102 protein-coding genes and 2 pseudogenes (2 of these 104 cut by a window edge) are annotated in these 115,343 nt (G+C 67.0%); 65 read left to right on the top strand and 39 right to left on the bottom strand.

The features are described 5' to 3' along the window. Nucleotides 1–1,396 carry the 5' portion of an OpgD/OpgG family glucan biosynthesis protein gene (locus RLN94_RS10125; RefSeq protein WP_350132909.1) on the bottom strand. Its footprint begins 209 nt before the window's first position, so the window shows 1,396 of its 1,605 coding nt (coding positions 1–1,396); its start codon is at nt 1,394–1,396; its stop codon lies off the left edge, out of view. A gap of 360 nt (nt 1,397–1,756) precedes the next feature. Beyond that, entirely contained in the window at nt 1,757–2,860 is a 1,104-nt protein-coding gene (locus RLN94_RS10120; RefSeq protein ID WP_350132907.1) for a mandelate racemase/muconate lactonizing enzyme family protein, read from the bottom strand. Nucleotides 2,861–2,973: 113 nt separating this feature from the next. Here RLN94_RS10120 and pdxR point away from each other — a divergent pair, with 113 nt between their 5' ends. The 8 genes from pdxR (at nt 2,974) to RLN94_RS10080 (ending at nt 11,995) form a co-directional block, all read left to right on the top strand. Next, nucleotides 2,974–4,461 (top strand): MocR-like pyridoxine biosynthesis transcription factor PdxR, encoded by a 1,488-nt coding sequence (gene pdxR / locus RLN94_RS10115; RefSeq protein ID WP_350132906.1) that lies wholly within the window; start codon nt 2,974–2,976, stop codon nt 4,459–4,461. Nucleotides 4,462–4,569: 108 nt separating this feature from the next. Further along, the gene (locus RLN94_RS10110) at nt 4,570–5,883 is read left to right on the top strand and encodes an NAD(P)/FAD-dependent oxidoreductase (protein WP_350132904.1); all 1,314 of its coding nucleotides are present in this window, start codon (nt 4,570–4,572) and stop codon (nt 5,881–5,883) included. 106 nt (nt 5,884–5,989) lie between these two features. Beyond that, the gene (locus RLN94_RS10105; RefSeq protein ID WP_350132901.1) at nt 5,990–7,033 is read left to right on the top strand and encodes an ABC transporter substrate-binding protein; all 1,044 of its coding nucleotides are present in this window, start codon (nt 5,990–5,992) and stop codon (nt 7,031–7,033) included. 83 nt (nt 7,034–7,116) lie between these two features. Continuing rightward, on the top strand, nt 7,117–8,205 hold the full coding sequence (locus RLN94_RS10100) for an ABC transporter ATP-binding protein (RefSeq protein WP_350132899.1): 1,089 nt from the start codon (nt 7,117–7,119) through the stop codon (nt 8,203–8,205). A gap of 2 nt (nt 8,206–8,207) precedes the next feature. Then, nucleotides 8,208–9,098, top strand: a complete 891-nt coding sequence (locus RLN94_RS10095) for an ABC transporter permease (protein WP_350132897.1) — start codon at nt 8,208–8,210, stop codon at nt 9,096–9,098. Further along, nucleotides 9,098–9,919: an ABC transporter permease gene (locus tag RLN94_RS10090; RefSeq protein ID WP_350132895.1), complete on the top strand. Its 822-nt coding sequence runs from the start codon at nt 9,098–9,100 to the stop codon at nt 9,917–9,919. The genes RLN94_RS10095 and RLN94_RS10090 overlap by 1 nt, the downstream gene beginning before the upstream one ends. Nucleotides 9,920–9,993: 74 nt before the next feature. Then, nucleotides 9,994–10,362, top strand: a complete 369-nt coding sequence (locus RLN94_RS10085) for a cupin domain-containing protein (RefSeq protein WP_350132893.1) — start codon at nt 9,994–9,996, stop codon at nt 10,360–10,362. A 16-nt stretch (nt 10,363–10,378) separates the two neighbouring features. Continuing rightward, on the top strand, nt 10,379–11,995 hold the full coding sequence (locus tag RLN94_RS10080; RefSeq protein ID WP_350158551.1) for a GMC family oxidoreductase: 1,617 nt from the start codon (nt 10,379–10,381) through the stop codon (nt 11,993–11,995). Between the two features lie 248 nt (nt 11,996–12,243). On the opposite strand, the gene RLN94_RS10075 is transcribed toward RLN94_RS10080, so the two are convergent. Next, complete coding sequence (locus RLN94_RS10075) at nt 12,244–12,699, bottom strand: cupin domain-containing protein (protein WP_350131307.1); 456 nt, start codon at nt 12,697–12,699, stop codon at nt 12,244–12,246. A 95-nt stretch (nt 12,700–12,794) separates the two neighbouring features. Here RLN94_RS10075 and RLN94_RS10070 point away from each other — a divergent pair, with 95 nt between their 5' ends. Beyond that, entirely contained in the window at nt 12,795–13,376 is a 582-nt protein-coding gene (locus RLN94_RS10070; protein ID WP_350131310.1) for a TetR/AcrR family transcriptional regulator, read from the top strand. Between the two features lie 198 nt (nt 13,377–13,574). On the opposite strand, the gene RLN94_RS10065 is transcribed toward RLN94_RS10070, so the two are convergent. The 3 genes from RLN94_RS10065 to RLN94_RS10055 are packed head-to-tail and all read right to left on the bottom strand — an operon-like array spanning nt 13,575 to nt 17,069. Continuing rightward, a complete protein-coding gene (locus tag RLN94_RS10065) occupies nt 13,575–14,003 on the bottom strand; it encodes a diol dehydratase small subunit (RefSeq protein ID WP_350131312.1) in 429 nt (142 codons plus the stop codon). Continuing rightward, nucleotides 13,993–16,275, bottom strand: coding sequence for a propanediol/glycerol family dehydratase large subunit (locus tag RLN94_RS10060; RefSeq protein WP_350131314.1), 2,283 nt, complete (start codon nt 16,273–16,275; stop codon nt 13,993–13,995). The genes RLN94_RS10065 and RLN94_RS10060 overlap by 11 nt, the downstream gene beginning before the upstream one ends. A gap of 35 nt (nt 16,276–16,310) precedes the next feature. Then, a complete protein-coding gene (locus RLN94_RS10055; RefSeq protein ID WP_350131316.1) occupies nt 16,311–17,069 on the bottom strand; it encodes a DeoR/GlpR family DNA-binding transcription regulator in 759 nt (252 codons plus the stop codon). A 144-nt stretch (nt 17,070–17,213) separates the two neighbouring features. On the opposite strand from RLN94_RS10055, the gene RLN94_RS10050 reads away from it, so the two are divergent. From RLN94_RS10050 to RLN94_RS09985, 14 genes are all read left to right on the top strand, one after another. Next, nucleotides 17,214–18,494: a class-III pyridoxal-phosphate-dependent aminotransferase gene (locus RLN94_RS10050; protein ID WP_350131318.1), complete on the top strand. Its 1,281-nt coding sequence runs from the start codon at nt 17,214–17,216 to the stop codon at nt 18,492–18,494. Next, entirely contained in the window at nt 18,491–20,029 is a 1,539-nt protein-coding gene (locus RLN94_RS10045) for an aldehyde dehydrogenase family protein (RefSeq protein WP_350158550.1), read from the top strand. Before RLN94_RS10050 ends, RLN94_RS10045 begins: the two co-directional genes overlap by 4 nt. Continuing rightward, a complete protein-coding gene (locus RLN94_RS10040; protein ID WP_350131322.1) occupies nt 20,026–20,637 on the top strand; it encodes a BMC domain-containing protein in 612 nt (203 codons plus the stop codon). The genes RLN94_RS10045 and RLN94_RS10040 overlap by 4 nt, the downstream gene beginning before the upstream one ends. Then, nucleotides 20,637–21,071, top strand: coding sequence for a hypothetical protein (locus RLN94_RS10035; protein ID WP_350131324.1), 435 nt, complete (start codon nt 20,637–20,639; stop codon nt 21,069–21,071). Before RLN94_RS10040 ends, RLN94_RS10035 begins: the two co-directional genes overlap by 1 nt. Next, nucleotides 21,068–21,310 (top strand): EutN/CcmL family microcompartment protein, encoded by a 243-nt coding sequence (locus RLN94_RS10030; protein WP_350131326.1) that lies wholly within the window; start codon nt 21,068–21,070, stop codon nt 21,308–21,310. The genes RLN94_RS10035 and RLN94_RS10030 overlap by 4 nt, the downstream gene beginning before the upstream one ends. Nucleotides 21,311–21,335: 25 nt before the next feature. Beyond that, nucleotides 21,336–21,623 (top strand): BMC domain-containing protein, encoded by a 288-nt coding sequence (locus tag RLN94_RS10025; protein ID WP_152491589.1) that lies wholly within the window; start codon nt 21,336–21,338, stop codon nt 21,621–21,623. A gap of 31 nt (nt 21,624–21,654) precedes the next feature. Next, nucleotides 21,655–22,284 carry a microcompartment protein gene (locus RLN94_RS10020; RefSeq protein WP_350131329.1) on the top strand — a complete coding sequence of 210 codons (630 nt, stop codon included), beginning with the start codon at nt 21,655–21,657 and terminating at the stop codon, nt 22,282–22,284. A gap of 44 nt (nt 22,285–22,328) precedes the next feature. Next, nucleotides 22,329–23,471 (top strand): ABC transporter substrate-binding protein, encoded by a 1,143-nt coding sequence (locus tag RLN94_RS10015; protein ID WP_350131331.1) that lies wholly within the window; start codon nt 22,329–22,331, stop codon nt 23,469–23,471. 68 nt (nt 23,472–23,539) lie between these two features. Continuing rightward, a complete protein-coding gene (locus tag RLN94_RS10010; RefSeq protein WP_350131332.1) occupies nt 23,540–24,613 on the top strand; it encodes an ABC transporter ATP-binding protein in 1,074 nt (357 codons plus the stop codon). Continuing rightward, nucleotides 24,610–25,464: an ABC transporter permease gene (locus RLN94_RS10005; RefSeq protein ID WP_350131334.1), complete on the top strand. Its 855-nt coding sequence runs from the start codon at nt 24,610–24,612 to the stop codon at nt 25,462–25,464. The genes RLN94_RS10010 and RLN94_RS10005 overlap by 4 nt, the downstream gene beginning before the upstream one ends. Next, a complete protein-coding gene (locus RLN94_RS10000) occupies nt 25,464–26,276 on the top strand; it encodes an ABC transporter permease (protein ID WP_350131336.1) in 813 nt (270 codons plus the stop codon). Before RLN94_RS10005 ends, RLN94_RS10000 begins: the two co-directional genes overlap by 1 nt. A gap of 34 nt (nt 26,277–26,310) precedes the next feature. Continuing rightward, complete coding sequence (gene fabG / locus RLN94_RS09995) at nt 26,311–27,081, top strand: 3-oxoacyl-ACP reductase FabG (protein ID WP_350131338.1); 771 nt, start codon at nt 26,311–26,313, stop codon at nt 27,079–27,081. Between the two features lie 28 nt (nt 27,082–27,109). Further along, complete coding sequence (locus tag RLN94_RS09990; RefSeq protein WP_350131339.1) at nt 27,110–28,117, top strand: phosphotransferase enzyme family protein; 1,008 nt, start codon at nt 27,110–27,112, stop codon at nt 28,115–28,117. Between the two features lie 21 nt (nt 28,118–28,138). Then, on the top strand, nt 28,139–28,816 hold the full coding sequence (locus tag RLN94_RS09985) for a cysteine hydrolase family protein (protein WP_350131341.1): 678 nt from the start codon (nt 28,139–28,141) through the stop codon (nt 28,814–28,816). A gap of 5 nt (nt 28,817–28,821) precedes the next feature. On the opposite strand, the gene RLN94_RS09980 is transcribed toward RLN94_RS09985, so the two are convergent. The 7 genes from RLN94_RS09980 to RLN94_RS09950 form a co-directional block, all read right to left on the bottom strand. Then, nucleotides 28,822–29,952, bottom strand: a complete 1,131-nt coding sequence (locus tag RLN94_RS09980) for a hypothetical protein (protein WP_350131343.1) — start codon at nt 29,950–29,952, stop codon at nt 28,822–28,824. Further along, nucleotides 29,939–34,873 carry a carboxypeptidase-like regulatory domain-containing protein gene (locus RLN94_RS09975; protein WP_350131344.1) on the bottom strand — a complete coding sequence of 1,645 codons (4,935 nt, stop codon included), beginning with the start codon at nt 34,871–34,873 and terminating at the stop codon, nt 29,939–29,941. Before RLN94_RS09975 ends, RLN94_RS09980 begins: the two co-directional genes overlap by 14 nt. Nucleotides 34,874–34,922: 49 nt before the next feature. Further along, entirely contained in the window at nt 34,923–35,948 is a 1,026-nt protein-coding gene (locus RLN94_RS09970; RefSeq protein WP_350131346.1) for a hypothetical protein, read from the bottom strand. 51 nt (nt 35,949–35,999) lie between these two features. After that, entirely contained in the window at nt 36,000–36,551 is a 552-nt protein-coding gene (locus RLN94_RS09965) for a hypothetical protein (RefSeq protein ID WP_350131348.1), read from the bottom strand. Further along, nucleotides 36,530–37,030, bottom strand: a complete 501-nt coding sequence (locus tag RLN94_RS09960; protein ID WP_350131350.1) for a hypothetical protein — start codon at nt 37,028–37,030, stop codon at nt 36,530–36,532. Before RLN94_RS09960 ends, RLN94_RS09965 begins: the two co-directional genes overlap by 22 nt. A gap of 47 nt (nt 37,031–37,077) precedes the next feature. Next, a complete protein-coding gene (locus tag RLN94_RS09955; protein WP_350131352.1) occupies nt 37,078–37,551 on the bottom strand; it encodes a hypothetical protein in 474 nt (157 codons plus the stop codon). 166 nt (nt 37,552–37,717) lie between these two features. Further along, nucleotides 37,718–38,392: a GntR family transcriptional regulator gene (locus tag RLN94_RS09950; RefSeq protein ID WP_350131354.1), complete on the bottom strand. Its 675-nt coding sequence runs from the start codon at nt 38,390–38,392 to the stop codon at nt 37,718–37,720. A gap of 140 nt (nt 38,393–38,532) precedes the next feature. Between RLN94_RS09950 and RLN94_RS09945 the strand changes: the two genes are divergently transcribed. From RLN94_RS09945 to RLN94_RS09895, 11 genes are all read left to right on the top strand, one after another. Then, complete coding sequence (locus RLN94_RS09945) at nt 38,533–39,651, top strand: sugar ABC transporter substrate-binding protein (protein WP_350131356.1); 1,119 nt, start codon at nt 38,533–38,535, stop codon at nt 39,649–39,651. A gap of 75 nt (nt 39,652–39,726) precedes the next feature. After that, nucleotides 39,727–41,304, top strand: a complete 1,578-nt coding sequence (locus tag RLN94_RS09940; RefSeq protein WP_350168897.1) for a sugar ABC transporter ATP-binding protein — start codon at nt 39,727–39,729, stop codon at nt 41,302–41,304. Further along, complete coding sequence (locus tag RLN94_RS09935; RefSeq protein ID WP_350131360.1) at nt 41,301–43,361, top strand: ABC transporter permease subunit; 2,061 nt, start codon at nt 41,301–41,303, stop codon at nt 43,359–43,361. The genes RLN94_RS09940 and RLN94_RS09935 overlap by 4 nt, the downstream gene beginning before the upstream one ends. 11 nt (nt 43,362–43,372) lie before the next feature. Further along, entirely contained in the window at nt 43,373–44,170 is a 798-nt protein-coding gene (locus tag RLN94_RS09930) for an SDR family oxidoreductase (protein WP_350131362.1), read from the top strand. Then, nucleotides 44,167–45,108 carry a 3-hydroxyacyl-CoA dehydrogenase gene (locus RLN94_RS09925; protein WP_350131364.1) on the top strand — a complete coding sequence of 314 codons (942 nt, stop codon included), beginning with the start codon at nt 44,167–44,169 and terminating at the stop codon, nt 45,106–45,108. The genes RLN94_RS09930 and RLN94_RS09925 overlap by 4 nt, the downstream gene beginning before the upstream one ends. Nucleotides 45,109–45,110: 2 nt before the next feature. Further along, on the top strand, nt 45,111–46,043 hold the full coding sequence (gene kce / locus RLN94_RS09920) for a 3,5-dioxohexanoate:acetyl-CoA acetone transferase (RefSeq protein WP_350131366.1): 933 nt from the start codon (nt 45,111–45,113) through the stop codon (nt 46,041–46,043). A 27-nt stretch (nt 46,044–46,070) separates the two neighbouring features. Continuing rightward, nucleotides 46,071–46,949, top strand: a complete 879-nt coding sequence (locus RLN94_RS09915; protein WP_350131368.1) for an SMP-30/gluconolactonase/LRE family protein — start codon at nt 46,071–46,073, stop codon at nt 46,947–46,949. A gap of 206 nt (nt 46,950–47,155) precedes the next feature. Further along, nucleotides 47,156–49,402 carry a TonB-dependent hemoglobin/transferrin/lactoferrin family receptor gene (locus tag RLN94_RS09910; protein ID WP_350131370.1) on the top strand — a complete coding sequence of 749 codons (2,247 nt, stop codon included), beginning with the start codon at nt 47,156–47,158 and terminating at the stop codon, nt 49,400–49,402. Further along, nucleotides 49,403–51,133 (top strand): ABC transporter ATP-binding protein/permease, encoded by a 1,731-nt coding sequence (locus RLN94_RS09905; RefSeq protein ID WP_350131372.1) that lies wholly within the window; start codon nt 49,403–49,405, stop codon nt 51,131–51,133. Beyond that, nucleotides 51,130–51,846: a ChuX/HutX family heme-like substrate-binding protein gene (locus RLN94_RS09900; protein ID WP_350131374.1), complete on the top strand. Its 717-nt coding sequence runs from the start codon at nt 51,130–51,132 to the stop codon at nt 51,844–51,846. Before RLN94_RS09905 ends, RLN94_RS09900 begins: the two co-directional genes overlap by 4 nt. Further along, on the top strand, nt 51,843–52,649 hold the full coding sequence (locus RLN94_RS09895) for a ChaN family lipoprotein (RefSeq protein WP_350131376.1): 807 nt from the start codon (nt 51,843–51,845) through the stop codon (nt 52,647–52,649). Before RLN94_RS09900 ends, RLN94_RS09895 begins: the two co-directional genes overlap by 4 nt. Here RLN94_RS09895 and RLN94_RS09890 read toward each other — a convergent pair. Genes RLN94_RS09890 through RLN94_RS09870 form a run of 5 tightly spaced genes read right to left on the bottom strand, consistent with a single transcriptional unit; the run spans nt 52,646 to nt 58,578 of the window. Beyond that, a complete protein-coding gene (locus RLN94_RS09890; protein WP_350131378.1) occupies nt 52,646–54,136 on the bottom strand; it encodes an AMP-binding protein in 1,491 nt (496 codons plus the stop codon). The genes RLN94_RS09895 and RLN94_RS09890 overlap by 4 nt on opposite strands. After that, on the bottom strand, nt 54,133–55,536 hold the full coding sequence (gene sauS / locus RLN94_RS09885) for an acylating sulfoacetaldehyde dehydrogenase (protein WP_350131380.1): 1,404 nt from the start codon (nt 55,534–55,536) through the stop codon (nt 54,133–54,135). The genes RLN94_RS09890 and sauS overlap by 4 nt, the downstream gene beginning before the upstream one ends. Before the next feature lie 58 nt (nt 55,537–55,594). Further along, a complete protein-coding gene (locus RLN94_RS09880; protein ID WP_350131382.1) occupies nt 55,595–56,563 on the bottom strand; it encodes a tripartite tricarboxylate transporter substrate binding protein in 969 nt (322 codons plus the stop codon). A gap of 42 nt (nt 56,564–56,605) precedes the next feature. Then, the gene (locus RLN94_RS09875; RefSeq protein WP_350132564.1) at nt 56,606–57,070 is read right to left on the bottom strand and encodes a tripartite tricarboxylate transporter TctB family protein; all 465 of its coding nucleotides are present in this window, start codon (nt 57,068–57,070) and stop codon (nt 56,606–56,608) included. Beyond that, nucleotides 57,067–58,578 carry a tripartite tricarboxylate transporter permease gene (locus RLN94_RS09870; RefSeq protein ID WP_502949391.1) on the bottom strand — a complete coding sequence of 504 codons (1,512 nt, stop codon included), beginning with the start codon at nt 58,576–58,578 and terminating at the stop codon, nt 57,067–57,069. The genes RLN94_RS09875 and RLN94_RS09870 overlap by 4 nt, the downstream gene beginning before the upstream one ends. A 128-nt stretch (nt 58,579–58,706) precedes the next feature. Between RLN94_RS09870 and RLN94_RS09865 the strand changes: the two genes are divergently transcribed. Beyond that, entirely contained in the window at nt 58,707–59,720 is a 1,014-nt protein-coding gene (locus RLN94_RS09865) for a LacI family DNA-binding transcriptional regulator (protein ID WP_350132559.1), read from the top strand. A gap of 14 nt (nt 59,721–59,734) precedes the next feature. Here the strand turns inward: RLN94_RS09865 and RLN94_RS09860 are convergent, their stop codons facing one another. Next, complete coding sequence (locus RLN94_RS09860; RefSeq protein ID WP_350132556.1) at nt 59,735–60,517, bottom strand: IclR family transcriptional regulator; 783 nt, start codon at nt 60,515–60,517, stop codon at nt 59,735–59,737. A gap of 97 nt (nt 60,518–60,614) precedes the next feature. Here RLN94_RS09860 and RLN94_RS09855 point away from each other — a divergent pair, with 97 nt between their 5' ends. The 4 genes from RLN94_RS09855 to RLN94_RS09840 all read left to right on the top strand — a co-directional run bounded on the left by RLN94_RS09855 (nt 60,615) and on the right by RLN94_RS09840 (nt 65,813). Continuing rightward, the gene (locus RLN94_RS09855; RefSeq protein WP_350132554.1) at nt 60,615–62,744 is read left to right on the top strand and encodes a malate synthase G; all 2,130 of its coding nucleotides are present in this window, start codon (nt 60,615–60,617) and stop codon (nt 62,742–62,744) included. Nucleotides 62,745–62,761: 17 nt separating this feature from the next. Continuing rightward, on the top strand, nt 62,762–63,181 hold the full coding sequence (locus tag RLN94_RS09850) for a GlcG/HbpS family heme-binding protein (protein ID WP_350132551.1): 420 nt from the start codon (nt 62,762–62,764) through the stop codon (nt 63,179–63,181). Between the two features lie 218 nt (nt 63,182–63,399). Then, nucleotides 63,400–64,206, top strand: a complete 807-nt coding sequence (locus RLN94_RS09845) for an enoyl-CoA hydratase/isomerase family protein (RefSeq protein ID WP_350132548.1) — start codon at nt 63,400–63,402, stop codon at nt 64,204–64,206. A 5-nt stretch (nt 64,207–64,211) separates the two neighbouring features. Beyond that, entirely contained in the window at nt 64,212–65,813 is a 1,602-nt protein-coding gene (locus tag RLN94_RS09840; protein WP_350132545.1) for an AMP-binding protein, read from the top strand. Nucleotides 65,814–65,905: 92 nt separating this feature from the next. Here RLN94_RS09840 and RLN94_RS09835 read toward each other — a convergent pair whose 3' ends face one another. Next, nucleotides 65,906–66,370 (bottom strand): YybH family protein, encoded by a 465-nt coding sequence (locus RLN94_RS09835; protein ID WP_350132542.1) that lies wholly within the window; start codon nt 66,368–66,370, stop codon nt 65,906–65,908. Between the two features lie 105 nt (nt 66,371–66,475). On the opposite strand from RLN94_RS09835, the gene RLN94_RS09830 reads away from it, so the two are divergent. Beyond that, nucleotides 66,476–67,486 (top strand): GlxA family transcriptional regulator, encoded by a 1,011-nt coding sequence (locus RLN94_RS09830; RefSeq protein WP_350132539.1) that lies wholly within the window; start codon nt 66,476–66,478, stop codon nt 67,484–67,486. Nucleotides 67,487–67,575: 89 nt separating this feature from the next. Here the strand turns inward: RLN94_RS09830 and RLN94_RS09825 are convergent, their stop codons facing one another. Beyond that, the gene (locus RLN94_RS09825; protein WP_350132536.1) at nt 67,576–68,256 is read right to left on the bottom strand and encodes a GntR family transcriptional regulator; all 681 of its coding nucleotides are present in this window, start codon (nt 68,254–68,256) and stop codon (nt 67,576–67,578) included. Nucleotides 68,257–68,370: 114 nt separating this feature from the next. On the opposite strand from RLN94_RS09825, the gene RLN94_RS09820 reads away from it, so the two are divergent. Beyond that, on the top strand, nt 68,371–69,201 hold the full coding sequence (locus RLN94_RS09820) for a phytanoyl-CoA dioxygenase family protein (protein WP_350132534.1): 831 nt from the start codon (nt 68,371–68,373) through the stop codon (nt 69,199–69,201). Between the two features lie 75 nt (nt 69,202–69,276). Here RLN94_RS09820 and RLN94_RS09815 read toward each other — a convergent pair whose 3' ends face one another. Then, the gene (locus tag RLN94_RS09815; RefSeq protein ID WP_350132531.1) at nt 69,277–70,035 is read right to left on the bottom strand and encodes a pyrroline-5-carboxylate reductase family protein; all 759 of its coding nucleotides are present in this window, start codon (nt 70,033–70,035) and stop codon (nt 69,277–69,279) included. 152 nt (nt 70,036–70,187) lie between these two features. Here RLN94_RS09815 and RLN94_RS09810 point away from each other — a divergent pair, with 152 nt between their 5' ends. Both RLN94_RS09810 and RLN94_RS09805 read left to right on the top strand, forming a co-directional pair. Beyond that, a complete protein-coding gene (locus RLN94_RS09810; protein ID WP_350132528.1) occupies nt 70,188–71,957 on the top strand; it encodes a cobalamin-dependent protein in 1,770 nt (589 codons plus the stop codon). A 60-nt stretch (nt 71,958–72,017) separates the two neighbouring features. After that, nucleotides 72,018–73,979, top strand: a complete 1,962-nt coding sequence (locus RLN94_RS09805; protein WP_350132525.1) for a metallophosphoesterase family protein — start codon at nt 72,018–72,020, stop codon at nt 73,977–73,979. Between the two features lie 28 nt (nt 73,980–74,007). On the opposite strand, the gene RLN94_RS09800 is transcribed toward RLN94_RS09805, so the two are convergent. The 5 genes from RLN94_RS09800 to RLN94_RS09780 are packed head-to-tail and all read right to left on the bottom strand — an operon-like array spanning nt 74,008 to nt 80,878. Further along, nucleotides 74,008–76,128: an acetate--CoA ligase family protein gene (locus tag RLN94_RS09800; RefSeq protein WP_350132522.1), complete on the bottom strand. Its 2,121-nt coding sequence runs from the start codon at nt 76,126–76,128 to the stop codon at nt 74,008–74,010. A 12-nt stretch (nt 76,129–76,140) separates the two neighbouring features. Continuing rightward, the gene (locus tag RLN94_RS09795; RefSeq protein ID WP_350132519.1) at nt 76,141–77,328 is read right to left on the bottom strand and encodes an acyl-CoA dehydrogenase; all 1,188 of its coding nucleotides are present in this window, start codon (nt 77,326–77,328) and stop codon (nt 76,141–76,143) included. Further along, nucleotides 77,328–78,530: an acetyl-CoA C-acyltransferase gene (locus tag RLN94_RS09790; RefSeq protein ID WP_350132516.1), complete on the bottom strand. Its 1,203-nt coding sequence runs from the start codon at nt 78,528–78,530 to the stop codon at nt 77,328–77,330. Before RLN94_RS09790 ends, RLN94_RS09795 begins: the two co-directional genes overlap by 1 nt. A gap of 48 nt (nt 78,531–78,578) precedes the next feature. Next, a complete protein-coding gene (locus RLN94_RS09785) occupies nt 78,579–80,102 on the bottom strand; it encodes a 3-hydroxyacyl-CoA dehydrogenase (RefSeq protein ID WP_350132579.1) in 1,524 nt (507 codons plus the stop codon). Between the two features lie 2 nt (nt 80,103–80,104). After that, nucleotides 80,105–80,878 (bottom strand): enoyl-CoA hydratase-related protein, encoded by a 774-nt coding sequence (locus RLN94_RS09780; protein WP_350158548.1) that lies wholly within the window; start codon nt 80,876–80,878, stop codon nt 80,105–80,107. 175 nt (nt 80,879–81,053) lie between these two features. Between RLN94_RS09780 and RLN94_RS09775 the strand changes: the two genes are divergently transcribed. The 5 genes from RLN94_RS09775 to RLN94_RS09755 all read left to right on the top strand — a co-directional run bounded on the left by RLN94_RS09775 (nt 81,054) and on the right by RLN94_RS09755 (nt 85,002). Continuing rightward, nucleotides 81,054–81,815 carry a GntR family transcriptional regulator gene (locus tag RLN94_RS09775; RefSeq protein WP_350132510.1) on the top strand — a complete coding sequence of 254 codons (762 nt, stop codon included), beginning with the start codon at nt 81,054–81,056 and terminating at the stop codon, nt 81,813–81,815. Between the two features lie 69 nt (nt 81,816–81,884). Beyond that, nucleotides 81,885–82,868: a Bug family tripartite tricarboxylate transporter substrate binding protein gene (locus tag RLN94_RS09770; RefSeq protein WP_350132507.1), complete on the top strand. Its 984-nt coding sequence runs from the start codon at nt 81,885–81,887 to the stop codon at nt 82,866–82,868. 86 nt (nt 82,869–82,954) lie between these two features. Beyond that, complete coding sequence (locus tag RLN94_RS09765; protein ID WP_350132506.1) at nt 82,955–83,299, top strand: hypothetical protein; 345 nt, start codon at nt 82,955–82,957, stop codon at nt 83,297–83,299. Between the two features lie 26 nt (nt 83,300–83,325). Next, entirely contained in the window at nt 83,326–83,481 is a 156-nt protein-coding gene (locus RLN94_RS09760) for a hypothetical protein (RefSeq protein ID WP_350158547.1), read from the top strand. 12 nt (nt 83,482–83,493) lie between these two features. Beyond that, nucleotides 83,494–85,002: a tripartite tricarboxylate transporter permease gene (locus RLN94_RS09755; protein ID WP_350132500.1), complete on the top strand. Its 1,509-nt coding sequence runs from the start codon at nt 83,494–83,496 to the stop codon at nt 85,000–85,002. A gap of 16 nt (nt 85,003–85,018) precedes the next feature. On the opposite strand, the gene RLN94_RS09750 is transcribed toward RLN94_RS09755, so the two are convergent. Continuing rightward, nucleotides 85,019–86,086, bottom strand: coding sequence for a TauD/TfdA family dioxygenase (locus tag RLN94_RS09750; RefSeq protein WP_350132497.1), 1,068 nt, complete (start codon nt 86,084–86,086; stop codon nt 85,019–85,021). Between the two features lie 79 nt (nt 86,087–86,165). On the opposite strand from RLN94_RS09750, the gene RLN94_RS09745 reads away from it, so the two are divergent. From RLN94_RS09745 to RLN94_RS09725, 5 genes and pseudogenes are all read left to right on the top strand, one after another. Beyond that, nucleotides 86,166–87,074 carry a LysR family transcriptional regulator gene (locus RLN94_RS09745; protein WP_350132494.1) on the top strand — a complete coding sequence of 303 codons (909 nt, stop codon included), beginning with the start codon at nt 86,166–86,168 and terminating at the stop codon, nt 87,072–87,074. Between the two features lie 274 nt (nt 87,075–87,348). Beyond that, nucleotides 87,349–88,380 carry an energy transducer TonB family protein gene (locus RLN94_RS09740; RefSeq protein WP_350132491.1) on the top strand — a complete coding sequence of 344 codons (1,032 nt, stop codon included), beginning with the start codon at nt 87,349–87,351 and terminating at the stop codon, nt 88,378–88,380. A 183-nt stretch (nt 88,381–88,563) separates the two neighbouring features. Further along, nucleotides 88,564–90,468, top strand: coding sequence for a PAS domain-containing protein (locus RLN94_RS09735; RefSeq protein WP_350132488.1), 1,905 nt, complete (start codon nt 88,564–88,566; stop codon nt 90,466–90,468). 39 nt (nt 90,469–90,507) lie between these two features. Next, nucleotides 90,508–90,972: pseudogene (locus RLN94_RS09730) on the top strand (CheR family methyltransferase); the annotation flags it as partial. Nucleotides 90,973–91,102: 130 nt separating this feature from the next. Beyond that, the gene (locus RLN94_RS09725; RefSeq protein ID WP_350132485.1) at nt 91,103–91,741 is read left to right on the top strand and encodes a chemotaxis protein CheW; all 639 of its coding nucleotides are present in this window, start codon (nt 91,103–91,105) and stop codon (nt 91,739–91,741) included. 24 nt (nt 91,742–91,765) lie between these two features. Here RLN94_RS09725 and RLN94_RS09720 read toward each other — a convergent pair whose 3' ends face one another. From RLN94_RS09720 to RLN94_RS09695, 6 genes are all read right to left on the bottom strand, one after another. Next, a complete protein-coding gene (locus RLN94_RS09720; protein ID WP_350132482.1) occupies nt 91,766–93,025 on the bottom strand; it encodes a TRAP transporter large permease in 1,260 nt (419 codons plus the stop codon). Further along, nucleotides 93,022–93,558, bottom strand: coding sequence for a TRAP transporter small permease (locus RLN94_RS09715; protein WP_350132479.1), 537 nt, complete (start codon nt 93,556–93,558; stop codon nt 93,022–93,024). The genes RLN94_RS09720 and RLN94_RS09715 overlap by 4 nt, the downstream gene beginning before the upstream one ends. A 60-nt stretch (nt 93,559–93,618) precedes the next feature. Next, on the bottom strand, nt 93,619–94,599 hold the full coding sequence (locus tag RLN94_RS09710) for a TRAP transporter substrate-binding protein (RefSeq protein WP_350132476.1): 981 nt from the start codon (nt 94,597–94,599) through the stop codon (nt 93,619–93,621). 31 nt (nt 94,600–94,630) lie between these two features. After that, nucleotides 94,631–95,194: a 3-hydroxyanthranilate 3,4-dioxygenase gene (locus RLN94_RS09705; protein ID WP_350132473.1), complete on the bottom strand. Its 564-nt coding sequence runs from the start codon at nt 95,192–95,194 to the stop codon at nt 94,631–94,633. Nucleotides 95,195–95,321: 127 nt separating this feature from the next. Beyond that, a complete protein-coding gene (locus tag RLN94_RS09700) occupies nt 95,322–96,212 on the bottom strand; it encodes an EamA family transporter (protein ID WP_350132470.1) in 891 nt (296 codons plus the stop codon). Between the two features lie 10 nt (nt 96,213–96,222). Continuing rightward, nucleotides 96,223–97,176 (bottom strand): dihydrodipicolinate synthase family protein, encoded by a 954-nt coding sequence (locus tag RLN94_RS09695; protein ID WP_350132467.1) that lies wholly within the window; start codon nt 97,174–97,176, stop codon nt 96,223–96,225. Nucleotides 97,177–97,356: 180 nt separating this feature from the next. On the opposite strand from RLN94_RS09695, the gene RLN94_RS09690 reads away from it, so the two are divergent. From RLN94_RS09690 to RLN94_RS09635, 12 genes are all read left to right on the top strand, one after another. Continuing rightward, complete coding sequence (locus RLN94_RS09690; protein ID WP_350132464.1) at nt 97,357–98,136, top strand: aspartate dehydrogenase; 780 nt, start codon at nt 97,357–97,359, stop codon at nt 98,134–98,136. Between the two features lie 9 nt (nt 98,137–98,145). Beyond that, nucleotides 98,146–99,111 (top strand): LysR substrate-binding domain-containing protein, encoded by a 966-nt coding sequence (locus RLN94_RS09685; RefSeq protein ID WP_350132461.1) that lies wholly within the window; start codon nt 98,146–98,148, stop codon nt 99,109–99,111. Between the two features lie 107 nt (nt 99,112–99,218). Next, nucleotides 99,219–100,655, top strand: a complete 1,437-nt coding sequence (locus tag RLN94_RS09680; RefSeq protein ID WP_350132458.1) for an NAD-dependent succinate-semialdehyde dehydrogenase — start codon at nt 99,219–99,221, stop codon at nt 100,653–100,655. Between the two features lie 118 nt (nt 100,656–100,773). Continuing rightward, the gene (locus RLN94_RS09675) at nt 100,774–101,979 is read left to right on the top strand and encodes an acyl-CoA dehydrogenase family protein (RefSeq protein ID WP_350132455.1); all 1,206 of its coding nucleotides are present in this window, start codon (nt 100,774–100,776) and stop codon (nt 101,977–101,979) included. A gap of 356 nt (nt 101,980–102,335) precedes the next feature. Continuing rightward, nucleotides 102,336–102,830, top strand: coding sequence for a TRAP transporter small permease subunit (locus RLN94_RS09670; protein ID WP_350132452.1), 495 nt, complete (start codon nt 102,336–102,338; stop codon nt 102,828–102,830). Continuing rightward, the gene (locus tag RLN94_RS09665) at nt 102,827–104,152 is read left to right on the top strand and encodes a TRAP transporter large permease (RefSeq protein ID WP_350132449.1); all 1,326 of its coding nucleotides are present in this window, start codon (nt 102,827–102,829) and stop codon (nt 104,150–104,152) included. The genes RLN94_RS09670 and RLN94_RS09665 overlap by 4 nt, the downstream gene beginning before the upstream one ends. Before the next feature lie 25 nt (nt 104,153–104,177). Next, nucleotides 104,178–105,263 (top strand): TRAP transporter substrate-binding protein DctP, encoded by a 1,086-nt coding sequence (dctP, locus tag RLN94_RS09660; RefSeq protein ID WP_350132446.1) that lies wholly within the window; start codon nt 104,178–104,180, stop codon nt 105,261–105,263. A gap of 272 nt (nt 105,264–105,535) precedes the next feature. Beyond that, a complete protein-coding gene (gene cobF, locus RLN94_RS09655) occupies nt 105,536–106,306 on the top strand; it encodes a precorrin-6A synthase (deacetylating) (protein WP_350132443.1) in 771 nt (256 codons plus the stop codon). A 106-nt stretch (nt 106,307–106,412) separates the two neighbouring features. Next, a complete protein-coding gene (gene dctP / locus RLN94_RS09650) occupies nt 106,413–107,408 on the top strand; it encodes a TRAP transporter substrate-binding protein DctP (protein WP_350132440.1) in 996 nt (331 codons plus the stop codon). Further along, nucleotides 107,392–107,904, top strand: coding sequence for a TRAP transporter small permease (locus RLN94_RS09645; RefSeq protein ID WP_350132437.1), 513 nt, complete (start codon nt 107,392–107,394; stop codon nt 107,902–107,904). Before dctP (RLN94_RS09650) ends, RLN94_RS09645 begins: the two co-directional genes overlap by 17 nt. A gap of 17 nt (nt 107,905–107,921) precedes the next feature. Next, nucleotides 107,922–109,205, top strand: coding sequence for a TRAP transporter large permease (locus RLN94_RS09640; protein ID WP_350132434.1), 1,284 nt, complete (start codon nt 107,922–107,924; stop codon nt 109,203–109,205). 132 nt (nt 109,206–109,337) lie between these two features. Beyond that, nucleotides 109,338–111,281, top strand: coding sequence for a TonB-dependent receptor domain-containing protein (locus RLN94_RS09635; protein WP_350132431.1), 1,944 nt, complete (start codon nt 109,338–109,340; stop codon nt 111,279–111,281). 71 nt (nt 111,282–111,352) lie between these two features. On the opposite strand, the gene RLN94_RS09630 is transcribed toward RLN94_RS09635, so the two are convergent. The 5 genes and pseudogenes from RLN94_RS09630 to RLN94_RS09610 all read right to left on the bottom strand — a co-directional run. Beyond that, the gene (locus tag RLN94_RS09630; RefSeq protein ID WP_350132428.1) at nt 111,353–112,636 is read right to left on the bottom strand and encodes a TRAP transporter large permease; all 1,284 of its coding nucleotides are present in this window, start codon (nt 112,634–112,636) and stop codon (nt 111,353–111,355) included. Beyond that, entirely contained in the window at nt 112,629–113,153 is a 525-nt protein-coding gene (locus RLN94_RS09625; protein WP_350132425.1) for a TRAP transporter small permease, read from the bottom strand. Before RLN94_RS09625 ends, RLN94_RS09630 begins: the two co-directional genes overlap by 8 nt. Nucleotides 113,154–113,204: 51 nt before the next feature. Then, nucleotides 113,205–114,185 carry a TRAP transporter substrate-binding protein gene (locus RLN94_RS09620; RefSeq protein WP_350132422.1) on the bottom strand — a complete coding sequence of 327 codons (981 nt, stop codon included), beginning with the start codon at nt 114,183–114,185 and terminating at the stop codon, nt 113,205–113,207. A gap of 87 nt (nt 114,186–114,272) precedes the next feature. Then, nucleotides 114,273–115,169: pseudogene (locus RLN94_RS09615) on the bottom strand (NAD(P)-dependent oxidoreductase); the annotation flags it as partial. A gap of 21 nt (nt 115,170–115,190) precedes the next feature. Further along, a protein-coding gene (locus RLN94_RS09610) for an aldehyde dehydrogenase family protein (RefSeq protein ID WP_350132419.1) crosses the window boundary here: on the bottom strand, nt 115,191–115,343 show its final stretch. It continues 1,335 nt past the right edge of the window; the window shows 153 of its 1,488 coding nt (coding positions 1,336–1,488); the start codon falls outside the window, past its right edge; the stop codon is at nt 115,191–115,193.

The raw sequence follows: 115,343 nt of genomic DNA, 5'->3' as shown, positions 1-115,343 counted from the left end.
CGGCCGGCAAAGGTTCCAGCGGCCCGCCGCAAAAATCGACGACGAACTTCCGCGAGCCGTCCTGGTTCTCCACCCCCGACACGCCGCCGACCCCGGCGCGCGAGGCCGCCACATAGGCCAGGTCCCCGTTCTCCTCGGGCGGCAGGTCGCCCCAGTGCAGCCGGTATTGCAGGGTCATCTCCTCGCCCGCCCTGGCCGGGTGCGCCGGCACCCAGAAGGCGACGATATTGTCGTTGATCTCCAGGTCCGACGGGATCTCCACCAGCCGGATCGAACCGTTCCCCCAGTCGCCGACCGGCTCGACCATGCAGGACGGCCGCCGCTCGTAGACCGCCGCGGCGTCCTGGTAATTGTCGAACTCCCGGTTGCGCTGGCACAGCCCGAAACTGCGCGGCGAGTCCTCCTTGAAGAAGCTCGACGCCAGCCGCGGCGGGTTCGACAGCGGCCGCCAGACCCGGTGCCCGTCCGCCCGCACGATCTCCATACCCTCGCTGTCATGCACCGCGGGGCGGAAATCGTCGAACTTCGCCCGGTTGCGGTCGCCATAGAGGAACATCGAGGTCAGCGGCGCCACGCCCAGCTGGGCGATATCCTTGCGGAAGAACAGCCGCGCCGTCACCTCCATCACCGTGTTGCGCCCGGGCGAGATGACGAACTCGTAGGCCCCGGTCAGCGACGGGCTCTCCAGCGCGGCCCAGACGGTGATCACGTCCGAGCCCGGATCGGGCCGCCTGATCCAGAACCGGGTGAAGCGCGGAAACTCCTCCTTCACGTCCGACCCGGTATTCACCGCCAGCCCGCGCGCCGACAGCCCATAGGTCGACCCGCGGCCAAGCGCCCGGAAATAGGACGCGCCCTGGAACGCGATCAACTCGTCCATGATGTCGGGCCGGTTGAGCGGGTTGTGCAGCCGGAACCCCGCCACCCCCGGAAGCGCGGCATGTTCCGGCACCTTCTCCCGCGCCGTGCGCTCGTAGATGAAATCGTCGGTGTCGAACTCCATCGGCCGGATGCGCCCGTCGGCCACCTCGTAAAGATGCACCGGCCGGTTGAACAGCCAGCCCATGTGAAAGGCGTGCAGCTCGAACCGCGTGTGGTCGATCGCCCGGAACCGCGACCGCTCCGGATCGAACCGGATCAGCCGGTAATCGTCGTAGTTCAGTTCGTTGAGAAAGCTGTCCTCGACCGTCTGCGGCCGGTCCGCGCGCTGGGCGCCGGCGCGCATTTCCTCGACCAGCCGCTCGAAGCTGAAGGTGTCGTCGTCCCCCTCGGGCACAGCCGCCGTCTCCTCGGCGGTCGCCTCCTGCGAGAGCGCGCCACCGGCGGTCATGAGCATCAGGGCAGAGGAGGAAAGCAGCAGGCCACGTCGGGTAGGATGGAAGGGTTTTGTCCGCATGCGGGATCGTATCCAGTTCTGATTCCGAGCCACCGCGAAAAGGGGATCTCGGGCTCAAGGCTTTTGTCCGGTTTACACATTTTACGGGGCTAAAAAACTGGTATCTCACGGAAATCCGTCCAGACCCGCGGAATTGAGCGGAACGTGGCCGAGGCTGGCACATACCTGCCGTCCGTCTAGGCACTTATCGGCGTGTCACCGCCGGAATGCGGCCCCTTGGCCCCCGTCGCGGGCCGGGCCCGGCCCCCTCCCGCACCCGGAATCAGTGCCGGAATCAGCCGCGCGCGCGAGGAAGATAACCCGCCCCGCGCCGCGCCCCGCTGAACCCATGGTTGCAGGGCCGCCCGGGCCCTGCCGGCCTCAGCCCGCCTCGCTCACCCGGTACTCGGCCCGGTCCAGCCAGTCGGGGCAGATCTCCACCCCCCAGCCCGGCGCATCCGTCACGGTCACGTGCCCGCCCGTCACCTCGTAAGGGTTGGTCCGGAACAGCCCCTCCTGCCACGGATAGTAATCCGCGCCCTCGATCGAGAATTCCAGGTACTTGCCCGCACAGGGAATCGCCCGCAGCAAATGCATCGTGAACAGCGTCACCAGCGACAGGTTCGCGGCATGCGGCGTCACCGGCATCCCCGCCGCCTCGGCCATCCGCGTCACCCGAAGGGTCCGGGCAATACCGCCGATATACAGCACGTCCGGCTGCAGCACGTCGACGATCCGCCCCTCGATCATCCCCTTCCAGTTGGCCATCATGCAATCCTGCTCGCCGCCGCAGACATCGATCTCCAGCGCCTCGGTCACCGCGCGGGTCTGCTCGAACTCCCAATAGGGGCAGGGCTCCTCGTAATGCGAAATCCCGTGATCCTGCAAAAGCCTGCCCACCTCGATCGCCTTCGCGGGCGAGTAGCAGGAATTCGCATCGGCCAGCAGCGCCGCCTCGTCCCCCAGCGCCCGGCGGATGGTCGGCACGATCTCCTCCGTGCGCCCCTCCCACTCGTCCCTGTCGCGGCCCACCTCGGCCCCGATCCGGAACTTGAACGCATCGAACCCGTGCGCATCGCGCAGCCGCTGGAACCGCTCCGCCTCGTCCGCCGGCGTGATGTCCCGCTTCATCGAGGACGCATAGGCGCGCACGCGGCCGGGCGTCCCCCCGATCAACTCGCAAACCGGCTTGCCCTCGCGCTTGCCCCGCATGTCCCAGAGCGCGGTATCCACCCCGCCCATCGCCCGCCGCAGGTACGAGCCCGGAAACTTGTGCTCCCGGTCCCGCACGATATCGAGCATCCCGTCGATATCCCCGCAATCCATCCCCAGCGCGTAGGGCGCCACCTGCCGGTGCAGCACCTGCGCGGTGATATCGGCGTAATAGGGCGCGACCTGTCCCCAGCCTTCGGCGCCATCCTCGGCGGTGGCCCTGACGAAACAGACGAAGCTGTCGGTGAAAGTCTCTAGTTTTTGAAGTTTCATCTGGGTCGACCGGGCCTTGGCGCTGTTGTGTCGGATTGCAGGCTGGAAAATAATTGGCCGGTCCGGTATATCCATTTCGGCAAGTTGGCCAGACCAATTGGTTCGGAGGGCCCATGAAACACGCTGCCGGGGCGCTGCTGTCGTCCATCCAGATCGACCGCAATTCGCGCAAATCCGTCAGCGTCCAGCTCTACATGGCGCTCCGCGACATCCTGCTGTCGGGCGGCCTGCCGCCCGGCGAACGCCTTCCCGCCACCCGCACGCTCGCCCGCGAACTGGGCGTCTCCCGCACCACCGTGATCGACGCCATCGATCGGCTGGTTTCCGAAGGGATGCTGGTCTCCCGCGTCGGCGCCGGCACCTTCGTCAGCGAGACGCTGGAGAACCAGCGCCCGCCCACGGCCCCGCCCGACGCGCCCCATACCGGCCCCAACCCGCGCCTCTCCTACGCCATCAGCCATGCCGAGAAGGATTACGCCACCCGCACCTGGCTGCCCCACGAACCTCGCGCCTTCGTCACCGCGCTCCCGGCGCTCGATGCCTTCCCCATCGCCCACTGGTCCCGCCTGTCGGCCCGCCACCTGCGCGGTGCCCGCAGCGACGTGATGGGCTACGGCCAGCCCAAGGGGCTCGAGGCGCTGCGCCGCGCCATCGCCACCCATCTCAGCGCGCTCAAGGGCATCCGCTGCCACCACGAACAGATCTTCATCACCTCCGGCGCCCAGCACGCCTTCTCCCTCATCGGCCGCCTGCTGCTCAATCCCGGCGACCGCGTCTGGATGGAAAACCCCGGCGCCTCGGGCGCCCGCAACGCGCTCCTCTCCGAAGGCGCCGAACTGGTCCCCGTCGACGTCGACGAGGAAGGCATGATCGTGGCCGACGGCCTCGCCAAGGCCCCGCATTTCCGCCTCGCCTTCGTCACCCCCTCGCACCAGCAGCCCCTGGGCCACGTCATGTCCCTCTCCCGCCGGTTCGAGCTTCTGCAGTCGGCGGAAGAGGCGCAGGCGCTCATCATCGAAGACGATTACGACGGCGAATTCTACTACGGCAGCGCCGCCCAGCCCGCCCTGCGCGGCACCGACAATGCCGGCCGCGTGCTCTATGTCGGCACCTTCTCCAAGTCGCTCTTCCCGGCGCTGCGGCTGGGCTTCGTGCTGGTTCCCGAACGCATGACCGACGTGTTCGACCGCATGTTCCAGTACTGGGCCAGCGGCCCGCCCACCGCCACCCAGGCCATCGTCGCCGATTTCATGGACGAGGGGCATTTTGCCACCCACATCCGCCTGATGCGCCGCCTCTACAAGGCCCGCTACGAGGCGCTGGTCGAGGCGGCGCAGTCGCTCCCCGACTGCGTGGCGCTGCAGGACACCGCCAGCGGCTTCCACACCCCCGCCTTCATCTCCGGCCCGGTCGATGAACAGGCGCTCGTGGCGCAGGCTGCCGAAAAGGGCGTCACCCTCGCGCCGCTCTCGCGATACTGCCTTGACCCGATCGGCAAATCCGGGCTCGTCTTCGGCTTCGGCAGCGTCGCCCCGGAAGACATCCATCGCGGCATCGAGGCGATCCGCGACCTGCCGGCATGGCGGGGCAAATTGGTCTGAACAATTTATCAAATTGGATATGAGGTGCGGGCCAATCCTGCCCTAGCGTTTTGACGATAACCCGCGCAGGTCGGCGCTCGCCGCACCTCGCGCGTCTGGAGGATACCGATGGCAACATCGACATCGACGGCCCCGCGCCACCAAGTCTACTGGCTCGACGATGTCGGCCCGGCGCCGGACTTCTCCGGCGACCTGCCGGCGTCCGCCGACGTGGTGGTGGTGGGCTCCGGCTATACCGGCCTCAACGCCGCCATCCAGACGGCGCGCGGCGGCCGCTCCACCCTCGTGCTCGACGCCGATGACCCCGGCTACGGCTGCTCCACCCGCAACGGCGGCCAGATCAGCACCAGCATCAAGCCCTCGCTGGAAAAGCTCGCCGCCAAGCACGGCAAGCAGAAGGCCCGCGCCATCCGGGGCGAGGGGGCCTCCGCCCTCTCGTGGATCGCGGAGTTCGTCAAATCCGAAGGCCTCGACTGCGATTTCCGCAAGGTCGGCCGCTTCCACGCCGCCCATTCCCCCGACGCCTACGAAACCCTCGCCCGCGACGCCGAAAAACTGCAGGCACAGGAGGGAATCGAATGCTTCACCGTCCCCCGCGCCGAGCAGAAAAAGGAACTGGGCACCGACACCTACTATGGCGGCCTCGTCTACCCCAACCACTGCTCGCTGCACCCCGCGAAATACCACCGCGGCCTGCTGCGGCTGGCCACCGACGCGGGCGCCCGGATCCTCGGCCATTGCCGCGTCACCGGCATCGAGCGGCAGGTCAACGGCTTCCGCGTCACCACCGAAAAGGGCACGGTCGAGGCGCGCGATGTCGTCGTCGCCACCAACGGCTACACCACGGGCCTCACGCCCTGGCTGCAACGCCGGGTCATTCCCATCGGCAGCTACATCATCGCCACCGAGGAACTGCCCGAAACCCTCGTGAACGAGCTTTTCCCCACCGACCGCGTCGCCAGCGACACGTTCAAGGTGCTCTACTACTACCGCGCCTCGCCCGACCGGAAGCGCATCCTCTTCGGCGGCCGCGTCTCGGCGGCGGAAACCGATCCCAACATCTCCGGCCCCCGCCTGTTCGAGAGCATGTGCCGCATCTTCCCGCAACTGAAGGACCGCCAGATCACCCATTCCTGGATGGGCACCGTCGCCTACAGCTTCGACGAGCTCGCCCATACCGGCACCCATGATGGCATCCACTACGCCATGGGCTACTGCGGTTCCGGCGTGTCGATGGCCAGCTACCTCGGGATGCGCACAGGCCAGAAGGTCATGGGCCTCGCCGAGGGCGCCACCGCCTTCGACGACCTGCCGTTCCCGACGCGCCCCCTCTATACCGGCAAGCCGTGGTTCCTGCCCGCCGCCGTCGCCTGGTACCGCTGGCAAGACACCCGCCAATACCGGAGGGCCGCCCAAGCCTGACACGAGATGTTCGCCGGTGCGCGCCGAGCCTGCGAAAGACAACAACAACCGGCAACCGCCGCAGAAACAGGCGGCACATCCAACTCTGACAGGAGGAACACCAACCATGAAACCCACATTCGCCGCACCCCTCGCGGTCGCGCTGCTGGCCTCGACCAGCGCGCTGGCCCAGGACAAGGAAATCACCGTCGCCTCGTGGGGCGGCTCCTACCAGGAGGCGCAGAGCAAGGCATTGTTCGAGCCCGCCTCCGAGGCCATGGGCATCACCGTCAAACAGGAAACCTATGGCGGCATGGCCGACGTGCGCCTCCAGGTCTCGACCGGCCAGGTCACCTATGACCTCGTCGCCAGCGGCTCCGGCTCCGCCGCCCGCGCCGGGGCCGAGGGGCTGCTCGAACCGCTCGACTACGACGTGATCGACGTGTCGAACTTCTACGAATCCCTCTACTCCGACTATTGCGTCGGCGGCGACGTGTTCTCGGTCGTGGCGGCCTGGAACACCGACACCTATGGCGAGGACGGGCCGCAGAACTGGGCGGATTTCTTCGATACCGAGAAATTCCCCGGCACCCGCGCCTATCGCAACACCGTCTCCGGCGCGCTCGAACCCGCGCTGATGGCCGATGGCGTCGCACCCGAGGATGTCTACGAGACGCTCTCCTCCGAGGAAGGCATCGAACGCGCGCTGAACAAGATCCGCGAGTTGCGCCCCAACATCGCCGTCTACTGGTCCTCGGGCGCCCAGCACGCCCAGCTGATGAAGGATGGCGAGGTCGACATGACCACCGGCTGGAACGGCCGCTTCGACAACGCGGCCAAGGATGGCGGCAAGGTCGACTACACCTTCAACCAGGCGCTGCTCGACTATGACTGCTTCGCCATCCCGAAGGGCGCGCCGAACAAGGATCTGGCGATGGAATTCCTCGCCGAGATTTCCAAGGCGGAATACCAGGACGACCTGCCGAAATACATCACCTACGGCCCGACCAACAAGGCGGCCTACGACACCGGCGAAATCTCCGAGGAGGTCGCGGCCAGCCTGCCGTCCTCGCCCGAGAACGCGGCCAAGCAGCTTCCCATCTCGCTGGAATGGTACGCCGAATGGGAACAGATCGCGGCCGAGATGTACCAGGAAATGCTGACCGAATAGGTCCGGCCTGACCACCCTAGACCGGGCGGGCGTCATCCATGGCGCCCGCCCGTGCCAGCCACCACACGCCGGGGGACCACACCTTGACCACCCAAGCCACCGAAGCCCTGCCGATCTCGATCAGCAACGTCACCAAGACCTACGGTCCGGTCCACGCGCTCGACGATGTCTCGCTCGAGGTCAAAAGCGGCGAGTTCCTCACTCTTCTGGGGCCCTCCGGCTCGGGCAAGACGACGCTCCTGATGGTGCTCGCCGGCTTCACCCGGCCCGATTGCGGCAGCCTGAAATTCGGCGATGACGAGGTGATCCGCAAACCGCCCCACCTGCGCGACGTGGGCATGACCTTCCAAAGCTACGCGCTTTTCCCGCACATGACCGTGGCGGGCAACGTGGGCTACCCGCTCCGCCTGCGCAAGGTGCCCAAATCCGAGATTGCCGAGCGGGTCGAAGGCGCGCTCGAAACCGTCCAGCTTGGCGGCTATGGCGACCGCCGCATCGACCAGCTTTCCGGCGGCCAGAAACAGCGCGTCGCCGTCGCCCGCGCCATCGTCTTCGAGCCGCGCATCCTGCTGATGGACGAACCGCTTTCCGCCCTCGACAAGAAGCTGCGCGACCAGATGCAGATCGAACTGCGCCACCTGCACGAACAGCTCGGCATGACCACCGTCTACGTCACCCACGACCAGCGCGAGGCGCTGACCATGTCCGACCGCATCGCCGTGGTGAACCACGGCCGCATCATGCAGCTTTCCACCCCGCGCGACCTCTACGAACGCCCCGCCAACCGCTTCGTCGCCGACTTCATCGGCGAATCCACCTTCCTGCCGGTGAACCGCGCCGGCGCCGACGTGCGCTACGGCGACACCGCCCTGCGCTACAGCGGCGATCTGCCCGACACGCCCGACCTGCAACTGATGATCCGCCCCGAACGCGTGCTCCTTTCCGACACCGGCCCCGTCGAGGGCGCCAACAACTTCACCGCCACCGCCCGCGACGTGGTCTACCAGGGCGACAGCTTCCTCCTCCACGCCCGGCTTCTGGACGGGCAACAGATCGTCATGCGCGGCGCCGTGCGCGGCGACCGGGCCACCTCGCTGCCGCATGTGGGCGATACCGTCACGCTGACCATGGCGCCCGAGGACACGGTGCTCATCGACGGGCGCGAGGTCTGAGCATGACCACCACCGCCCTCCGCCCCAACGAGGCCGGCCTCCGCGCCGACGGCCGCCTCGAACGCCTCCGCCTCTTCGGCCTCAGCTCGCCGGCGATGCTGCTCATCCTCGTGATCCTCGTCATCCCCGTGGGCTGGCTCTTCTACGTCTCCTTCATCGGCGCCAACGGGGAATTCTCACTGGAAAACTACGAGCGGATGATCAAGCGGAAATCCTACATCCGCATCTTCATCACCACCTTCCAGGTCAGCGTGCTGACCACGGGCCTCTGCATCCTGATCGGCTATCCGCTGGCCTATTTCATGTCGCAACTGCCCAACCGGCTGGCCAATCTCTGCCTGATCACCGTGCTGCTGCCCTTCTGGACCTCGCTTCTGGTGCGCACCTACGCCTGGCTCGTGCTGCTGCAGAAACAGGGGCTGGTGAACCAGTGGGCCATGAACCTCGGCCTCTGGGACGAGCCGCTCAAGATCGTCCACAACATGACCGGCACCCTGATCGGCATGGTCCATATCATGCTGCCCTTCCTGATCCTGCCGGTCTACGGGGCGATGAAGGCGATCGACCGCGACTATCTCAAGGCCGCCGCCAACCTCGGCGCCAACCCGCGCCGGGCCTTCTGGACGGTGTTCTTCCCGCTCACCACGCCGGGCCTTTTCGCCGGCTCGCTGATGGTCTTCATCCTCTGCCTCGGCTTCTTCGTCACCCCGGCGGTGCTGGGCGGCGGCAAGGTCATCATGGTGTCGATGAAGATCGTCTCCAACATCGAGCTTTTCGTGAACTGGGGCGCGGCCAGCGCCATGGGCGTGGTCCTGCTGATCATGACCCTCGCCATCCTCTGGATCGCCTCCCGCTTCCTCCGCCTCGACCAGATCACCTCGGGAGGGCACTGATGGCCAGCTGGTTCAAATCCCCCGCCTCGGAAACCCAGATCACCCACGGCCAGCGCCTCTGGCTCTACGTCTTCGCGGTCATCACCATGATCCTCCTGGTGCTGCCCACGCTGATCGTGATCCCGATGTCCTTCTCCGACAGCCAGTACCTCGAATTCCCGCCCGAACACTGGTCGACCCGCTGGTACGACAATTTCTTCGGCTCGACGGAATGGATGCAGGCCGCCCGCACCTCGCTGCAGACGGCGGTGCTGACCATGCTGGTCGCCACGCCGGTGGGCGTCGCCGCCGCCTACGGGCTGCACACCTCCAACGTGCCCTTCGTGCGCATGGCCTTCGTGATGATGATCACCCCGATGATGGTGCCCCTCGTGCTGGTCGCCATCGGCGCCTTCTACGCCTATGTCCAGCTCAACATCCTCTACACCGTCACCGGCCTCGTGCTGGCCCATACCGTGCTGGCCCTGCCGCTCGTCGTCATCGTCTCGGGCTCCGCCCTCAAGGGCTACGACATGAGCCAGGAACAGGCCGCCCGCAGCCTCGGCGCCCCCCGCTGGAAGGCGTTCTTCACCGTCACCCTGCCGCAGATCCGCTTCGCCGTGGTCACCAGCGCGCTGCTGGCCTTCCTCACCTCCTTCGACGAGGTGGTCGTGGCCATGTTCATCTCCGGCGGCGACAACCCGACGCTCACCCGCAACATGTTCAACGCCCTCCGCGACCAGATCGACCCGACCATCGCGTCCATCTCGACATTGATGATCTTCGTCACCACGGTGATGATGATCCTGGCCCAGGTCTTCGGACAGCAGAGAAAACCCTGAACCCGCGCCAAGCCGCCGAAAGGGGCAGGGGGCATCGGCCTCCCGCCCCGTCCTTCCTTCCAACGGAGCCCCCGATGATCGACCTCAAGACCTTCGAAGCCCTCGCCGACCAGCCGCTCGGCGATTTCGCCCCCAAGCCCACCACCCTCACCGAAGGGCAGCAGGAAGCCTCCAGCCTCCTCTGGACCTCCGCCGACGGCCACACCAAGATCGGCGTCTGGGAATGCACCCCCGGCCGCTTCACCGCCGACCGGACGGCCGCAGGCGAATACTGCCACATCATCTCGGGCCGGGCGACGGTCTCGGGCCCGGGCGGGAAAGGCGAAAGCCGCGACATCGGCCCGGGCGACCTGCTGGTCCTGCCGCAGGGCTGGACAGGCGAATGGGTCATCCACGAGCACATGCGCAAGCTCTTCGTCATCAGCGCTTCGCCCGACATCTGAAGGCCCGGCACACCCCATGTCAGACCATGACTTCATCGTCGTCGGCGCCGGCTCGGCGGGCTGCGTGCTGGCCAACCGCCTCAGCGAAAACGGCAAGTACAGCGTCCTCCTGCTCGAGGCCGGCGGCAGCGATCTCAATTTCTGGATCTGGATGCCGATCGGCTACGGCAAGACCTTCTACCGCAAATCCGTCAACTGGATGTACCGGACAGAACCCGACCCCGGCACCGGCGGCCGCGTCTCCTACTGGCCGCGCGGCAAGGTGATGGGCGGCTCCAGCTCGATCAACGCCATGGTCTATGTCCGCGGCCAGCCCGAGGATTTCGACGAATGGCGCGCCATGGGCAACCCCGGCTGGGGCTGGGACGACGTGCTGCCCTATTTCCGCAAGTCCGAGACCAACGACCGCGGCGCCGATCAATGGCGCGGCGGCGACGGGCCCCTGCATGTCTGCACCATGGACCGCGACCTGCACCCGCTCTGCGCCGATTTCATCAGGGCGGGGGAGGAGCTGCAATTCCCCCACAACCGCGATTTCAACGGGGAGCGGCAGGAGGGCGTCGGCACCTACCAGAACACCGCCCGTGACGGCATGCGCATGTCCACCGCCCGCGCCTATATCCGCCCGGCCCGGCACCGCCCCAACCTCCGCGTCGAAACCCATGCCCACGCCACGAAGCTCCTCTTCGACGGCACCCGCGCCACCGGCATCGCCTACCGCCAGCGCGGCACGATGAAAGAGGCCCGCGCCCGCCGCGAGATCATCGTCGCCGCCGGCGCCGTCAACTCGCCGCAACTCCTCCAGCTTTCCGGCATCGGCCCCGGCGCCGACCTCCGCGCCCACGGCATCGAGGTGATCCATGACAGCCCCGGCGTCGGCCAGCACCTGCAGGACCATCTCGGCATCGACTACCTCTTCCGCTCCCGCGTGCCCACGCTCAACCAGCAGCTCGGGCCCTGGTACGGCAAGCTCTGGCACGGCGCCCGCTACGTGCTCACAAGACGCGGCCCGCTCTCGCTCGGGGTCAACCAGGCGGGCGGCTTCGTCCGCACCCGGCCGGGCCTCGCGAAACCCAACATGCAGCTCTTCTTCTCGCCGGTCAGCTACACCAAGGCCGTGCCCGGCAAGCGTGCCCTGATGAACCCCGACACCTTCCCCGGCTTCCTCCTCGGCGCACAACCCACGCGCCCCACCAGCCGCGGCCACATCGCCCTTCGCTCTCCCGACCCGTTCGACGCGCCGCGCATCTTCCCCAACTACCTCGCCACCGAGGAGGACATGCAGGACATGCTCGAAGGCTCCAAGCTCATGCGCCGCTTCGCCGAAACCCCGGCCTTCCGGCGCATCATCGAGTCCGAGATCGCCCCGGGTCCGGAGGTGCAAACCGACGAGGAGCTCATCGACGACATCCGCGCCCGCGCCGGCACCGTCTTCCACCCGGTCAGCACCTGCCGCATGGGCCCCGACCCCGCCACCGACGTGGTCGACGCCCGCCTGAAGGTCCACGGCCTCACCGGCCTCCGCGTCGCCGACGCCTCGGTCTTCCCCACGCTGACCTCCGGCAACACCAACGCGCCGGTCATCATGCTGGGAGAGAAGGCGGCGGATATGGTGCTGGCGGATCAGGGGTAAGGGCAGGGGGGTGATGCCCCCCGCGCGGAACAAAGGGCTTCAGCCCGCCGCGCATCGACGGGCCGCCCCGACGGTCCGGCGATTTGGCAAGTGAAGTGCCACGCTCGTAAGTTGGATGTACTCGGCAGCCATAAAGCGGCAGCTACCCCCGTCGGCTCGCCGCACCACGGCCCGCCGATGCGCGTCTCCTCACCGTCGGGAGACACCGCACGCTCCCAAACACTCCACCGCTTCGCGCAATCAGAACCCTACTGCGGCACCGAGATCGTCATGCCCGCCTGTTCCGCAACCTTTAGAACCGCGCCCAGATCCGGCTCCGACGGCGTCGGCAATGTCGTCTGGTCCTCCGGGAGCGGCCTGCCGATGCCGGTAAAGAAGGCTTTGTGCATATGCCCGGGGGCGTTCAGGATGAGCAGCCGCGCCGGGCTCTCGCCAATGGCCTGGAACGCGTGGGTCTCGCCGTCGGGCACCGCAATGAAATCACCCGGTCCCGCTACCCTGTCCGTTCCGCCGATGTTGAAGGCAACCTGCCCGTCAAGGATGAAGAACCCCTCCGTCTCACCGGCATGATGGTTGGGCGGCGCTCCGGCCCCGACGGGCACGAGGCACTCGACGAGACAATACTTCCCGTCGGTCTCTTCCGGAAAGGCGTGGAATTTCAGCAGAATATTCAAGACATCATAGGTGCGCGGTTGCGGTGCCATGTCGACAATCCTCGTTTGCAGCGATACTCGATTCATGATACACATGTCTCAAAATAAGACAATAGTCTCACGAACCGCAAATCACGGATTCCGCAATGCCCCAGACCAAAGGCCGATCCGCACAACGCGCACGCACGCGACAGGCCATCCTGGACGGGGCCCGGAAACTGCTCTCGGAAGGCAAACCCGTGACCGTGGCCGCCGCCGCCGCCGAAACCGGCATCTCCAAGGCCACAAGCTACCGGTATTTTTCCGACGCCGACCTCCTCGTGGCAGAAGCCGTGCTCGACATCGCGGTGAAGCCTTACGAGGCCGTCGTCAGCGGCGCCCCGGACCTGCGCGGCAAGCTCAAGGCGATCTGCCTGTACTTCCTCGATCTCGCGCTCGAGAACGAACCCGAATTCCGGCAGTTCCTCGCCGCATCGATGCGCGCATGGTCCGCCGAAAGCAGGGGGGCCGCGCGGGGCGGTCGCCGTGTCAGCATGTTCCACCGTGCGCTCTCGGAACATGACACCGGGCTGAGTGAGGACCAGAATGAAACGCTCGTCTGCGCCCTGTCGGCGTCGACAGGAATGGAAGCCTTGATCGCGTTGATCGATGTCGCCGGCGCCTCCCCGGCCCAGGCCCGGGAGGTGGTGGGCTTCATGGTCGATGCCATGCTCGACCGAGTGCTCTGACGGCCCGCCTCGACGGTCGGGCGGGCCTGCCGCCGGGTGTTGCGCCACCTCCCACATCTCGCGTGTTGCGCGCGGGGCGATACATCAACCCCCGCCGTCACAGACCCCGAAACCGACGCGATACCGACGAAATACCGACGTGATACCGACGTCGAAACCCCTTCAAAACAACGTCGTTAACCAACGAATCGCCGTGCCTCAATACCGCGTCCGGAACAGCCCCCGTTTCTCGTAGACCTCCGCCGCCTCCTCCACGAGCGCCGCCAGCGCCTCCGCTCCATACTCCTCCCTAAGCCCTTGACCAGCCTGCAAAAGCGCGTCCTTCGACGGCGTCCGCCCCGGCCTCAGCAACTCGTAAACCTCCATCACCACCGCCTGCGGCACCCGCGTCATCTCCGCCGCCCGCTCGAAATTCCGCCCCAGCGCCGCCCGCCCGGCATCCCTTGATATCTCCGCCTGCCGCCTCAGCGCCTCCGCCGTGATCCGCAGGTCCTCCATCTGCAACTCACCGCTCAGCACCGCCTCGATGGTCAGCGCATCCAGCGCCTTGCCGCGATGGCCCGTCACCCGCTCGGGGCAGGTCTCGGCCAGCGGATAATCCTTCACGCCCAGTGGTTTATCCCCCATCGGCCCCCTCCGCGAAATGAATCTCCAACGCCTCGGGCGAGGCGTTGTTCTCGCACATCTTCGTCTCGATCGCATAGGTCAGCGCCACCCGCGCATGGAACCTTGCCCCCAGCGCCTCGCCCTGCGTGGGCACCACCACCGGCGCCGGCAAATCGCCCTTCGCATAGCCCGCCGCGTTCTCCCCCAGCGCCCGGTAATGCGCCAGCGTCGTCACCGGCGCGTTGGAGAAAAGTTCAAGGTTGTTATGCGGCAGCCGGTCTTTGTGATGGATCACCGCCGTCCCCTTCGACTGGATGCCGATCCCGATCCCCGACCCCGACAGCCGTGCCGCGCTCAGCCCCAGGAAGGACGTATCCGCCGTATGCCACATCCGCAGCACCCGCATCCGCCCGCCACCGGCCTCGATCCCGTCCCGCAACGCCCGCAGCACCGCGCTCAGCGGATGCCCGGCCAGCGTCCGGAAAATCTTCGTGCCAAAACCGGGACTTACGCCCACTACCACCTCGCCCGGATCGGTGCCGCGCTCCGCCGGCCCCATGGTCCGATACTCCACCGCGCGCGCCTCTCCGGCCTCGCTCGCCGCCTCCCGCCGCAGCACCTCCTCGCGGTCCAGCACGTTGCGGATCGCCGCCAGCTCCGCCCGCCGCGCCTCGCTCACGCGATAGCCGGTGCCGGGGCCGGTATAATCGTTCGGATCGTTGATCGCGCTGATCACATGCCCGTCGCGGATGATCGCCGAGGTCTGCAAATAATCCCCCGACACCCGCAGTTTCACAAGGAAAAGCAGGTTCTCCGCCTCCTCCCGGAACCCGCCATTGTAAAGCGAGCGGATCACGTCGATCACCGTGATTCCCCGGCTGCTGATCCGGTCGCTGATCACCGCCACGTCGCGGGGTGCGAAACTTTCCGTGTCGTTCGACCCCGACGCCACCGCCACCGAACGCTTCATCACCTCCGTCGGCTCCGCCAGCCCCAGGTCCTTCAGCACATGGCTCAGCGCATCCACCGCCCGCCGCCGCAGGCCAAGCGCGCTGGCATCCTCGATCGGCGTCAGCCCGCCATCAGCCTCGAAATCCCGTTGCAGAACAAGGAATTCCTCCAGCTCCTCGCCATTGAACGACGACGGGTTGAACGAGTTGTCGTATTTCAGAATACTCCCGAACCCCGAACAGATCAGGTCCGACCCGCCGATCAGGAAAGGCAGCACCTTCGCCGCCACCCGCATCTCGGATTCCGAATGCCGCGCATCGTTGCCGGACGCACATTCAAGGTCCAGCCACACCGCCAGCAGGTTCTCCGCCCAGATCTCCCGGACCCCGCCGGGGATGGAGGAGGCCAGCGGCGCCCCGTCGATCCCGCCGTTCTGCGTCCCCTGCGAGCCCATGCCGCGCTGCAGACACAGGCACCGCGCCTCCAGATACAGAAGCGATTTCGCCTCGTGATACCCCATCAGCAATTCCGACGCCGCCCCCGAGGTACAGCGCATCTTGATCCCTCGTGACGCATAGGCCGCGGCCAGCCACGCCTTCGACCACGGCGTATCGTCCCCGTCGACAAAGGCGCTTTCCGTGCCATAGACCGACACCGTCTCGGCATAGGAGGTGAACCCGGCCATGCCGATCTCCAGCTCCTCGGCCTCCTCGCTCGAACACTGGAACAGCGTCCCCGCCCGCCCCACGACCGAGCCCACGCAACAGGCCAGCGCGTTCGACCACGAGTTCCGCGCCACTCGCATCGTCGTCTCGATCTCGTCGAACCCCAGCGCCACGGCAATCGCCGCATCCGCCGCCAGTTGCAGCGGATCGTCCTTCGCATTTGTCACATGCGCCTGATTTCCCGGCGTTTTCCGCGCCCGCATCTTGGAATAGGCGAAGGCGATTTCCATCGCGTTGAGCTGCGCCACCGCCTCGGCCAGCTTCGCCGGCGTCAGGCCCCGCGCCAGCCGCACCAGCTCCTCCCGCGGCACGTTCATGTCCACCAGCATCCGCGCCAGCCGCTCCGACGGGATGGCCATTGCCTCCTCCGCCACGTCCATGTCGAGGTGATGTGTGGCGATGAAGGCGTCGATCATGTCGAACTCCGCCGCCGGGATCCCGTCCATTGAGGCGACCCGGCCGGCCTCCATCGTCAGGCCCGGCTTCGGATCGGCGGCCCCGGCAAAGGCGGAAAACCCGTTCTCCGGGTCCTCCACCGCGAACTGGTCATGCCGCAGCGGCCGCGCGTCCCAGTCGTCGAACCGTTTCCAGCGGTTGGCGTCGTAGCTGTTGCTCATCGTCGGCGGCACCTCCCTGTGCCTTAAGATATCGTTCAGCCGGCGATTATACTCGCCTCGGCCTGCCGGATTGCATCCCACAGCGACGGTGGCGGCCGCTCGTCGGTGATCAGCGTCAGGTTCGGCTGCCAGTCGATGATCCGTTGAAGCGACCGGAACCCGAATTTCGACGCATCGGCCAGGATCAGCGCCTCGTCCGCCGCGTCGATCATGGCAGAATAGACCTGACCGGCATGCAGAAGCGCCTCGCTCATCCCCTCCTCGTCGACGCCAGAGGCGCCGGTCACCGCGATCGGGGTGCGGAACTGCTTGATGCACTTGATCGTCTCGGCGCCATAGACCAGCCCCTCGCGCGGCTCGACGATCCCCGGCAGCGCCATCACCTGTATGAGCGGGTTCACCGAAAGCTCGGTCGCGATGCTGAAGGCCGGGGTCAGCACGGTCAACTGCCGGTCGATCCCGCGAAGCGCCCGCGCGAAATGCAGGGTCGTCGCGCCGCCGCTGATGAACAGGCTGCCGGCATCGCCGATCCGCTCCAGCGCGCGCTGGGCGATCTGCTCGCGGGCCTTCACGTGAAGCTGCAGTCGCTCGGCCAGCGCCGGCTCGAACGCCTTGGTGCGTACGGCGCCGCCATAGGTCCGCTTGATCCGCCCGGTCTCGTCCAGCTCGCTCAGGTCGCGCCGCACCGTCTCGCTCGACACGCCAAGCTCGTCGGCCATCTCCGCCACCCGGATCGAGGGGTTCACCTCGAGGATGCTGAGAATCTGGTCATGTCTTTGTGTTTTCTTAGACATTTCGCGGTCGGCGCCTTGCTGAATTACACGCAATATACGGGAGTTGCCTCAAAAATCTAAGATAAAATGCCCGAAGTCGGTCAAAAAATGTTGTGACACGTTAATTTCCTGCTAATCTTCCGGTGATCTGCAAAGGGGAATCGCGTGTTCAACTACGGTTACTTCTCCTTCGACTCGAAGGAAGATCTGCTGAAAAAGGCCGCGGAATACTGGAATCCCGGCAAGGTCAGCTTCTGGACAGAGGCCGGCACGCCGATGGTCATCGACCGTCGCGAGGGGTATTTCCTCTACGACATGTCCGGCAAGCGCCTGATCGACCTGCACCTCAACGGCGGCACCTACAATTTCGGCCACCGCCACCCGGAACTGGTCGAGGTGCTGAAATCCGGGCTCGACTATTTCGACATGGGCAACCACTGGTTTCCCTCCGTCGCCCGCGCGGCCTTTGCCGAGAAGCTGGTCAACACCGCGCCCCACATGAAATACGCGATCTTCGGATCCGGCGGCGCCGAGGCCGTGGAAATCGCCCTGAAAACGGCACGTTACGCCACAAAGCGGCGCAAGATCGTGTCGATCATCAAGGGCTATCACGGCCATTCCGGCCTATCCGTCGCCACCGGCGACGAACGCTTCTCCAAGATCTTCCTTTCGGACAAGCCCGACGAGTTCCTCCAGGTCCCCTTCAACGACATCGACGCGCTCGAGCAGGTGCTCAAGAACCGCGACGTGGCCGGCTTCATCGTTGAGACCATCCCCGCCACCTACGGCTTTCCCATGCCCGATGACGGCTACCTCAAGGCCTGCCAGGACCTCTGCCGCAAATACGGCACCAAGTTCATCGCCGACGAGGTCCAGACCGGCCTGATGCGCACCGGCGTCATGTGGGGCTGGCAGGGCTACGGCGTCACCCCCGACATGTTCGTCTGCGGCAAGGGGCTGGGCGGCGGCATCTACCCGATCAGCGCGTGCCTCACGACCGAGGAGTGCGGCCAGTGGCTGGTCGAGGACGGCGCGGCCCATATCTCCACCTCCGGCGGCGCCGAGCTGGGCTGCCTCGTCGGCCATCACGTGATGGAGATGCTGCAACGCCCCGAGGTCGTCTCGAACATCCATTTCGTGTCCGAATTCTTCGCGCAAGCCATGGCCGAGATGATGGAGCGCCACAGCGACATCTTCGTCGGCGTCCGCCAGCGCGGTGTGGTGCTGGGGCTGGAATTCGACCACCCCGAAGGCGCCGTCGCCGTCTCCCGCGCGCTTTATGAAAACGGCGTCTGGGCGATCTTCTCCTCGCTCGACAAGCGGGTGCTGCAATTCAAGCCCGGCGTCGTGCTCGACGTCGACACCTGCCAGGAAATCATGGACCGGTTCGACGCCGCCATGCCCCGCGCCCGGCAACTTCTCAAGACCATGAGGCGCGCGGCATGACCGAACACGCGACGTTTGACGCCCCCCGCCTCGCCGTTCCCGATCGCGAGCTGTCCCGTGCCCGCATGAAAGTGGGCCGTGCCGCATGGGCCGCGCGCTATTACAAGGATTTCAGCCGCGAGGCCGTCCTCGCCATCGCCGAGGCCGTGGCGAAGGCCGGCCACGACAAGGCCGCGCAATTCGCCGATGAAGCGGTGTCGGAAACCGGCTTCGGCGTGGTCGAACACAAGACCATCAAGAACAAGCTCTGCACCCACGAACTGCTCGACTACTACCGCGACCTCGACCTCGTCACCCCCCGCGTGAACGAGGCCGCCAAGATCATCGAACTGCCCAAACCGGCGGGCGTGGTCTTTGCGCTGGCCCCCGCCACGAACCCGGTCGCCACCGTGTATTACAAGGCGATGCTGGCCATCCTCAGCCGCAACGCCATCGTCCTCAGCCCGCACCCGGCGGCCAGGAAAGTCTCCGCCGCAGCCGCCCAGCACCTCGCGCAGGCGGCCGAGGCGGCGGGCGCCCCCGCGGGCCTCATACAGTGCGTCGAAGACCCTTCGATCCCGCTGGTGCAGGACATCATGTCCTCCGACCGCATCAACGTCATCCTCGCCACCGGCGGCACCGCCATGGTCCGCGCGGCCTATTCCTCGGGCAACCCGGCGATGGGCGTGGGGCCGGGCAACGCGGTTGCCTATATCGACCCTTCCGCCAAGGTCGACGCCGCCGCCCGCTGCCTCGTCGAAAGCAAGGCGTTCGACAACTCGGTGCTCTGCACCAATGAAAGCGTGGCCCTGACGCTGGAGTCGAACCGCGGCAACATGGAGCGCGCCCTGCGCTCTGCCGGCGCGCATGTATGCAACGAGGCCGACACCGACCGCCTGCGCGATTATCTCTTTACCGACAAGGGCTTCAACCTCGAGGCCGTCGGCAAAAGCGCCACCTGGATCGCCGAACGCGCGGGTCTGCGGGTGAACCCCTCGACCAAGGTTCTCGTGCCGGTCGTCGCCACCCCGGGGCAGGATGACCTGCTCTTCCGCGAGAAGCTCTGCCCGGTGCTGACCCTGACGGCGGCCACCGATTTCCAGCAGGCGCTGACCTTCGCCAAGCACACCGCGCGCCGCGGGGCAGGGCACTCTGCCGCCTTCCATGGCGAGGACAACGACCGCCTCGTCGCCTTCTCCCAAGGCGTGCCGGTCTACCGCGTCGTCGTCAACGCGCCCTGTTCGCAAGGCGCGGCGGGCTTCGCCACCCACCTGCCGCCCTCCTTCACCATCGGCACGGGCTTCGCCGGCCGCTCCTCCATCGGCGAGAACCTCGGGCCCCAGCACCTCGTGCAGTGGACCCGCATCGCCTATGCCAAGGACCTGCCCGCCAACCTCGCCGGCATCGACCTCTCCGCCGTCTCTTCCGGCCACGCGGCCCCCAAACCCGCCGCCCCGCCGCCCGACCCGGCGCAATCCTCCGGCGATGTCAGCCGCGACGAACTCCGCCGCCTGATCCTCGAAGAACTCCGCAGCCTGAAGGGGGGCGATGCATGACCGAACTCCGCGCCTCGATCTTCATCGACCAGCTTCAGCCGCAGACCCTGGCCTACATCTCCACCTGGATGCGCGGCACCCTGCCGCGCCTGCGCATGGCCGCCCAGATCGTCGAGATCGCGCCGGGCCTCGATGTCGAGGCCCTGACCGACACCGTGCTCAAAAGCGCCGATGTCCATGCGGGCCTTCTGGTAGTCGAACGCCAGTTCGGCACGCTGCAATTCCATTCCCGCTCCACGGCGGAAGTCCATTCCGGCGCCGCCGCCATCCTCGAGGCGCTGGGCAAGACGGCCAACGACGTGGCCCCGCCCAAGATCCTCGCCTCCAAGCTCGTCACCAATGTCGACGACCAGCACGCGTTCCTGATGAACCGCAACAAGCTGGGCTCGATGGTGCTGGGCGGCGACAGCATCTACCTGCTCGAATGCCAGTCGGCGGCCTATGCCATCCTCGCCTGCAACGAGGCCGAGAAGGAAGCCGACGTCAAGCTCATCGACATGCGCATGATCGGCGCCAACGGCCGGCTCTACCTTGCCGGCACCGAGGCCGACGTGCGCAACGCCAGAAACGCGGCCGAAGGCGCGTTACGTGATGCAGGAGCGTCGTGATGTCAGCCCTCCGGGACGAGATTCGCGCCATCCTGCGCGAGGAAATCGCTGCGCTGCGCTCCGAGGCGGGGCAGGGCGCGCCGGCCACGGAACAGGTGCGCATCACCTCGGGCGCCGACCTGACGCGCTTTGCCCAGGACCTCCTGCAACGCGCCTCCGAGCCGGGCTTCGCCGAGCGTGTGGCGCGGGGCGATCTGGTCTTCGAGCTGACTACGCCACCGCCGGCACCCACGGCGCCCTCCATGCCGATCGTCACCGGCCCGGCCCGCAAGGCCCCGGAACGGCTGGAAAAATCGCTGATCACCGAGCGCGACATCAACGCGCTCGCCCCCTCCGCCCGCAGCCTGCGCATCGGGCCGGCCAGCCGGCTCACCCCGCTGGCGCGGGACGAGGCGCGCCGCCGCGGCATCCGGATCGAAAGGGATAAGACATGATACAAGCCCGCGTCATCGGAAAGGTCTGGTCGACCCGCCGCGTGCCCTCGCTGCCGCGCGGGGCGCTGCTCGAGGTCGAGACCGACGGCGGCGGCAAGCTGATCGCCTTCGACCCGCTGGGCTGCGACACGGGCGAGACCGTGCTGGTCACCCAAGGGTCGGTCGCCGCCGGCTACTTCCAGGGCCAGACCGTGCCCGTGGACGCGCTGATCATCGGCTCCATCGACGAAACCAAGTAACAGTCAACCATGAAGGAACACACCCATGGCTAATCTCGCAATCGGAATGATCGAAACCAAAGGCTACGTGCCCGCGCTTTCCGCGGCCGACGCCATGGTCAAGGCCGCGAACGTCGAAATCGTCGCCCGCAACGAAGTCGGCGGCGGTCTCGTCTCCGTCGTCGTCAAGGGCGACGTGGGCGCCGTCAAGGCCGCGACCGAAGCCGGCGCCGAGGCCGCAAGCCAGGTCGGCGAAGTGACCGCGGTGCACGTCATCCCGCGCCCGCATGCCGATCTCGGCAAGCATTTCTCGGCCGCGGCCGTTTCCAAGTAACCGCACCACCGCAGGGGGACCGGACCGGATCATGACAGAGCTTCGCGTATATCTTCCGATCGAAGATCTGCAGCCGCAATTCGCGGCTTACCTCTCCTCCCCCCTGCGGGCGCGGGCCTACCCGCCCTTCCGCGGGCAGAACTCGCTGATCATCGAGGTGGCCCCGGCGCTCAGCATCCACCGCATCGCCGACCTCGCGCTCAAGGTGGCGCCCGACATGGAGCCGGGCATCCTCTTCACCGAGCGCCAGTTCGGCCTGCTGGAGCTGCACGCCGACGACATGAAGGACCTCGACGCCGCCGGCAAGGCGATCCTCAAGGGCATCGGCGCGAAGGCCACCGATCAGCTGGCGCCGAAGGTCCTCTACCACGACATCATCGAGGATCTCTCCGACCAGCACGCGATCATCCTCAACCGCTCGCGCGACGGCTCGATCCTCGTGCCGGGCGTGGCGCTGCTGATTTACGAGATGACGCCGGCGCTTTTCGCCTGCGTCGCGGCCAACGAGGCCGAGAAGGCCGCGCCCGACGCGGTGATCAACGATGTGCAAATGATGGGCGCCACGGGCAGAATTTTCATGTCCGGCACCCTCGAGGACATGCAAACGGCTAGAGATAAAATCACTCAGACGCTAGAAAAAATAAAAGGCCGCTCCGCCTGAACGGGGCGCAAAACAACCAAACCAACCAACCGGAGGTAACAAAAATGACCAACAGATTTTCCAGAAGACAATTCGTCGGCCGCTCCGCCGCCCTTGCAGGCCTCGCCGCCGCGGGCCCGCTGAGCCCCGCCTTCGCGGCCCGCAGCGACCGCATGAACATCCTGTGCTGGGAAGGCTACAACTCGGACGAGGTGCTCGGGCCGTTCCGCGAGGCGCACCCCGATGCCACCGTCCGCGCCGAAAGCGGCACCTCCGACCCGGACATGATCAACAAGCTCCGCGCCGGGGAAACCTCGGTCTGGGACCTGATCAACGTCAACCAGCCCTGGGCGCGCGACCGGCTCTATCCCGAGGGGCTGATCAAGCCGCTCAACAAGGACCGCTTCATGCCGTATTTCGACAAGATGCTGCCGTCCTTCAAGAACCCGCCCTACGAGCTGTCCTTCGCCGATGATGGCGAACTGATCGGCATGCCCCAGCGCTACGGCCCGTTCAGCTTCGTGGTCAACACCGATGTCATCAGCCAGGAAACCGCCGAGGACCAGGGCTGGAACCTGTTCCTCGATCCGGACATGCAGGGCCGCTACGGCGTTCTGACCTATGACAACTGGAACGTCATGCACATGTGCCTGACCGCCGGCCTCAACCCGTTCGAACCGATCGAAGGCGAGGATGTCGAGAAGTTCCGCGAAACCGCCAAGACGATCTTCGGCGGCGCCAAGCTGATGACTGACGATCTGGTGGCGATGAACACTGCGCTCATCAACGGCGAGATCGACGCCTACTTCACCGGCGGCACCTACACCGCATCGCCCGCCCGCTATGACGGGGCGACCAACGTGCGCGGCATCACGCCCCGCTCGGGCCCGGTCGACGGCAAGGGCGGCGTGGTCTGGATCGAGCTGACCTCGCTGGTCAACAACCCCGATCCCAGCGACCTCGCGCAGGAGTTCCTCGAATTCGTGCAGCAGCCGGAAATCTCCAAGGCCGTCGCCTTCACCGAGGGCACCTACAACCCGGTCAGCCAGATGGGCGACGAGGCGGTGATGGCGCTGTTCGACGAGGAAGAGCTGGACGCGATCCAGATGGACACCCTCGCCGAGGAGATGGAGCGCTCGCTCGATTACCAGGTGGTCGCCTCCTACGACACGCTGATCGACATCTACACCGAAGAACGTCGGTCGTGATCCGGCCGGTCCCGGCGCCACCCGCGCCGGGGCCATCCGCCAGAAATTCCAGTTTCCAAGGGTCAAGCATGGATTCCTCGCCATTCCTGCGCCTGCGCGGCGTCGTGAAATCATTCGGAACGTTCACCGCACTCGACCGGATCGACCTCGATATCAACGAGGGCGAATTCTTCACGATCGTCGGCCCCTCGGGCAGCGGCAAGTCGACCCTGATCCGCCTGCTGGTGGGGATGGACGACCTGACCTCGGGCGAAATCCGCCTGCGCGACAAACGCATCGACGACACGCCCGCCAACCTGCGGCCGACCTGCATGGTGTTCCAGTCGCTGGCGCTCTTCCCGCACATGACCGTGGGCCAGAACATCGAGTTTCCGCTGAAGCTCCGCAAGGAGGCGCCCGACCGCCGCAAGGCTCGCGCGCTCGAATTGCTCGACCTCCTGCGCCTGCCGCAAAGCTATTACGACAAGCGCATCTCGCAATGCTCCGGCGGCGAGAAGCAGCGCGTGGCACTGGCCCGCGCGCTGGCCTTCGACCCCGAGATCCTGTTCTTCGACGAACCCCTCTCGGCGCTCGACTACCGCCTGCGCAAGACGCTAGAGAAAGAGCTGAAAGACCTGCACGCCCGCACCGGCAAGACCTTCGTCTACATCACCCACTCGCTGGAAGAGGCGATGGTCATGTCCGACCGCATCGCCATCATGAAGGAAGGCCGGATCGAGCAGATCTCCGAGGCCGACGAGATCTACGGCGCCCCGGTCAGCCGCTTCGTGGCCGAGTTCATGGGCGAGGTGAACCTCTTCGGCGTCACCGCCGGCGGCGACGGCACCGTCACCAGCGACGTGCTCACCGTCCGGCCCGGGGCCACGCTGGCCAAGGCGCCCTCGGGCGCACGCGGCCTGCTGATGGTCCGCCCCGAATACGTCCGCTTCGCCGATGACGGCGCGGGCTTCGACTTCTCCCTGACCGGCACCCTGCACGGCGAATACGCGCTCGGCTCCCGCATCCAGTACGAGATCGAGACCGCCGCCGGCATGGTCACCGTCGAGAAGCTGCGCGAGGACCGCCGCGCCGTCGCCGAGGGCGAACAGCTCACCGTCGGCTTCAACGCCGCCAACACCCATTTCATCGACGAGGCCGCATGAAGACCCTCGACCGCAGACTGGGGCTCCTGTCGGCCCTGCCGGTGACCCTGCTGATGGTGCTGGCCTTCCTTGCGCCGCTGGCCGTGGTGGCGATCTTCTCGATCATGCCGCCCAAGGTCTTCTCGCTGGCCAACACGCCCGATTTCTCGGCCTACGCGGTGTTCTTCAAACAGGGCTACTACAAGTCGCTCCTGTGGTCGCTCGGCATGGCGCTGGCCTCGACCGTCATCCTGCTGATCGTCTGCTGGCCGCTCGCCTACGCCATGGCCAAGATCTTCAAGCGCTTCACCATCGTGCTGACCATCGCCATCATCATGAGCCTGTTCGTGTCGGAAAACATCCGCCTCTTCGGCTGGGTGCTGACCCTGATGAAGGGCGGGCTGATCGAGGGACATTTCCGCGCCCTCACGGGCATCGGCTTCGACAGCCCGCTCTACGGCGTGCCGATCATCGTCTTCGGGCTGATCTATGTCTACCTGCCCTTCATGCTCTTCCCGCTGGCACAGGGCATCTCCATGGTTCCCGACGATACCCGACAGGCCGCCTACGATCTCGGCGCCACCCGCTGGCAGGTGCTCTGGCAGATCGAGATCCCGCTCGCCGCGCCCGGCATCGTCGTGGGCTCCCTGCTCAGCTTCGTGCTGGCAGCCGGCGCGCTGGCGGAATCCAAGATCCTCGGCGGGCAGGCGGTCATCGCCATCGCCGACGACATCGAAACCGCCTTCACCTTCGGCCAGAACTGGCCGCTCGGCTCGGCGCTCTCGATGATCCTCATCGTCATCATCGGCACGCTGGCGCTGTTCGGCGTCTCCAAGGTCGACCTCGACGCCATCATGGGAAGGAAACGCTGATGAATGCCAGCCGCCTGACCCGGACCGTCCTGTTCATCTACGGCATTCTGATGATTGCCTTCCTCTACCTGCCGCTTGTCTCGGTGGGCTTCGCCTCTGTGTCGCGGGCGCGCTACCTCAGCTTCCCGATCAAGCGCTATTCCACCAAGTGGTACGGCGAGGCGCTGGAAAGCAGCACGGTCAGCGAGCTGCTGCTGACCTCGCTGTCGGTCGCGCTGCTGGTCACCGTGATCGCGCTGGTCTTCGCCTTCTTCGGCGCGCTGGCCTTCGCCCGTTACCAGTGGCGCTTCCGGAATACCTTCCAGAAGCTCATCCTGCTGCCCATCTTCTTCCCGCAGACCGTGCTGGGGCTTGCCCTGCTGATGTGGTTCAACTCGCTGGGCATCATTCCCACGTGGAAGACCGCCGTCGTCGCCCACCTCGTCTGGATCACGCCGATCGCCACGCTGATCGTCGCCATCCGCGCCTATAGCTTCGACCCCGCGCTCGAGGAAGCCGCCCGCGACATGGGCGCCGGCACCTTCACCGTCCTGCGCGAGATCACCTTGCCGCTGCTCATGCCCGGCATCGTCTCGGCGGGCCTCTTCGCCTTCCTGCTCAGCTGGGGCAACTTCCCGCTGTCGCTCTTCACCACGGGGGCCGACTCGACCCTGCCGGAATGGCTCTATGCCAAGATGGTCTCGGGCTACTCGCCCTTGGTGCCCACGCTTGGCATCATGTCGGTCGTCGGTTCCTTCCTGCTGATCCTCTTCGCGGTCGCGGTGGTCTGGCTCATGCGGGCAAACAAAGAGGCCAGAACGGCCCAAGACTAAACCAAGAAAAGACAACCAACACGGAGGAAACACCATGCTTACGTCACTCAAGGGCAAAAGCGTCATCGTCACCGGCGGCTCCAAGGGCATCGGCCGCGGCATCGCCACGGTCTTCGCCCGCCAGGGCGCCAAGGTCACCCTTGCGGCCCGGAACGAGGCCGACCTGAAGAAGGCCGCCAGCGAGATGGAGGGCGACGTGCGCACCGAGGTCTGCGACGTCTCCGACTGGGACTCGGTCAAGAAGATGATCGACAGCACCGCCGAGGCACAGGGCGGCCTGCACGTGCTCTGCGCCAATGCCGGCGCCTTCCCGCAGACCAAGATGGTCGACATGGACCCCTCCGAATGGGACCAGGTGATGGCCACCAACCTGCGCTCCTCCTTCCTTTGCGTGAAGGCGGCGATCCCGCATTTCGAGAAGGCCGGCAAGGGCCGCGTCGTCATCACCTCCTCGATCACCGGGCCGCACACCGGCTTCCCCGGCTGGTCGCATTACGGCGCCTCCAAGTCCGGTCAGTTGGGCTTCATCAAGACCGCCGCGATGGAACTGTCGCGCTACAACACCACCATCAACGCGGTCATGCCGGGCAACATCTACACCGAAGGGCTTCAGGACCTCGGCGAGGACTACCTTGCCACCATGGCCGCCTCGATCCCGCTCAAGCGGCTGGGCGATGTTGAGGATATCGGCAACGCTGCCCTGTTCTTCGCCTCCGACGAGGCCGGTTACATCACCGGCCAGCAGATCGTCATTGACGGCGGCCAGATCCTGCCTGAATCGCTCGAGGCGATGGAAGAAATCTGACCACCACGACAGCCGAAGGAGGATCGCGATGTCAGGATCGGACATGCCGCTGGAGGAGTTGCTGCGCCATCTCGAAGGGCTGGCGCAGGAGTCGCTGTCGCTGTGGGACGTGCCCGAAGGCGCCACGGCGCGGCTGATCAACGTCTCCGAGAACGCGACCTACCTCGTGGAAGCGCCGGGCGGCTACAAGTCCGTCCTGCGCATTCACCGCGAGAACTACCATTCCCACCGCGCCATCGAATGCGAACTTGCCTGGCTCGAGGCGCTCGACCGTGACGGCGTGGTCACCACCCCCGGTTACTACACCGGCAAGAACGGCGACCCCATCCAGCAGGGCCGCACCGAGGGGCTGGCCGACCCGCGCTACATGGTGCTCTTCCACTTCGTCGAGGGCTCCGAACCGGATGAAAGCGGCGACATGACCGACGGGTTCGAGGAGCTGGGCACCATCGCCGCGCGCTGCCATGACCACGTGCTGAACTGGCAGAAGCCCGACGGGTTCGAGCGGCTGACATGGGATGCCTCCGCCGTCTTCGGGCCCAACGCCACCTGGGGCGACTGGCGCGACGCGCCGGAAGTGACGCCCGAGGTGGCCGGGGTGCTGGAAAAGGTGCAGCAGACCATCTGCGACCGGCTCGACGCTTTCGGCAAGGCCCCCGACCGCTTCAACCTGATCCACGCCGACATGCGGCTCGCCAACCTGCTGGTCGACGCCAACGGCACACGCCTGATCGACTTCGACGATTGCGGCTGGGGCTGGTTCCTCTACGACTTCGCCGCCGCCATCAGCTTCATCGAGGACGATCCCCGCATCCCCGCCATGCGCGAAGCCTGGGTGCGCGGCTACCGCTCGGTCCGCCCGATGAGCGCGGCGGAAGAGGCCGAGATCGACACCTTTATCATGCTCCGCCGCATGGCGCTTCTGGCCTGGATCGGCAGCCATATCGAGGCGCCCGAACCCCAGGAACTGGCCCCCGGCTTCGCCGCCACCACCGCGCGGCTGGGCCAGGCCTACATGGACAGGATCGGCGCGTAGCCAACCGGGAAAGGGCCGGAAATGAGCGACTGGAACTGGAAAACCGCCTTCCGCAGTTTCTACTACGAAACCGCCGAGGAACCGGATGACATCACCCTCGACCCGGCCAGCACCGCGCTCCTCGTGATCGACATCCAGAACACCTATCTCGAACCGCCCGAGGACGACACCGAGGCCCGCCGCTGGCAGCCCTTCTTCGACCGGATGAACGATATCGTCATCCCCAACAACGCCCGGCTCATCGACTGGGCGCGCAAGGAAGGGCTCGAGGTCATGTTCGCCCGCATCGCCTGCCAGACACAGGACGGCCGCGACCGCTCGCTCAGCCAGAAGAAGCCGGGCTTCAACTACCTCCTCCTGCCCAAGGACCGCGACGACAGCCAGCTCGTCGATGCCCTCGCGCCCCAGGGCGATGAGATCGTCGTCACCAAGACCACCGACAGCGCGCTCACCGGCACCAACCTGCGGCTGATGCTGCACAATATCGGCATCCGCCACGTCATCGTCGCCGGCATCTTCACCGATCAATGCGTCAGCTCGACCGTCCGCTCGCTGGCCGACGAAAGCTTCGAGGTGCTGGTGGTCCACGACGCCTGCGCCGCCGCCACCGACGACCTTCACGAACGCGAGCTCGAGATCATCAACATGATCTACTGCCAAGTGGTCGGCATGGACGATCTCCCCGGCTTCCTCGCCTGACGCCGCTACTCGACCGTCGCCCGGATCACCACCTCGCCCGTGGCACCTGCCGGTAGGGCGGCTCCGTCAAGGCTGACCCGGCACCGCCCCCCGCCACAGCCTTGCCCGGCCACCGGCGTCGACAGCCCGAACCCCGGCCCCCCGGCATCGAAACCCTCCATCCGTGCTGCCCGAAAGACAAGGTTGTCGTCCAGCTCGTCCGCCAGCGTCAGGTCACCCGCCGTGCCGCCGCCGGTATTCGTCACCCGGATCCGGTACTCGATACAGGCCCCCGGCACCGCCGCCTCGGCCCCGCCGGGCGCGGGCGCGCCGAAATCGCCACAGGCCTGCGGCGTTTCCGAGATCACCTCCTGCGTCTTGGTGGCCTCCAGGTTGGCGGCCAGCGCCACGCAGAAATCGATATCCGACAGCGCGATCGCCTGCGCCTGCGGGTTGGGGGAGGGGGCATAGAGACCGTTCGTATATTCCAGCCGAACCGACGTCACCGGCGCCCCGAACCGCACCATCACGTTGCCCGCGTCCGAGCCCGCATCGGCATTCTCGCCATAGCCCACCACCTGGTTCGACGCCAGCGGCGAGCCGAGGTAGACCGTCGCCCGCGACGAGGTGTTCTGCCCCGCCGAAACATGCGGCGAGCGCAGCGTGGGCATCACCGTTTTCCCATCCTCCGACACGCCGGTGATGGTCACACCGTCCCGAAACCCCCGCTGGAAGAACAGGTAGGGCAGGAAATCCACGTCGAAGATGTCGAAGGCCAGCCCGTCCACCGCCACGGCGAAATCGAACGTCACGGTCACCGACTGGTTGTTGCTGCCGAAATCGGCCTGCATCGCCAGCGACTCGTACCCGCCGCCCCGGCCGCCGGTGAACTCCGAGCCGACCGCCGGATACCCGTTTTCCAGCCGGTTGGTCGAGCCGGTGAAACTGACCTTGACCGGCTCGGTCGGCCCGTCGCCCTTCGCATTCACCCGGCCCGCCTGAACCGTGCCCGATAGGCCGCCGCGCTTCCAGCCCGTCGCTGACCAGTCCACCCGCAACGCCTCGCCCCCCGCGCCGCAGGCCTGCGCCAGCGCCCCGGCAGGCAGGCCAAGCGCCGCCACCAGAACCAGCCCCTGCACCGCCTCAGAAAATCTCATTGAAATTCTCCTGGTCGATCTTGAACCGGAACTGCACGAATGCCCCCTCGTTGGTGTACCCGTTCTCGCTGAAATCCTCGTCGCGGAAGCCGGTGAAATTGTAGCCGATCGACAGCCAGCCATTCTTGAACGGCGTCAGCCCCACCGAAACCCCGGCCGAGAAATCGGTGGTCTCGCTCTCGGCCGACCACAGCGCCGCGCCATGCAGGCCGATATCGAACTTCTCGGTCAGGTCATGCCGGTACTCGCCCCCCACCAGCATCAGGAAATCCGTCACCGTCTCGCCGTCGAAGGACTGCTCGATATATTTCAGCCCGTGCCGCGCGGTCACCTCGTTCCGCTCGTCAAGCTCCTCGGTATAAAGCAGCGAATTGACCACCCGCGTCTCGTCGACGATCTCGTCGCGCTCGCGGATCACCTCGAACTGCTCCAGCAGCACGATCGGCCGGTCGTCCGGCCGCCAGGCCGAGCTGAACCGGATCTCGTGGTCCAGTTCCCGCGTGCCGTCCTCGCGCAGTGCGCGATAGAAATTCGCATAAGCCCCGATCGACAGGTTCGCGGTCAGCGGTGTCGTGGCCCGCGCCTGAAGGCGGAAATGGTCATTCTCGTCGGTATAGCCCAGCTCGGTATCGACCGAGGCCTTCCACGCCTCCGTCACCCGCTCGAACCCGGCGCGGTAGACCACGAACCCCTCCGACAGGCGCGGGTTGGTCAGCCCGGCGCGCTGCAGCGGCCCGCTATCCTCGAGGTTGCCGGCCAGCGAATCCTGCGCCTCGACGCCAAGATAGCCGGTGGAATACTCGCTCATGTCCAGGTCCTGCCGAAGGCCCACATGCCCCACCGTCTGCACGTTCCTCCGGGTCATCGCGTTGACCAGCCCGCCCGTCAGCACCGCGCCCTCCCAGACCTCGTAATCCGCCCCCGCCGACAGGATATCGACCCGGAAATCCCGCCCCAGCGCCACCTCGTTCGTGCCCCACAGGGTCAGCCTGTCGCTAACATCGTATTGCAGCGTCAGCGTGCCCCGGTCGGCTTCGGCCAGCCCGCCTTCCTCCCACAGGCTCACCTCCTGTCCCGCGGCCATGCGGAACCGGCCGTCCTCGCTTTCATAGGTCAACCGGCCAACGGCCTTCAGCACCCGCCCGTCCGGCGCGCCGGGGGCGTTCCGCCGCTCGGCAAAGCGCAGCCCGATGCCGCGCGTCCGCCGGTTCTCCTCGCGCAGCACCAGCCCCTCGGCCAGCGTCAGCGTCTCGCGCGTGTCGACATTGTGCTCGGTCCGCGCGCTCGCCTCGAAGCGCAGGATATCGGTCTGCGTCTCGCCGTCCTCGTCCTCCGTGCTGCGGTCGGCCAGAACCACGCTCGCGGTCAGCCCGGCGCTGTTGATCGTCTGCGGCCCCTCGACGATATTCTCGATCCCGAAGCCGGTGCTTTCCGTCCGGACATAGGCATCGACCACGCTCGCCCCGTCATCATAGCGCAGCGTGACCTCCGCGGCATGGGCCTCGCGCCCGGCCTTCAGCACGTTCGACGCGTCCTGCTGCGACATCGCTACCTCGGCCCCGAAGGTCAGCGTGTCGCTCACCCGGTATTCCGCATCGACCCCCAGAAGGCGGCCCGCCCCGTCGGTATCGGCAATGTCATCCTCGTGCACCAGGGTCAGCCCCGCCCGCAACCGGTCGTTCACCTGAACATCGTAGCGCCCGCCAAGGATGAACCCGCTCCTCCGGTCGGTCTCGGTCTCGTAGGTCACCACGATGGTGTTGGGGTCCAGCTCCGGCGTGCGCGACAGGATCGGCGCGGAGAAGAAGATCCGCCCGTCCACGTAGTCGATCGTGTAATCCGACCCCCGGCGCAGCTCGACCCGGTTGATCACCCGCGACGGGTCGTTCCGGGCCGTGGTCTCGATCACGATGGTTTCCGAGTTCGGCAGGATATCCGACCGGCGCAGGTCGAACGGCCCCGACGTGCCGTCGGCCGCGAACCGGTCCTCGGCAAAGCCGAGGCTGGTCTCGGCGGCGAACAGCGTCAGCCGCTGCCGCTCGTCCTCGAAGATCGCGCGCCCGCCGGTCAGCCGCCGTGTATACTCGGCCAGACGGTCACTGCCGATCCCGGTGTCGAAATCGCCATAGAGCAGGTCGACCCCCTCCCGCTCGAGGTGCAGGTAAAGCGGGCTGCGGCTGCTGGCGGCATCCCCCTCGCGGCTCTCGTCGCCATAAACGATGTAGTCGCGGTCGGGATCCTCGGCGAAGAAATCCCGTTCGTCGGGGTCGATGGCGCTGTCATAGCGCAGCGTCAGAAGCCAGTCGTCCTTCACCACCCCCTCGGCATAGATCGCCGCCCGCCCGTCGATCGCCACGTCGCCGAAGGACAGGATGCGCCGGTCACCGGGGTCGGCCATGGCATCGGCCACCCTTTCCCCCGCCAGCGTCCCCTCGGCCAGCCCCACAACCGTCCACGGCCGCTCGGCCGCCGAAATACGCGCCGTCGCGGTGGGCCGCTCCTCGGCCCCCTCGAGGGCGAACCGCGCCAGCCCCGACCGCCGGCTGGGGGCCAGCCGCATCCGGAAATACCCGTCCGGGTCCACCGTCGCGGTGGTGCGCTGCATCGGCTCGGCGCCCTGCTGCGTGTCATGCATCCGCTCGTCGGCGGCAAAGGCGAAGGGGCGGGCCACCGACACCGTGACGATGGCGCCGGGATGCAGCGGCGTGCCCTCCGCATCCGTCGCCCGGAACACCACCCTCGGCCGGCTCCGCCCGTCGGTCGTCAGGTCCGACATCTCCTCCACCACCTCCAGCCCGGCGGGCGTGTCGGCGAAGCGGATGCGCCGCGTCTCCTCCTTCACCACGTTGCCGTTGGCATCCCGCAGCACCAGCCGCAGCCGGTTCACCCCGCCCTCCAGCTCGGCCCCGCGCCAGATTTCGAGGAACGTCTCGCCATCCGCCCCGGCAATCGCCGGGCGCCGGTACAGCTCCGGCACCGGCTCGCCGTTGAGGATCAGCTCCGTCCGCTGCCCCTTGGCCCGCACGATTGCCGCGGACAGGCTGCGCGTCGGCGGCAGGTGATTGTCCGGCGGATAGGCGATGCCCACCCGCCGCGGCGCGGCGTCCAGCCAGTCCACATCATAGGCCTCGATCCCCGGCGGCGCGGCGATCTCCGGCTCCGGCGGCTCGGCGATCCCGGTCTCGCGGATGTAGAACCGCACGTTCCGCACGAACCCTTCCCGCGTCTCCACGAAGATCGACTCCGCCGACCCCGCCCGCCGCGTGTTGTTGCGGCACAATACCGGCTCGTACCCGCGCGGCAGTGTCAGCGGATCGACCGCCAGCACATGCGTGCCCTGCACGATCCCCCGAAAGGTGAACCGCCCGCGCGCGTCAGTCTCGGCAAACCGCCCGTTGGCCAGCATGACCCGTATGCCCGACAGGTCCCGCTCCGCCCGGCGCGGCGGACCACAGCCCACCTGCACCTGGCCCAGCACGGCGCTCTCGTCCCGCTCGAAGGCCGGCACGATCTCCAGCCGGTGCGAGGCGGACAGCGTGGCGAAATCGTCGCCCGACGCGGTCGAGCGCGAGGTCAGAATGCCCCTGTCCGGTGCCGCGGGCGTGACCCGGGCCAGGTAGGTGATGCGCCGCCGCTCGCCCTGCAACAGCGTCAGGTCCTCGACCATAAGGTCACGCCCGTCCGCCGAGATCTCCAGCCGCCCCGGCGCCCGCTGCCCGTCGATCCGGAACGACTCGCGCACAAGGTTCAGCCCCCGCGGCAGCCGGTCCTCCAGGTCGACCTCCGTATCCCCCGGCACCGACGCGCCGATCGTCACCGTGAACCGCAGCGCCTCGCCCGCCTCCGCCTCGTCGGTCGACCCCGTCCGCGTGAGATCCAGCATCGCCGCCCCGTCGAGCGGGATGTCGTACAGCAGCGTCTGCCCCGGCGCGATCTCGAACGGTTCCATATAGGACGCCCCCGACACCCGCGCCTCGGGGTTGACCGTGTTGCCGATCTGCTCGGGCGTCAGCCGGCTGGGCGCGACATAGCCGTCGGGCGGCTCGAGAACGAACAGGTAGCGCCCGGGCTCGACATAGGGAAACCGGTAGCCGCCCGGCGCGAAATCATAGCTCTGCCCCGAGGCATCGCTGGGCCGCCCGCCGCTGGTCACGGTCGAGGGGAAGGGCGACACCAGGTCCTCGCCATAAACATCGGCCACCGCCCCGGTCTCGGCATTGACGATGGTGATCTGCGCCCCGTCCAGCGCCGTGCCGCTGCGGCTGTCGAAGACCCGCCCGGTGGGCGAGACCGGCCCGACCGTGACACTGTTCTCGAACCGCCGTTCGGGAAACCGCTCGTTGGTGGAGCGCGCGATCAGCCGCGAATTCTCGCGCGTGGCCAGTCGCCCGTCCGCCTGACGGCCCAGGTCGGGGCAGGCGCACAGCCCCCCGGCAAACACCCCGGTATCCGCGCCGGTCTCGTGAATCCGCAGCACCTCGGTATCGCCGCTCACCGAATCCTGCACCTCCACCAATGCGGTATTGCGCCGGCCCGGGTCGCTGTTGACCAGCGGGTCCTCTAGCACGAAGAACACCTTCTCCCCGGCCCGCACCCGGCCGGTTCGGGCCAGCCTGCTGAGCGCCGGTTCTGCCGGCCCCGGCGTGTCGGCATCCGGCACCGGCTGGAACGGACCATCCGCCCGCGCCGTGGTGGAATATTCCGGCGTCGCGACCTCGTACTCGACGGTCTCGGCCTCGGCGGCCGACACGCGGTAGGCCGACAACTCCCCCGGCACGTCGGGCGCGACCACCATGATGGTGCTTTCAGCCTCGATCGGGGGAATGCCGCCCGTGCCGAACTCGATCACCGCGCGGTTGGTGATCTCTCCGCCGGGCGGGGTCTGTTCAGGCGTCTGGGCCTGCGGGGCGCCCGCAAGCATCACAAGGGCCGTCGCCGCTATCCGGAACGGTGCAGGGCATCTCGGCATGTCAATCCACGGTGGCGCGTATCCGCACGAAGGCCGAATTGCCCGGCGCAAGCGTGGCGATCGCCCCGCTGATCATCGCCCCCTCGACATCGAGCTCATCGAACCCGTTATTGACCGCGACGCTGTCGAAGGTCACCCCCTCGGGCAGGGTGTCGTTGAACTGCAGGAAGGTCGCCGGGCTGCTGGCCTCGGGCGCATTGCTGAGCGTGATCGTGTATTCGATGCAGGCGCCGGGAATGAACGCCTCGGCCTCCGGCTCGGGCGTGCCGCCGGAACAGGAGAAGTCGCCCGAGCGGTTCTCGGACACCACCACCACGTCCTTGGCGGCGGTCAGTTGCGGCGCCAGCACCTGGTAGCTCGTCTCGCTCTGCACGACGCCATCCTCGCCCTCGTCGGCATAGACGATATCCACCGCCCCCAGCCCCTGGCCGCGCACGGCGCCCTGCGTCCCGCTGCCATTCGGCGTCAGCGGCACGGCACTCACCTCGAACGAGGTCAGCGCGCCATCGCCCGCGCTGCGCGGGATGGTCGCCCGGATCGCGATGATCCGCGATCCGTCTGCCGGGATCGGCCCGGTCGAGACCACGCCGCTCGGGTCATAGGCCACCGGCGTGCCGCCGGGCTCGTCCAGCAGGAACACCGAATAGGTGCCTTCCTCGCCGCCCACCGCGGGGTCGAGCGTCAGGCCAAGCTGGTCCGCCACCGCCGCGACATCGATGTCGAACGGCACCGCCGCGTTGCCGGTGTTGGTCAGGATCAGCCGGATCTCCTGCGCCGCCGCGCCCGGTTCGACATTCACCGTCCCGCCCTCGTCGAGCGAGGCGAAGGTGAAGGACAGCCGCTGGTCCACGGTAAAGCTCGCCTCGGCGACCGCCTCCTGCGTGATCGTGTCGCCGCCGGTGTCGTAACTCAGCGTCATGTCGTTCGAGACGATCTCGCCCGGCGGGGCGCCGGCGGCAAGGGCGGGCTGGGCAAGGGCGCTCAGGATCGCGGCCGCCGAAAGCAGAAAGCGGGTGTCGCGTGGCATGGGGTCCTCCGGCTTGTCTTCGGTCTGGTCGGCGGGTCGGTCAGGTGGGGTTCAGTTGACGGTCGCGCGGATGCGGACGCTCGCGGTCGCGCCGGGGGGCAGGGCGGCCAGCTCGGCCGTGACCGTGCCGCCGGCCTCGTTGACCGTGTCGAACCCGGTATTCGCGGCGATGCCGGCAAAGGTGATGCCCTCGGGCAGCTCGTCGGTGATGGTCACGTTGACGGCGTCGCTGCTGGCCTCGTCGGCATTGCTGACGCTGATCACGTATTCGACGCAGGCGCCCGGCACGGCGGCCTCGGCCCCGCTTTCCGCAGCACCCCCGCCACAGTCGAAATCGCCCGTCAGGTTCTCCGACACCACGGCGGCGGTCTTGTCCGCGCTCAATTGCGGCGCCTGGATCACGTATTGCTCGGTCGCCTGTTCGGTGCCGTCCTCGCCGGGGTCGGTGAAGATCGTGTCGATGCCCTGAAGGCCCTGGCCGGTCACCTCGGTCGTGACCGTGTTGGTGCCCGCGTTGAGCGCCGTGGCGGTCACGTCGAACGTATCCGTCGCCGCGTCGCTTGCGTCGCCCGGCACATGCGCTACGATCTTGACGAAGCGCACCGCGTCGGCCGGCAGGTCGCCGATCGTCGTGGTGCCGTCATGGTCATAGACCGCATCCTCCGGCGCGAGATCCGATTCCGTGCCGACATAGACCGAGTAGGTCCCCGGCTCGCCACCCCCGCGGGGTCATGGGTCAGCCCGATATCCCCGGCGCGCGCCACGTCGATGTCATAGCCCGAGGCATCGTTGCCCTCGTTCTCCAGCCGGAACACCATCACCTGCTCGGCGGCGCCCTGGTCGGCCAGCACGGTGCCGCCCGCATCCTGGCCCTGGAAGCTGAAGTCGACCTTGCGGTCGACCACGAACTCGACGCTCGCCGCGTCGTCCTGGGTGATCGTGGTGCCGCCGCTCGAATACGAGATGCTGACGGTGCTCGACACGCTGGTGCCGGGTTCGGTGCCGGCGGCCAGTGCGGCGCCGCCGGTGACGGAGAGGAGCGTTGCGACAGCAAGCGCTCGGGTCAGGTGAGTGAGTGGCATGTTCGGTTCCTGGGCTCGTTTTCAGGCGGGCGCGGGGCCGGGGCGTGTCAGCGGACGACGGCGTCGTACTCGACCGCGATCGTGCTTTCGGCGGCGATCTCTTCTATCTCGATGCGCATATGCGTGAGGTCAGTGGGCTGCGCCTGCCGCTCGGTGCCGCCCTCTTCGACGGACAGCTCCGAGAACTCGGCGAAATTCTCCCCGCCATCGGCCGAGAAGACCACGCCGATATCCGTTTCCGACGACACCGTTTCGGGGTCGATGGCAAGGCTCTCGTCCAGCGGCAGCGACAACCCGATCGAGGTGGCGGGCACCGGGTCGGTATTCTCCAGCTCGATGCGGTAGATCAGCGGCTCGCCCGGCACGGCGGTCTCGACCGGCTGAAGCTCCCGCTCTCCCTCCTCGGTTTCCACTTCCCGGACCACTTCGATCGAAACGCTGGTTTCCGCCATCGCGGGCTGGATCGGCAGGGCAATTACTGCGGCAAGCAGGAAGGCCGGTACTGGGCTGAACTGAACCACGTGTCCTCCATTTCTGTCGGGCACCGCCGGGTGACGGCGATTCATCGTTACCCCTTCATGGCTCTCATCCGAATGTGGAGAGATTGTGGCGCCGCGCAACTTTCGGCAGAAACTTGCACGGACCGGCACGCCGAGACATCCGGTCCCGCCAGCCCGCACGCCACGGCTACCCCGTCGCGTCGCCCTCGCTGAGCGTCGCAGAGATCACCTTGTAAGCGCTCTCGATATCTTCCCGCAGGGCCGCCACCGCCGTCTCACCGTCGCCATTCTGCAACGCTTCGAACATTTTCCGGTGCTGGCGGTTCGACACCCGGTAATGGCCGTGCCGGTGCAGCAGGTGGAAATGCGGGTTGATGCGCAGCCAGATATTGCTGATCAGCTGCAGCAGCAGCGGAGAGGCGGCCTGCCGGTAGATGGTGAAGTGAAAGTCGTGATTCGACCGGATGAAATCCTTCACCCGGTCCGACCTCTCGGCCTCCTCCATCTTCTCCAGCACCGTTTCCAGCGCGCCCAGGAACGCCTTGTCGACATTCCCTGCGGCCCAGCGCACCGCCGTCGCCTCGATCTCCAGCCGCACCCGCAGCATGTCGTCCAGCTCCTCGAGGCCCAGCCGCGGCACCCCGATCGACCGGCCCGACACCACCGTCAGCGCCCCCAGCGCCATCAGCCGCGAGATCGCATCGCGCACCGGCATCGGGCTGACGTCGAGCGCCTTGGCGATGCTGGCCACCGTCACCGATTCGCCGGGCGCAAGCTGCCCTTCGAGGATCAGGTCGCACAGCCGGGCATGCACGATCGACTGCAATGTCTCGCGTTTGACCGGGGCAAGGCTTTCGAACATGGAACACACCCTGTTTTGACCGCAGAGAAGTAACGCCTTCTGCAGGGCATTAAAACATGTTTTGACTTTTGATCAAAGATATTGGATCGTGGATTCGTGATCGCGGCGTTGGAGGCGCCGCCACCTATGGGAGGGAATACATGTTTGCGAAGAAATTCTTGACGGGCGCGGCCTTCGGCCTCGCCGGATTGGCCGCGACCGCCGCGCAGGCGCAGGACGAGCCCTATGACGTCTATCTCTCGATGAGTTACATCGGGAACGACTGGCAGGCCGAGGCCTCGAACATGGTCAAGGCGCTGGCCAGCAGCGGCGACTACGCCGACCGCGTCAACCTTCAGGTCCAGGTCGCCGGCCCCAACGCCCAGCGCCAGATCCAGCAGATCAACGCCATGGTTCAGGCCGGCGCCGATGCCATCGTCGTCTACCCGATCTCGCCCACCGCGCTGAACAGCGTGGTCAAAAGCGCCTGCGACCGCGGCGTGACGATCATCGCCTATGACGGCGAGATCACCGAGCCCTGCGCCTACAACGTCACCATCGACCAGAAGGAGGCCGGCCGCGCCACGGCCGAGTGGCTGGCCGAACAGCTCGGCGGCAGCGGCGACATCATCGTGGTCACCGGCGTGCCCGGCACCTCGGTCGACACCGCCCGCACCGCCGCCGCCAAGGAGGTCTTCTCGCAGCACGAGGGCATCAACATCGTCGGCGAGGCCGTCGGCATGTGGAGCCAGGCCGTCGCCCGGACCGAACTGAACAAGCTGCTCGCCACCCGCGACTGGTCGGATATCGACGGGCTGTGGATGCAGGTCGGCTGCTACACCGCCAACGCCATGCAGATCGAAAGCGGCATCTCGCCCGAGAACCTGCTGCCCTGCGCCGGCGAAGGCTCGAACGGCGGCCGCATCCAGATGCTGCCTGCGGGCACCGAGGTCGAGGGCGCCAATTCGCCTTACGAGCCAATGGGCGCGCCGCGCATCTCCTATGCCTCGCCGCCCTATTCCGGCGCGCTGGCGCTGAAGCTGGCGGTCGACGTGCTCGATGGCAAGGAAGTAGAGAAACACACCACCCTGCCGCTGCCATTGGTCACCAACGACACGATCGAGCTCTGCGAAACCGGCAGCTGGGACGAACAGAAGGCCGGCTGCAACGCCTTCCAGCCCGCGCTCGTCTCCAACCCCGGCTGGTTCGCCTCGATCTTCTCCGAGGAACTGCCGCAACTCGGCCTGAACGCCGCCCTCGTCGGCCAGGCCGAGAACTGAGCCGTCACGCGTTTCGCCCGGCGGCGGACCCCGCCGCCGGGCCTGCCTGATCCCCGAGTTTCGATTGGAGACGCCATGCCGTCCGCTCCCGCCGGTGTGCCCGCGGTCGAGGTCGAGGGCCTGACCAAGACCTACGGCCCCACCATCGCCAACAGCGAGGTCAGCTTCACGGTCGCCCCCGGCACCGTCCACGCCCTGCTGGGCGAGAACGGCGCGGGCAAGTCGACCACGATGAAACTGCTCTCGGGCCTCGTGCGCCCCGATGCCGGTTCGATCCGCATCGCCGGCCGCGATGTCCGCCTGCACTCGGCCCGCGACGCCCATGCCGTCGGCATCCAGACCGCGTTCCAGGAACTGACCCTCGTCTCCGACCTGACCGTGCTCGACAACATGCTGCTGCCCCGCGCGCCGTGGACGGCGCTGGGCACGCTCAACCGCGCCCGCATCCGCCGGCAGGTGGCCGCGCATTTCGCCGATCTTGGCCTTGCCGTCGACCTCGATGCGCTGGCGGGCGAATTGAACCTCGCCACCCGCCAGAAGATCGAGATCGCCCGCGCGCTCTTCCGCAAGCCCTCGCTCCTGCTGCTGGACGAGCCCACCTCGGCGCTTTCGGGCGAGGATGTCGACTGGCTGGGCCGGATCATCGCCGATGCCAGGGCCGCCGGCATCACCGTGCTCTTCATCTCGCACCGCATGCCCGAGGTGCGCGCCTTCTGCGACACCATGACGATCCTGCGCAACGGCAAGGCCGTGCAATCCGCCCGGGTCGAGGACGTCACCGACGCCGAGGTGGTCGAGATGATCATCGGCCGCTCGGTCGAGAACGCCTTCCCGCCACAGCGCCCCGCAAGCGATCATGCGGGCGAAACCCCGGTGCTGGCCACCCGCGCCCTCTTGGCCGGGCCCAAGCTGCGCGAGACCGACCTTGCCCTGCACCGGGGCGAGATCCTCGGCATCGCCGGGCTTCAGGGCATGGGGCAGGACATGCTCTTTTCCGCGCTCTTCGGCGAAGAGAACCTCCGCCATGGCCATATCGAGCTCGACGGCAAGCCGCTGCACCTGCGCAACCCCGCCGACGCGCTCGACCCCGCCGTGGGCATCGGCCTCGTGCCGGAAGACCGCAAGACCCAAGGCCTCTTCCTCAAGCTCACCGGCCGCACCAACGCCACCCTGCCGGTGCTGGCAAACTTCCATCGCGGTCCCCTCATCGACGGCTCGGCCGAGGCCCGCGCCGCCGCCGGCGCCTTCGACGCCGTCGATGTCGATGCCCGCGCCCATCACCTGCCGGCGGGCGCCTTCACGGGCGGCAACCAGCAGAAGATCGTGATCGCCAAGTGGCTGGTCGCCCAAAGCCGCATCCTGCTGCTCTTCGATCCCACCCGGGGCATCGATGTCGGCACCAAGGCCCAGCTCTACAAGCTCCTGCGCGACTACGCCGATGCGGGCGGTTCGGTCCTGTTCCACTCCACCGAGATCCCCGAACTCGTCCACATGTGCGATCGCGTCGGCGTGCTTTATGAAGGCCGCCTGACCGACTGGTTCGAGGGCGACGCCCTGACCGAGGGCGCAGTGCTCGAAGCGATGCTCGGCGGGCAGGATCCCATGGTCCTCCGCCAGGCACAGGAACCGGAAGGAACGGGGGCCGCCACGTGACCGATACCACCTCATCGCAGCACGCAAACGGGGCAGGGGCCCCCCGCTGGCTCCGCCTCGCCCGGCGCGGACAGGCCGTCACCGTCGCGGCACTGGTCTTCGCCCTGCTGCTGACCGTCAGCGCCTCGCTCAGCCCCTATCCGCTCAGCTATTTCGACATCTCCTTCATGGCCAGCGGCGGCGCCACCACGGCCATCGCCGCGGCGGGACAGACGCTGGTCATCCTCTCCGGCGGCTTCGACCTCTCGGCGGGGGCGGTCGTCTCGCTGGTCAACGCGGTGCTGGCCACCTCGATGGACCCGATGAACCCCGAGGCCTCGGTCCTCCTCTGGACGGCCGTAGGCATCGCCATCGGCATGGGCGTGGGCGCGGTCAACGGCTTCTTCGTCGCGGTCATGCGGCTGCAGCCCATCGTGGTCACGCTGGCGGTGATGTTCATCGTGCAGGGGCTGACCCTGCTGGTGATGGACATGCCCGGCGGCTTCGTCTCGCCCACGCTCGGCGCGGTCTACCTGGGCGACACCATCCCGGGCCTGCTGCCCGCACCCGTCACCCTGCTGCTGGTGCTGGCAGCCTTCTGGCTCTGGCTCAAGCGCACCAGCTACGGCGTCACCCTCTACGCCGTGGGCAGCGACCCCGAGGCGGCCCACGCCACCGGCCTGCACACTAGGCTCGCCACCTTCCTGACCTACGTGCTGGCGGGCGGGCTCTACGGGCTGGCGGGCGTCTTCGTCAGCGCCCAGACCGGCTCGGGCGATCCGCTGGTGGGCAATTCCCTGCTGCTGCCGACCTTCGCGGCGGTGGTCATCGGCGGCACCCGTCTCGGCGGCGGCAAGGGCGGGGTGATCGGCACGCTGATCGGCGCCTACGTGCTGATGATCGTCGTCAACCTGCTGCTCTCGCTCAACATCTCGGCCTATTACTCGACCATCGCGGAAAGCGCGGTGCTGCTGATCGCGGTCCTCGCCGGGTCGCTCTCGCGCCACAGCACCCTGTCGCACCGCCTGCGCGACCTCTCCGAGGCGCTTCGGGCACGCGGCAAGGGCTGGCTCGTCTCCCAACGCCCGCGCGAGGACCGCCGCCTCGCCTTCACCCGCCCCGCCGAGGCCGCCCCGCGGCCCACCTTCCTGCAGCGCCATGGCCACACGATGCGCTACGTGCTGCCCAGCTTCGTCTGCCTCGTGCTGGTGCTGATCGCGACCGAGATCGTGCTGGGAAACGTCTTCAGCGGCTGGCGCTACTGGGATTCGCTTCTGGTGCTGTCCTGCTTCCTGACCATCCTCGCGCTGGGGCAGGGGGCCGTGATCCTCACCGGCGGGCTCGACCTGTCGCTGCCTTGGTGCATCGCGCTCTCGGGCGTGCTGCTGACCGGGCTGGTCGGCGGCACCGATATGGGCCTCTGGACGGCGCTGCCCGTCGTCCTCGGCGTGGCGGTGGTGATCGGCCTCATGAACGGGCTGGGCGTGGTGGCGCTGGGCCTCTCGCCCATCGTGGTGACGCTGGCCATGAACGGCCTCCTTCAGGGCGCCGCCCTGCTCTGGTCGGGCGGCACGCCCGCGGGCTTCGCCCCGCCGGCGCTGCGCTGGCTGATGACCGGCAAGATCGCCGGTGTCACACCGATCATCTTCGGGCTGGCGATCTTCGTCATCCTCGCCCTTCTGCTGCTGGGTCGAACCGCCTTCGGCCGCCGGGTCTACGCCGTCGGCAACAGCGAGCTTGCCGCGCGCCTCTCGGGCGTGCGCACCGGGCGGGTGATCGTCTCGGTCTACATCCTCTCGGCCCTCTGTGCCGCCATCGTCGGCATCCTGCTGGCGGGCTTCTCCGGACAGGCGAGCCTCGGGATGGGCGACGATTACCTCCTGCCCTCCATCGCCGTGGTCGTGGTCGGCGGCACGCTCATCACCGGCGGGCGCGGGCATTACCTCGGCATGGTCGGCGGCGCGCTGCTGCTCACCGCCATGCAGACCCTTCTGGCCGGCACGGCACTGCCCTTCGCCTTCCGGTCCGTGTTTTTCGGCCTCGTCATCCTCGCGGCCGTGCTGGCCCTTCGCGAGTAAAGGAGACACCCTTGCCACAAACCGACACCATGACCCTTCCCGGCATATCCGGCCAGCGCATCGTCGTCACTGCCGGCGCGGCGGGCATCGGCCTCAGCATCGCCCGGCAACTCAAGGCGCAGGGCGCGCGCCTCGCCATCTGCGATGTCGACCCCGCCGCGCTGGACCGTGCCAAGGCGGAACTGGATGCAGAGCTGGCCATCCCCGCCGACGTCTCCGACGAGGCACAGATGGAGGACTTCTTCCGCCAGACCGCCGACACGCTCGGCGGGCTCGACGCGCTGGTCAACAACGCCGGCATCGCAGGCCCAACCGGCGGGGTCGAGGACATCACCCCCGCCGACTGGCGCCGCTGCCTCGACATCTGCCTCACCGGCCAGTTCCTCTGCGCCCATTTCGGCGTGCCCCTGCTCAAGCAGGCGGGCGGCGGGGCGATCGTCAACATGTCCTCCTCTGCCGGGCGCTTCGGCTATGCCTTCCGCACGCCCTATTCCTCGGCCAAGTGGGGCGTCATCGGCCTCACCCAAAGCCTCGCCAAGGAACTCGGCCCCGACAACATCCGCGTCAACGCCATCCTGCCCGGCATCATCGAAGGCCCGCGCATGGAAAAGGTCATCGCCGACCGCGCCACCCAGAAAGGCGTCAGCCACGAGGACATGAAGGCCGAATACATCTCGCGCATCTCGCTGCGCCGCATGACCCCGCCGGACGACGTGGCCGATATCGTGGCGTTCCTGATTTCCGGCGCCGGGCGCAACCTGTCGGGGCAATCCTTCCCCGTCGATGGCAACCTGGAGACACTCGGATGACCGCACCCGTCGCATGTATCGGCGCAGGGCTCATCGGCCGCGCCTGGGCCATCGTCTTCGCCCGCGCGGGCCATCAGGTCCGCCTATGGGACGAGAACCCCGACGCCCCCGCCGCCGCCCGCGCCTTCGCCGCCGAAATGCTGCCCGAGCTGGAGCGGCTGGGCCTCATCGATTGCACCGCCACCGACGCGCTGGCCCGCATCACCCCCGCCGCCACGCTGGAAGAGGCGCTCGACGGCGCCCAACACGTGCAGGAAAGCACCTTCGAACGGATCGACGTCAAGCGCGAGATCTTCGCCCGGCTCGACGCCATTGCCGCGCCCGACACCGTGCTCGCCTCCTCCTCCTCGGCCCTGCTGCCCTCGGCCATCTCCGAGGGGCTCGAGGGGCGGTACCGCTGCATGGTCAACCACCCGATCAACCCCGCCTACCTCGTCCCCGCGGCCGAACTGGTCCCGGCCCCCTGGACCGATCCGGCCCTGATGGAGCGCACCGCCACCATGCTCCGCGCCGCCGGCATGCGCCCCATCGTCATGCAGCGCGAGGTGGACGGCTTCGTCATGAACCGCCTGCAGGGCGCCCTCCTGCACGAAGCGTTCCGGCTGGTCGAGGCGGGCTACGCCAGCGCCGAGGATGTCGATATCGGCCTGCGCGAGGGGCTGGCCCTGCGCTGGTCCTTCATCGGCCCGTTCGAGACCATCGACCTCAACGCCCCCGGCGGCATCCGCGACTACGTCGCCCGCTACGCCGGCATCTACACCGACATGGCCGGCCAGCCGGGGGTGGACTGGGCCGGGGAAGTGCTAGACAAGATCGAGGCAGACCGCCGCGCGGCCCTGCCGGAAGATTCGCTCGCCCGCCGGCAGGCGTGGCGCGACAGGCGACTGATGGCGCTCGCCGCCCACAAGGCCAGCGCCGCAAAGGACATAGGAGACTGAACATGCCGTCCCCCGACAAGGTCATCATCTCGTGCGCCGTCACCGGCGCCATTCACACCCCCACCATGACCCCGCACCTGCCGATCACCCCGGACGAGATCGCCGAGGCCGCCATCGGCGCGGCCGAGGCCGGGGCCGCCATCCTCCACCTGCACGCCCGCGACCCCGAAACCGGCAAGCCCGACCAATCGGTCGAGGCCTTCGCCGGCTTCCTGCCGCGGATCAAGCAGGCCACCGGCGCCGTGGTGAACATCACCACCGGCGGCTCGCCCTACATGAAGGTCGACGAACGCGCCGCCCCCGCCGCCCACTGGCAGCCCGAGGTCGCCTCGCTCAACATGGGCTCGATGAATTTCGGCTTCTTCCCGCTCCTGGCCAAGTACAAGGAGTTCCGGCACGAATGGGAGCGCGAGCATCTCGAGAACTCCCGCGACCTCGTCTTCCGCAACTCCTTCCAGGATATCGAGTACGTGCTCGAAACCTGCTACGGCAACGGCACACGGTTCGAGTTCGAATGCTACGACATCTCGCATCTCTACAACCTCGCCCATTTCGCCGATCGCGGGCTGGTGAAACCGCCCTTCTTCGTGCAATCCGTCTTCGGCCTGCTCGGCGGTATCGGCACCCACCCCGAGGACGTGATGCACATGAAACGCACCGCCGACCGGCTGTTCGGCGACGATTTCCGCTGGTCCGTCCTCGGCGCCGGCAAGGACCAGTTCCGCATCGCCACCCAGGCCGTCTCGATGGGCGGCAACATCCGCGTCGGGCTCGAGGACAGCATCTGGATCGAACGCGGCAAGCTGGCGGAATCGAACGCCCAGCAGGTCGAAAAGGCCCGCCGCCTTGTCGAGGGGCTCGGCCTCAAGGTCGCCACCCCCGACGAGGCGCGCGAGATGCTGGCGCTCAAGGGCGGCGACCGGGTGAATTTCTGAACAGGTCTGGAACAGGGAGGAAAGACCATGCAGATCGACATACTGCTCGACGTGAAGACGACCCTCGGCGAAGGCCCCGTCTGGGACGTGGACCAGCAGCGCCTCTACTTCATCGACTCGATGGATGGCCGGGTCTTCCGCTGCACCGCCGACGGCACCGAGATCCGCGCCTGGGACGTGCCCGGCAAGATCGGCTCGATGGCGCTCCGCAAGGATGGCGAGGGGGCGATCGTGTCGCTCGACAAGGGCTTCTGGCTGCTCGACTTCGCGACCGGCGACTGCGAGTTGCTGGAAGACCCCGAGGAGGGCAAGGACCAGAACCGCATCAACGACGGCAAGTGCGACCGGCGCGGCCGGTTCTTCGCGGGCTCGATGGACACGATGGAAGAGGGCGCCAACGGCGCGCTCTACCGGGTCGACCCCGACATGAGCGTGCACAAGCTCGACGACGGCATCATCTGCTCGAACGGCCCCTGCTTCAGCCCCGACGACAAGACCTTCTACTTCACCGACACCTGGACGGGCGAGGTCTGGGCCTACGATTACGACATCGACACCGGCGCCATCTCGAACCGCCGCACCTTCGCCACGGTCGACACTTCGAACGGCGGCGCCGCCGACGGGGCGACGGTGGATTCCGAAGGCTTCTACTGGATGGCGCTGGTCTATGACGGCCGCCTCTGCCGCTATGCCCCCGACGGCACGCTCGACCGCGAGATCGAGATGCCGGTCAAGAAGGTCACCAGCGTCCAGTTCGGCGGGCCGAACCTCGACATCCTCTACGTCACCTCGATGGCCAAGCCGCCCCTGCCGCGCTTCCCCGGCGACGACGTCCAGCGCGGCAGCCTCTTCGCGCTCCGCGGCCTCGGCGTGACCGGCGTGCCCGAACCACGCTTCGGCGCCTGATCCCTGAACCGGCCGAAAAACAGGCACCACATCAAGGCCCTGCCCAGGTTTCACGCCTTGCGGCAGGGTCTTTGCCTTTCCCGGTTCGACCCGCGCCGGATTAAGTTGACTTAATTAATCAGGTTAAGTAAAGGCGATACCAATAATTCAAGCCAGCCCCTTCGTGCGCCCGCTATCGAACGAGAAACGCACTTGGGGGATGGATCATGTCCAAACCATTGAATGTCGCGGTGCGCCTGACGGCGTGCCTCCTGCTGGGCGTATGCCCCGCCTCGCTGGTCTCCGCGCAGGACGGCCATATCGAACTCGGCACCATCACGCTGAACACCGACAGGGCAGGGGGGCAGGTGCTCGACGTGCCCGCCAACGTCACCGTCATCGACGCCGACGAGATCGACGACCGCCACATCACCGACATGGAGGAGCTGGTCCGCACCGTGCCCGGCGTCACCGCCCCGCGCCAGACTTCCGGCACCGACCCGTTCAGCACCTTCGGCGGCTTCACCATCCGCGGTGTCGGCGGCAACCGCGTCGCCATGCAGGTCGACGGCTCGCGCGTCCCCGAACGCATCATCGACGGCACCCGCGACTACCTCGACTTCAGCTTCACCAAGCAGGTCGAGATCGTCCGCGGCCCGGCCTCGGTGCTCTGGGGCGCCGACGCGCTGGGCGGGCTCGTGGCACTCGAAACGCTCGACCCCGAAGACCTGCTTCAGGGCCGCGACCGGGGGCTCAACATCAAGGGCGGCTTCGACAGCTTCGACAACGCCACCGACGTCTCGCTCACCTTCGGCCAGCGCTTCACCGACGACCTCTCGATCCTCGTCGGCCTCAAGCGCGCCACCGCCAACGAGCCGAGGCTCACCAACGCCCGCGACGATGGCGGCATCTACGGCTGCCCGCGCAGCATCGCCTCCGGCGCCGTCCCCTGCGGCACCTTCGACCCGATGAGCACCGATGCCAATCGCACGCTGGCCAAGCTGGTCTGGACCCCCGGCGATAACCACCGCTTCGAATTCAGCGCCGACATCACCGGCCGCGAAACCGCCGTGCAGCAGCTCTCGTCGCTGGGCCCGGTCCTCTCCACCATCACCGGGCTGCCCACTGGCGAGGTCATCAACCAGAAAGACCGCTTCCTCGACCTCTACCGCGAGCGCTACGCGGTCGAGCACAGCTTCACCCCCGGCGACACCCTGCGCGAACTGCGCACCACCTTCGCCTACACGCCCAACGGCTATTCCCGCACCGGCACCGAGGCCTCGACCTCGGCCTCGGGCGACAGCATCGTCACCCGGGATTACCTCGGCTACTCCGAGGATTTCTACGAGCTCGACGTCCAGGCCACCTTCGACTTCATGCTGGGCCAGACCGAGCACGAGTTGATCGTGGGCTTCGACGGCGACATCGCCCGCACCGACTACCAGCGGCGCGATATCGAGACCAACCTGACCACCGGCGCCGTCACCGACACGCGCGCCGGCGGCTTCAACTTCGCCAACGCCACCACCACCCGCGCCGACATCTACGTGCAGGACCGAATCACCTTCGCGGGCGGCGCGTTCGAGCTGACGCCGGGCCTGCGCTTCGCCACCTACAAGATCGACCCGCGCCCCGATGCCAACTACCAGCCGGTGCCGGGCAAGGAGCCGCGCACCCGCGAACAGGAACGCCTGCTCGCCAGCCTCGGCGCGATCTACCGGTTCGACGACACCTGGTCGGTCTGGGGCAAGTACGGCGAGGGCTTCAAGATGCCCACCGCGCAACAGCTCTACACCTCGCTGCCGGGCGCCTTCTTCAACCTGATCCCGGCGCCCAACCTGCGCCCCGAAGAGGTCAAAAGCTACGAGCTCGGCCTGCGCTTTGAGAAACCCCGCGGCTTCGTCGCCATCAACGGCTTCTATGCGCAGTACGATGACTTCATCCAGGATTTCTACAACCCGCCGGGCACCAGCGACTACACCTACCGTAACATCTCCAAGGTCGATATCTGGGGGATCGAGGCCTCGGGCGCGTGGCACTTCACCGACCGAACCGGAATGGACTTCTCCGCCGCGTGGCAAAAGGGCCGGCAGAAACTCACGCCCACGGCGCTCGAGACCCCGCACACCCTGCCACCGCTCACCGCGACCGTGGCGCTCACCCACGAGATCCCGGCGCGCAACCTCACCCTCGAAGGCGTGGCCACCTTCGCCGCGGACGTGCAGGAAACCGAAAACCCGACCGATTTCAAACCGGATGGCTACGCGCTTCTCGACCTCTACGCCAAGTGGGAGGTTGTCGATAACGGCTTCATCAAGTTCGGCGTGCAGAACGTCTTCGACACGCGCTACTTCGTGCCCAACGCCGCCACCTACGGGGTGACGGCCAGCGCGGCCGTGGCCAAAAGCAACCCGATCGAGCTTCAGACCGGGCCGGGGCGGACCTTCATGGTCAGCTTCGACAAGACCTTCTAGATGCGCGCCGTTCTCCAGCGCATCAATCGCCTGACCCGGCTCGCGGCCTCCGGGCCGGGGGCCTGGGTCGGGCTCGTCATGTTCGGCTCGGTGCTCGGCCTGCAATTCGCCGACATCTGGGTCGATGTGCAGATGATCGCCTGGTACAAGCGCTTCTACGACGCGCTGGAAAACGTCGACGCCGCCGCCGCGATCCGCGAGCTCTGGGTCTTCGGCGGCATCGTCCTGCTGTCGTCCATGATCTTCCTGCTGGGCGACTATATCCGCAAGCGCCTCCTCCTGCGCTGGCGCGCTCGGCTCACCGACCGCGCCCTCGATGCCTGGACGAACGGGCATGCCTACTGGCACCTGCGCCCCGGCCTCTCGCCCAAATCCGTCGACAACCCCGACCAGCGGATCGCCCAGGATTGCCGCCTCTATATCGAGCTTCTGCTGCAGGAAACGCTCGACCTGATCGGCCGCATCGTGGCGCTCGTCTCCTACGTGGTGATCCTCTGGAACCTGTCCGACTTCGTGCTCCGCCTACCCATCTTCGGGCGCGAGCTCGCCATTCCCCATTACCTCGTCTGGCTGGCCTTCCTCTACGTGGCGGTCTCCAGCGTCTTCACCCACCTGATGGGCCGCCCGCTGAAATCCCTCGTCTTCCGGCAGGAACGGCGCGAGGCCGATTTCCGCTACGCCCTCGTGCAACTGCGCGACAACGCGGGCGAGGTCGCCCAGTCCGCCGGCGAGCCGGCCGAGCGTCGCCGCCTCGCTCAGCGCTTCGACGGCATCCGCCACAACTGGTATCGCCTCATCGGTCGGGAGTTCATCCTCGGCCTCTTCACCCGCCCCTATTACCAGTCGATCCTGCGCATCCCGCTCTTCTTCGCGCTGCCCGCCTATTTCGCCGGCGCGGTCACGCTGGGCGGGCTGATGCAGCTCTCCGGCGCCTTCGGCCGCGTGACGCAGACGCTCAGCTGGTTCATCTTCTCCTACCGCGACCTGGCCGCGTTCGCCGCCGTCGCCGAACGGCTCGACGACCTTTTCGCCAGTGCCGACCAGCCGCCGCCGATGCCCGGCGCGGCCCGCGACATCATCCGCACCACCGCCTCCGACGACGCGCTGCATGTCCGCGGCCTGCGCCTGGTCACGCCGCAGGGCAGGGCGCTCTTCCCCGTGCCCGACCGCACCATCCACCCCGGCGAACGCGTCTGGATCGCCGGCGCCTCGGGGCAGGGGAAAAGCACGCTGCTCGCGGCCATCTCGGGCGTCTGGCCCTATGGCGAGGGGCGGATCGACCGCCCCGCGAACCGCATCCTCTACCTGCCGCAGAAGCCGCACCTCTTCGGCGAGGGGCTCGCCGCCGCCGCCTGTTACCCCGACGACCCGGCCGATTTCCCACCGGAACGCATCCGCCACGTGCTGTCCCAGCTTGGCCTCGAACACCGCCTTCCGTCGCTCGACGATGACGGCCCCGCCGCCCTCGAAGGGCTCTCGATGGGCGAGCGCCAGCGCCTCGCGCTGGCCCGCGTCCTGCTCCTCCGCCCCGCCTGGGTCGCCCTCGACGAGGCCACCAGCAGCCTCGACGCCACCGCCGAGGCCGAGATCCTCTCGCTCATCAACCGCTCGCTTCCCGACACCGCGATCCTCTGCGTCTCGCACCGGGATCCGTTCCCGCTCGCCCCCTATTCGATCTGGCAGATCGGCCTGCCGCAACAGGATGAAACCCAACAAAGGAACACCGCATGACCGAAGCCGCGCAAGACACCGTCGAAACCACCATGGGCCGCTGGCGCCTCGACGGGGCCGACCCCGCCGCCATCCTGCAACGCCTGCCGAAGATGGACAGGGTGATGCTCGCCCTCCGCCCCGACAATTTCATGCATGAACGGCTCGGCACGGTCGACAGCGTCACCACCGGGAACGGCCGCATCCACATCACTGGCCCCGAACAGTCCGCCGACCTGCCCGCCGATGCCTTCGCCTCGGTCGTGCTCGACATCAGCACCGTCATGCGCGACAAGCTCTACCCCCGGCTCGAATTCCTCGACGCCGCGGACGAGCGCATCTTCTCCGTCACCGGCCTCGAAGGCGCTGCCCCGATGGAAACGGCCCTCGCCGGCCTCCCCCGCACCCCGCTGCCCACCGAGCCGCCCGCGCCTCGCGACACCGCCGACCCGGCCGAGATCGACCCGACCGACCCCGGCCTCGCCCTCCTCGAACAGCTGCAGGAAAGCGCCCGGCCCGTCACCATCACCGCCGAGCTTTCCGGCCTCACCCAAAACTGGCAGGGTACGATCGAGAAGATCGTGCCGATGGGCGGATATATCAACGTGATGACCAAGGGCTTCCACCTCCACCTCGCCGGCGGCAGCGTCGCGGGCTGGAAAACCGATGCCGACGGCCACCGCGCCCTCGACACGAATGGCGCGCCCACCGGTCTGCGGGTAACCCCGGCATGAAGGCGGGCGACTGGTTCGAACCCGGCACCGGCACGCCGCTGGCCTATCCCGACCTGATCGCGCGGGCCGCCCGCGCCCCGGCGGTCCTGCTTGGCGAAACCCATGACCGCGCCGATATCCACCGCTGGCAGATGCACGTCTCGGCGGCGCTGCTGGCCCATGGCCGCCCGCTCGTGCTGGGCTTCGAGATGTTCCCGGCCCGGCTCGACCCGGTGCTGGCCGAATGGGTGGCAGGCGACCTCGACGAAACAACCTTCCTCGACCGCGCCGAATGGGGCGAGGTCTGGAACTTCCCGCCCGAGCTATACCTGCCGATCTTCCGCTTCTGTCGCGACACCGGGACCGAGATGATCGGCCTCAACTGCCGCCGCGGGCTGGTCAGCGAAGTGGGCAAGCTCGGCTGGGACGAGATCGCCGAGGAGGCCCGCGAAGGCCTCACCCCCGCCCGCGACGCCTCGCCCGATTACCGCCGCTACCTGTTCGAGGTCACCGGCGGCGCCCGCCCCGACCGTCAGGCCCAGTCCCCCGAAGACCCCGCCTTCGACCGGTTCGTCCGCGCCCAGCAGACATGGGACCGCGCCTTCGCCTGCCGCATCGCCGCCCGCGCCGCCCAGGATGACGCGCCGCTCGTCATCGGCATCATCGGCCGCGGCCACCTCGAATTCCGCGGCGGCACGCCCTGGCAGCTCGAAGACCTCGGCATCTCCGACGCCATGGTCTTCCTGCCCTGGGACGCCGGCACACCCCACCACCCCGGCCAGGCCGACGCCGCCTGCGTCATGCCCCGCCTGCCTGCCGATTAAACCCCGAGAATATCTGCCAGCTTCAGCCGCTGGATCTTCCCCGACGGGCCCTTGGGCAGCTCGTCGAGGAAGTGTATCGCATCCGGCGTCTTGAACGCCCCCAGCTTCCGACGGCACAGCTCCAGCAATTCCTCCGCCCCGAGGCTGGAGCCCTCCCGCACCGCAACCGCCGCCTCCACCGTCTCGCCATACTTCGCACAACGCCGTGCAAAGGCCGCCGCCTCCACGACGTCGGGATGCGCATAAAGCGCCTCATCCACCTCGCGCGGGGCGATGTTCTCGCCCCCCTTGATGATCAACTCCTTCAACCGCCCGGTGACGAAGACATACCCCTCGCCATCCATCCGCGCCAGATCCCCCGTCCGGAACCAGTCGCCCCGGAAACTCTCCCCCGTGGCCTCCGGGTTCTTCAAATACCCCAGCATCACGTTCGGCCCCCGCACCACGATCTCGCCCTCGGCCTCCGCCCCAACGGCCTCTCCCGCCTCGTCCTGTATCGCCACCTCGCAGCCATAGGCGATGCCCGAGGACCCGATCTTGCGCGTGCCGGGGGGCAGGGGGTTCGACAATATCTGCGCCGCCGTCTCCGTCAGCCCCATCGTCTCGATGATCGGCACAGAGAACCGGCTCTCGAACGCCGCCTGCGTCTCCACCGCCAGGGCGGACGAGGCCGAGCGCCCGAAGCGCAGCCGCCCACGGCACGCCTCGTCCGGCCCCCCCTCGCCATGCAGCAGGTGCGATATGATCGTCGGCACCGCCGAGAACCACGTCACCCCGCCATCCCCCGCCTGCGCCCAGAACCGCGAGGCCGAGAACCGCCCCACCATCGCCAGCGACCCGCCCGAGACCAGCGCGCTCATCACGGTCACGCACAACCCGTTGATGTGATAGACCGGCAGCACGCAGAACCCCCGGTCCTCCGCCGTCAGGTCATGGGCCACCGCCGTGGTCCACCCCCCGGCCAGCAGGCTCGCATGGCTGTGCAGCACCCCCTTCGGCCGCCCCGTCGTGCCCGACGTATACATCAGCAGCGCATGATCCCCCGGCGCCACCTCGTGCAGCGGGCCGTCCCCGTCGCCCCACGCGCCGATCACCTCCACCCCGGCATCGTTCGCCGCGTCGAACTGATCCCGACAGGCGGGATGGACGAAGGCGAACCGCGCCTCGGAATGCTCCAGCGCATAGGCGATGGCATCCCGCCCGGCGGCCAGGTTGATCATCGTCGCCCGGAACCCGCCCGCAAGCGCCCCGTAAAACGCGGTGATCCCCTCGCGGCTGTTCGGCGCCACGATGGCCACGCTCTCGCCTTTCGCCACGCCCAGCCCCGTCACCCGCCGCGCGAACGCCAGCGCGTCCTCGCGCAACTCCGCCCAGCCCAGCGACGTGCCGTCCTCGGGAAACACGATCGCCGTGCCGCCCCCCTCGGCCCGCCGGTCGAGCCACGCGCCCACCGTGTCCGATGGCGGCGTTGCGCGGTCCAGCGTCATGCCCCGGCGGCTTTCCAGTAATCGCCGAAGATCTCCTCGAGGCTCGGCTCATCCGGCGGGATCTCCCGCACGATCCGCGTCGTCTGCAGGAAATGCTTCCAGTGAACGTTGTCGTTCACCGAATTCCCGCCCCACGCGCCACAGCCCATCGACAGCGAGAATTTCATCCCGTTGGTGAACGACCCGCCGGTGGCAAAGGTATGCGCCTGGTTGACGATCACCCGGCTGGTCGGCACCGCCCGCGCCAGCACCATCGGCCGCGCGTCATCGCCGGTATGCAGCCCCACGGAATGGCCCGCCCCCTGGTGCCTCTGGATCCGGCTGGTGATCTCCACCGCCTCCTCGAAATCCTTCGCCCCGTAAAGCGCCAGCACCCGGCTCAGCTTCTCCTCCGACAGCGGATGGCCCGGCCCGATCCCTTTCGTCGGCACGGCCACGTACTCCGTCCCCTCCGGCACCTTGCCCGTCAGCCCCAGCGCCTCGATCATCCGGTCGTCATCCTGTGCCACGACCATCCGGTTCAGGTGCCCGTCGGGGAAGAGCGCGGCCACAACCGCCGCCTCGTCCTCGACCACGGCGCCCCCCGCGCGCGCCATCTCCTCCAGGAACGCATCCCGCACGGCATCCACCACCACCACGGCATTCTCCGACGAACACGACGTGGCATTGTCAAAGGTCTTCGACGCCCGGATCTTCTCGGCCGCCGCCGCCAGGTCGGCGGTCTCGTCCACGATCACGGTGACATTGCCGGTGCCCACCGCCACGGCCGGCGTGCCGGCGGTCTGCGCGCGGTGCACGTTGTTCTGGCTCCCCGTCGCCACGATCAGGTCGCAGCTCTCCATCAGCCGCTGGGTTTTCTCCTTCGACCCCGGCGCCGGCACCATCTGCACAAGCTCCGGGTCCTCGCCGATCTTGGCAAACTCGGCGTGAATGAACTCCAACAGCCGCTCGCAACTCGCCACCCCCTTGGGCGAGGGCGCCACCACGATGGCATTGCCGCATTTGAGCGCGTTGATGATGTTGTTGGCGGGCGTCGCTCCAGGGTTCGTCGAGGGCACGATCGCCCCGATCAGCCCCATCGGCCGGGCAATCTCGGTCAGCCCCGTCGCCGCATCGTCGCTGATCACCCCGTAGGTCGTGACTCCCTTGATATCCCGCAATAGGCCAAGCGTCTTGCGATGGTTCTTGACGATCTTGTCGGCCACGTTGCCAAGCCCCGTCGTCTTCACCGCCAGCTCGGCCAGCTCCCGGTTGCGCCCGGGCTCCATGATCGCCCAGCCCACGGCCTGTGCCGCCCGGTCATACCGCTCCTGGCTGCCCTCCGCCTCGTAACGGGCCTGCGCGGCCCTTGCACTGGCGATCACGGCATCGAGCTCGGGGATCGGGTCAATCGCGTTCATCTCGAAACCTTTCCGTTAAACGGGGCGCGCGGACCGTCCGCACGCCCCAATCCTTGCGTCAAAGACCGGCCAGAAGCTCCTTCAGCGTCGCTTCCCGGGCCTTCCACATCTCGATCACCTCGTCGCGGGTCATCACGTGCATGGGCGAGCCGCCGGCCTTCATCTTGCCGGCCACGCGGTCGTTCTCGAACATCGTCGGCACCACCTCGGCCAGCTTGTCGATGATCGGCTGCGGCGTCCCCTTGGGCACCATCACCCCGCGAAAGTTCACGCTGGTATTGTCGATGTCGTACCCCTGCTCCTGCATCGTCGGCACGTCGGGCAGAAAGTCGCTCCGCTCGTTGTCGAAGACACCGAGGATCTTCACGTTCCCCGCCTCCTTCGCGCGGTAGGCATCCGACAGGTTGTTGACCCCGCCCAGAACCTCGCCCGCGATCACCGCCTTCATGGCACCGGCGCCGCCCGCGTTGTTGGGAATATAGGCCAGCTTCACCCCGGCCGCCTTCTCAAGCTGCAGCGCGGCGATATGGTGCCCCACGTAAAGCCCCGCGCCCGAGAAGGTCAGCCCGCCGGGGTTTTCCTTGGCGTAGGCGATGACATCCTCCATCGAGTTGAACTCGCTGTCCGCGCCCACCACGAACACCGCCGGGTCGGCCCCCCAGTTGGCGATCGGCTCGAAACTGTCGGCGCTGTACTCCACCCCGCCCTCGATTGACTGGGCGATGAAATGCGGGATGTTGTAGGCGCCCAGCGTATAGCCGTCGGCCTCCGCCTGCGTGGCCATCCAGTTCCAGCCGACACGGCCGCCCGCGCCGGGCTTGTTGACGATGGCAATAGGCATGCCAAGCGCATCCTCGTTGCCCGCCGTCATCGTGACGATCCGCGCCTGAAAGTCGGTGGCGCCGCCCGCGCCATAGCTGACCATCAGCATCAGCGGGCGTTCGGGGTAGTTCTCGGCCGAGTCCGCGGCTGCGGCCCCGGTCAGGCCCATCAAGGCGATGGACGCGGCTGCGATAAGGGTCTTCATGGGGTTTCCTCCCTTGGATGTGATCTCTGCCGCTGTTGCGGTTCAGAGGAATATCTCCCGCGGTGTGTAGACGTTGAGCAGCAACGCGAAGAGACCGTACATCACCGCGACGAAACCCGCGGTGACAATGATGCGCTTGACCCATGTCCGCACCGCGTCATGCGGCGCCGGGTCGTAAAGCGAAAGAAGCATGAAAAAGGCGATGCCCGACGCGGTATAGAAGCCCAGCGCCTGCGCCGCCCAGAAGACATAGACCAGCGCCACGACAAGCCCCGGCAGGATGTTCCGCAACGCCTCCGCCGACAGGCCGATCCCCACCTTGGTCTTGCCCAGCACGGCCTTGCCGAAGGTCCACAGCGCCAGCACAACGAAGGCGGTAGAGATGATCCGCGGAAACAGGAAGGCCCGCGCCGGCTCGGACGTGTAGCTGATATAGGCCACGCCGATCCCCACCGCGGCGATCAGGCCGCTGGCCACGATATGCTGGGTGCGGGGCAGGTCGCTCATGGCAGGGTCTCCCCTCTCACGATGGCATCTTCCTTGGTGGTGTAGCGCCGCTGCCGAAGCTCCATCCAGACCGAGTAGGCGACCGAGGCCACCACCAGCCCGATAAGCGTCAGGTTCAGCAATCCGGTGAAGAAATAGGCCCCGGTGCTCGACGTCGCGTTGGCGATCATCTTGCCTTGAATGAAATTCGCCTCCGCAATCGGCCCCAGGATCAGCCCCAACACCAGCGGCGCCGCCGACAGGCCGAACCGTTCGAGAAAGAACATGCCGGTCCCCAGCGCCATCATCACGTAGACATCGCCCATCGAGTTCTGCACCGAATAGCTGCCGAACACCGCCAGCCCCAGCACCACCGCCGCCATCACCGCGTTCGGCACCTGCGCCACCCGTGCCGCCAGCCCGGCCACCAGAAGCCCGAAGACGCACATCAGGATCTGCCCCACCAGCATCGAGTTGATGAAGGTCCACGCCACCTCCGGGTAGTTCTCGAACAGGTCGCTGCCGGGGAAAATCCCGTGGATCAGCAAGCCCCCCAGCAGCACCGCCGCCGTGGGCGAGCCGGGGATCGACAGCGTCAAAAGCGGCACCAGCGACGGGCCCACCATGGCGTTGTTGGCGCTCTCGGCGGCAATCACCCCCTCGCTGTGCCCGGTGCCGAACTTGCGGCTCTCCGGGCTCATCCGGCGCGACTGGTCATAGGCCACCAGCCCCGCGATCTGCCCGCCCACGCCGGGGATCAGCCCGATGAACGAGCCCGTCAGCGTCCCGATCGTCAGCGCCCGCGACCGGCGGAACACCTCGCGGATGGCCTCCATGATCGGGTGCCGCCGCACGCTCAGCACCTCCGCCTCGCGCTCGCGCCGGCCCTTCAGGAACATCGAGATCACCTGCGGAATGGCGAACAGCCCGATCAGCGCCGGGATCACGTTGATCCCCCCCGACACGCTGGAATGAAAGATGAAGCGCTGGGCGCCCATGATGTCGTCGAAGCCGATGGTCGACAGCCACAGCCCGATGCACCCCGCCAGCAGCCCTTTCACCACCGAACTGGAATCGAGCGACCCGATCACCGTCACCCCCAGGATCGCCAGCCAGAACAGGTGCGACGGCCCGAAGGCCAGCGCCCATTTCGCCAGCACCGGCGTCAGGAAGATCAGCAGCAGCACCCCGAACACCCCGCCCACGGCCGAGGCCACGAAGGAAAGCTGCAACGCCCGCGCCCCTTCGCCTTTCTTGGCCATGGTGTGCCCGTCCAGCGTGGTGGCGATATTCGCCGGCGCGCCCGGTATCTTCAGCAATATCGCACTCACCGCCCCGCCCGCCACGGTCGAGGTATAGGCCGCCCCCAGCAGAACCAGCCCCTGCGTCGCATCCAGCCGGAAGGTGAACGGAATGAGCAGCGCCACCGCCATGGTCGGCGACAGGCCCGGCGTTGCGCCAAGGATCAGCCCGCCGATCGTCCCGATCAGCAGCAGGCCGAAATTGATCGGCGTGAACACGTCACCCATGTACGCCAGGAACTCCACGCAGCCCTCCTCCCAAAACGCATTGTGGTTGACGCTCCACGGTAAGAGATGAAAATAGTAATGCAAATGTTTTCATAACCGGGCGTCAATACACGGGGCAACCATTGCAAATGAATGATAAAAAGGCCGATATCCTCGCCGTTGCAAAGGCCGCCCGCGTCTCCCCCTCGACCGTCTCGCGCTCTTTCAATCACCCCGATCTGGTCAAGCCCTCGACTCGCAAACGCATCGACCGCGCGGTGCGTCGGCTGGGTTATATCCGCAACCGCGCGGCCCAGACGATCCACGGCATCCGCAGCGGCACGATCGGCCTGATCGTGCCCACCATCGACCAGGCGATCTTCGCCGAACTGATCCAGAGCTTCTCCGACGCGGTCGAGGAGACGGGCTTCACCATCCTGCTCGCCTCGCACGGCTACAGCCTCGACCGCGAATACGCGCTCACCCGCAAGATGCTCGAACACCGGGTCGACGGCATCGCGCTCATCGGCCTCGACCACGCCACCGACACCTACGAGCTTCTGGCGCAACAGAACACGCCCGCCCTGCTTCTGTGGAACTACGCCGAGGATGCGCCGCTGCCCTGCGTCGGCTCCGACAATTACCGCGCCGGCCACCTGGTCGGCACCCATGTCGCTTCCCTCGGCCACCGTCATATCGCCGCCGTCTTCCCGCCGCTCCACGGCAACGACCGCGCCGCCCAGCGGCTTCAGGGCCTCACCGATGGCCTGCGCGCCCATGGCGGCGACCCCGACCTCCTGCAGCGCGAAACCCCCTACAGCGTCGCCGACGCCAAGCAGGCCGTGGCCGAACTGATGGCCGCGCCCCGCCGCCCCACCGCCATCGTCTGCGGCAACGACGTGCTGGCCTGGGGAGCGCTGCACGCGCTCGCCCGGCTGGGCATCTCCGTGCCCGGCGACGTCACCGTCACCGGCATCGGCGATTTCCACGGCTCGCAGGATTTCGAACCGGCGCTGACCACCGTCCGCATCCCGGCCCGCGCCATCGGCGCCCGCGCGGCCGAAACCATCACGGCTATGATCACCGGCGACGCCCCGGCTCAAAGCCTCGCGCTGCCGCCGGAACTCATCATCCGCGCCACCTCCGCCAAGGCGCCCGCCTGATCACCCCGGCCTGATCACCCCGGCGCCGCCACCCCGCCCAGCTTCTCCGTCAGTTCCGCCGCCGCCCGCGCCACCGTCTCGCCGATCGCCCCGATCCGGTCGTCCTGCAGCCGTGCCGCCAGCCCCGAGACCGAGATCGCACAGGCCGCCTCGCCCTGCGGCGACCACACCACCGCCGCGACACAGCGCAGCCCGGTCACATGCTCCTCGTCATCCAGCGCAAAGCCCCTCTCCCTGATCCGCCCGATATCCGCCATCGCCGTCTCCAGCCCCCGATGCGAATGCCCCGTCTGCGGCCGGAACCCGGTGCGCGCCGCAAAGGCCGCGATATCCTCATCCTCCCACGTCGCCAGGATCGCCTTGCCCATCCCCGAACAGAAGGTCGGCACCCGCCCGCCGGGGGGCGAGATCGCCCGCATGATCTCGCGGCTTTCCACCTGGCTGATCGTCACCAGCTCGTCATTGTCGAGAATGCCGAGGTTCGCCGTCTCCCGCGTCACGTCCCGCAGCCGCCGCAGGTAGGGCAGGGCGGGCGCCACGAAATTGTGCCGCCGCCCGAACGCCGCGCCCACGGCGAACGCCTCGCGCCCGACATGCCACAACGCCCGCTCCGGATCGAACTGGGCAAACCCCTGCAACTCCAGCGTCGTCAGCAGCCGGTGCGTCGTCGACACCGCCAGCCCCGATTCCCGCGCCATGTCGCTGACCCGCACGCCCTCGTCATGCCGGCTGAGGATCTTCAGCAGGCCAAGCGCACGCGCGACGGATTGAACCCCTTCGGTGGTCTGAGTGCCCATTCGGTATACCTTTCCATACAATGGAAAATATTTTTCCGTTTCTTACAAGCCCGCATGCCCTGCGCTAGGCGTGACGCAACGCAACGGAGGATGAAAAATGACCGCGTATGTAGACCGCCACGGGCTCTCCGTGGCCGAACCCCTCGCCAATCTGATCGAGAACGAAGTTCTCACCGGCGTCACGCCCGACGCCTTCTGGTCGGGCTATGCCGAGCTCCTGCGCGACCTCGCGCCCGAGAACGCGACCCTTCTCGCCAAGCGCGAGAAACTGCAGGAACAGATCGACGACTGGCACACCTCCCGCCAGGGCCAGCCCCACGACCCCGCCGCCTATCGCGACTTCCTGAGCGAGATCGGCTACCTCCTGCCCGATCCCGCCCCCTTCACCGTCGACACCAAGAACGTCGACCCCGAAATCGCCTCCGTCGCCGGGCCCCAGCTTGTCGTGCCGGTGATGAACGCCCGCTTCGCACTCAACGCCGCCAACGCCCGCTGGGGCTCGCTCTACGACGCGCTCTACGGCACCGACGTGATCGAGGGCGAAGCGCAGGGCGACGGCTACGACCCGGAGCGCGGCGCGAAGGTCATCGCATGGGCCCGCGCCCATCTCGACGCGGTCACGCCCCTGGCGCAAGGCAAATGGGCCGATGTCACGGCCCTTGAGGTCACCAACGGCACCCTCTCCGTCACCCTTGGCGACATCACCACCCACCTCTCCGACCCCGCCCAGTTCGCCGGCAACACCGACAGCGGCAACATCATCCTCACCGCCCACGGCCTGCTCATCGAACTGGTCATCGACCCCACATCCCCCATCGGCAAGGACGACCCCGCCAACATCGCCGACGTCAAGCTCGAAAGCGCCCTCACCGCCATCCAGGATTGCGAGGACTCCGTCGCCGCCGTAGATGCCGAGGACAAGTGCCTCGCCTACACCAACTGGCTCGGCCTGATGCGCGGCGACCTCGAGGACAGCTTCGAGAAGGGCGGCAAGACCGTCACCCGCCGCCTCAACCCCGACGTCACCTATACCGACCCGCAGGGCAAAACCGTCACCCACCCGGGCCGCGCCCTCCTGCTGGTGCGCAACGTCGGCCACCTGATGACCACCGATGCCGTGCTGATGGACGGGAACGAAACGCCCGAAGGGATGCTCGACGCCGCCGTCACCGTCGCCGCCGCCATGCACGACCTCGGCAAGGACGGCCCCCGCAACTCCCGCGCGGGCTCGGTCTACGTGGTCAAACCCAAGATGCACGGGCCCGAGGAAGTGGCCTTCACCGACCGTCTTTATGGCCGCGTCGAAGATCTGCTCGGCCTGCCGCGCCACACCGTCAAGATCGGCGTGATGGACGAGGAACGCCGCACCTCCGTCAACCTGCTGGCCTGCATCGAGGCCGTGAAGAACCGCTGCGTCTTCATCAACACCGGCTTCCTCGACCGCACCGGCGACGAGATCCACACCTCCATGCAGGCCGGGCCCGTCGTGCCCAAGGGCGAGATGCAGAAATCCAGGTGGCTCGCCGCCTACGAGGCCGGCAATGTCGATGCGGGCCTCTCCGCCGGCATGGCGGGCCGCGGCCAGATCGGCAAGGGCATGTGGGCCAAGCCCGACGAGATGGCCGAGATGCTCGAGGCCAAGATCGGCCACCCCCGCGCCGGCGCCAACACCGCCTGGGTGCCGTCGCCCACCGCCGCCACGCTCCACGCCACCCATTACCACCACGTCGACGTGGCCGCCCTGCAGGAACAGATGAAATCGCGGCAGAAGGCTTCCCGCGACGATCTCCTGACCCTGCCGCTGATGACCGGCCGCAACCTCTCCGCCGATCAGGTCCGGCACGAGCTCGACAATTGCTGCCAGTCGATCCTCGGCTACGTGGTCCGCTGGGTCGATCAGGGCATCGGCTGCTCCAAGGTGCCCGACATCAACGATGTGGCCCTGATGGAAGATCGCGCCACCCTGCGCATCTCCTCGCAGTTCCTCGCCAACTGGCTGCTGCACGGCATCGCCTCGGCGGACGAGGTCGAAGCCTCGCTCAAGCGCATGGCCCCCAAGGTCGACGCCCAGAATGCCCACGACCCGGCCTACACCCCCATGGCCCCCGGCTTCGACGGGCCGGCCTTCACCGCGGCGCATGACCTGATCTTCAAGGGCACCGAACAGCCCTCGGGCTACACCGAACCCCTGCTGCACGCCGCCCGGCGCGCGGCCAAGGCAAGCTGAGAAAAGGACAAGACCCCATGATGACCGTCACCCGCCTCGACCTCGCCGACGCCGGCAAGCTCCTCGCCGGCGCCCGCGCCAGGGCCGACGAAATCGGCGTGCCCATGTGCATCGCCATCACCGACGAAAGCGGCAACCTCATCGCCTTCGAGCGGATGGATGGCGGCAAGGTCACCTCGATCACCATCGCCATCGACAAGAGCTTCACCGCCTCCGGCGCCAGGAAGGCCACCCATGAATACGGCGAGGCCAGCCAGCCCGGCGCGCCCGCCTACGGCATCGGCTCGGCCATCTCCGGCCGGCTCATGGTGGTGGGCGGCGGCCTACCGGTCGTGGTCGACGGCACCGTCGTCGGCGGCATCGGCGTCAGCTCCGGCACCCCGGCCCAGGACCGCGACGTGGCCGAGGCCGGCATCGCCGCGTTCCTCTCCACCTGAACCTGTGGGCTCTCCGCGGGGCGCCCGAAGGCGCCTCGCTCAACTCCCGGCCGCAACCCCGGCAACCGAAGCGAACCCTCGCCGCCGGCCTCCCGGAACCTGGGGCGGGCATGGGCGCCCCGCGCCATGCCCCTTGATCGGCGCCCGGGCTTCGGCAATCCTGTGCCGGTGGAACAGGACCGGCCCACCAGACCGCGCCGGCACGAGGGAGGCCCCGAATGACCAGACTGCAATACGAGGTGAAAGACGGGATCGGCTGGATCCGCTTCAACCGGCCCGAAGTGCTCAACGCCTTCGACCCGCCCGAGGTGCGCCGTTTCGTCGAGGTCCTGCGCGAGGCCTCCGCCGACCCGGAGGTCAAGGCGATCATCATCGGCAGCCATGGCGAGGCGTTCAGCGTCGGCGACGACCTCAAGGTCGCGATGGAGGAATACCCCCGGATCCAGAGCGGCGAGATCCACCCGATCCTCGATATCGTTGAGGACATCACCGAGAACCTGCAGGAAATCCCCCGCATCATCCGCGCCGCCCGCAAGGTGGTCATCGCCTGCGTGCGCGGCTACGCCGTCGGCGCCGGCTTCGAGGTGGCGATCGACAGCGACCTCGTCGTCGCCGCCGAGAGCGCAGTCTTCGGCTTCCCCGAATCCAACGCCGGGATGACCATCACCGGCGGCGCCTCCAAGCTGCTGCCGCTCATAGTCGGGATGAACAAGGCCCGCGAACTGGTCCTGACTGGCGAATTCATCGACGCCAAGGAGGGCCACCGCATCGGCCTCGTCAACAAGCTCGTCCCCGACGGCGAGGAGGAACAGGCGGCCGAGGCCATGGCCCGCCGCATCATCTCCCGCGCGCCGCTCGCCACCGTCGCCCACAAGCGCATGCTGCAACGGGTCGTGGATGCCGATTTCGAAACCGCGCTGGAACTGGAAAAGCAGACCATCACCAACCTGATCTATACCGAGGATTACGGCGAAGCGATCCGCGCCTTCTCCGAAAAGCGCCCGCCGAAATTCAAGGGGCGCTAGGGCCCATGGCGCCCGCCGAGCCCCTTGCCGATCCCCTCCGCGAGCGCGACCTCGCCACCGTGCTGGCCCGCCGCATCGCTGACCGGCCCGACGCCACGTGGATCGCCACGCCGAACCACAACTTCACCTACGCCGAGATGGGCGACCGCTCCGCGCGGCTGGCTCATGGCCTCTCCACCCTCGGCCCCGCGCCGGGCGAAACCATCCTCAGCATGCTCCCCGACGGGATCGAGGTCATCGACCTCTGGTGCGCGCTGGCCCGCACCGGCCAGGTCGAGGTGCCGCTCAACAACCACTACCTCGGCGACATCCTCGCCTACATGATCAACGACTCGCTCGCCCGCGACATGGTCATCCACACCGACTTCCTCGACCGCCTCCCGCCCATCGCCGACCGCCTCGACCACCTGACCCGGCTGATCGTCACCGGCGAGGGCGACGTGCCCGAAGGCCTCGACCGCTTCACCATCCTCCCCCTCGCAGACCTCTACGCCGACACGCCCTTCACCGGCGAAACCCCCCGCTACAACGACATCATGGCGGTGATGTACACCTCCGGCACCACCGGCCCCTCCAAGGGCGCGATGATGACCCACGCCCATGTCTACGAATACGCCTTCGGCGTGACCGAGATGCTCGCCCTCCGCGACACCGACACCTATTTCGCCCCGATCCCGCTCTTCCACATCGCCGGCCGCTTCGCCGTGGTCTACGCCGCCTGCATCGCCGGCTGCACCGCCGTGGTGCAGGGCGGCTTCCACACCGACAGCTTCTGGCACGACATCCGCCGCCACGGCGCCACCGCCTCCTTCCTGCTCGGCGCCATGGCAAGCTTCCTCTACCGCCAGCCCGAAACTCCGTCCGACGCCGACACCCCGCTCGACCGCCTGCTCATGGTCCCCCTCATCCCCGAGGTCGAGGACTTCAAACGCCGCTTCGCCTGCCGCGTCTCCACCACCTGGGGCGGGACCGAGATGAACTGCCCCACGCGCTCGGGTTTCGACCTGCACGACGCGAAAACCTGCGGCCGCGTGGCCGAGGACCGCTACGAGGTCCGCCTCGTCGACGCCGATGACGAGGAGGTCCCGAACGGCACCCCGGGCGAAGCGGTCGTGCGCGCCAAACGCCCCTGGATCATGTCCGCGGGCTACTGGAACCACCCGGAATGGACGGCGAAAGCCTGGCGCAACCAGTGGCTCCATACCGGCGACATGCTGGTCCGCGACGACGCCGGCAACTTCGCCTTCGTCGACCGGGTCAAGGACGCCATCCGCCGCCGGGGCGAAAACATCTCCTCGATGGAGGTCGAACAACAGATCCTCGCCCACCCCTCGGTGCTCGAATGCGCGGTCATCCCGGTCGCCTCGGCCGATACCGAACAGGAGGTGATGGCCGTCCTCGTCCTCAAGCCCGGCGCCGCGTGGGAGCCGCAGGCCCTCATCGACTTCCTCACCCCCCGCATGCCCGCCTTCATGATCCCCCGCTACCTCGACCGCGCCGACGCGCTGCCCAAGACCCAGACCGGCAAGATCCAGAAATTCCCCCTGCGCGAGGCGGGGGTGACGGGGACGACATGGGACAGGGGGGCGAAACGCCGGCGCGGGTGAGGGGGCCGGAACACCCGAACGATCGCAACTGCACCATGCGATGCCATCGCCGGATGTGACCCGACCCCTCCCGTTCAGACAGGGACATGCGGCTATTGGGGCGGTTGCGGCATGACGGCATTGACCAGCGTCCGCTGGACGAGCCATTCGCCATCCACCCGCTCCAGAATGGCCAGGTGGTAGCCCGACAGCGGCTTGCCCGAGGGGTCTTTTATCGTATAGCGCGCGATGTCCCAGGCCGTGTCGCCGCGCACTTCGATTTCAAGCGTCGTGACCTCCATATCGGTAAAGCCGGCCTCGAAGCTGTTCCGATATCGCTGTTCGACCGCCTCGCGGCCCTCGAATACCTGCCCCAGCGGGCCGTAATAGATGACATCCTCGTCGAACAGCCGGGAAATTGCCTTGGGGTCAGCGCTGTTGAAACGGGCCTCGTACTGGCCAAGCCTGTCCTCGATCTCGCTGGCGGCGCCGGGGCCCGCCCCGGCCGCGCCGGACAGTGTGGTCGACAAGGCCATCGCCGTGACGACCGTGCGGGGGATTTGCGTGTTGAACAACATCTGAATCTCCTTTCTTGGCTTGCCCGCAAAGCCTGCCGGTTGAGACCACGCCCGGTAAGTGCGAGACTCGGCGCCATCGGTCCATTTCCGTCGCGAAGGGCAAGAATGACCCCAGCGCAGCAAATGCACGTAAGCCTCGTTGCCGTTCCGGGCAGCCTTGCGATGCCCGTGGCCGGGCTCTACGAAGTGCTGACGGCCTTTCCCGTCGTGGCGGAGTTTCACGACGAGGTGCCGTCTTCGCCGCCTTTCGCGGTCGAGATCGTGGGATCGACGCCGGGCACGGTTACCGCCGGGAGCGGTCTGCCCATTGCGGTCGAACGCGCTGTCGCGGATGTCGTCCATACCGATATCCTCATCGTACCGGCCATGGCGGTCGAAACGGGCTGGACGGCCGGACAACATCCGGAGCTTGTCGCGTGGATGCAGCGCGCGCATGCGCGCGGAGCGGTGCTCTGCTCCGCCTGCACCGGCCTCGGCCTGCTGGCCGAGACCGGCCTGCTGGACGGTCTGCCCGCAACCACCCATTGGGCGTTTGGAAAAGCCTTTCACGAGGTCTTTCCCAAGGTCGAACTGCACTTGGACGAGGTGCTTGTCACCGCCGGCGAACGGGAGGAATTCGTCATGTCGGGCGGGGCCGCCTCGTGGCAGGATCTGGTGCTCTACCTGATCGGGCGCTTTGTCAGCCCGGTGGCCGCGCAGGCGGTGGCGAAGTTCGAGCTTTTGGAACGTCATGCCGAGGGCCAGGCACCCTATCTGCCCTTCCTGCCGGACACGCAGCATGGCGATCGGGTCGTCTCCCGGCAGCAGGACTGGCTGGCCGAGAATTTTTCGGTGGCGCGCCCGGTCGCCGAAATGACCGGCAGGTCAGGCCTGTCGGACCGTGCCTTCGAACGCCGCTTCAAGCGGGCCACCGGGCTGTCTCCGATAGCCTATGTCCAGCAGGTCCGCGTCGATCAGGCGAAGCGGATGCTCGAACAGGGCGACCTTCCGATCGACCAGATAAGCTGGGCCGTCGGTTACGAGGACGCAGCGGCCTTCCGACGCCTCTTCAAACGCATTGCCCGCGTCACCCCCGGCACTTATCGCCGCAAGTTTTCGCCGGCTGCACCGCGCTGATGCCGGAAAAATGCGCGCTTTCGGTCTGGCAAGAACACCGACGCAATACCGACGTGATACCGACGCGATACCGACGTCCAAAATCCGGGTCAGGCCACGTCGTCCGCATAGATCCTGGCCAGCGCGCTCTGCACCATCAGCCGCACCTCGTCGGTCGACCTTGCCAGGTGCTCCCGCAGGGTCTCCACCGCGGTTTTCCAGTCCCTCACCGCGATCGCCTCCAACAGCCTTGCATGCTCGGCCAGCGCCTCCCCGTTCCGGTCCGGCGCCTCAAGGTTGATCCGGCGCACGAACCGTATCCGGTCATTGATATTATGGAGAAATTTCATCCTCGGCCCGTTCCCGGCCATCGCCGCCAGCTCAAGGTGAAAGGCCTCGTCAGCGCTCACCAGCTCGTCCAGCGACAGGCTCTCCCCCCGTGCCAGCTCCGCCCGCCACTTGCCCACGAACGCGGCCAGCGCCGCATCCGTGGCCGAGGACAGCACCACGACCAGCGCGCCGGTCTCGAGGTCCAGCCTTACATCGTATAAATCCGTTATTTCCCGGACACTTAGCTTCCGGCAGAAGAACCCCCGCCCGGGCTCCAGGCTGACCATCCCGTCCGCCACCAGCCGGTTCAGCGCCTCCCGGATCGGCGCCCGGCTCATCGCCAGATCGGCGGCAATCTCCGACTCGTTCAGCCGCTCCCCCGGCTTGACGTCGAACGCCACCAGCTTGTCGCGCAACCGCTCATACGCCATGTCCACCGTGCCTGCCGCCGCCTTCGCCATGCATCCTCCCGATCAGCCATCCCATCGTTGACAGAATGACCCTCGGCCGTCAATGTCGTCGTCAAGCCTGTCGACAGCTTTGCGGACAGATAATCCACCCAACCGGAGACCCCCATGACCACAACGGAAAATTCACAGGTAGATCAGAGCGTTCTGCTCTCCGACGCCGAGGTGCAGCAGTATCGAGAGAAGGGCTGGATCGTCCCGAAATGGGAGATTCCCCAGGACCTGATCGCCGAGATGCGCCAGGAATACGACGACCTCCTCGCCCGCAATCCGCACGTGGAATCCGACATCATCCTCGCCCCGCACCAGACCAACGGCGGCTCCATGGGCATCAAGGGCTCCGAACGCTGGCTCGACTTCGCGACCCAGCCGGAACTGATGGCCATCGCCCGCCAGCTCATCGGCGAGGACATCATCCTCTGGGGCACCACCGTCTTCGGCAAACCGGCCCATAACGGCAAGGAAACCCCGTGGCATCAGGATGGCGGCTATTACCCGATCCGCCCGCTCGAAACCCTGACCATGTGGATCCCGCTGGATGACGTCACCCCCGAGAATGGCCCGATGAAATTCATCCCCGGCTCCCACAAGGCGCACGAACTGTTCAACCATTCCTGGAAGGACGGCGACGACAAGACGATCAACCTCGTCACCGATTCCGAGTATTTCGATGAGGACAAGGCCGAACCCCTGATCCTGCGGGCGGGGCAGGTGTCGTTCCACGACGTCTACATGATCCACGGCTCCAGCGCGAACCGCACCGACAGCCGCCGCGCCGCCTTCATCGTCCGCCTGATGCCCGCCACCTCGCTCTACGATCACGAGCTGGGCGCCGAGATCGGCAAGAAGCATCCCGCCCAGGGCTACGGCGTCCGCCCGCTCTACCTCGTCAGCGGGCAGGACAAGGCCGGCAACAACTTCTCGATCGGGCACGACTAGCGCGTGCCCATGGCGTCACCGCGAGGGCAGGGCAGGCGGGAGAAACCGGCGCGTCGCCAGTGGTTTACGCCCGCTTCAGGCCTGTCCTCGCAGCTTCCGCAGCACGAGGTCGCAGGCGCCCGCCCACGCCTCCGGCACGCCTTCCGCCTCGATATGGCGCAGCCCCGCCTCGGTAATCCCGCCGGGGGTGCACAGGCTGGCAAGGATGTCGTCCATCGGCGCGTCCTGCTCGCCCTGTATCCGCCCCGAGGCCACGAAGGTCCGCGCCATCAACTGCCGCGCCGCCGCCGGGTCGAGCCCGTTGGCCACGCCCCATTCCGTGCCCGTCCGGATCATCGCCTGCGCCCAGCCATAGACGGCGGCGCTGACCGTGGCGGTTTCGAACTGCTCTTCGCTCTCAAGCGGGATCGGCGTGCCGATGGCCTCCAGGTACGGCGCCACCTCCGCCCGCATCGGGTAGACGATCGTCGGGCTCGCGCCCAGCTCCGAGGCGGTGATCGGCATCACCCTGACCACCTCCGCCGGCGCCGCCCCTTCGGCCAGAAGATCAATCCGCACCCCGGCACAGGCCGACATCACGACCTGCCCCTCGCGCCACGGCAGGCCGCGCACCACCTCCGCCGCATCGCCGGGTCGCACCGCCAGCAGAACCACGTCGCACGCCTCCACCAGCGCGGCATTGTCCTCGGCCAGCCCGAACCCGAACCGCTCCGCCATCTCCGGCCCGCGCCCGCGGGGCGACAGGCACACATCCCCCGCCGCCACACCGCCGTTCAGCAGCCCCTTCAGAACAGCCCCTGCCAGATGTCCGACGCCGATCACCCCAAGTTTCATGCCTCTATCAGCCTTTCCCTGCCGCGGGCCGCGCCACCTGCGCCAGCCCCTTGCCTTGTGTCGTCCTCCCCGCCTGATAGGGTTTTCACGTCCCCGTTTCCACCTATTCGAGCAAACCGCACCATGACACCCCACCCGACCGGAGCCGCCCGATGACCCCCGAGCCCACGCTGACAGCTCCGGAGATGCGCCCCGGCGCCGACCTTCTTGCCGAGGGTCGCCGGATGGCCGCCGACTGGCCGCTGGGCACCTGCCTGTTCCTCGACACCGAACAAGTCCCCTCCGAAGCCGCCTACAAGCGCCGCAAGGCCGCCGAGGGCCGGATCATGCAGCACGCCCATATCGGCTTCCGCAGTATCGATCGCACGGTTTCCGCCATGGCCGATCTGCACGCCTCCGCCCTGAAACGCGACGTGCGGATCGACCGGTTCGGCATCACCCTCGACTGGTCCATGGGCTACCCGCCCGACCGCCGCAAGGACGCGGGCCGCGGCACCGGCATCGTGCTGACCGACCCGCAGGATTTCGCCCGCATCACCAATGCCAGCCCCGCCGCCGCCCATTTCGGTGACTTCATGCTGGGCCTGCCCGGCGCGCTCCACAACGTGCAGGCCGCGCTGGTTGCCGGGGCCACCTCGATCGGCAACATGGGGCAGTATTTCACCTTCCGCCTGCCATACTGGGACGATGATATCGCCACGACCGAGGCCACGGTCACCGCCCTCGGCCTGATCGCGGCACAGGAGGCCGACATCCTCGTCCACTCCAACCTCGATGACGGCTTCGCCGGGCTCTTCCTCGACATGACCAGCGCCTTCGGCATGATGCTGATCGAGAAGCACATCGTCGAGGACCTGATCGGCGCCAGCGCCTCCTTCTGTTTCGGCCACCATTTCTCCTCGCCCCTGACCCGCGCCGCGTTCCTCGAGGCCCTCTCGCGCGAGGTCACGACGCCCGGCACCATGCTCTTCGGCAACACCGTCTCCTATCGCGGCACGCCGGCGGCCAACTATGCCAGCCTCGCCAGCTACCTGCTGGCCGATATCGGCGCACTCACCCGCGCCCATACCGGCCACGCCATCAACCCCGTGCCGGTGACCGAGAACCTGCGCATCCCCGATGTCGACGAGATCCTCGACGCCCAGACCTTCGCCGCCCGGCTGGCCGAACATGCCCCGGCCCATGCCGCCCTGATGGACCGGACACAGATCGACACCGTCGCCACCCAACTGGTCGAGGGCGGCCGCCGCTTCGCTGAAACCGCCCTTGCGGGGCTGGCCGAGCGCGGCGTCGATACCTCCGATCCGGCTGCGCTCATGCTGGCCATCCGCCGGCTGGGTGCGAAACGGATGGAGGCGCTCTGGGGGCAGGGCCCCCAGACGCAAGCCCGCCGCGCCCCCCTCGTGCCCGCCGACTGGGCCGAGGAGCTTGACGAGATGGCCGCCGACTGGGTTGCCCGCGCCCGGGCGAAGGACGGCCCGCTCGCCCCCCTCCGCGTGACCATCGGCACCACCGACGTGCACGAGCACGGCGCCTATCTCGTCAGCCGCGCGCTCGACGGGCTGGAGGCCGAGGTGCTCGACGCCGGCGTCGCCCTCGACGCCGAGGTGCTGGTCGACCGCGCCGTGCAGGCCGGGGCCGACGTCATCGCCATCAGCACCTATAACGGCATCGCGCTGGGCTATGCCCGCAAGGTCATGGACGAACTCGCGCGCCGCGGCCTCGACCTCCCCGTCCTGATCGGCGGCAAGCTGAACCAGATCCCCGAGAACTCCAACTCCGACCTGCCGACCGATGTCACCTCCGAGATCGCCGAGACCGGCGCCATCCCCTGCGCCGGGCTCGACGACATGCTGACAGCCCTCCGCCGCATCCCGCGCAAGGCCACGGCCGAGGCGCAACAGGCCGCCCGGCCGCTTTGACAATCGGCCAGCCGTCCCTATCATTCCAATGTTGGAATCAATTCTGCGGGCAGGGGCATCATGACGGAACACACACTCGGCGCGTCACTCTTCAAGGTGGCGATCGTCTCCGACACCCACGTGAACGAGAAAGAGGATTTCTCCGCCTCCCCCTATCCCGCCAATGCCGAGGCGAACCCCCGCGCCCGGCATGTCTTTTCGCAGGTGAACCAGATCGCCCCCGCGTTAACGATCCATTTGGGCGACATGGTCAACCCGGTGCCCGAACTGCCCAGCTACGCCGCCGCGGCCGACAATTTCCACGCCATCGCCAAGGACCTCGAAAGCCCCATCCACCTCGTCCCCGGCAACCACGACATCGGCGACAAGCCGGTCAAATGGATGCCCGCCGGCATGGTCAACGCCGACTTCATCGCCCTCTACCGCAAGCATTTCGGCAAGGATTACTACGCCGTCACCCGCGAACACTGCCACTTCGTGATCATCAACTCCCCGCTCCTGAACTCCGGCGACCCGGCCGAGGCGGAACAGGCCGCCTGGCTGGAAGACACCCTCGCCCGCCACCAGGACGAGCGCGTCTTCGTCTTCAGCCACTACCCGCCCTATATCAGCGACCCGCACGAACCCGGCAGCTACGACAATATCGAGGATCCCGCCCGAAGCTGGTTCCTCGACCTCCTGCGCCGCTACAAGCCCGAAGCGCTGTTCAGCGCCCATGTCCACAATTTCTGGTACGACCGCATCGGCGAGACCGACTATTACATCACCCCCTCCACCTGCTTCGTCCGCCACGACTATTCCGAGATGTACCGGATCGACGGCGGCGACCAGAAGGGGCGCAACGATGCGGCCAAGCTGGGCTTCCTCACGCTCGACATCCGCGAACACGGCCACGTGGCCCACTACCACCGCAGCTACGGCGCCACCCTCGCGCCCGGCGACGGCCCCGCCCGGCCCGTCGCCCCAAGGCCGCACGTCAAGACCGCCGCGCTGCCCCACGTCTTCGTCGACATGCGCCACGGCTGGGCCGAGGAAATGGTCGTCGCCCCCTCCGGCGCCGTCGACGAATTCCGCCGCAAGCGGGCGCGCAACGACTACCCGCTGATGGCGCTCTGGGAAATGGGCCTGCCCGGCCTCCGCGTGCCGATCCAGGACCTGGCCGACCCCCGCATCCGCCGGCGGATGGAACTTTTGACCCGCCTCGGCCACCGCTTCCAGGTCTATCTCTACGGCATGCCCGACGCCGAGGAGCGCCAGCTGCTGGCCGACCACGCCCCGCTCCTCGACCGGCTCGAGCTTGTCCTGAACTGGGAGGAGATCGGCGACCTCGCTCCCGACATCGCCGCGCTGAAATCCGAAACCGGCGTCACCATCCATCTCTCGCGGGTCAACCGCAAGGACGGCGCCAAGCACACCGGTTCGCGCTTCAACCACCTCATCAGCCACGGCTTCACCGTGGCCGAGACCGACGAGCTGGAGAGTTTCTTCCAAAACCACCCCGGCCTCATCGACGGTGCCCAGTTCACCATCCCCCGCAGCCTCTCGCCATGGGAAACCGCCGGCAGCCTCGCCGCCTTCAGGGACCGGACCGGCCAGACGCCGGTGCTCTACGTCAAATCCACCGAGGCCAGCCCGGCCAAGACCTTCGACGACGAGACAGCCAACGCCCGCCGCTTTGCCGAGACGGCGATGGCCGGGCTGGGCTTCGGTATCGACGTGGTGCTCGACACGATGGACGACGCCGACCGGGGCTATTTCACCCGCACCGGCCTTGTCGACCGCCGCTTCAACCCGCGCCTCGCGGGCGAACTGGTCTCCGCCATCGCCCTGCAAACCGCCGGTGGCGGCTGGACGGCCGCGCCGGGCGACGTGCCGGTTCTGGAAAGGGAGGGGCGGCGCCTCTGGGTGGCTGATGCAACCGAAGCATCGGAAGGCGACTGGCTCTGCCCCCGCAGCGGCCTGCCCGGCGAACCCGGCGACAAACCGGACACCGCCCTCATCCTGCGCACCGCGCCCGCCTGACACGCACGCGCCGTTAACGGTTCATTTCCTACCTGTCGGACATAAGCAGGCAATCCACCGCGATGGCGCCCTCCGGCCCGGCCAGCACCGGGTTCAGGTCCAGTTCCCGAAGCCAGTCGCCCGCCGCGGCCCCGAAGCGTGACACCGCCGCGATCATCCGGCACAGCGCCGCGCGATCCACCGGCGGCGCGCCCCGCACCCCGTTAAGGATTTGTTTAGATTTCAACCGGTCGAGCATCCGGGCCGCCTCGCTCTCACTCACCGGCGCCCGGTGAAACACCACGTCCTTCTGCACCTCGATCAGGATGCCGCCCATCCCGACCATCACCACCGGCCCGAACCCCGGATCGCGCCGCAGCCCGATCACCAGCTCGGCATTCCCCGCGCCCATCTCCTGCACGATCACCCCGTCGACCCGGGCCTCCGGCGCCGCTTTCGCCGCCCACCCGACAATCCTGTCATAAGCCGCCCGCAGTTCCTCCGGCCCGGCCAACCCGATCTCCACGCCGCCGATCTCCGTCTTGTGCAGGATATCCGCCGACTCGATCTTCAGCGCCACGGGCCAGCCGATCCCCTCGGCCATCGCCACGGCCTCATCCGCACTCCCCGCAAGGCCCACCCGCGCCACCGGAACGCCCGCCTCGGCCAGCATCGCCGCCGTCTTCTCCGTCGGCACGAACCCCGCACCGGGGGCGGGCAGGGGGGCACACTCCCCGTTACCCTCATCCGCCAGCCACGCCTTGCGCGCCTCGTTCCAGTCCACCAGCGCGGCGATCGCATCAATCGTCGGCTCCGCCCCCCTTAGCGCACAAATCCCCAACTCCCGCAAAGCGCGCAGCCCGTCCTCCGGCGCCGCCACCCAGCTCACCACGAACGGCTTCTCCGTCTCCGCCTTCAATTCGCGGAACGTCTCGGTCAGCGTCTCGACGAACCCGTCCATCAACTGCAGCCACACCGCCGCCACATGCACGTTCGGATCGTCCAGCACCGCCTTGACGCTCTCTTTCAGCATCGAGGGATCGGCAATGAACTGCGCCGTCACGTCCACCGGGTTCCCGGCCGCGCCGAAGTCGGGCAGTATCCCCTTCAGCCGCGCCACCGTCTCCTCCGACAGGCGCGGCACCTCCAGCCCCACCTCCTCGGCCCGGTCGCTCATCAGCACGCCCGCGCCGCCCGATTGCGTGACGATCCCCACGCCCCGCCCCTCGGGGCAGGCGGTCGTCGTCGACATGTCGACGATGTCCAGCATATGCTCCTCGTTCCGCGCCCGGATCACGCCGTATTGCCGGGCGATCCCGTCGAACACCGCATCCTCCCCGGCCAGCGCCCCGGTATGCGACGACGCAGCCCTCGCGCCGGATTCCGTCCGCCCCACCTTGGTCACCACCAGCGGCTTGCCCAGCTCCATCGCCCGCCGCGCGGCGGTGACGAAACCGGGCCCGTCGGTGATCCCCTCGATATAGCCCGCCAGCGTGGTGATCCGGCTGTCCTCGGCGATGCGGCCAAGGCAATCGGCAAAGGTCACATCGGTCTCGTTGCCGGTATTGGCGAAGTACCCCAGCCCCAGCCCACGCTTCCGCGCCAGCGCGGCGATGGCCGTGCCGAAGGCGCCCGACTGCGTGACGAACCCCACCGGACCCGCCTGCGTCGGCCCCATGCCGTACTGCGTGAAGGTCGCGAACGCCCCGTCGAAGGCGTTGATCACCCCCAGCGTGTTCGGCCCGCAAAGCCGCATGCCGTGGCGCCGGGCGATCTCGACCACCTGCTCTTCCGCCCGGCGGCCTTCCTCGCCCATCTCGCCGAAGCCCGAGCTAAAGACGATGGCCGCCCGCACCCCGGCCTGCCCCGCGGCCTCGGTCTGCCCCGGCACCGCCTTCGCGGGCACCGAGATGACGGCAAGGTTCGGCACCTCCCCGATCGCCCCGATGGCGGCAAAACAGGGATGCCCGCCGACCTCCTCGTATTTCGGGTTCACCGGGAAGATCCGGCCGGTATAGCCCTTCTCCAGAAGGAATTTCATCACCCGGCCGTTGAGCTTGTTGAAATCGCTCGACACCCCGATGATGGCAATCGACCGCGGCGAGAGCAGGCAGTCGAGCGCGTCGCGCCCGGTCCGGTTCTCCATGGGTTTCTGGTTCGTCTGTGCCATGCCACCGTCTCCCTAACCGCTGAACGCCCGGATGCCGGTCTGCGCCGCGCCCAGCACCAGCGAATGGATGTCATAGGTGCCTTCCAGCGTGTTCTCGACCTCGAGGTTCATCATGTGCCGGATCACGTGATACTCGTCCGAAATCCCGTTGCCGCCATGCATGTCCCGCGCAGTCCGGCAGATCTCCAGCGCCTTGCGCGCCGCGTTGCGTTTCACCAGCGAGAACATCTCCGGCGTCGCGCGGCCCTCGTCCTGCAACCGGCTCAATCGCAGGGTGGCGTGCAGCGACAGGGCGATCTCGCTCTGCATCTCCGCCAGCTTCGCCTGCACCAGCTGGCTCGCCGCCAGCTTGCGACCGAACTGTTCGCGCTCCATCACGTAATCGCGCGACGCCTGCCAGCAGAACTCCGCCGCGCCCATCGACCCCCAGCAGATCGCCAGCCGCGCCCGGTTGAGACAGGTCAGCGGCGCCGACAGACCCTTCGCCAGGGGCAGAACCTGCTCGTCGGGCACGAACACCTCGTCCATCGCGATCTCGCCCGTGGGCGAGGCGCGGACCGAGAATTTTCCCTCGATCTTGCGCGTCTCCAGCCCCGTCATCCCGCGTTCGAGGATAAAGCCCCGCACCTCGCCCGCGTCATCACGCACCCAGACCACCAGCACATCGGCGATCGAGGCATGGGTGATCCACACCTTGTTCCCGCTCAGCCGATAGCCCCCGTCCACCTGTTTCGCCCGCGCCCGCATCCGCGACGGGTCCGACCCCGCGTCGGGCTCCGTCAGGCCGAAACACCCGATCAGCTCGCCCCGCGCCATCGGCGGCAGGTACTTTTCCTTTTGCTCTTCGCTGCCGAAAAGGTGGATCGGAGTCATCGCCAGCCCGCCCTGCACCCCGCAGGCCGAGCGGAACGCGGCATCCACCCGTTCCAGCTCCCGCGCCACCAGCCCGTAGGCGGTATAGCTCGCCCCGGCACAGCCATAGCCCTCGATCTGCATGCCGAGGAACCCCATCTCGCCCAGCTCGCGCATGATGGCGGGGTCGAAGGTTTCGTGCCGGTGCCAGTCGAGGATCACCGGCATCAGCCGCTTCTGCGCAAAGTCGCGGGCGCTGTCGCGGATCATCCGCTCTTCCTCGCTCAGCAGGTCCTCCACCAGCAGCGGATCGCGCCAGTCGAACCGGGGCTTGCCGGCCTCGCCCATCAAAGCACTTCCATGACGATGGCGATGCCCTGGCCCATACCGATGCACATGCTGGCCAGCGCGTATTTCCCGCCCCGGCGTTTGGCCTCGTGAATGGCCGTCAGCGCGATCCGCGGCCCCGAGGCGCCCAGCGGGTGGCCAATGGCGATCGCGCCGCCATTGGGGTTCACCCGGTCGTCGTCATAGGACAGGCCCAGCCCCTTCACACAGGCCAGCGCCTGCGCGGCAAAGGCCTCGTTGATCTCGATCACCGCCATGTCCGACAGGGAAAGCCCGGCCCGCTCCAGCGCCAGCTTCGAGGCCGGCACCGGGCCGAACCCCATGGTCCTCGGCGGCACGCCCGCCACGCCGCTCGCAAGGATACGCGCAATCGGCTCGCGCCCGATCCTCTCACCGGCCGCCCGGCTGCCCATCATCAGCGCCACCGCCCCGTCATTGAGGCCCGAGGCGCTGCCCGCCGTCGTGACACCGCCGGCATTGAGCGCGCGCAGCTTGGCCAGCCCCTCCATATCGGTTTTCGGCCGGGGATGCTCGTCGGTCTCCACCGTCACATCCTCGCGGCCCCGCCCGCCGGGCACGGTGATCGGCGTCACCTCGGCGCCGAAGAACCCCTGTTCCTGCGCCTTGGCCCACCCCTGTTGCGAGCGCAGGGCGAAGGCATCGCTCTCCTCCCGCGTTATCCCGTGCTCCTCGGCCAGGTTGTCGGCGGTCTGCGGCATGGAATCGCTGCCGAATTCCTGCTCCAGCTTCGGGTTCGGGAAACGCGCCCCCACGGCGCTGTCATACCAGTCGAGCTGCCGGGCATAGGGCTTGCCATGCTTGGCGATCACGAAGGGCGACCGGCTCATGCTCTCCACCCCGCCCGAGATCACCACGTCGCCCTCGCCGCAGGTCAGCGCATGCGCGGCCGAGACCATCGCGCCCAGCCCGCTGCCGCAATTGCGCTGCACCACCGTGCCCGGCACCTCCACCGGCAGCCCGGCGCGCAGGGCGGCATGGCGCGCGACACAGCGGCTGTCCTCCCCCGCCTGGTTGCCGCAGCCGACGATCACGTCGTCGATGGCGCCGCCTTCCAGCTTCGAGCGCTCCATCAGCGGGCGGATCACCTCGGCCAGCAGGTCATCGGGCCGGATCCCGGCCAGCGCGCCGCCCGAGCGTCCGAAAGGGCTGCGCAGCCCGTCATAGATATAGGCGTCAAGCATGGGTTGTTCCTTTCGCTAGGCGTTTGATCTTGTCCCTTTTGCCGCCGGTCACGCCCGCGGCGCCGGTTCCACCGTGGTCGCCGACACCCCGAGCGCCGCCCGCCGCCGCAGCCACGGCCCGGTGCGATAGCGCGGATCGCCGGTGCAGTCGCTCATCCCCTCGAGGATCTGCACGATTCGCGCAGGTCCCAGCGTGTCGGCAAACTCCAGCGGTCCGTTGGGATAGTTGAGCCCCAGCTTCACCGCCCGGTCGATATCCTCCGGCGTGGCAATCGCGTTCTGCGCCACGCTCGCGCCGATGGCGGAAATCATCGCGATGATCCGCTGGGCCACGAAACCGGGGCTGTCCTTGATCGGCGTCACCGGCGTGCCGTCCTGCGCCAGCATCGCATGGACCTTCCGCATCACCTCCGGCCTTGTGACGATGGTCTGCATGACCGTGCGCCGGCCCTTGAAGCCGAATAGCGGGTCGACGGCCACCGTACGCTCCGGGTCCAGCCCGGCGCGGGCGGCGTGGGTGCTGGCATCCAGCCCCAGCGGCGCGATCAGGATGATGCTATCGCCCGTGGGCCGCTCCCCCTCGTCCAATTCGGCGCCCGAGGCGCGCACGATCTCCTGCAACGCCGCCGCATCCTCGCCGGGCTCGACCCAGAAGGTGCCGCCGTCGAATGCCGGCGCCTCCGGCTCCTCCGGCCGCTGCTGCTTGCCGTCTTCGTAGGCGTAATGCCCTTGCTTCGTCTTCCGCCCCAAAAGCCCGGCCTGCATCCGCTGACCCATCAGCATGGCGGGCCGGAAGCGCGGCTCGTGGTAGGACTGCTCGTAAATCTCGATGCTGGCGGGGTGTGTCACGTCCAGCGCCGTCAGGTCGAGCAGCTCGAACGGCCCCATCCGGAACCCCGCCGCATCGCGCATGATCCGGTCCACATCGGCGAACTCGGCCACCCCCTCGGCCACCAGGTTCGTGGCCTCCAGCGTGTAGCCCCGGCCGACCTGGTTCACCAAGAAGCCCGGCGCATCGGCCACCCGCACGGGCGTGCGGCCCATCGCCTTGCCTAGCTCGATCAGCCGGTCGATCACCGACGGCTCGGTGCGGATCCCGGCGATCACCTCGACCAGCGGCATGAGCGGCACCGGGTTGAAGAAGTGAAAGCCCGCCACCCGTTCCGGGTGATCACATGCCGCCGCAAGTCGCGTAATCGACAGCGACGAGGTGTTGCTCGCCAGGATACACGCCTCGCCCGTCGCCTCCTCGAGGGCGGCGAAGACCTTGGTTTTCAGCCCCATATCCTCCGACACCGCCTCGATGACAACGTCGCACCCGGCAAAGGCGTCGATCCCCTCGGCCTTGTTCAGCAGGCTCTTCGCCTTGCCCGCCGCCTCGGCCGTCATCCGCTCCTTCTCGGCGGCCCGGTCCAGCATGCCGCCGATGAAGGTCAGCGCCTCGTCGGTGGCCTCGGATCGCGCGTCGTGCAGCAGGACCTTGCAGCCGCCGGTCGCGGCCACCTGTGCAATCCCGCGCCCCATGGCGCCGGCGCCCACGATCCCCACGGTCGGGGTTTCGCTCATTCCCATTGTCATCTTCCTTTGAATTCCGGCTTCCGTTTCTCGATGAAGGCGCGCATGCCCTCGGCCTTGTCCTCGGTGTCGAAGAGCGTGTCGAAGGTGCGCCGTTCCAGCATCAGCCCCGCCTCGAGCGAGGTATCGTGCCCGGCCAGCACCACCTCCTTGATCCGCCGCGCGGCGAGCGGCGGCATGGCGGCGATCTGCCCGGCCAGCTCCAGCGCCCGGTCCAGCACCTCGTCATCTGGCACGCATTCGCTGGCCAACCCCATCTCGAACGCCTCGCGCCCGCTGATCGGCTCGCCGGTCAGCATCAGCTTCATCGCCTTGAACTTGCCCACGGCCCGCAACAGCCGCTGGGTGCCGCCGCCGCCGGGCATGATGCCGACCTTGATCTCGGGCTGGGCGAATTTCGCGTTTTCCCCGGCGACGATGATGTCGGCATGCATGGCCAGCTCGCAGCCGCCACCGTAGGCCGCGCCGCGCACCGCGGCGATGAAGGGCAGGGGGCAATGGGCGATCACGCCCCACATCCGGCGGATATTGGTGCGGGTGATCTCGGCGGTGCCCATCTCGGCCATCACCTTGATATCGGCCCCAGCGACAAAGGCCCGCTCGTCGCCCGTTACCACGACACACCGCGCGTCCGGGTCGTCATAGAGCGCCGCGAACCGGTCGGTCAGCGCCTTGCGCAGCGCGTCGCTGAGTGCGTTGCGCGCCTCGGGCCGGTTCAGCCGCAGCAGCACCGTGCCGGATCCATGACGCTCTTCGTTGACCAGCTCGGACATCGGTCCCCTCCCTTGGTGCCGACGGATTCACTCGCAGAATCATTCTAAGATTGGAATGACATAAAAACAATAACAATTTTCTGGACGGGTCGATCCTTCATTTGCTACCATCCTCGGAATGCCGGGCCTTGCCCCGGCGGCGCGCCTTCCGTCCGGCGAAGGAAAGGGTCGAAGAATGGACATCCTGAGGAACAGTCCGGGAAAGCTTTACCTGCATGTCGCGGACATCCTGCGCCAGCGCCTGCGATCGGGCGCGCTTGCCCCCGGCGACCGGCTCAAGCCGATCTCCGAACTGGCCGAGGAATTCCGCGTCGCCACCGTCACCATCCGCCAGGCCGTGGCGATTCTCGAATCCGAAGGCCGGCTCTACCGCCAGCAGGGCGCCGGCACCTTCGTCACCGAGAATTCCACGGGCGACGACAGCTTCGCGGTCGGGCTCGACTGGCCCGAACTGCTCGACATGGTGACCAAGACCGACCCGCGCCTGATCGAGAAGCGCGAGAATGTCGAACTTCCGTCCCGGGGCGACCTCAAGGGCGGCAAGGCGGCGTCCTCCTATGTCTACCTGCGCCGGGTGAACGCGCTGAAAGGGCTCGATTGCCTCGTGGCCGACGCCTACATCGCCTCCGATCTCTATGACCGATGCCCCGAGCGGTTCGACCACGAAACCATCATCCCGGTGATCGAATCGCTGCCCGGCGTGACCATCGCCAAGTGCCATCAGACCCTGACCATCGGACAGGCCGACATGGACAAGGCCGGCCTGCTCGGCCTGCCGCTCAGCGCACCGCTGGGCGATATCCGGCGCATCCTGACGGCGCCGGATGGCACGGTTCTCTATTACAACGACGTCTCCTATCGCGGGGACATGGTGAAATTCGAGATCAGTCTCGAATTGTCCGCGGATCAGGCGAACGCCTCGCCGGCGCGGGAATAAGGCGGACAGAGAGGAGGTCCGCTGAACGGGCGCCACGTGCGTCCAGCAAAACGAACTGGGAGGAACCAAATGACGAAGTCAAAACTTCTTGTCGGCGTGGCTGTCGCCGCCATGACCGCCATGCCGGCGGCGGCGCAGGATTACCCGTCGCAGCCGGTGCAACTGACTGCGCCCTACGGGCCCGGCGGCGCCTCGGACCTCGCGGCGCGCAACCTTGCCAACGTCGCGCCGGATTTCGTGGGCCAGCCGGTGCTGGTGACCAACCGCGCCGGCGCCGGTGGCGCCACCGGCTCGGCCTATGTCCGCAACGCCGATCCCGACGGCTACAACCTGCTGCTGGCCCGGATCGGCTCGCACAGCATTTCGCCGGCGATCAAGTCGTCCATGCCCTACGAGTGGGACGATTTCACCTATCTCGGCCTGCTCGAGATCAACCCGGCCGCCTGCGCGACGGCCACGTCCAAGCCCTATGAATCCCTCGATGACCTGCGCGACGCGATCGAGGCCAACCCCGGCGCCATCACCTACAGTTCGGCCGGTGTCGGCACGCTGCACCATCTCGGCGGCATCATGCTGCTCGACGTGCTAGGCTTCGAGGACCCCGCCGTCGCGGCCACGCATATCCCGTTCCAGGGCGGCGGCGCGGCCGCGGCCGCGGCGGCCACCGGACAGGTCGATTTCGTCTGCTCCAACATCTCGGCCATCATCAGCCAGATCGAAGGCGGCCAGCTCCGCCCGCTGGTTGTGACCACGCCCGAGCGGGTCGACTCGCTGCCCGACGTGCAGACCGCGTCCGAACTCGGATATCCCGATCTCGAGGCGCTGGTCGGCTGGTCCGGCCTCGTCGGCCCGCCGGACATGGGGGACGAGGTGATCTCCGTCTGGACCGACGCGCTCCAGCAGGTCTCGGCAGACGAGCGATGGGTCAAGCAGACCGAGTCGCTCGGCTCCGTCCCGATGATCCTCTCCCCCGAAGAGACCGTCGAATTCGTCGAGAACCAGTACACCACCTTCCGTGGACTGGTCGAAAGGCTAGGCCTCCAGATCGACTAGGACCGTCCGACGACGGTGCGGCCGGCGCGCCCGCCGCACATCCTGATCCGCCGATCCGCGATCGGCCGCAACCGGAGGGACCGTCCGTGAAGACCGATCACAAGCGAGACGTCGTGCTCGGGCTGGCCGTTTGCGCCATGGCCCTGATCATCCTGTTCGGCATCCTCCCCTGGGCGGTCAAGGCGCCCAAGGTGATCCCCAACCTCGCCCTCTCCCCGACATTCTGGCCCCGCATCATCCTCGTCAGCGTCGCCGGGCTGAGCGCCCTGCTGGCCATCCGCGCCTATGTCGACCATCTCCGCGCGCGGCAGGCGGGCGAGGGCGGCGCCAGCGATCAGGCCGATCCGCTCGCCGACACGCCTCCCTTCGACCTCAGCGACCTGCGCGTCATCGTGGCGGCCCTGCTCATGGTCGGCTTTGCGCCCTGCTGAAATCCTTCGGCGTGGTGCTGCCGGCGATGGCGCTGCTCGTCGCGATGATCCTGCTGCATGACCGGAGGCAATGGCCAAAGGCCGTCATCCTGACCGTCGCCATCGTGGCGGGCCTCTACCTGTTCTTTCGCTTCGTCGCCCGGGTGCCGGTTCCGCTGGGCCCCCTGAACGCCATATTCTGAAGGTCTGACGCCATGATCGAGAACATCTCGGACGCCTTCATCCTCTTCCTGAACGTCTACAACCTCGTGGCCCTGGCGGGCGGCATCGCGATCGGCGTGATCGTCGGCGCCATCCCCGGCATGACCTCGACCATGGCCGTCGCCCTGACCCTGCCGTTCACTTTCACCCTGCCGCCGGTCACCGGCATCCTGCTGCTGCTGGGGGTCTACAAGGGCGGCGTCTATGGCGGCTCGATCCCGGCGATCCTAGTCCGCGCGCCGGGCACGCCGGCGGCCTCCTGTTCGGTGTTCGACGGCTATCCGCTGGCGCAGAAGGGGCAGGCGGGCAGGGCGCTCGACATGGCGCTCTACGCCTCCTGTTTCGCCGATCTCGTCTCCAACCTCTCGCTGATCCTGCTGGTGGGCTACCTCGCCGCCCTCGTCACCAGCTTCGGCCCGCCCGAGAATTTCACGCTGATCTTCTTCTCGCTCACCATCATCGCGTCGGTCTCCGGCGAAAGCCTGCTGCGCGGGTTCATCTCGGCCGGGGCGGGCCTGCTGCTCGCCACCGTGGGGCTCGACCTGATCTACGGCACCGACCGGTTCACCTTCGGCAATGCCAACCTGCTGGGTGGGCTCGCCTTCATCCCGCTCCTGATCGGGCTCTTCGCGATCCCCGAAATCCTCAACGGATATGCCAAGCGCGGCGCGCCCGAAAAGGTCCCCGCCGACCCCACCGGCACCCGCGCCACCTTCGCCGATTTCCGCCGCTGCTTCCGCTCGATCTTCCGCGGCAGCCTGATCGGCGTCGTCCTCGGCGCCATCCCCGGCATCGGCGGCGCGCCCTCGGCCTTCGTCTCCTATTCCGAGGCGATGCGCCGCTCGCCCAACCGCAAGAATTTCGGCAAGGGCGAGCTCGAGGGCGTGGCGGCCGCCGAGGCCGGCAACAACGGCGTCGCCGGCTCCACGATGATCCCGCTGCTGGCGCTGGGCATCCCGGGCGACGTGATCACCGCCGTCATCCTCGGCGCCTTCATGGTCCACGGCCTGCGCCCCGGCCCGATGCTGTTCGAGCAGAACATCGACCTGATCTATGCCCTCTTCATCGGCATCTCGATCAGCTCGCTCTTCCTGCTGATCATCGGCAAGGCCGCGATCCGCCTTTTCCGACATATCGCCTCGATCCCGATGCGATACCTCTATCCCATCGTCATGGTGCTCTGCGTCTTCGGCGCCTACGCGGTCAACAACTCCTTCTTCGACATCTACGTGATGGTCGCCTTCGGCATCCTCGGCTTCATCATGATGCGGATGCAGGTGCCGTCGGCGCCCTTCCTCATCGCCTTCATCCTCGGCCCGATGCTCGAAGACAGTTTCCGGCAGTCGCTGCTCCTGTCACAGGGCAGCCTGACCATCTTCGTCCGAAGCTGGATCACCTGGATCTTCTGGGCGCTGACGATCCTGTCGGTCGCGCTGATGTTGCGCCGTCATATCATCGGCAACGCGGAGGAGACGACGCTGCCGGACGTGCCGAAAGGGTAGGGGCGACGGACCCCGGCTAGTCGAGCGGGGCGTGGAGCCGCGTCTCCTTCGTGATGATCCCGCCCCGATTGCCGATCTCGATCGAGCCGTAGCGCTCCCGGAAACACTCCGGCAGCGGCCGGTCCCCCTCCAGCGACAGCCAGAGGCGCAGCAGGTGGCGGCGCTCCTTCGGGTCGGGCCAGTCGAGAAAGCCGGTCCGGTCATGCAGCTGCGAATGGTTGTAGACGAACTGCATGTCCCCCGGCTCGAGGTCCATGGCGAAGTTCAGCTCCGGATCGTCGGCCAGCCGGTCGAACATGTCGAGCGCCTCGACATGCTCCGGCGTCAGCCGCATCGCCTCGTCGAACCGCTGGGCGCTGTCGATATACTGCCGCTGGTAAAAGACCGTCAGGCACCCGTCATGCCAGCTCAGCACCGGGATCTCCATGAACGGCTTCGCGCCGTCCGGCACCTCGCCCCGACGGTCCGTGGCGATGGGATCGAACAGCTTCAGCAGCAGGTCCGGCCGCTCCGCCCGCATGCGGTTATAGATGCTCTCGGCGCTGACCAGCAGCGACCGGCCGCCTTCCTTCGCTTTCTTCAGGCACAGAAGGCCCACCACGTCGGCGCTGTCGGTATGGAAGGTCTGCCGCGCCGAAGTCTGGTAGATCCGGCTGTTCGGGTCGTTGGCATCCGCCCCGATATCGCGCACATGGCCGAGGATGTGGCCTTGCGCATTCTGCGACCGCGCGCTGCCGATATGCGCACCGATCCCGCAGAAGATGGTCGCCGCCATCTGCTGACTGTACCGTTCGACGGGCAGCCCGCGCAGCACCTCGACACCTACACCCTCGCGCATCGTGTGCCGCAGGTCCTTCAGGTGGCCGGTGAAGCGCTGCAGGGGAAAATCTTCCCGCGTGATCTCGCCCACGTCCCGGCCAAGGCCCAGGAAATGCTCCGCCGCCTGCTCCAGATCGGCGATATCCGCCTCGTCGAGCCGGTACAGCCACCGATCAGGGTTTCCGGCCATCTCGCGGCCAACCCAGGCAGACGGCCCGGTCAGCTTTTCCGGAAGGTCGTTCAGATCAATCGCGGCGGCACTCATGTCGGTCTCCTCTTGGTCGAGCCATGTTTATGTCCTAGATTAATCAAACTGCACAAAAAAATGAGTTTCAGTCATACTCATGCCCGACCCGTCCCTCACCGTCCTGCGCGCGCTGAAAAGCCTCCGCGACACCGGCAGCGTCTCCCGCACCGCCGCCGAGCTGGGGCTGACGCAATCCGCCGTCAGCCGCGCCATCACCGGCTATGAACAGGCCACCGGCCTAACCCTCCTGCGCCGCGACGCCCGGCCGCTGACCCTGACCGAGGCGGGCGAGGTGATCGTCGGCCACGCCACCGATATCGACCGCTCGCTCGCGGCGCTGGCCGGGGAATTGGCCGCGCTGCGTCAGAACCGTGCGGGCACCCTGCGGATCGGCTCCTTCGGGCCGACCGCCTCCACCCGTATCCTGCCCGACCTCCTGAGCCGCTTCCGCAAGACCCACCCCCGCATCACCGTCAGCATCAAGGAAGGGCCCGACGACACCACCCGCGAGACGTTCTCGAAAGGGTTGACCGATGTCGCCGTGCTCTCCGACCCGGTCGATGATCTCGACGCCCTGCCCATCGCCACCGACCGGCTCGTCGCCCTCCTTCCGGACGGGCACCCGCTGACGGCACGACCGGCCGTCTCGCCCGGCGACCTGGCCGCGACACCATTCATCATGACCCTTGCCGGAAACGAGCCCGCCATCCTCGACTGGTTTCGCCAGGCCGGGCTCCGGCCCGACACCCGCCACCGCGTCCAGCAGACCCATTCCATACTCGCGCTCGTCGGGTCGGGGCAGGGGGCGGCCATCGTCGCCTCCCTCTCCCTGCCGCAGGATGTGCAGGGCGTCCGCATCGTGCCGCTGGCCCCGAACACCGAACGGCAGGTCTACCTCGTCAAGACACCGGGCACCCCCCGGTCGAACGCGGTCACCGCCTTCTGGGATTTCGCGCAGGGCGCCGATATCGACTTACCCGCGCCCCGCGCCCCGCGCACACGATAACGGCTCTTCAACTTTCCGGGACAAATGGCCGAAAAACCCCCGTTGCGGGCGTTTCCGGCCCCGCCGCGCCCCTCTCCCGCGATGGACCGCGCCGCGCTCTTGTACTAATTGTCAAAGCGGACCACATAGCTCGGGCCGGCCACGGTCAGGCCCGCCCCGAACCAATTCGCTTTCCGATCGGTGCCCCTCCGATGAGATGTTCGATCACTTCAGCGCATGTCGCCGCACCGCCCCGGGGCCCGGTGGCGGCCCTGTCGGCGCACCGGATCTGCTGATGGTCAGACGTTCGCTTCTCGTTGCCGGGGCGGCCATACTGCTGTCGCTGCTGACGCACCTGCTGATGCTGAACTTCGCCACGCACGAGGTGCGGACCGACCGCGACAGCACGCCCCCGCCTCCTCCCGACGTCAGCGGCACGTTCGACGAATTCGTCGAATCCGCCCCCGAGCCGGTCGAGCCCGAACCCACCCCGCCGATGGAAATGCCCGAGGTCAGCAGCCCCGACCCGGTGGAAGACACCACGCCCACCTCGAACGCCCTGGTCGAATCGGACAACCCCCAAACCGACGAGACGCCGGGAACGGAAGCCTCCGAGACAGTCTCGCCCGAGCCCGGCCAGCCCGCCGAGACCGGCGAGGAGGCCGAGACCGATCTCGCCGCCCAGCAGCCCGAGACGCCCGAGCCCAGCCCCGAGCCGTCCGAACCCGTCGCGGAGGCCCCGGAAACCCCGGATGAGCCGGTCGAGGAAGCCCGCCAGCCCGACGCGCCCCAGGTCACCATCGAGGCCACCGAGGAAACCCCCGACATCCCGGCCGCGCCCAGCGACGAAACCGTCCAGAGCGCCGCCGTCACCCGCTCCCTGCGGCCCCCGAAACAGCGGCCCTCCACCGAGGCGCTCCGCAACCCCGAGACCGTTCAGGAGGCGCAACCCTCCGGCAGCCAGCGCACCCGCATCCAAAGCAGCGGCCTCGAACTCCTGGCCCAGAACGGTGGCCTCGCCGCCGCCAGCGCCTCGGTCTTCGGCAATCTCGGCGCCTCCGGCAATGCCGAGGCGGCCAACTATGCCGGCCGCGTTCTGACCCATCTCAACAGCACCGCACGGATGGCCAGCTCGGCCCGCGGCTCGGCCCGGGTGCAGTTCCAGATCAACGCCGACGGCTCCATCGCCTGGGTCAGGGTGATCAACAGCTCCGGCTCGTCCGGCATCGACCAGGCCGCGGTGGCCCAGGTCCGCAAATCCGCGCCCTTCCCCAAGCCGCCGGAAGGCACCACGCGGCAGATGGTCTTCGTTTACCACAGCAACTAGGACAACCCGCGTGACCCGACGGGCCCCGCCGGGCTCCGGCCCCGCAAGGCGCGCCGGCCAACACGGGTGAATTTTCACTAAATACCGGAAAGGAAGCGGCCCCGACCCTGCCCGCCTTTAACGGGGATTTAAGGCCCCGCGCGGATGTTGCCCGCAGGTGATATTCAGATTGAGGCCCGGGCCATGACCGCCAAGAGCAATGCGGCTGCAACAGCCGACGTTTCCGACAACGACGACCAGCACCTGCAAGGCATGGTCGATGCCATGCACTGCGTTCAGGCGGTGATCGAGTTCGATCTGAACGGCACGATCCTGACCGCGAACGACAACTTCCTGAAAACGCTCGGCTACGACCTGAACGAGATCCAGGGCCGCCATCACAAGATGTTCTGCGATCCGCAACTGGCCGCCTCCGACGCCTACCGCGATTTCTGGATGCAGCTTGCGATGGGCGAATTCATCTCCGGAGAGTTCCAGCGCTTCGGCAAGAACGGGCGCGAGGTCTGGATCAACGCCTCCTACAACCCGATCCTCGACGCCGACGGCAAGCCGGTCAAGGTGGTCAAGTTCGCCACCGACATCACCGCCGAAAAGCGCCGCACCGCCGAACAGGACGGCAAGCTGGCCGCGATCGACCGCTCTCAGGCGGTGATCGAGTTCGAGCTTGACGGCACGATCCTCACGGCGAACGAGAACTTCCTTTCCGTCACCGGCTACGTGCTGGACGAGATCAAGGGCCGGCACCATCGCATCTTCTGCGATCCCGATTATGCCGGCAGCGGCAAGTACAAGTCGTTCTGGGCCGACCTGGCCGAGGGGCGGTTCGCCACCGGCGAATTCCAGCGCTTCGGCAAGAACGGCCGCGAAGTCTGGATCAGTGCGACCTACAACCCGATCCTCGATTCCAAGGGCAGGCCGTTCAAGGTCGTCAAGTTCGCCACCGACATCACCGCGGAGAAGCGCCGCACCGCCGAGCAGGATGGCAAGATGGCCGCGATCAGCCGCGCGCAGGCGATGATCGAGTTCGAGCTCGACGGCACGATCCTCACCGCGAACGACAATTTCCTCGCCGTGACGGGCTATTCGCTCGACGAGATACGCGGCAAGCATCATCGCATGTTCTGCGATCCCGACTACGTGCGCAGCGGCGACTACAAGGCGTTCTGGACCGATCTCGCCGCCGGCAAATTCGCCGCCGCGCAGTATCGCCGCTTCGGCAAGAACGGCAAGGAAGTGTGGATCAACGCCTCCTACAACCCGATCCTCGATGCCAAGGGCGACCCCTTCAAGGTGGTCAAGCTCGCCACCGACATCACCGCCCAGAAGGCGGTCGAACTGAACGTGTCGCGCATCGCCAGCGATTTCGTGGCGAAATCCGCCGATATCGACGAACAGGCCAAGAAGGTCGCCGAAGGGGCCCAGACCCTCGGCTGCACCACCGAGGAGATCAACGCCTCGGTCGAGGAGCTCAGCGCCTCGATCGACTCCATCGCCCAGAACAGCGGCATGTCCGACGAAATCGCCAAGCGCACCAAGGACGAGGCCGATCTCGGCGCCAAGGCCATCGATCGCTCGATCGAGGCGATGGACCTGATCAACGCCTCCTCCGAGGAGATCAACGAGATCGTCAAGGTCATCAGCGAAATCGCCGGCCAGACCAACCTGCTCGCCTTCAACGCCGCGATCGAGGCGGCGCGCGCCGGCGAACACGGGCTCGGCTTCTCCGTCGTGGCCGACGAGGTGCGCAAGCTGGCCGAGCGGTCGTCGCAGGCCACCAAGGAAATCACCAAGCTGATCAACGAGACGGTCAAGCGCGTGACCCAGGGAAGCGAAGTCTCGCGCGAGGCGGGCGCCGCCTTCACCAAGATCCTCGCCGGCATCTCGGACACGACCGAATCCATCACGCAGATCTCCGTCGCCGCCAACGAACAGCAGACAGCCGCCCGCGACGTTGCCGAGGCGATCCAGAGCATCGTCGACGCCTCCGAACAGGCCGTGGTCGCCTCCGACTCCATCGCCGAGGCCACCGACGGCCTCCGCATCGGCGCCGAGGGGCTCACCCACGAAATCGCCAAACTCGACGCCTGACGCCTACGGCCACGTCACACCCAGGGGAAGTGCAGCACCATGGAAAGCTCGAAAACCATGAGCGATGGCGATTTCGCGAAATTGCGCGCCATCGTCTACTCCCAGACCGGCATCAACATCGGCGATACGCGCCGCTCGCTGCTGGTCACCCGCCTGCGCCCCCGCCTGCGCGACCTCGGGCTGACCGATTACCGCTCCTATATCACCCGCCTGTCGCAGGACGCCGCCGAACGCCAGGAACTCACCAACCGGGTCACCACGAACGAAACCTATTTCTACCGCACGCCCCGGGTCTGGACCTATTTCAACGACGTCTTCGTGCCGGGCTTCCTGCAAAAGGCCCAGAACCGCCCGATGCGGGTCTGGTCCGCCGCCGCCTCCACCGGGGAAGAGGCCTATACCACCGGCGTCTTCCTCGAAGAGGTGCGAAGCCGCGCCGACCGGTTCGACTATGCTATCCTCGGCACCGACATCTCCTCCCGCGTGATCGACGTGGCCACCGCCGGCCTCTACAAGGGCCGCCCCGTCGCCCGTTTCCGGCAGGAACGGCCCGACCTGTTCGTTCACCAAGCTCGCCCTGCCACGGGCGGATATCGTCGAGGGCTGCCTGCTGGGCAAAGAAAACGAGATCATCATGCTGCTGGACTACGAAGTCATGAAGCGCGACCGGATCCTCGTCGACACCGCCCGCCGCTGTCGCGAAGTCCACCCGCCCGAGGACGTGGCCAAGGTCGAAACCGGGCAGAGCACGGCCAACGCCCGGCTGACCTTCATCGTCTTCGCCTTTCAGAAACGCTTCGCCCTCGACACCTCGCAGGTCAACGAAGTCATCGATTATCCCGAAACCCTGTTGCAGCCGCCCTATGCGATCGACTTCGTCGACGGCGTCATCAACCTGCGCGGAGAGCTGATAAGCCTGATCAACCCGCGCAAGCTCTACGGCCTGCCCACCGACAAGCGGGAGGGCGAGAAGGTGCTGATCTTCCGAAGCGAAGGCAGCAAGTACGGCATCCTCGTGGATTCGATCGACGAGATCGTGATCACGACAGAGAACAAGGTCTTCGAGATGACGGCCATCAACCACCAGGACACCTCGATGAAGATCGCCGAGGATATCTGCGGCTGCATCCAGAGCCCGACCCGGGGCAGCATCATGATCCTCGACACCGGTGCCCTTTTGCGGCGCTGCTTCAAGACCGCCGGCGACAGCGCGCTCGCACCCGCCGCCCTGCGCGACGACACGGGCGCCATGTCCGGCCGGCCCGCGCCGTGACGGCGCCATGACCCTGCGACGGTCCTACTCCAGCCAGGTGGTGAACCACGGGAACCGGCTCAGCACCACGAGGATGATCGCCACCGCCAGCAGGAACGGCCAGAGCGATTTCAGGATGCGCCCCGGCGTCACCCCGCTCATCGACGACGCGATATACAGCCCCACGCCCACCGGCGGCGTCAGCAGCCCCAGCACGAGGTTGAGGCACATCACCACCCCGAACTGGTAGGGGCTGATGTCGTAATCGTTCATCGCGATCGGCAACAGGATCGGCGAGATCAGGATCACCGCCGCGATCCCGTCGATCAGCATGCCCACGAACAGCAGGATGACATTGACGATCAGCAGGAAGACGAACGGGTCGCTGGTGACCGAGGTGATCAGCGCGGCCAGCTTCTGCGGCAACGCCTCGTAGATGATCACCCAGCCGAAGACGTTCGCGGCCGCGATCATGAAGATGATCATCGAGGCGTTCACTGCCGTCCGCCGGAACATGGTGAAAAGCGTGGCGGGCTTCAGCTCGCCATAGATCAGCCAGCCGATCACGAAGGCGATGAGCGAGGCGATGGCGGCGCTTTCCGTCGGCGTCGCGATCCCCAGAAGGATGCCGCCGATGATCGCCACCGGGATCAGCGCCGCCGGCAGCGAGTAGAGCAGCGCCGACGCCGCCTCGCGCCGGGTGAACCAGTTGCCCTTCGGAAACTCCGCCACCATCCCGATCGCACAGATCACCGCGGCGAACGCCCCCGACAGCAGCAGCCCCGGCAGGATCCCGGCCAGGAACATGTCGCCGATCGGCACCTGCGCCAGCACCCCGAAGATCACGAACATCATCGACGGCGGGATGACCGGCGCCAGCAGCCCGCCGGCGGCCGTGGTCGCGGCGGCAAAGCCCGTGTCGTAGCCTTCCTTCTCCATCTCCGGCGTCATTGCCCGCGCCATCACCGCGATCTGCGCCGTGGCCGAGCCGATGATCGCGGCCATGAACATGTTGGCCAGCAGGTTGATATAGGCCAGCCCGCCCCGGAACCCGCCCACGAAGACCCGCGCCGCATTGATCAGCCGCCGGGTCATGCCGCCTTCGTTCATCATCTCTCCGGTCAGCATGAACAGCGGAATGGCCAGCAGCCCGTAATTCTCCAGCCCCGAGAACATCTTCTGCGCAAAGCTGTCATACAGCACCACGTTGTCGCTTTCCCAGATGTACCAGATCGCGGTCAGCGCCAGTACCAGCGCGACGGGCACGCCGATCAGCAGCTTGAACAGGAAGACAACCGGCGTCATGGCCTGGCCCCCGGCTTGCGTCCCTGGCCCAGGACGTTCGCCGTGCCGTGCAGCGTGGCGCCAAGCGCAAAGGCCCACATCACCATCCAGACCCAGTACTTGGGCACGCCCAGCGTGGTCGTCGGCTCGTCATAGATGAAATTGAACGTCGCTCCCTGGAACGCCCCGGTGTCGAAGCCGAACCGCGCCAGCTCCAGCGGCGAATACCAGCGCCAGCAGAACCAGACCATGAACAGCGCGAAGACCAGCACGAGCAGGTCGACGATCTTCGCCGCGATCTTCGCAAGGGCAGGGGGCAGCGGGTCGGTCAGCGCGGTCACCACGACCGTCTGCCCGTTATGCAGGGCCGCCGAGGCACCGAGAAAGGTCATCCACGCCATCGCGTAGATGGCCAGCTCGTCCACCCAGTACAGCGCGGCCCCCATGCTGCGGGTGAATACGTTGAGCAGGATGAGCAAGGTGACCGAGACAGCCAGCGCCGCGGCCAGCGTCAGTTCGATCCGCGCCCAAGCCGCCGATATGCGCCCGATCATGCCCGACCTCCGGTAGATTGCCGGGGGCGTCTTTGCCGCGCCCCCGGTCACATGGCAAGGTTAGTCTTCCGCGGTCTCTGCCGACACGTCGCGAAGATCGCCCAGAACCGAGGATTTCTCGGACCAGATGGCGTTCCACTCCTCGACCGCATCGCCAAAGAAATCCTCGTCGACCTCGACATAGGTCTTGCCGGTCTCGCGCACCTGGTCAAGCCAGCCCTGCTCCATCTCCACGTAGGAATCTATCGTGCTGTCGACGTGCTTGGCCATCAGCTCGCTGATCATCGCGCGGTCCTCTTCCGACAGGCCCGACCAGACCTTGGCCGAAACCAGCCCCACCATCGGGAACATCATGTGGTCGGACTGCACGATCGTGTCCGCATGCTCATAGTATTTCAGCTTCCAGATCAGCTCGACATCCATGTCGATCGCGTCGACCTGGCCGTTGGCCAGCGCGTCATAGACGTCGGGCAGGGGCATCGGCGTGGGCGCCGCGCCAAGCGCGTTGTAGAAGTCGAGGATCGGGTCGAACGGCGTGATCCGCAGCTTCTTGCCCGACAGGTCCTCGGCCGACTCCACCGCGCCCCGGCTGACGATCTGCCGCAGGCCGGCCATGCCATAGCCGGTGCCCACCACGCCGGTCTTCGCCGGCAGTTGCTCGAGCATGCCCTTGGCGGTGTCGCTGCGCAGGATCCGCCCGGCATGGGCCACGTCATCGGCCAGGAAAGGCGCGTAGAGCGCGCCGAAATCCGGCGCCCGGTTCGACACCTCGGCCACCGTCATGAAGGCCATGTCCAGCGCGCCGGTCTGAAGCTGTTGCAGCATCTCGGCCTCGTTGCCAAGCTGCCGCGCGGGGAAGACGGTGACGCTGTGCTCGCCATCGCTGGCCTCGGCCAGCTCGGCGCCGAACGCCTCTGCCGCCTTGGTCCACACATGCGGCGGCGGCGTGATCAGGCCAAGGCGGAATTCCTCGGCAAGGCCCGGTGCAGTGGACGCCAGCGCGATTGCGGCGCCGGCGAATGCGTTGATCATGATTTTCATTGGTCAGCTCCCTGTTTCGTTTCTGAAGTGTTCAAAGGTTGACCCAGCCCTCGGGCGGCTTGCCCTTGCCGGGGTGAAGCGTGCCGCATTGCGGGCAGGTGCGGGCCTCGGTGCTGTTGTGGAACCGCTCGTAGATCTTCGGCAGGGCCGAGACGATGCCCTCGGCCCCGTCCAGCGCCACCTCCTCGCGATGCACCAGCGCCTCGCAGTTGAAGCAGAACCACTCGAAGCCCTCCTTCATGCCCGGCTGCCGCGGCGCCTCGACCACGATCCCGATCGAGCCTTCCTGCGGCCGCTGCGGCGCGTGGCGCACATGCGGCGGCAGCAGGAACACCTCGCCCTCGCGCACCGGCACGTCATAGATCTTCCCGCCATCGGCGATCTTCAGCATCATGTCGCCCTTCTGCTGAAAGAACCATTCCTCGACCGGATCGTCATGGAAATCGACGCGGGTGTTGGGCCCGCCGACGACCATCACGATCATGTCGCCTTCCTTGTGCAGAAGCTGGTTGCCCACGGGCGGGCGCAGCTTGTCGGCGTTCTCCTCCGTCCACTTCTTGAAGTTGAAAGGCTTCAATGTCGGATGTTGGCTCATCGGTATCTCCCGCAGAATCCGCAGTTCATCGCTGCACGGTGGGTCTCGAAAAAGCGTAGGAGAAAACGATCCAAACAAATATTTATTTCTGGGAAAGTAGGTATCCGTATTCTTGATATCCAAGCTCTCACAGAAACAGCAGGGCGGTCCCCGCCATCGCCATGGCCGAGGCAACGATTAATCGCGTGATTGCAACGGGCTCGCTGCGGGTGATCAGCCAGACGAACAGCGCCGAGAACAGCACTTCCAGCGTGCCCAGAACCGCCACCGAAAGGATCGTCGTGTATTTCAGTGCATGGAACTGCAGCACTTGCCCCGCGGTCAGCGCCAGCGCCGCCTGAAGATGCCGGCTGCCGCGATCTGCGGTCAGGAAACGCCAGCCGCGCCGCATCCCCCGGCCCGCAACCGCCCGCGCAAATATCCACCCGGCCCCGACCAACGCGCCGATGCACGTGCCAAGCGCCGCGTCCGGTATGGCTTCCAGCCCCAGGCCCCGGAACGTGTAGGCCAGCGCGTAGGCCAGCGCCGACAGGACCCCCAGCGCCAGCCCGATCCGCGCCCCCGGCGCCGATGGCGCCGTGCCCGCCGGCACCCGCATGTAGATCACCACGCCCCCCAGCACGACCGCCCCGCCGACAATCGTCGGCAGGTCGGGCACCTCTCCAAGGATGACAAAGGCGCAAGGCAGCGCGAAAAGCGGCGTCAGCCGCCGCAAAAGCCCGGCCCTCACCGCCCCGATCAGGCCCGTCGCCCGGTACATGGATTGCCGCCCGAAGACATTCGCCATCACCCCGGCCAGCGCGAAGATCGCCAGTGCCCAAAGGCCCCCCGGCGCCGCCATATCGGCCAGCGCCACGCTCCCCCAGCCCAGCCAGAGAAGCCCGGACACACCCGCCGTCATCACGACCGACAGGAACGCCCCGTTATCGCCCTGCGCCGCGGCCTTCCCCCGCACGATCAGAACACCGGCCAGCCCGTAGGCCAGCGCCGCGCCAAGGGCCAGCGCCTCTCCGGTCACCGGCGAAGGCTCAAAGCTGCAGGCCGCAATCCTCGAACGCGGCGCTGGTGGCGGCCTTCTCGGCCTCCGTCAGTTCCAGCATCGGATGGCGCACCCGCCCGCCGACCTGTCCCAGAAGCTCCTGCCAGTACTTGCCATGCGCCGTCGGCTTGCCGCCCGGCTTGGTCTCGGCAATCGCCCGGCGCACCGGGTCGAGGCTGTCGCGCACCCGCCGCGCCTCGGCGAACCTGCCCTCAAAGGCAAGCTGCGTATACTCGTGCATCCGCCGGTCATTCTTCGTCTGCAACTGGTAGGGCGGCGACGAACACAGGTAGAGCTGCCAGCCCAGCTCCTCGATATTGTCGAGCCAGTCGGCCTCGGCCGAGGTCGACACCAGGATCTTGTCGCCCACCAGCTTGGTCAGCCGCGCATACATCTCGCGCGGGACCGAGTACTTGATCGCCATGATGTTGGGCAGTTCGGCAATCCGCGCACAGGTCTCGGGCTCCATCAGGTAGCCGCTGTCGGGGTGGCTCCACATCGCGATCCCGATATCCAGCCGGTCGCACAGGTACTTGTAATAATTATACAAAACCTCGTCCCGCTCGTGGCAGAAGCTCAGCATCGGCGCATGAACCACCACGTAGTCGGCGCCGCACGTCTGTGCATGGCGGCCAAGCTCCAGCACCGTGTCGACATTCTGGTCCGAGATCGACATGATCGTCCCGGCCTTGTCGCCGCATTCCTCGACGGCGACGGTCATGTTCCGCTTCCGCTCCTCGATCGACATCGACCAGAACTCGCCCTGCTTGCCGGCGATGAACAACCCCTGGATCTCCAGGTCGTCGATCCAGTGCCGGATGTTGCGGCGCAGCCCGGCCTCGTCCAGCGCGAGGCTCTCGTCGAACGGGTTGAGCGCCGCCGCCCAGATGCCGCGCATCGTCTCCCGCGCATAAGACTTGGCTTCGTTCTTGGCGTATTTCATCGGCCTGCCTCCGTTGTCCGAACCGGGCACAGCCGGCGCCGCGACGGCACCGGTCCCTGACGGCACTAAGGCGAAGCACACCAATAAAACCAATCACATTGACAGAAACTGGATATCCAATAATTTGATACCAAAGCCCGAATGATTTCCGATAGACGGGGGTCGCAACAGGAGTCCCTCATGAAAACCGGCATTATCGGAGAAGGCGCCATCGGGCGCTACGTCGCAGACGCGCTCACCTCCCGCGGCCTCGGGCCGCATGTCATCCTCACCCGCTCCGGGCCCACCGGCACCGCGCCCGGCGGCATCACGCGCGTCAGGTCGCCCGAAGCCCTGCCCGACGATCTGTCCCTGATGATCGACTGCGCCGGCCACGCCGCCCTGGCCCAGCACGGGCCCGCCATCCTGTCGCGCGGCATCGACCTGATCACGGTCTCGCTCGGCGCGCTGGCCGACCCGGCCCTCGAAACCGCCCTCACCGAGGCGGCAGAACAGGGCAGGGCGCAGCTTCACCTCGCCAGCGGCGCCATCGGCGCGCTCGACGCCCTGTGCGCGGCCAAGGTCGGCGGCCTCTCCGAGGTCACCTATACCGGCCGCAAACCCCCGCGCGGCTGGAAGGGCTCCCCCGCCGAGAACACGCTCGACCTCGACACGCTCGACACCGCCGCCACCCATTTCGAGGGCACCGCCCGCGACGCCGCCACCACCTACCCGAAGAACGCCAATGTCGCCGCCGCCGTCGCATTGGCCGGCGCCGGCTTCGACGCCACGCAGGTCCGGCTGATCGCCGACCCCGCCGTCACCGCCAACATCCACGAGATCCACGCCGCCGGCGCCTTCGGCCAGTTCCACTTCCGCATCGAGGGCCACGCCCTGCCGGACAACCCTCGCAGCTCCGCCCTCGCCGCGATGAGCGCCGTCGCCGCCATCGAACGCCACATCGCCCCCGTCACCACCTGAGGCCCCGCCATGGCCACCCGCCATACCCGCATCGTCGAACGCGCGCTCACCCGGCTCAAGCTGCGCCAGCTGCGCCTCCTGATCGCCGTCGGCCAGCACGGCAGCATCCAGAACGCCGCCCACGACCTCAGCATTTCCCAGCCCGCCGCCACCAAGATGATCCAGGACCTCGAATACGATTTCGAGGTCAAGCTCTTCGACCGCACCAATCGCGGCGTCGTGCCCACGGTCTTCGGCGAAGCCCTCATCCGCCACGGCAAGCTCATCTTCGGCCAGGTCTCCAACGCCGCGCAGGAGCTCGACGACCTCAACGAGGGCAACAGCGGCCGCGTCGTCGTCGGCACGCTGCTGGCGGCCTCGCCCTCTCTGCTGCCGCTGGCGGTCGAACGCCTTCTCCGCGACCGCCCGAAAGTGGCCATCAAGATCGTCGAGGGCACCAACGAGATCCTCATGCCGGCGCTTCTGTCGGGCGAGATCGACATGGTCGTCGGCCGCCTGCCTAGCCACCGCCACCGCGAGAACATCACCCAGGAAAAGTTCTTCGACGAACGCGTCCTCGCCGTCACCGGCACCCAGCACGCCCTGGCCGGGCAGTCCAACGTCACCTTCGAACAGCTCAAGCCCTATGGCTGGATCCTGCCCCCGGTCGAAACCACCCTGCGCCGCCAGACCGACCAGTTCTTCATCCGGCAAGGGCAATACGTGCCCCCGACAGCCATCGAATCCGTCTCCTACCTCGCCAACCGCGCGATGCTGCGCACCCATGACTTCATCGGCATCATGCCCGCCCACGTGGTCGCCCTCGACATCCGCAACGGGCTGCTGGCCAAGATCGACTGGGTCGCCCCCTTCGGCGCCGGGCCGGTGGGCGTCTCCTATCGCGGCAAGCAAAGCCTCTCCCCGGCCGGAAGCGCCTTTCTCGACGCGCTCCACGCCGCCGCCGTCGAGGTCGCGGCCTCCAGCCCGGCGGTCTGATATCCATCTTTCCGATACCGGTATTTGTTCAATTCGATTGTAGTGATGGCCGCCGCGCGGGAAACTTCCCACGGACCGTTATCAAGGATCACAGCGACGAGGCCGGAATGAGCACTTATCCCGAACTGAAACTCTTCATCGGCGGCAAGTGGCGCGACACGCCGGATCACCTCCCCGTCGTGAACCCCGCCACCGAGGAAGAGATCGGCCGCCTCCCCCATGCCCGCGTCACCGACCTCGAAGACGCGCTCGCCGCGGCGCGGGAGGGCTTCGAGATCTGGCGTAAGACCCCGCCGCGCACCCGCTCCGACATCATCCTCAAGGCCGCGGCCATCATGCGCGACCGGCAGGAGGAGATCGCCCAGTCCATCACCGCCGAACACGGCAAGCCCCTGAAACAGGCCCGGCTCGAGGTGATCCGCGGGGCCGAGTTCTTCGAATGGGACGCGGCCGAGGCGATGCGCGTCTACGGCCGGGTCATCCCCTCGGCCCCCGGCACCAAAATCGCCGTGCATCACCACCCCATCGGCGTCGTCGCCGCCTTCTCGCCCTGGAACTTCCCGATGAGCCAGCCCGCGCGCAAAATCGCGGGCGCCCTGGCCTCGGGCTGTGCCATCATCCTCAAGGCGGCCGAGGAGACCCCCGCCGGCGCCATCCACATCGTCCGCGCCTTCGAGGAGGCGGGCCTGCCACCAGGCGTGCTCAACCTCGTCTTCGGCACCCCCTCCGAAATCTCCGGATACCTCATCCCGCGGCCCTCGGTGCGGCTCGTCGCCCTGACCGGCTCCACCGCCGTCGGCCGGCAACTGACGGCGCTCGCGGCGCAATCCGACACGCCCGTGTTGATGGAACTGGGAGGCCATGCCCCGGTCATCGTCTGCGAAGACACCGACGTGAAGAAAGCCGCCCTCAGCGGCGCTGTCCGCAAGATGCGCAATGCCGGGCAGGTCTGCACCTCGCCCACCCGCTTCTTCGTGCATGAAAGCGTCTACGACGACTTCGCCGATACCTTCACCGAACGCGCCGCCGCGACCGTCGTCGGCAACGGCATCGACGACGGGGTCGAAATGGGCCCCACCGCCAACGATCGCCGGGTGCCCGTGCTCACCGACCTCGTCGAGGATGCCGTCGCCAAGGGCGCCGAGCTGCGCACCGGCGGCGCCCGCCGCGGCAACAAGGGCTACTTCTTCGAACCCACCGTGCTGGCCAACGTCCCCGACAGCGCGAAGATCATGCAGACGGAACCCTTCGGCCCGATCGCCGTGCTCAACCCGGTCTCGGACCTCGACGAGGCCATCGCCCGCGCCAACTCGGTGCCCTACGGGCTGGCGGGCTACGCCTTCACTAACCGCGCCGACTATATCGACCGGATGATCGACGGGGTCGAGGTGGGCAACTTCTCGGTCAACACGCTCGAGGCCTCCCTCCCCGAAACCCCCTTCGGCGGCGTGAAATCCAGCGGGTACGGCCGCGAGGGCGGCACCGAAGGGCTGGAAAGCTACCTGACCACCCGCAACGTCTGGTACTCGACCGAGATCGCCTGACCCCGGCCCCAGGCACAGGGGCCTGTTGCGTGTCTCCGGCACACGGGGTTACAAGGCCGGGCCGGCCCCGCCCCCGCGGCGGACGCCCCGCTTGCAGCCCTTGAAGGATAGACAGGTCATGGATTTCAGCATCCCCCCCGAGCTCGAAGAGACCCGCCGCCGCATCGCGGCCTTCGTCGAGGATCGGCTCCTCCCGCTCGAGGCGGACAGCGCCAGCTACGACGCGCACGAGAACATCAAGCTCGACCTGCTCGACCGCGAACGCGCCGCCGCGCGCGAGGCTGGGCTCTGGTGCCTCCAGATGCCGCGCGACCTTGGCGGCGGCGGGCTGAACAAGGCCGGGATGGCGGTCTGTTACGAGGAGATGAACCGCTCGATCTTCGGGCCCGTGGTGTTCAACTCCGCCGCCCCCGACGACGGCAACATGATGGTGCTGGGCGCTCTGGGCACCGAGGCGCAGCAGGACCGCTGGCTGCAACCCATCATGCGCGGCGAGGTGCGCTCCGCCTTCGCCATGACCGAACCGCATCCCGGCGGCGGCTCCGACCCCGGCATGATGCAGACCCGCGCCGAGAAGCGCGGCGACCGCTATGTCGTCAACGGCCACAAGTGGTTCATCACCGGCGCCGACGAGGCCGCGCATTTCATCCTGCTCGCCCGCACCTCCGACGACGACCGGCGCGGCCACACCGCCTTCCTCTTCCACCGCGACGATCCGGGCTGGCATATCGAACGCCGCATCCCGATCATGGGGCCGGAAGAGCACGGCGGCCATTGCGAGATCGTCTTCGACGGGCTCGAAATCCCCGCCGAGAACGTCATCCTCGAAGAGGGGCGCGGCATGAAGGTCACCCAGACCCGCCTCGCGCCCGCGCGGCTGACCCACTGCATGCGCTGGCTGGGTCTCGCCAAGCGCTGCATGGAAATCGCCACGGAATACGCCGAAGCGCGCGAAGGCTTCGGCCAGCGGCTGATCGAACGCGAAAGCGTGGCCCAGATGCTGGGCGACGTCGCCATGCGGATCGAGGTCGGCCGCCTTCTGGTCATGAAGGCCGCGCAGGAGATCGACCGCGGCGGCTTTGCCCGCAAGGAGATCTCCATGGCCAAGGTCCAGGTCGCCAACGTGCTGCACGACGCCGCCGACGTGGCGATCCAGATCAACGGCGCGCGGGGCTACTCCAAGGACACCGTCGTCGAATGGATCTACCGCTACGCCCGCCAGGCCCGCCTCGTTGACGGCGCCGACGAGGTGCACCGCATGATCCTCAGCCGCGAACTGCGCGACCAGGGCCGCGATTTCTGGCGCTGGGACGTGGCCGAGTAAGACGTTCGGCGACAGGGCGGGGCAGGGGCCTTGGCCCTCTGCCCGGCGTCGCCGTTGTGCCCCCGTACGCTACCGCGCGCCCCGTTAACCGGGCCCGCGCGTCGGTCAGATGCACCGACGTAATACCGACGTTACACCGACGTGATACCGACATCCCGATTTCCGGGATTTTGCCATATTAACCAACCCGTTGCGCGCCGATTCGCCAACGCCCCGCCGACCTTCGTATACATCCGCACACATACCCGCTTGCACTCGTTTTCAATTGCATCCAGACTCTCCCCTGCCGACTCTCGGCCGCCGCTCCCGAAACCCGCGGGGCGCCGGTCCGGAGGAAGAATTCGGGAGGAGTTCGCATGGTCATCCGGGCAATCGACGGGCTCAATGAAGTCGTGGGTCGCATCATCGCCGTCGTGTCGATCATCTTCGCCGCGATCATCATTTTCGATGTCGTCATGCGCTATGCCTTCAGCGAACCGACCCGCTGGGCCTTCGACGTCTCCAAGCAGCTCTTCGGGTTTTATTTTGTCCTTCTCGGGGGCTACGCCCTGCGCCACGGGGCCCATGTCAAGGTCGACATCCTGACCGAGAAGTTCGGCCCCGGCGCCCGCCGCATCGTCGACCTGCTGGGCTACGTGATCTTCTTCTTCCCCTTCGCCTGGGTGTTTCTCACCCGGTCGTGGGAATTCGCCGAGCGCTCCTGGGCGCAGGGCGAGGTGACCTACGGCGCCATCCAGATGCCGGTCTACCCGCTCAAGATGGCCATGTGCGTCGCCGCCGGCCTGCTCCTGCTCCAGGGGATCGCGGAAGTCCTCAAAATCCTGCTCGACCGCCAGGAGAGCCATTCATGACCCCCGAGCTTATTGCCGTCCTGATGTTCGGGCTGCTGATCTGCGGCCTGTTCATGGGTCATCCCCTGGCCTTCGTCCTCGGCGGCACCGCCGTCCTCACCGCCATCATCGCCGGCAAGCCCATGGTCCTGGGCATCGTCATCAACCGGATTTATGGTGACGTGCTGGACAATTACACCCTGATCGCGATCCCGCTCTTCGTGCTGATGGCGCGCTTTCTATCGGATTCCGGGGTGACCGACCGAATGTTCGAAACGCTGCGCCTTTTGCTCAGCCGCGTGCGCGGCGGGCTGGCGCTGGCGGTGGTGTTCATCTCGATCCTGCTGGCCGCGACCACCGGCATCATCGGCGCCTCGATCACCGTGATGGGGGTGATGGCGCTGCGCCCTATGCTGCAATACGGCTATTCCCAGTCGCTCACCACCGGGGTGATCGCCGCCTCCGGCTGCCTCGGCATCCTGATCCCGCCTTCGATCATGCTGATCCTGATGGCCAGCTATTCGCCGCTTTCGGTGGGCGAGCTGTTTGCCGGCTCGATGATCCCGGGCGTGCTGCTGGGCCTCAGCTACGCGCTCTATGTCTACGTGATCTCCGTCCTCCGGCCAGATCTGGCGCCGGCGGTGGAACCCGACGAAAAGACCAGCCGGGGCGAGCTGATGCGCATGCTCGTGATCGAGGCGCTGCCGCCGCTGCTGCTGATCTTCGGTATCCTCGGCTCCCTCCTCGCCGGCATCGCCACGGCCACCGAGGCCTCGGCCATCGGCGCGGCCCTGGCCCTGCTCATCGTGATCCTGCGCCGGAAATTTCGCCTCGGCACCTTCTACGGCGCGATGCTTGAAACCGCCCGCACCTCGGCGATGATCCTGTTCATCGTGGTCGGCGCCACGGCCTTCACCGGCGTCTTCAACATCACCGGCGGCCTGCGCGCCACGCAGGAACTGATCCGCGCGCTCGAGATGGAACCGTGGATGCTGGTGGCCGTGATGCTGGCCATCATCTTCATCCTCGGGGCCTTCCTCGACTGGACCGGCATCGTGCTGCTGTCCTTCCCGATCTTCCTGCCGATCGTGCAGGAAATGCCGGATGTCAGCCTGCTGTGGTTCGTCGTCCTGATGGCGGTCGTGCTGCAGACCTCGTTCCTTACGCCACCCTTCGGATACGCCCTGTTCTATCTCCGGGCCATCGCCCCGCGCGAGGTCCGGACCGGGGCGATCATCCGGGGCGTGCTGCCGTTCATCGTCCTCATCCTGATCATGTGCGTCCTGGTCGCCCTGTTCCCGTCGCTGGTCACATGGCTGCCCGACGCCCTCTATTCGAACTGACTTCAAACCAACAAAGGAGAGTATCATGACTGCCAAGGCACTCATTCTCGCCGCCTCCGCGGCGACCGTCATCGGCTCGCAGGCCGTGGCGCAGGAAAGCTGGACCATGACGACCACGTGGCCCTCGTCGCTGGAACTGATCGAGACCGACAAGCATTTCGTCGAGCTGGCCAACAAGCTGACGGCAGGCGAGCTGACCATCGAGTTCTTCGAGGGCGGCGCGCTGGTGCCGGCGGGCGAGGTCTTCGGTGCGGTGGAATCCGGCACCGTTCAGGCCGGCGCCGACTGGCCCGGCTACTGGGCCGGCCGCGATGCCGCCTTCTCGCCGCTCGCCACCACCCCGAGCCTGTTCAACGCGGTCGACTACGTGAACTGGATCCAGCAATGGGGCGGCGCCGAGCTCTACAACGAGGTCTACGGCAATTTCGGCATGGTCTACCTGCCCTACGGCGTGACCAACAACGAATCCGGCTTCCGCACCAACGAGCCGATCGTCAATCTCGAGGACCTGCAGGGCAAGCGCCTGCGTCTGTCCGGCCTGGAGCAGGGCAAGCTGCTCGAGCGCCTCGGCGGCAACCAGGTCTCCATGGCCGGCGGCGAGATCTACCAGGCGCTCGAGCGCGGCGTGATCGACGGGGCCGAGTTCTCGACCCCGAACGTCGACTGGTCGGGCGGCTTCCAGCAGGTCACCGATTACTGGGCGACGCCGGGCTGGCACCAGTCGGCCTCGGTCTTCGGCGTGATGATCAACAAGGCGTCCTGGGACGCGCTGAGCCCCGAGACGCAGGAGAAACTGCAGATCGCGGCCGACGCCACCCTGCTGTGGTCGCTGGCCTTCACCGAGAAGCGGGCCACGGAAGCCTACGCCAAGTTCGACGAGGCGGTCGAGATCAACCGCTACGACGACGAAACGCTTGAAGAGGTTCAGAAAATGGCCAACGAGGTGATCGTCGAGACCGCCTGCGAGAACCCGAATTCCGCGAAGGTCTACCTGAGCATGGTCGAGTACCTCGAAGACTACAAGCAATGGCGCGATGCCTCGGCCCCGTTCAACCTCGGCCGCACGCCGAACGGCCCGGATGTCGAAGCCCTGCGCGAATGCGCCGGCTGAGCGGGCCGTGACCCCGTTTTCGGAAACGCTTGCCTGATAAGGGCGTTCTCCATCACGATCCAAAGCAAGGCGCCGTTCCCCGGAACGGCGCCTTTACTGTTTTGCGACGTCAGCGCGGCAACAGGATCTGGCCGGTTCAGGGGGGCGTGCGCTACAGGGGCGATTGCAGGCGCCTCGTCAGGTGTGGTTTTGTTGCGCAAACCCGGTAAGGGTCGGGAAAAAACAGGCTCGGCGTAACGCGCCGTTAAGCAAGGTAAAGCGAAGGACAATAAATGAAGCGCACACTCACGGTGATCGGGATCGGGACCGGAAACCCGGAATACGTCACGGTTCAGGCGGTCAAGGCCCTGAACCGGGTCTCGGTGTTCTTCATTCCCAACAAGGGCGACGACAAGGCCGACCTGCATCACCTGCGCCGGGAAATCTGCGACCGCTACATCGAGGGAGACAATTACCGTCTCGTCGATTTCGACATCCCGGAACGCTCCAAGGCCGGGAAATACACCTCGGATGTGTCCGCCTGGCGCGCCGAGGTGCGTGCCATCTACGAACGCCTTCTGGCCGAGGAGATCGGCGAGGACGAGGTGGGCGGCTTCTTGGTCTGGGGCGATCCGTCGCTCTACGACGGCACGATGGGCATTCTCGACTCGATCAACGCGACGGGCCGGTTTGACCTCGACTACGACGTCATCCCCGGCATCAGCAGCGTCTCGGCCCTCGCGGCCCGCCACAAGGTCGCGCTGAACCGGATCGGTCAGCCGCTCACCATCACGACCGGGCGGCTCGTGTCGCAAGGCCTGCCGCCCGATGCGGGCAACGTGGTCGTCATGCTGGATTCCCGCGATGCCTTCCGGAATGTCGATGACGACCTCGGCATTCACTGGGGGGCCTATATCGGGACCGAAGACGAGATTCTCGTCGCCGGAAAGCTGGGCGACGTGCGCGAAGAGATCGAACGCGTGCGGTCCGCCGCACGGAAAGAGAAGGGTTGGGTCATGGACACTTACCTTCTGTCACCGGGTGCGGACGAGGACGCGTCCTGACGCGGTGATTGAAGCCGATTGACAGAACTGGACAACTGTGTCCACACTTTTGTGTCAACAACCGCTGCAACGCTCCGCAGCCCAACTTCCAACCAAAGGTATCTAGATGTTTATCAACAGAATCTTGTGCCTGAGCGCCTCGGTGATCATGCTCGCCATGTCTCCGGCTCTGGCCCAAACCGAACTGAAACTGGCCACTGATTCCGGGGCCAAGGGCTCCCCGTCGGGCGATGCGCTCGATCGTTGGGCCGCGCTGGTCGAAGAAGGCACCGGCGGCGAGGTTCAGGTCGACGTGTTCTACCAGAACGAGCTTGGCAGCCAGGCCGAGGTTTTCGACCTCTTCGTCGCCGGCGACATCGACATGATGATTAACTGGCCGATCACGGCCTATGACGAGCGTCTCGGCGTCCTGTTCACGCCCTACATGGTCACCAGCTGGGAAGAGGCCTTCGAAGCCTACAAGCCCGGCGGTTGGGTCAACAACATGCTGGTGGGCATCTACGACGACCTGGGCCTGAAGTTCTTCGGCCCCTGGCCGGAAGGGTTCAACGGCATCGCCTCGGCCGACAAATACGCCATGACCGAGGAAGAGGCCGCCGATCTCAAGATCCGCGTCCCCGCCATGTTCCCGATGGCCGAGTCGGTGCAGGCGCTGGGCTACCAGACCGCCACGATCGACTGGTCCGAGGTCTTCACCGCCATCCAGACCGGCGTGGTCGATGGCGACGGCGCGAACATCATCTACTGGGATTACGAGTATTTCCGCGACGTGCTGGATTACTACAACCAGACCAAGATGCAGTTCGTGACCGGCGTGATCGCGATGAACAACGACTCCTTCCAAAGCCTGTCGGAAGAGCACCAGAAGGTCGTTCAGGACGCGGCCCTGACGGTGATGGAAGAGGCCTTCGAACAGGCGCAGGAGCGCGATCAGTACTACATCGAGCAGGCCAAGGAGGCCGGGATGGAGTATATCGAGCCCTCCGACGAGGAACTGGCCGCCATGGCCAAGAAGGTCCGCGAAAAGGTCTGGCCCCTGATGGAGGAACGGATCGGCAGCGAGATCATGGACACGATCCGCGAAAATGCCGGCGAGCTCTGACCCGGCAACCCTCGCCGGTCGTATCGGCTCGGCCATCTCGATCACGCTCAGCGTGATCGGGGTGGCCTCCTCCGCCGCGGTGGTCGGGCTGATGTTCTTCCTCGTGGTCGCGCGCTACGTGCTCGGCCTGTCGGTGGTGGGCCTGCACGAGCTGATCATGCTGGCCGCCGTCACGCTCTACATGGTCGGCGCCATCATCGCCTCGCAACGGCACGAGCACCTGACCGTCGACTGGATCGCGGGCAACATCACCGACCCGCGCAGCAAGGCCGCCCATGACCTGCTGATCGCGCTGCTCACGGTGGTGATCACCTGCTTCTTCATGGTCTGGTCCTATTACATGTTCACATGGGGCATGAAGCGCCCGCAGCACACGCCGGCCTACCAGATCCCGCTCTGGATACCGCAGGCCGCGATCGGGGTCGCGGCGGTGGCCTGCTTTGCCTATGCCCTGCGCGACGCGATCGATGCCATCCTGCGCCTGAAACGCCGATAAACCACGGACGAGATTGAATGTATGCCTTGATCGCCTTGCCCCTGCTCATCGTCCTGATGGGGCTGGGGCTGCCCGTCGCCTGGTCTTTCGCCGGGGTCCTCGCCTACCTGACATGGGTCTATGACGCGAACCTCAACACCCTGATGCTTCAGGGGTTCCGGTCGCTCAACTCCGTCGTGCTCGTGGCCCTGCCGCTGTTCATCCTGACGGGCTACCTGATGCAATCGGGGGGCATCGCGCAACGCATCATCGCCTTCGTCAACCGCCTCGCGACGGGCCGCGGCGGGATGGGCACGGCCATGGTGCTGTCGTCCAGCATCTTCGGCGCCATCTCCGGCACGGCGACGGCCGCCATCGCGTCGATCGGGTCGATCATGACCGAGCCGCTGGTCGCCCGCGGCTATCCGCGCGGCCGCATCGCGGCGCTTCTGGGCATCTCGTCGCTCTTGGGCATCCTGATCCCGCCCTCGATCACCATGATCCTCTTCGCCGTCGTCACCCGCCAGTCGGTCGCGGCCTGTTTCGCGGCGACGATCGGGCCGGCGATCATCCTGATCATCGGCCTCATCCTCTACAACCGGTTCCTCGTCGGCCGCGCCTTCGACGAACTTCCCTCCGCCGAGGTCGACAGCCAGAGCTTCGGCCGCGTCACGCTCAACGCCCTGCCGGCCCTGTCGCTGCCCGTCATCATCCTCGGCGGCATCTATGGCGGCATCTTCACCCCGACCGAAGCCGCGGCCGTGGCCGCCGTGGCGGCGCTCGTCGTGGGCGGGCTGATCTACCGTGAATTCACCTGGAACAGCCTGGGCCGAAGCATCATCGGCGCGGCCGAGACGACCGGCTCGATCATCCTCATCCTGCTCTTCTCCTTCATGATCTCGCGCATCATGGCGTTCGAGCGCATCCCCCAGGACCTCACCGAAGCGATCCAGTCGGTCGTCACCAGCCCGATCGGCGCGCTGCTGGTGGTCAACCTCGTGCTGATCATCGCGGGGGCGCTGATGGATGACGTCTCCGTTACCGTCGTCATCGCGCCGCTCTTCCTGCCGCTGATGGTCGCCAACGGCGTCGACCCGGTGCATTTCGCCGCCATCGTCGCCTGTTCCGTGGTGATCGGGGCGAACAGCCCCCCGGTCGCGCCAACCCTCTTCCTGTCCTGCAAGATCTGCAGGGTGCCGATCCTTCAGGCGGTGATGCCGGCGCTGGGGCTGATGGGGTTCGTGGCCCTGCCGGTGCTGCTGCTGACGACATTCTGGCCGGATCTGTCGCTCGCGATCCCGCGTCTGCTCGACCTGATGTAAAAGGGTTCCGGTCAGCCGTCCGAACGCCCTCACGCGCTTGCAATTCCGGCAACCGTGTGCCACCCCCGTCGCGACAGGCAGCCAACTCACCAGCTACCCCCAATCCAAAAATCAACCTCCTGGGGGAAGTGTATGCGTAGAATAACGCCCAATGCCGCGTTTTTTGTACTGATCGGAACAGGCGGGGCCCTGGCCCAGGCGCCGGAACCCTTCGTGCTCGGCACGATCTATATCGGCTCCGATGCCACCTCCGAAATCGGCATCGACAACGAAGACCTGACGCGGACGACGCCGAAGGATCTGCAGGACGTCTTCAAGTCCGAACCCTCGGTCTCGGTCGGAAGCTCGCTGCCGATCTCGCAGAAGATCTACGTCAACGGCGTGGAAGAGAACAACCTCAACGTCACGATCGACGGCGCGCGCCAGAACAACCGCATCTTCCACCACAGCGCCACCACCTATATCGACCCCGAACTGCTCAAGGCCGTGCGGGTCGATCCCGGCGTCGCCCCGGCCGATGCGGGCCCCGGCGCCATGGCCGGCGCCATCGCCTTCGAGACGAAGGACGTCAACGACCTGCTGGAAGAGGGCCGCACCTTCGGCGGCCGCTTCATCACCGAGTACCAGAGCAACGGCAACGTCTTCACCAACAGCCTCGCCATCTTCGGCGTCACCGGCGGGTTCGAGTACCTCGCCTTCGGCAAATACGCCGATGGCGGCCTGCGCGAGGACGGCGACGGGATCGACATCACCGGCTCGGGCACGCAACTGACCAGCGGGCTGGCCAAGCTCGCCTATAACGGCGCCAACGGCAGCCGGCTCGAACTGAGCTACGAGAAGGTCCAAGACGATGCACAGCGCCCCCTGCGGGCCGATTTCGCCGGGCTCAGGGGCCTCTTCGCCACAAGGACCTACAAGCTCGAGCGGCAGAACCTCGTCCTGTCCTACGAGTTCGGCGACACCACCGACATGTGGAACCCCACGGTCCAGCTCGCCTACAACTCCACCGATCTCTACACCGGCCCCATGCCGGGCAGCACCGATGCCTATTCCGGCGAGACCACCAGCTTCACCGGCAAGTTCGTGAACGAGTTCACGGTCGCCAACGGCACCATCAAGGCCGGTGCCGATTTCTACAGCGACGTCGCCGACATCCACGGCGAGGGCACGGCCGTCTTCTACGCGCGGGAAAAGGCCAACAATTTCGGCGTGTTCGTTCAGGCCGAGCTTGACGTGACCGACCGCTTTCGCCTCTCCACCGGCGCCCGCTACGACTTTCAGGAGTTTACAGGCGTTGACGGCACGAGCTACGACAATGACGGGCTGTCCGCCAACATCTCCGGCGATTACGACATCTCCGACGCGGTCACGCTCAGCGCCGGCGCCTCGCATAACTGGGGCGGCATCGCGCTGGCCGAAAGCTTTCTCTTCGACCCGGCCTGGACCTACCCGGCCTCGATCTCGCCCGTCACGTCCGAGAACTACTATCTCGGCGCCAATGTCCGGCTGGGCAACTGGGACCTGAACGGGCGGCTCTTCAAAACCAACATCGACAACGCCCGCACGCTGCTCGACCCGGCAACCGGGCTGTTCGGCGCCTCCCCGGGCCTCGTCGCCGATCTCGACACCGAAGGCTTCGAGGTCAGCGCCGATTACAACTGGTCCACCGGCTTCGCGCGCATCGCCTATGCCAATATCGACAACAAGATCAACGGCGGCCCGGCCGACAGCTACACCGGCCGCTACCTGACCACGCCGCTCGGCGACAACCTCGTGCTCGAGGTGGCCAACACCTGGGATCCGCTGGGCCTGACCCTCGGCGCCGATGCGCAGATCGTCTTCGACGAGACCGCGGCGGGCGCCCCGGGCGGCAAGATCGGCGGGTTCGAGGTGCTCAACCTCTTCGCCGAATACACCCCGCGCCGGATGAAGAACCTGACCCTGCGCGCCGAGGTCGACAACGTCTTCGACGAGACCTACACCGAGCGCGCCACCTACGGCCAGGAGTTCGCGACCGTCACCCCCCTGAAGGAGCCGGGCCGCTCCTTCAACCTCCGGGCCTCGCTCCGGTTCTGAGCCTGATCGCCCGCCCCCGGCTCATGGCGGGGGCGGGTTCGCCATGGCCCCGCATCGCTGCCGCTTCGGCGTCAGAACCCGCTGATATCCGGCAGCCATGTCGAGATGAACGGCAACAGGGTGATCAGCGCCAACGACGCCGCCAGCGCCACGAAGAACGGCGGCATTTCCCGGATCAGGACCGAGGGTTTCAGCCGAACGGTCGAGGACACGACGAAGATCAGGCTGCCCACCGGCGGCGTGGTCAGCCCCAGCGTCAGGTTGACGATCACGATGATGGCGAAATGGTTCGGGTCGATCCCGAGCGCAAAGCTGATCGGCGCCAGGATCGGCACCAGGATCATCACCCCCGGCAGCGGGTCCATGAACAGCCCGAAAGCCAGCAGCAGCAGGTTCACCGCCAGCAGGAACACGATCGGCGCCAGGTCCCAGGCGATGATCGTCTCGGCCAGGAACTGCGGCACGCTCTCGATGATCAGCACCCACGCAAACGCCCGCGCCGCCCCCAGGATCAGCAGCACCGCCCCCGAGGTCAGCGCCGCGCGCAGCACGATCCCCGGCAGGTCGCGCAGCCGCAGCGAGCGGTAGACGAACATCCCCACCAGCAGCGCATAGAACACCGCGATGACCGACGCCTCGGTCGGGGTGAAGATGCCGAACCGGATCCCCCCCACGATCAGCACGATCAGCGTCAGCGCGGGCAGGGCATAAAAGGCGATCCGGCCGATCTCGGCCAGCGGCGGCATCGGCTCGCCCGAGGCATAGTTGCGCAGCTTGCTCATCCGGGCATTGGTCAGCAGGATCATCAGCGTGATCAGCAACCCCGGAAGCACGCCGGCCATGAACAGCGACCCGACCGAGACGTTCTGGTCCTGCATGGCGTAGATGATCATGGTGATCGAGGGCGGGATGATCGGGCCCACCACCGCGCTGGCAATGGTCAGGGCGCTGGCATAGGGCCGGTCATAGCCGCCCTTTTCCATCATCCGGATCATCATCGTGCCCGGCCCCGCGGCATCGGCCAGCGCGCTGCCGGAAATCCCCGCGAACATCGCCGAGCTGATCACGTTCGCATGGCCTAGGCCCCCGCGCATGTGCCCCACAAGCGATTGCGCCAGCCGCAGGATGGCCAGCGTCACGGCGCCCCCGGTCATGATCTCCGAGGCGAGGATGAAGAACGGCACCGCCAGAAGCGGAAAGCTGTCGAGCCCCGCGAACATCTCCTTCACCACCACCAGCGGGTGATAGCTCGAGGCCAGCGTGATCGCCGCGAAGGCCGCGATTGCCATGGCAAATGCTACGGGCAGGCCAAGGGCAAGCAGCAGGAACAGCGCGGGGAAGAGGATCTCAGCCATTGGCACCGCCCGTGACAACCTCGTCCGGCCCCGAGCCGTCGAGCGGCTTGTACTCACCGGCCGTGATGAACGGGCGGGCGATCAGCAGCAGATGCACGATCATCAGCGTGAAACCCACGGGCATCGCGGCGTAAATATAGAGAAACGGCAGCCGAAGCGCCGGCGTCATCTGGTACTGCATGCGCTGCGCGTATTGCCAGCCCACGTAGACCATGAACCCGAAAAAGCCCAGCAGGACCAGTACGATGACCGTCCTGAGAACCTTCTGCCCGGTCGAGGGAAGCGCGTCCTGCAGGTTGGTGATGGCGACGTGGCCCCCGATCCGAAGGATCAGCCCGGCGCCGATGAAGGTCAGCCAGATCATCAGGTAGCGCGCCACCTCGTCCGCCCAGGGCAGCGAATGCGAGGTCAGGTAGCGCAGCGCGATATTGGCCCCCACCACCAGCGCCATGCCCGACAGCATCAGGATCAGCGCCCAGCCGTTCAGCGTGACGAAGGCTCGCTCGATGCGTTTCAATGGCTACCCCCTGAAAATGTGCCGGCGCACATGGGCGCCGGCATCATGGTATCACTCGAAATCGACGATCGAGTCGACCAGGTCCTTGCCGTAGGTCTCGTAATACTCCTTGTAGGCCGAGGCGATGGATTCCTGGAACGCGGCCTTCTGCTCGGCCGACAGCTCGTTCACTTCCATGCCGCGCTCCTTGAGCGTCTCGACGCCCGTGGTCTCGACATCGTCGACATAGCCGCGCATCGCGGTCACGGCCTCGGCCGCGGCCTTCTCGAACACGGCTTTCTGCTCGTCATCCAGCCCTTCCCAGAACGGCTTCGACACGATCAGCATCGCCGGCGAATAGACATGGCCCGACAGCGTCAGGTACTTCTGCACTTCGTCCAGCTTCACCGACACGATCACCGAAAGCGGGTTCTCCTGCCCGTCGATCACGCCCTGCTGCAGCGACGAGATCACTTCCGGCCACGCCATCGGCGTCGGCGCCGCGCCCATCGCGTTGAAGGCCGCCAGGTGAACCGGGTTCTCCATGGTGCGGATCTTCAGGCTTTCGACGTCTTCGGGCGTCTCGATCGGGTTGCGGTTGTTGGTGATGTGGCGGAAGCCCTGCTCGCCCCAGGCCAGCCCGTGCAGGCCGACCTCGTCGAACTTGGCCAGGATCTCCTGCCCGATCTCGCCATCCAGCACGGCGCGGGCATGGTCGAGGTCACGGAACAGGAAGGGGATGTCGAACACGCCGGTATCCGGCACGAAATTCGCCAGCGTGCCCGAGGAGACGATGGTCGCCTCGATCGTGCCAAGCTGCAGCCCCTCGATCACCTCGCGCTCGCCACCCAGGCCGGATGACGGGAAGTGCTTGAACTCGAACGCGTCGCCGGCCTCGGCCTTGACGACCTCCTCGAACTTCGCGGCCGCGACGCCGTAATGGCTGTCGGGGGCCAGGGCATAGCCGATCTTGACTTCGGTCTGCGCGACGGCCGGAACGGCCAGGGCAAGGAAAATGCCGGTCGAAACCAGCCCTCGGGTCATAAACGTCATGGATATCCTCCCGTTGAACGTATGCATTTGCTACACAGGTAATATTTCTGTGGCAACCCGGTGACATCCGGGCCGCCAGCGTCCCTGTCAGGTGTTCGTTTCCTTCCTGAACAGGCGGACCAGTTCAGGCACGTAAGCCTCTCCGAAGCCGGCCTCGACCGTTTCGGCGAGGGCCGCCGACACACCGTCGGCAACGACCTTGCGCGCGCCAGAGGAGTCCGACATGGCGCGGTAATAGTCAATGTCCTTCTGCGCGTTCGCCACGAAGAAGGGCAGGGCGTCGCGATCCTCCGAGACGATATAGGGCGCCAGCCGGTCCAGCGCCGCGCTCGCCCCGCCACCCCCGGCCAGCACGTCGACGAAGACCTGCGGGTCCACCCCGCTATCCGCCGCCTGCGCCGCAGCCTCGGCCAGCAGGGTCATGAACCCGACCGACACGTAATTGTGCAAAAGCTTCAGCCGGTGGCCGTGCCCCAGCGGCCCGACATGATCGACCTTCTCGGTAAACGCCGCCAGCACCGGCCGCACCTTTTCCAGCACGTCCCGCTCGCCGCCCACCAGCAGGTTGAGCGTGCCCGCCCGGGCATGGGTCGCCGTGCGCGTCATCGGCGCGTCGAGGTATTCCGCGCCCGCCTGCCGCACGACCTCGCCCATCCGCAGGGTCGACTCGGGCAGCGCGGTCGAGCAATCCACCACCACCGCACCGGGCCGGAGCGCCGTGGCCAATCCGCCCTCGCCGGTGATGATCGCCTCCACCTGCGGCGAGCCCGTGACGCAGAGGATCACCACGTCCGAGGCCGCCGCCACCTCGCCCGCCGTGGCACAGGCCCGCGCGCCGAGTTCGACGATATCCTCGGTCGGCTGGTTCCCCGGATGCTCGAGAAAGCTCAGCCCGAACCCGCCGCGTTCCACCACGTTCCGGGCAATGCCATGCCCCATAAGCCCGACGCCGATGATCCCGACTTCCATCTCTCCGATCTCCCTCTTCGTGCTGTCCCGATCCGCTCAGTCCGCGTTGATCCAGATCGCCTTGGTATCCAGGTACTCTTCCATGTGCTCGGTCCCGCCCTCGCGGCCATAGCCCGACATCTTCACGCCTCCGAAGGGCACCGCCGGGTCGATGGCGTGGTACATGTTGACCCAGACCGACCCGGCCTT

It is taken from the genome of Roseovarius sp., assembly GCF_040223625.1.
GTDB lineage: Bacteria > Pseudomonadota > Alphaproteobacteria > Rhodobacterales > Rhodobacteraceae > Roseovarius.
The sequence above is the reverse complement of the archived record's forward strand: the minus strand, read 5'-3'. Positions and strand labels throughout refer to the sequence as shown.

Bases quoted from the DNA above. Each gene is read 5' to 3' on its own strand.
- RLN94_RS09775 (WP_350132510.1), top strand. From the start codon at position 81,054: ATGGACATCCTGAGGAACAGTCCGGGAAAGCTTTACCTGCATGTCGCG.
- RLN94_RS09910 (WP_350131370.1), top strand. From the start codon at position 47,156: ATGTCCAAACCATTGAATGTCGCGGTGCGCCTGACGGCGTGCCTCCTG.
- RLN94_RS09735 (WP_350132488.1), top strand. From the start codon at position 88,564: ATGACCGCCAAGAGCAATGCGGCTGCAACAGCCGACGTTTCCGACAAC.
- RLN94_RS10045 (WP_350158550.1), top strand. From the start codon at position 18,491: ATGACCGAACACGCGACGTTTGACGCCCCCCGCCTCGCCGTTCCCGAT.
- kce (WP_350131366.1), top strand. From the start codon at position 45,111: ATGCCGTCCCCCGACAAGGTCATCATCTCGTGCGCCGTCACCGGCGCC.
- RLN94_RS10110 (WP_350132904.1), top strand. From the start codon at position 4,570: ATGGCAACATCGACATCGACGGCCCCGCGCCACCAAGTCTACTGGCTC.
- RLN94_RS10040 (WP_350131322.1), top strand. From the start codon at position 20,026: ATGACCGAACTCCGCGCCTCGATCTTCATCGACCAGCTTCAGCCGCAG.
- RLN94_RS09715 (WP_350132479.1), bottom strand. From the start codon at position 93,558: ATGATCGGGCGCATATCGGCGGCTTGGGCGCGGATCGAACTGACGCTG.
- RLN94_RS09680 (WP_350132458.1), top strand. From the start codon at position 99,219: ATGAGCACTTATCCCGAACTGAAACTCTTCATCGGCGGCAAGTGGCGC.
- RLN94_RS10070 (WP_350131310.1), top strand. From the start codon at position 12,795: ATGCCCCAGACCAAAGGCCGATCCGCACAACGCGCACGCACGCGACAG.
- RLN94_RS09960 (WP_350131350.1), bottom strand. From the start codon at position 37,030: ATGCCACTCACTCACCTGACCCGAGCGCTTGCTGTCGCAACGCTCCTC.
- cobF (WP_350132443.1), top strand. From the start codon at position 105,536: ATGAAGCGCACACTCACGGTGATCGGGATCGGGACCGGAAACCCGGAA.
- RLN94_RS10035 (WP_350131324.1), top strand. From the start codon at position 20,637: ATGTCAGCCCTCCGGGACGAGATTCGCGCCATCCTGCGCGAGGAAATC.
- RLN94_RS09870 (WP_502949391.1), bottom strand. From the start codon at position 58,578: ATGGGTGACGTGTTCACGCCGATCAATTTCGGCCTGCTGCTGATCGGG.
- RLN94_RS09825 (WP_350132536.1), bottom strand. From the start codon at position 68,256: ATGGCGAAGGCGGCGGCAGGCACGGTGGACATGGCGTATGAGCGGTTG.
- RLN94_RS09845 (WP_350132548.1), top strand. From the start codon at position 63,400: ATGACCAGACTGCAATACGAGGTGAAAGACGGGATCGGCTGGATCCGC.
- RLN94_RS09925 (WP_350131364.1), top strand. From the start codon at position 44,167: ATGACCGCACCCGTCGCATGTATCGGCGCAGGGCTCATCGGCCGCGCC.
- RLN94_RS10085 (WP_350132893.1), top strand. From the start codon at position 9,994: ATGATCGACCTCAAGACCTTCGAAGCCCTCGCCGACCAGCCGCTCGGC.
- RLN94_RS09785 (WP_350132579.1), bottom strand. From the start codon at position 80,102: ATGGGAATGAGCGAAACCCCGACCGTGGGGATCGTGGGCGCCGGCGCC.
- RLN94_RS09805 (WP_350132525.1), top strand. From the start codon at position 72,018: ATGACGGAACACACACTCGGCGCGTCACTCTTCAAGGTGGCGATCGTC.
- RLN94_RS09975 (WP_350131344.1), bottom strand. From the start codon at position 34,873: ATGCTTGCGGGCGCCCCGCAGGCCCAGACGCCTGAACAGACCCCGCCC.
- RLN94_RS09690 (WP_350132464.1), top strand. From the start codon at position 97,357: ATGAAAACCGGCATTATCGGAGAAGGCGCCATCGGGCGCTACGTCGCA.
- RLN94_RS09755 (WP_350132500.1), top strand. From the start codon at position 83,494: ATGATCGAGAACATCTCGGACGCCTTCATCCTCTTCCTGAACGTCTAC.
- RLN94_RS09880 (WP_350131382.1), bottom strand. From the start codon at position 56,563: ATGAAGACCCTTATCGCAGCCGCGTCCATCGCCTTGATGGGCCTGACC.
- RLN94_RS10025 (WP_152491589.1), top strand. From the start codon at position 21,336: ATGGCTAATCTCGCAATCGGAATGATCGAAACCAAAGGCTACGTGCCC.
- RLN94_RS09725 (WP_350132485.1), top strand. From the start codon at position 91,103: ATGCTGCTGGACTACGAAGTCATGAAGCGCGACCGGATCCTCGTCGAC.
- RLN94_RS09630 (WP_350132428.1), bottom strand. From the start codon at position 112,636: ATGGCTGAGATCCTCTTCCCCGCGCTGTTCCTGCTGCTTGCCCTTGGC.
- RLN94_RS09970 (WP_350131346.1), bottom strand. From the start codon at position 35,948: ATGCCACGCGACACCCGCTTTCTGCTTTCGGCGGCCGCGATCCTGAGC.
- RLN94_RS10030 (WP_350131326.1), top strand. From the start codon at position 21,068: ATGATACAAGCCCGCGTCATCGGAAAGGTCTGGTCGACCCGCCGCGTG.
- RLN94_RS09670 (WP_350132452.1), top strand. From the start codon at position 102,336: ATGGTCATCCGGGCAATCGACGGGCTCAATGAAGTCGTGGGTCGCATC.
- RLN94_RS09760 (WP_350158547.1), top strand. From the start codon at position 83,326: ATGGCGCTGCTCGTCGCGATGATCCTGCTGCATGACCGGAGGCAATGG.
- RLN94_RS09720 (WP_350132482.1), bottom strand. From the start codon at position 93,025: ATGACGCCGGTTGTCTTCCTGTTCAAGCTGCTGATCGGCGTGCCCGTC.
- dctP (WP_350132446.1), top strand. From the start codon at position 104,178: ATGACTGCCAAGGCACTCATTCTCGCCGCCTCCGCGGCGACCGTCATC.
- RLN94_RS10020 (WP_350131329.1), top strand. From the start codon at position 21,655: ATGACAGAGCTTCGCGTATATCTTCCGATCGAAGATCTGCAGCCGCAA.
- RLN94_RS09640 (WP_350132434.1), top strand. From the start codon at position 107,922: ATGTATGCCTTGATCGCCTTGCCCCTGCTCATCGTCCTGATGGGGCTG.
- RLN94_RS09875 (WP_350132564.1), bottom strand. From the start codon at position 57,070: ATGAGCGACCTGCCCCGCACCCAGCATATCGTGGCCAGCGGCCTGATC.
- RLN94_RS09990 (WP_350131339.1), top strand. From the start codon at position 27,110: ATGTCAGGATCGGACATGCCGCTGGAGGAGTTGCTGCGCCATCTCGAA.
- RLN94_RS09710 (WP_350132476.1), bottom strand. From the start codon at position 94,599: ATGAAAATCATGATCAACGCATTCGCCGGCGCCGCAATCGCGCTGGCG.
- RLN94_RS10005 (WP_350131334.1), top strand. From the start codon at position 24,610: ATGAAGACCCTCGACCGCAGACTGGGGCTCCTGTCGGCCCTGCCGGTG.
- RLN94_RS09745 (WP_350132494.1), top strand. From the start codon at position 86,166: ATGCCCGACCCGTCCCTCACCGTCCTGCGCGCGCTGAAAAGCCTCCGC.
- RLN94_RS09685 (WP_350132461.1), top strand. From the start codon at position 98,146: ATGGCCACCCGCCATACCCGCATCGTCGAACGCGCGCTCACCCGGCTC.
- RLN94_RS09890 (WP_350131378.1), bottom strand. From the start codon at position 54,136: ATGACGCTGGACCGCGCAACGCCGCCATCGGACACGGTGGGCGCGTGG.
- RLN94_RS09860 (WP_350132556.1), bottom strand. From the start codon at position 60,517: ATGGGCACTCAGACCACCGAAGGGGTTCAATCCGTCGCGCGTGCGCTT.
- RLN94_RS09830 (WP_350132539.1), top strand. From the start codon at position 66,476: ATGACCCCAGCGCAGCAAATGCACGTAAGCCTCGTTGCCGTTCCGGGC.
- RLN94_RS09820 (WP_350132534.1), top strand. From the start codon at position 68,371: ATGACCACAACGGAAAATTCACAGGTAGATCAGAGCGTTCTGCTCTCC.
- dctP (WP_350132440.1), top strand. From the start codon at position 106,413: ATGTTTATCAACAGAATCTTGTGCCTGAGCGCCTCGGTGATCATGCTC.
- RLN94_RS10000 (WP_350131336.1), top strand. From the start codon at position 25,464: ATGAATGCCAGCCGCCTGACCCGGACCGTCCTGTTCATCTACGGCATT.
- RLN94_RS09980 (WP_350131343.1), bottom strand. From the start codon at position 29,952: ATGAGATTTTCTGAGGCGGTGCAGGGGCTGGTTCTGGTGGCGGCGCTT.
- RLN94_RS09950 (WP_350131354.1), bottom strand. From the start codon at position 38,392: ATGTTCGAAAGCCTTGCCCCGGTCAAACGCGAGACATTGCAGTCGATC.
- RLN94_RS09705 (WP_350132473.1), bottom strand. From the start codon at position 95,194: ATGAGCCAACATCCGACATTGAAGCCTTTCAACTTCAAGAAGTGGACG.
- RLN94_RS09835 (WP_350132542.1), bottom strand. From the start codon at position 66,370: ATGTTGTTCAACACGCAAATCCCCCGCACGGTCGTCACGGCGATGGCC.
- RLN94_RS09840 (WP_350132545.1), top strand. From the start codon at position 64,212: ATGGCGCCCGCCGAGCCCCTTGCCGATCCCCTCCGCGAGCGCGACCTC.
- RLN94_RS10065 (WP_350131312.1), bottom strand. From the start codon at position 14,003: ATGGGGGATAAACCACTGGGCGTGAAGGATTATCCGCTGGCCGAGACC.
- RLN94_RS09815 (WP_350132531.1), bottom strand. From the start codon at position 70,035: ATGAAACTTGGGGTGATCGGCGTCGGACATCTGGCAGGGGCTGTTCTG.
- RLN94_RS09865 (WP_350132559.1), top strand. From the start codon at position 58,707: ATGAATGATAAAAAGGCCGATATCCTCGCCGTTGCAAAGGCCGCCCGC.
- sauS (WP_350131380.1), bottom strand. From the start codon at position 55,536: ATGAACGCGATTGACCCGATCCCCGAGCTCGATGCCGTGATCGCCAGT.
- RLN94_RS09945 (WP_350131356.1), top strand. From the start codon at position 38,533: ATGTTTGCGAAGAAATTCTTGACGGGCGCGGCCTTCGGCCTCGCCGGA.
- RLN94_RS09770 (WP_350132507.1), top strand. From the start codon at position 81,885: ATGACGAAGTCAAAACTTCTTGTCGGCGTGGCTGTCGCCGCCATGACC.
- RLN94_RS09800 (WP_350132522.1), bottom strand. From the start codon at position 76,128: ATGGCACAGACGAACCAGAAACCCATGGAGAACCGGACCGGGCGCGAC.
- RLN94_RS10120 (WP_350132907.1), bottom strand. From the start codon at position 2,860: ATGAAACTTCAAAAACTAGAGACTTTCACCGACAGCTTCGTCTGTTTC.
- pdxR (WP_350132906.1), top strand. From the start codon at position 2,974: ATGAAACACGCTGCCGGGGCGCTGCTGTCGTCCATCCAGATCGACCGC.
- RLN94_RS09850 (WP_350132551.1), top strand. From the start codon at position 62,762: ATGATGACCGTCACCCGCCTCGACCTCGCCGACGCCGGCAAGCTCCTC.
- RLN94_RS10105 (WP_350132901.1), top strand. From the start codon at position 5,990: ATGAAACCCACATTCGCCGCACCCCTCGCGGTCGCGCTGCTGGCCTCG.
- RLN94_RS10055 (WP_350131316.1), bottom strand. From the start codon at position 17,069: ATGTCTAAGAAAACACAAAGACATGACCAGATTCTCAGCATCCTCGAG.
- RLN94_RS09740 (WP_350132491.1), top strand. From the start codon at position 87,349: ATGGTCAGACGTTCGCTTCTCGTTGCCGGGGCGGCCATACTGCTGTCG.
- RLN94_RS10010 (WP_350131332.1), top strand. From the start codon at position 23,540: ATGGATTCCTCGCCATTCCTGCGCCTGCGCGGCGTCGTGAAATCATTC.
- RLN94_RS09675 (WP_350132455.1), top strand. From the start codon at position 100,774: ATGGATTTCAGCATCCCCCCCGAGCTCGAAGAGACCCGCCGCCGCATC.
- RLN94_RS09620 (WP_350132422.1), bottom strand. From the start codon at position 114,185: ATGACGTTTATGACCCGAGGGCTGGTTTCGACCGGCATTTTCCTTGCC.
- RLN94_RS09750 (WP_350132497.1), bottom strand. From the start codon at position 86,086: ATGAGTGCCGCCGCGATTGATCTGAACGACCTTCCGGAAAAGCTGACC.
- RLN94_RS09900 (WP_350131374.1), top strand. From the start codon at position 51,130: ATGACCGAAGCCGCGCAAGACACCGTCGAAACCACCATGGGCCGCTGG.
- fabG (WP_350131338.1), top strand. From the start codon at position 26,311: ATGCTTACGTCACTCAAGGGCAAAAGCGTCATCGTCACCGGCGGCTCC.
- RLN94_RS09795 (WP_350132519.1), bottom strand. From the start codon at position 77,328: ATGGGCGAGGCCGGCAAGCCCCGGTTCGACTGGCGCGATCCGCTGCTG.
- RLN94_RS09895 (WP_350131376.1), top strand. From the start codon at position 51,843: ATGAAGGCGGGCGACTGGTTCGAACCCGGCACCGGCACGCCGCTGGCC.
- RLN94_RS09855 (WP_350132554.1), top strand. From the start codon at position 60,615: ATGACCGCGTATGTAGACCGCCACGGGCTCTCCGTGGCCGAACCCCTC.
- RLN94_RS09665 (WP_350132449.1), top strand. From the start codon at position 102,827: ATGACCCCCGAGCTTATTGCCGTCCTGATGTTCGGGCTGCTGATCTGC.
- RLN94_RS09790 (WP_350132516.1), bottom strand. From the start codon at position 78,530: ATGCTTGACGCCTATATCTATGACGGGCTGCGCAGCCCTTTCGGACGC.
- RLN94_RS09645 (WP_350132437.1), top strand. From the start codon at position 107,392: ATGCCGGCGAGCTCTGACCCGGCAACCCTCGCCGGTCGTATCGGCTCG.
- RLN94_RS09695 (WP_350132467.1), bottom strand. From the start codon at position 97,176: ATGAAATACGCCAAGAACGAAGCCAAGTCTTATGCGCGGGAGACGATG.
- RLN94_RS09985 (WP_350131341.1), top strand. From the start codon at position 28,139: ATGAGCGACTGGAACTGGAAAACCGCCTTCCGCAGTTTCTACTACGAA.
- RLN94_RS10095 (WP_350132897.1), top strand. From the start codon at position 8,208: ATGACCACCACCGCCCTCCGCCCCAACGAGGCCGGCCTCCGCGCCGAC.
- RLN94_RS10090 (WP_350132895.1), top strand. From the start codon at position 9,098: ATGGCCAGCTGGTTCAAATCCCCCGCCTCGGAAACCCAGATCACCCAC.
- RLN94_RS09780 (WP_350158548.1), bottom strand. From the start codon at position 80,878: ATGTCCGAGCTGGTCAACGAAGAGCGTCATGGATCCGGCACGGTGCTG.
- RLN94_RS09905 (WP_350131372.1), top strand. From the start codon at position 49,403: ATGCGCGCCGTTCTCCAGCGCATCAATCGCCTGACCCGGCTCGCGGCC.
- RLN94_RS10075 (WP_350131307.1), bottom strand. From the start codon at position 12,699: ATGGCACCGCAACCGCGCACCTATGATGTCTTGAATATTCTGCTGAAA.
- RLN94_RS09940 (WP_350168897.1), top strand. From the start codon at position 39,727: ATGCCGTCCGCTCCCGCCGGTGTGCCCGCGGTCGAGGTCGAGGGCCTG.
- RLN94_RS09915 (WP_350131368.1), top strand. From the start codon at position 46,071: ATGCAGATCGACATACTGCTCGACGTGAAGACGACCCTCGGCGAAGGC.
- RLN94_RS10060 (WP_350131314.1), bottom strand. From the start codon at position 16,275: ATGAGCAACAGCTACGACGCCAACCGCTGGAAACGGTTCGACGACTGG.
- RLN94_RS10080 (WP_350158551.1), top strand. From the start codon at position 10,379: ATGTCAGACCATGACTTCATCGTCGTCGGCGCCGGCTCGGCGGGCTGC.
- RLN94_RS10015 (WP_350131331.1), top strand. From the start codon at position 22,329: ATGACCAACAGATTTTCCAGAAGACAATTCGTCGGCCGCTCCGCCGCC.
- RLN94_RS09635 (WP_350132431.1), top strand. From the start codon at position 109,338: ATGCGTAGAATAACGCCCAATGCCGCGTTTTTTGTACTGATCGGAACA.
- RLN94_RS09810 (WP_350132528.1), top strand. From the start codon at position 70,188: ATGACCCCCGAGCCCACGCTGACAGCTCCGGAGATGCGCCCCGGCGCC.